At 56.8% G+C, this 115,343-nt stretch carries 98 protein-coding genes, 3 tRNA genes, 2 pseudogenes and 1 riboswitch (2 of these 104 cut by a window edge); of the genes and pseudogenes, 37 read left to right on the forward strand and 66 right to left on the reverse strand.

Annotated features, from left to right (window positions below):
• The 6 genes from NAC44_RS11355 to NAC44_RS11380 form a co-directional block, all read right to left on the reverse strand.
• Window positions 1-350: the 5' portion of a LysE/ArgO family amino acid transporter gene (locus NAC44_RS11355; RefSeq protein ID WP_250940845.1), read on the reverse strand. The gene continues 244 nt to the left of window position 1, outside the view; the window shows 350 of its 594 coding nt (coding positions 1-350); the start codon lies at window positions 348-350; its stop codon lies off the left edge, out of view.
• A gap of 180 nt (window positions 351-530) precedes the next feature.
• On the reverse strand, window positions 531-1,334 hold the full coding sequence (locus NAC44_RS11360) for a class I SAM-dependent methyltransferase (protein ID WP_250940847.1): 804 nt from the start codon (window positions 1,332-1,334) through the stop codon (window positions 531-533).
• 69 nt (window positions 1,335-1,403) lie between these two features.
• A complete protein-coding gene (locus NAC44_RS11365; protein ID WP_250940849.1) occupies window positions 1,404-1,670 on the reverse strand; it encodes an usg protein in 267 nt (88 codons plus the stop codon).
• Window positions 1,671-1,952: 282 nt separating this feature from the next.
• Window positions 1,953-2,783 carry an ABC transporter permease gene (locus tag NAC44_RS11370; protein ID WP_250940851.1) on the reverse strand — a complete coding sequence of 277 codons (831 nt, stop codon included), beginning with the start codon at window positions 2,781-2,783 and terminating at the stop codon, window positions 1,953-1,955.
• A complete protein-coding gene (locus NAC44_RS11375; RefSeq protein ID WP_250940853.1) occupies window positions 2,783-3,583 on the reverse strand; it encodes an ABC transporter permease in 801 nt (266 codons plus the stop codon). Before NAC44_RS11375 ends, NAC44_RS11370 begins: the two co-directional genes overlap by 1 nt.
• A 152-nt stretch (window positions 3,584-3,735) precedes the next feature.
• The gene (locus tag NAC44_RS11380; protein ID WP_250940854.1) at window positions 3,736-4,512 is read right to left on the reverse strand and encodes an ABC transporter substrate-binding protein; all 777 of its coding nucleotides are present in this window, start codon (window positions 4,510-4,512) and stop codon (window positions 3,736-3,738) included.
• Window positions 4,513-4,811: 299 nt separating this feature from the next.
• On the opposite strand from NAC44_RS11380, the gene NAC44_RS11385 reads away from it, so the two are divergent.
• A complete protein-coding gene (locus NAC44_RS11385; RefSeq protein ID WP_250940856.1) occupies window positions 4,812-7,157 on the forward strand; it encodes an OmpA family protein in 2,346 nt (781 codons plus the stop codon).
• A gap of 71 nt (window positions 7,158-7,228) precedes the next feature.
• Here the strand turns inward: NAC44_RS11385 and NAC44_RS11390 are convergent, their stop codons facing one another.
• The 4 genes from NAC44_RS11390 to moaA all read right to left on the reverse strand — a co-directional run bounded on the left by NAC44_RS11390 (window position 7,229) and on the right by moaA (window position 11,239).
• Complete coding sequence (locus NAC44_RS11390) at window positions 7,229-9,004, reverse strand: methyl-accepting chemotaxis protein (RefSeq protein ID WP_250940858.1); 1,776 nt, start codon at window positions 9,002-9,004, stop codon at window positions 7,229-7,231.
• Between the two features lie 112 nt (window positions 9,005-9,116).
• Window positions 9,117-9,635: a molybdopterin-guanine dinucleotide biosynthesis protein B gene (gene mobB / locus NAC44_RS11395; RefSeq protein WP_250940860.1), complete on the reverse strand. Its 519-nt coding sequence runs from the start codon at window positions 9,633-9,635 to the stop codon at window positions 9,117-9,119.
• Window positions 9,632-10,246: a molybdenum cofactor guanylyltransferase MobA gene (gene mobA / locus NAC44_RS11400; RefSeq protein WP_250940862.1), complete on the reverse strand. Its 615-nt coding sequence runs from the start codon at window positions 10,244-10,246 to the stop codon at window positions 9,632-9,634. Before mobA ends, mobB begins: the two co-directional genes overlap by 4 nt.
• A gap of 3 nt (window positions 10,247-10,249) precedes the next feature.
• Window positions 10,250-11,239 carry a GTP 3',8-cyclase MoaA gene (gene moaA, locus NAC44_RS11405; RefSeq protein ID WP_274706872.1) on the reverse strand — a complete coding sequence of 330 codons (990 nt, stop codon included), beginning with the start codon at window positions 11,237-11,239 and terminating at the stop codon, window positions 10,250-10,252.
• A 193-nt stretch (window positions 11,240-11,432) separates the two neighbouring features.
• Here moaA and NAC44_RS11410 point away from each other — a divergent pair, with 193 nt between their 5' ends.
• Window positions 11,433-11,792, forward strand: coding sequence for a gamma-butyrobetaine hydroxylase family protein (locus NAC44_RS11410; protein ID WP_250940867.1), 360 nt, complete (start codon window positions 11,433-11,435; stop codon window positions 11,790-11,792).
• 38 nt (window positions 11,793-11,830) lie between these two features.
• On the opposite strand, the gene NAC44_RS11415 is transcribed toward NAC44_RS11410, so the two are convergent.
• The 11 genes from NAC44_RS11415 to NAC44_RS11465 all read right to left on the reverse strand — a co-directional run bounded on the left by NAC44_RS11415 (window position 11,831) and on the right by NAC44_RS11465 (window position 27,667).
• Window positions 11,831-12,958: an S-(hydroxymethyl)glutathione dehydrogenase/class III alcohol dehydrogenase gene (locus NAC44_RS11415; RefSeq protein WP_250940868.1), complete on the reverse strand. Its 1,128-nt coding sequence runs from the start codon at window positions 12,956-12,958 to the stop codon at window positions 11,831-11,833.
• A 30-nt stretch (window positions 12,959-12,988) separates the two neighbouring features.
• The gene (locus NAC44_RS11420) at window positions 12,989-15,832 is read right to left on the reverse strand and encodes a valine--tRNA ligase (protein WP_250940870.1); all 2,844 of its coding nucleotides are present in this window, start codon (window positions 15,830-15,832) and stop codon (window positions 12,989-12,991) included.
• A gap of 132 nt (window positions 15,833-15,964) precedes the next feature.
• On the reverse strand, window positions 15,965-16,840 hold the full coding sequence (locus NAC44_RS11425; protein WP_250940872.1) for a PopZ family protein: 876 nt from the start codon (window positions 16,838-16,840) through the stop codon (window positions 15,965-15,967).
• A 278-nt stretch (window positions 16,841-17,118) separates the two neighbouring features.
• On the reverse strand, window positions 17,119-18,501 hold the full coding sequence (locus NAC44_RS11430) for a TolC family outer membrane protein (protein WP_250940874.1): 1,383 nt from the start codon (window positions 18,499-18,501) through the stop codon (window positions 17,119-17,121).
• A 431-nt stretch (window positions 18,502-18,932) separates the two neighbouring features.
• Complete coding sequence (locus tag NAC44_RS11435; RefSeq protein WP_250940876.1) at window positions 18,933-19,586, reverse strand: protein-L-isoaspartate O-methyltransferase family protein; 654 nt, start codon at window positions 19,584-19,586, stop codon at window positions 18,933-18,935.
• Window positions 19,587-19,811: 225 nt separating this feature from the next.
• Window positions 19,812-19,886 (reverse strand) — tRNA-Glu (locus NAC44_RS11440).
• A gap of 165 nt (window positions 19,887-20,051) precedes the next feature.
• Window positions 20,052-20,126: transfer RNA gene (locus tag NAC44_RS11445), tRNA-Glu, on the reverse strand.
• Window positions 20,127-20,308: 182 nt separating this feature from the next.
• The gene (locus NAC44_RS11450; protein ID WP_250940877.1) at window positions 20,309-22,618 is read right to left on the reverse strand and encodes an NADP-dependent malic enzyme; all 2,310 of its coding nucleotides are present in this window, start codon (window positions 22,616-22,618) and stop codon (window positions 20,309-20,311) included.
• A gap of 283 nt (window positions 22,619-22,901) precedes the next feature.
• Window positions 22,902-25,073, reverse strand: coding sequence for a methyl-accepting chemotaxis protein (locus NAC44_RS11455; RefSeq protein ID WP_250940878.1), 2,172 nt, complete (start codon window positions 25,071-25,073; stop codon window positions 22,902-22,904).
• Between the two features lie 696 nt (window positions 25,074-25,769).
• Complete coding sequence (locus NAC44_RS11460) at window positions 25,770-26,705, reverse strand: pseudouridine-5'-phosphate glycosidase (RefSeq protein WP_250940879.1); 936 nt, start codon at window positions 26,703-26,705, stop codon at window positions 25,770-25,772.
• The gene (locus tag NAC44_RS11465) at window positions 26,702-27,667 is read right to left on the reverse strand and encodes a carbohydrate kinase family protein (protein ID WP_250940880.1); all 966 of its coding nucleotides are present in this window, start codon (window positions 27,665-27,667) and stop codon (window positions 26,702-26,704) included. The genes NAC44_RS11460 and NAC44_RS11465 overlap by 4 nt, the downstream gene beginning before the upstream one ends.
• Window positions 27,668-27,900: 233 nt before the next feature.
• On the opposite strand from NAC44_RS11465, the gene recA reads away from it, so the two are divergent.
• Complete coding sequence (recA, locus tag NAC44_RS11470) at window positions 27,901-28,986, forward strand: recombinase RecA (RefSeq protein WP_250940881.1); 1,086 nt, start codon at window positions 27,901-27,903, stop codon at window positions 28,984-28,986.
• A gap of 151 nt (window positions 28,987-29,137) precedes the next feature.
• On the forward strand, window positions 29,138-31,795 hold the full coding sequence (gene alaS / locus NAC44_RS11475; protein WP_250940882.1) for an alanine--tRNA ligase: 2,658 nt from the start codon (window positions 29,138-29,140) through the stop codon (window positions 31,793-31,795).
• A 102-nt stretch (window positions 31,796-31,897) separates the two neighbouring features.
• Here the strand turns inward: alaS and recG are convergent, their stop codons facing one another.
• Window positions 31,898-34,003: an ATP-dependent DNA helicase RecG gene (gene recG, locus NAC44_RS11480; RefSeq protein ID WP_250941094.1), complete on the reverse strand. Its 2,106-nt coding sequence runs from the start codon at window positions 34,001-34,003 to the stop codon at window positions 31,898-31,900.
• 98 nt (window positions 34,004-34,101) lie between these two features.
• Here recG and NAC44_RS11485 point away from each other — a divergent pair, with 98 nt between their 5' ends.
• On the forward strand, window positions 34,102-34,401 hold the full coding sequence (locus tag NAC44_RS11485; protein WP_250940883.1) for a succinate dehydrogenase assembly factor 2: 300 nt from the start codon (window positions 34,102-34,104) through the stop codon (window positions 34,399-34,401).
• On the forward strand, window positions 34,398-37,910 hold the full coding sequence (gene mfd / locus NAC44_RS11490; RefSeq protein WP_250940884.1) for a transcription-repair coupling factor: 3,513 nt from the start codon (window positions 34,398-34,400) through the stop codon (window positions 37,908-37,910). The genes NAC44_RS11485 and mfd overlap by 4 nt, the downstream gene beginning before the upstream one ends.
• Before the next feature lie 9 nt (window positions 37,911-37,919).
• Here the strand turns inward: mfd and NAC44_RS11495 are convergent, their stop codons facing one another.
• The 4 genes from NAC44_RS11495 to cobT all read right to left on the reverse strand — a co-directional run bounded on the left by NAC44_RS11495 (window position 37,920) and on the right by cobT (window position 40,355).
• Complete coding sequence (locus NAC44_RS11495) at window positions 37,920-38,558, reverse strand: LysE family translocator (protein WP_250940886.1); 639 nt, start codon at window positions 38,556-38,558, stop codon at window positions 37,920-37,922.
• Window positions 38,559-38,656: 98 nt separating this feature from the next.
• A complete protein-coding gene (locus NAC44_RS11500) occupies window positions 38,657-38,914 on the reverse strand; it encodes a hypothetical protein (protein WP_250940888.1) in 258 nt (85 codons plus the stop codon).
• Complete coding sequence (locus tag NAC44_RS11505; RefSeq protein WP_250940890.1) at window positions 38,911-39,312, reverse strand: diacylglycerol kinase; 402 nt, start codon at window positions 39,310-39,312, stop codon at window positions 38,911-38,913. The genes NAC44_RS11500 and NAC44_RS11505 overlap by 4 nt, the downstream gene beginning before the upstream one ends.
• Window positions 39,313-39,332: 20 nt before the next feature.
• Window positions 39,333-40,355 (reverse strand): nicotinate-nucleotide--dimethylbenzimidazole phosphoribosyltransferase, encoded by a 1,023-nt coding sequence (gene cobT, locus NAC44_RS11510; protein ID WP_250940894.1) that lies wholly within the window; start codon window positions 40,353-40,355, stop codon window positions 39,333-39,335.
• A gap of 181 nt (window positions 40,356-40,536) precedes the next feature.
• Here cobT and NAC44_RS11515 point away from each other — a divergent pair, with 181 nt between their 5' ends.
• The 4 genes from NAC44_RS11515 (at window position 40,537) to NAC44_RS11530 (ending at window position 45,266) form a co-directional block, all read left to right on the forward strand.
• The gene (locus NAC44_RS11515; RefSeq protein WP_250940896.1) at window positions 40,537-41,319 is read left to right on the forward strand and encodes an adenosylcobinamide-GDP ribazoletransferase; all 783 of its coding nucleotides are present in this window, start codon (window positions 40,537-40,539) and stop codon (window positions 41,317-41,319) included.
• 12 nt (window positions 41,320-41,331) lie between these two features.
• Window positions 41,332-41,520 carry a DUF1289 domain-containing protein gene (locus NAC44_RS11520; protein ID WP_250940898.1) on the forward strand — a complete coding sequence of 63 codons (189 nt, stop codon included), beginning with the start codon at window positions 41,332-41,334 and terminating at the stop codon, window positions 41,518-41,520.
• 2 nt (window positions 41,521-41,522) lie between these two features.
• Window positions 41,523-42,221 carry a retropepsin-like aspartic protease family protein gene (locus NAC44_RS11525; RefSeq protein WP_250940900.1) on the forward strand — a complete coding sequence of 233 codons (699 nt, stop codon included), beginning with the start codon at window positions 41,523-41,525 and terminating at the stop codon, window positions 42,219-42,221.
• Window positions 42,222-42,827: 606 nt separating this feature from the next.
• Window positions 42,828-45,266 carry a mechanosensitive ion channel family protein gene (locus NAC44_RS11530; protein ID WP_250940902.1) on the forward strand — a complete coding sequence of 813 codons (2,439 nt, stop codon included), beginning with the start codon at window positions 42,828-42,830 and terminating at the stop codon, window positions 45,264-45,266.
• Window positions 45,267-45,270: 4 nt separating this feature from the next.
• Here NAC44_RS11530 and NAC44_RS11535 read toward each other — a convergent pair whose 3' ends face one another.
• Complete coding sequence (locus tag NAC44_RS11535; protein WP_250940904.1) at window positions 45,271-46,065, reverse strand: class I SAM-dependent methyltransferase; 795 nt, start codon at window positions 46,063-46,065, stop codon at window positions 45,271-45,273.
• Window positions 46,066-46,154: 89 nt separating this feature from the next.
• Here NAC44_RS11535 and NAC44_RS11540 point away from each other — a divergent pair, with 89 nt between their 5' ends.
• From NAC44_RS11540 to NAC44_RS11560, 5 genes are all read left to right on the forward strand, one after another.
• Window positions 46,155-46,925, forward strand: a complete 771-nt coding sequence (locus NAC44_RS11540) for a helix-turn-helix transcriptional regulator (RefSeq protein WP_250940906.1) — start codon at window positions 46,155-46,157, stop codon at window positions 46,923-46,925.
• 154 nt (window positions 46,926-47,079) lie between these two features.
• Window positions 47,080-49,593, forward strand: a complete 2,514-nt coding sequence (locus NAC44_RS11545; protein WP_250941095.1) for a GcvT family protein — start codon at window positions 47,080-47,082, stop codon at window positions 49,591-49,593.
• Window positions 49,594-49,742: 149 nt separating this feature from the next.
• Window positions 49,743-50,576 carry a response regulator gene (locus NAC44_RS11550; RefSeq protein ID WP_250940908.1) on the forward strand — a complete coding sequence of 278 codons (834 nt, stop codon included), beginning with the start codon at window positions 49,743-49,745 and terminating at the stop codon, window positions 50,574-50,576.
• A 230-nt stretch (window positions 50,577-50,806) separates the two neighbouring features.
• Window positions 50,807-51,733 carry an ABC transporter ATP-binding protein gene (locus NAC44_RS11555; protein WP_250940909.1) on the forward strand — a complete coding sequence of 309 codons (927 nt, stop codon included), beginning with the start codon at window positions 50,807-50,809 and terminating at the stop codon, window positions 51,731-51,733.
• Window positions 51,730-52,491: an ABC transporter permease gene (locus tag NAC44_RS11560; RefSeq protein ID WP_250940910.1), complete on the forward strand. Its 762-nt coding sequence runs from the start codon at window positions 51,730-51,732 to the stop codon at window positions 52,489-52,491. Before NAC44_RS11555 ends, NAC44_RS11560 begins: the two co-directional genes overlap by 4 nt.
• 50 nt (window positions 52,492-52,541) lie before the next feature.
• Here the strand turns inward: NAC44_RS11560 and NAC44_RS11565 are convergent, their stop codons facing one another.
• The 4 genes from NAC44_RS11565 to NAC44_RS11580 form a co-directional block, all read right to left on the reverse strand.
• Window positions 52,542-53,468 (reverse strand): DMT family transporter, encoded by a 927-nt coding sequence (locus tag NAC44_RS11565; RefSeq protein ID WP_250940911.1) that lies wholly within the window; start codon window positions 53,466-53,468, stop codon window positions 52,542-52,544.
• A gap of 61 nt (window positions 53,469-53,529) precedes the next feature.
• On the reverse strand, window positions 53,530-54,201 hold the full coding sequence (locus tag NAC44_RS11570; RefSeq protein ID WP_250940912.1) for a DsbA family oxidoreductase: 672 nt from the start codon (window positions 54,199-54,201) through the stop codon (window positions 53,530-53,532).
• A gap of 24 nt (window positions 54,202-54,225) precedes the next feature.
• On the reverse strand, window positions 54,226-55,986 hold the full coding sequence (locus tag NAC44_RS11575; RefSeq protein WP_250941096.1) for an extracellular solute-binding protein: 1,761 nt from the start codon (window positions 55,984-55,986) through the stop codon (window positions 54,226-54,228).
• Window positions 55,987-56,273: 287 nt separating this feature from the next.
• On the reverse strand, window positions 56,274-56,471 hold the full coding sequence (locus NAC44_RS11580; protein WP_250940913.1) for a hypothetical protein: 198 nt from the start codon (window positions 56,469-56,471) through the stop codon (window positions 56,274-56,276).
• Window positions 56,472-56,568: 97 nt separating this feature from the next.
• Here NAC44_RS11580 and NAC44_RS11585 point away from each other — a divergent pair, with 97 nt between their 5' ends.
• Window positions 56,569-57,198, forward strand: coding sequence for an invasion associated locus B family protein (locus tag NAC44_RS11585; protein ID WP_250940914.1), 630 nt, complete (start codon window positions 56,569-56,571; stop codon window positions 57,196-57,198).
• 169 nt (window positions 57,199-57,367) lie between these two features.
• Here NAC44_RS11585 and hspQ read toward each other — a convergent pair whose 3' ends face one another.
• The 4 genes from hspQ to NAC44_RS11605 form a co-directional block, all read right to left on the reverse strand.
• Window positions 57,368-57,697, reverse strand: coding sequence for a heat shock protein HspQ (hspQ, locus tag NAC44_RS11590; protein ID WP_250940915.1), 330 nt, complete (start codon window positions 57,695-57,697; stop codon window positions 57,368-57,370).
• An 86-nt stretch (window positions 57,698-57,783) separates the two neighbouring features.
• Window positions 57,784-58,701, reverse strand: a complete 918-nt coding sequence (locus NAC44_RS11595) for a DMT family transporter (protein WP_250940917.1) — start codon at window positions 58,699-58,701, stop codon at window positions 57,784-57,786.
• 66 nt (window positions 58,702-58,767) lie between these two features.
• Window positions 58,768-60,177 (reverse strand): type I glutamate--ammonia ligase, encoded by a 1,410-nt coding sequence (gene glnA / locus NAC44_RS11600; RefSeq protein ID WP_250940919.1) that lies wholly within the window; start codon window positions 60,175-60,177, stop codon window positions 58,768-58,770.
• A gap of 158 nt (window positions 60,178-60,335) precedes the next feature.
• Window positions 60,336-60,674: a P-II family nitrogen regulator gene (locus NAC44_RS11605; RefSeq protein WP_029618203.1), complete on the reverse strand. Its 339-nt coding sequence runs from the start codon at window positions 60,672-60,674 to the stop codon at window positions 60,336-60,338.
• Window positions 60,675-61,010: 336 nt separating this feature from the next.
• On the opposite strand from NAC44_RS11605, the gene NAC44_RS11610 reads away from it, so the two are divergent.
• Window positions 61,011-62,501 carry an NAD(P)H-hydrate dehydratase gene (locus tag NAC44_RS11610; protein WP_274706864.1) on the forward strand — a complete coding sequence of 497 codons (1,491 nt, stop codon included), beginning with the start codon at window positions 61,011-61,013 and terminating at the stop codon, window positions 62,499-62,501.
• On the opposite strand, the pseudogene NAC44_RS11615 reads toward NAC44_RS11610, so the two are convergent.
• A pseudogene (locus tag NAC44_RS11615) lies at window positions 62,480-62,593 on the reverse strand (DUF72 domain-containing protein); the annotation flags it as partial. The gene NAC44_RS11610 and the pseudogene NAC44_RS11615 sit on opposite strands and share 22 nt — an antisense overlap.
• Window positions 62,594-62,907: 314 nt before the next feature.
• Here NAC44_RS11615 and NAC44_RS11620 point away from each other — a divergent pair.
• The 3 genes from NAC44_RS11620 (at window position 62,908) to NAC44_RS11630 (ending at window position 65,151) form a co-directional block, all read left to right on the forward strand.
• Window positions 62,908-63,672, forward strand: coding sequence for a helix-turn-helix domain-containing protein (locus NAC44_RS11620; RefSeq protein WP_250940921.1), 765 nt, complete (start codon window positions 62,908-62,910; stop codon window positions 63,670-63,672).
• A 73-nt stretch (window positions 63,673-63,745) separates the two neighbouring features.
• The gene (locus NAC44_RS11625) at window positions 63,746-64,531 is read left to right on the forward strand and encodes a HalD/BesD family halogenase (RefSeq protein ID WP_250940922.1); all 786 of its coding nucleotides are present in this window, start codon (window positions 63,746-63,748) and stop codon (window positions 64,529-64,531) included.
• A complete protein-coding gene (locus tag NAC44_RS11630; RefSeq protein ID WP_250940923.1) occupies window positions 64,528-65,151 on the forward strand; it encodes a LysE family transporter in 624 nt (207 codons plus the stop codon). Before NAC44_RS11625 ends, NAC44_RS11630 begins: the two co-directional genes overlap by 4 nt.
• Here NAC44_RS11630 and NAC44_RS11635 read toward each other — a convergent pair.
• Together NAC44_RS11635 and uvrA are read right to left on the reverse strand one after the other, a co-directional pair.
• Window positions 65,152-65,342 (reverse strand): annotated as a pseudogene (locus tag NAC44_RS11635) (DUF72 domain-containing protein); the annotation flags it as partial.
• A 152-nt stretch (window positions 65,343-65,494) separates the two neighbouring features.
• A complete protein-coding gene (gene uvrA / locus NAC44_RS11640; RefSeq protein WP_250940924.1) occupies window positions 65,495-68,416 on the reverse strand; it encodes an excinuclease ABC subunit UvrA in 2,922 nt (973 codons plus the stop codon).
• A 288-nt stretch (window positions 68,417-68,704) separates the two neighbouring features.
• On the opposite strand from uvrA, the gene NAC44_RS11645 reads away from it, so the two are divergent.
• Window positions 68,705-69,232: a single-stranded DNA-binding protein gene (locus tag NAC44_RS11645; RefSeq protein WP_250940925.1), complete on the forward strand. Its 528-nt coding sequence runs from the start codon at window positions 68,705-68,707 to the stop codon at window positions 69,230-69,232.
• Window positions 69,233-69,363: 131 nt separating this feature from the next.
• On the opposite strand, the gene NAC44_RS11650 is transcribed toward NAC44_RS11645, so the two are convergent.
• From NAC44_RS11650 to NAC44_RS11665, 4 genes are all read right to left on the reverse strand, one after another.
• The gene (locus tag NAC44_RS11650; protein ID WP_250940926.1) at window positions 69,364-69,672 is read right to left on the reverse strand and encodes a DUF1883 domain-containing protein; all 309 of its coding nucleotides are present in this window, start codon (window positions 69,670-69,672) and stop codon (window positions 69,364-69,366) included.
• A gap of 218 nt (window positions 69,673-69,890) precedes the next feature.
• Window positions 69,891-72,374, reverse strand: coding sequence for a heavy metal translocating P-type ATPase (locus NAC44_RS11655; RefSeq protein ID WP_274706865.1), 2,484 nt, complete (start codon window positions 72,372-72,374; stop codon window positions 69,891-69,893).
• Window positions 72,375-72,448: 74 nt separating this feature from the next.
• Window positions 72,449-72,778, reverse strand: a complete 330-nt coding sequence (locus tag NAC44_RS11660; RefSeq protein WP_250940927.1) for a flagellar basal body rod protein FlgC — start codon at window positions 72,776-72,778, stop codon at window positions 72,449-72,451.
• 131 nt (window positions 72,779-72,909) lie between these two features.
• Window positions 72,910-73,812 (reverse strand): LysR family transcriptional regulator, encoded by a 903-nt coding sequence (locus NAC44_RS11665; protein ID WP_250940928.1) that lies wholly within the window; start codon window positions 73,810-73,812, stop codon window positions 72,910-72,912.
• Between the two features lie 139 nt (window positions 73,813-73,951).
• Here NAC44_RS11665 and NAC44_RS11670 point away from each other — a divergent pair, with 139 nt between their 5' ends.
• Window positions 73,952-74,830: an EamA family transporter gene (locus NAC44_RS11670; protein ID WP_250940929.1), complete on the forward strand. Its 879-nt coding sequence runs from the start codon at window positions 73,952-73,954 to the stop codon at window positions 74,828-74,830.
• Between the two features lie 66 nt (window positions 74,831-74,896).
• Here NAC44_RS11670 and NAC44_RS11675 read toward each other — a convergent pair whose 3' ends face one another.
• The 5 genes from NAC44_RS11675 to gcvT all read right to left on the reverse strand — a co-directional run bounded on the left by NAC44_RS11675 (window position 74,897) and on the right by gcvT (window position 81,658).
• Window positions 74,897-76,087, reverse strand: a complete 1,191-nt coding sequence (locus NAC44_RS11675) for a cupin domain-containing protein (RefSeq protein ID WP_250940932.1) — start codon at window positions 76,085-76,087, stop codon at window positions 74,897-74,899.
• Window positions 76,088-76,199: 112 nt separating this feature from the next.
• Window positions 76,200-77,111 carry a LysR family transcriptional regulator gene (locus NAC44_RS11680; RefSeq protein ID WP_250940934.1) on the reverse strand — a complete coding sequence of 304 codons (912 nt, stop codon included), beginning with the start codon at window positions 77,109-77,111 and terminating at the stop codon, window positions 76,200-76,202.
• A gap of 173 nt (window positions 77,112-77,284) precedes the next feature.
• Entirely contained in the window at window positions 77,285-80,143 is a 2,859-nt protein-coding gene (gene gcvP / locus NAC44_RS11685; protein WP_250940936.1) for an aminomethyl-transferring glycine dehydrogenase, read from the reverse strand.
• Complete coding sequence (gene gcvH, locus NAC44_RS11690) at window positions 80,140-80,502, reverse strand: glycine cleavage system protein GcvH (RefSeq protein WP_250940938.1); 363 nt, start codon at window positions 80,500-80,502, stop codon at window positions 80,140-80,142. The genes gcvP and gcvH overlap by 4 nt, the downstream gene beginning before the upstream one ends.
• 16 nt (window positions 80,503-80,518) lie before the next feature.
• A complete protein-coding gene (gene gcvT, locus NAC44_RS11695; RefSeq protein WP_338022083.1) occupies window positions 80,519-81,658 on the reverse strand; it encodes a glycine cleavage system aminomethyltransferase GcvT in 1,140 nt (379 codons plus the stop codon).
• A gap of 148 nt (window positions 81,659-81,806) precedes the next feature.
• Window positions 81,807-81,893: riboswitch (glycine riboswitch) on the reverse strand.
• 198 nt (window positions 81,894-82,091) lie between these two features.
• Here gcvT and NAC44_RS11700 point away from each other — a divergent pair.
• Together NAC44_RS11700 and NAC44_RS11705 are read left to right on the forward strand one after the other, a co-directional pair.
• Complete coding sequence (locus NAC44_RS11700; protein WP_250940939.1) at window positions 82,092-82,664, forward strand: copper chaperone PCu(A)C; 573 nt, start codon at window positions 82,092-82,094, stop codon at window positions 82,662-82,664.
• 194 nt (window positions 82,665-82,858) lie between these two features.
• A complete protein-coding gene (locus NAC44_RS11705) occupies window positions 82,859-83,185 on the forward strand; it encodes an HlyU family transcriptional regulator (RefSeq protein ID WP_250940941.1) in 327 nt (108 codons plus the stop codon).
• A 365-nt stretch (window positions 83,186-83,550) separates the two neighbouring features.
• On the opposite strand, the gene NAC44_RS11710 is transcribed toward NAC44_RS11705, so the two are convergent.
• Window positions 83,551-83,703: a hypothetical protein gene (locus NAC44_RS11710; protein ID WP_250940943.1), complete on the reverse strand. Its 153-nt coding sequence runs from the start codon at window positions 83,701-83,703 to the stop codon at window positions 83,551-83,553.
• Between the two features lie 556 nt (window positions 83,704-84,259).
• Here NAC44_RS11710 and coaD point away from each other — a divergent pair.
• From coaD to tgt, 5 genes are all read left to right on the forward strand, one after another.
• The gene (gene coaD / locus NAC44_RS11715; RefSeq protein WP_250940945.1) at window positions 84,260-84,754 is read left to right on the forward strand and encodes a pantetheine-phosphate adenylyltransferase; all 495 of its coding nucleotides are present in this window, start codon (window positions 84,260-84,262) and stop codon (window positions 84,752-84,754) included.
• Between the two features lie 26 nt (window positions 84,755-84,780).
• Window positions 84,781-85,350, forward strand: coding sequence for a peptidylprolyl isomerase (locus tag NAC44_RS11720; RefSeq protein ID WP_250940947.1), 570 nt, complete (start codon window positions 84,781-84,783; stop codon window positions 85,348-85,350).
• A 72-nt stretch (window positions 85,351-85,422) separates the two neighbouring features.
• Window positions 85,423-85,932 (forward strand): peptidylprolyl isomerase, encoded by a 510-nt coding sequence (locus tag NAC44_RS11725; RefSeq protein WP_250940949.1) that lies wholly within the window; start codon window positions 85,423-85,425, stop codon window positions 85,930-85,932.
• A gap of 76 nt (window positions 85,933-86,008) precedes the next feature.
• On the forward strand, window positions 86,009-87,100 hold the full coding sequence (gene queA / locus NAC44_RS11730; protein WP_250940951.1) for a tRNA preQ1(34) S-adenosylmethionine ribosyltransferase-isomerase QueA: 1,092 nt from the start codon (window positions 86,009-86,011) through the stop codon (window positions 87,098-87,100).
• A complete protein-coding gene (gene tgt / locus NAC44_RS11735; protein ID WP_250940952.1) occupies window positions 87,100-88,230 on the forward strand; it encodes a tRNA guanosine(34) transglycosylase Tgt in 1,131 nt (376 codons plus the stop codon). Before queA ends, tgt begins: the two co-directional genes overlap by 1 nt.
• Before the next feature lie 79 nt (window positions 88,231-88,309).
• Here the strand turns inward: tgt and NAC44_RS11740 are convergent, their stop codons facing one another.
• The 4 genes from NAC44_RS11740 to NAC44_RS11755 form a co-directional block, all read right to left on the reverse strand.
• Window positions 88,310-89,080, reverse strand: coding sequence for an amino acid ABC transporter ATP-binding protein (locus NAC44_RS11740; protein WP_250940954.1), 771 nt, complete (start codon window positions 89,078-89,080; stop codon window positions 88,310-88,312).
• A gap of 15 nt (window positions 89,081-89,095) precedes the next feature.
• A complete protein-coding gene (locus NAC44_RS11745; protein ID WP_250940956.1) occupies window positions 89,096-90,250 on the reverse strand; it encodes an amino acid ABC transporter permease in 1,155 nt (384 codons plus the stop codon).
• A 3-nt stretch (window positions 90,251-90,253) separates the two neighbouring features.
• Window positions 90,254-91,447: an amino acid ABC transporter permease gene (locus tag NAC44_RS11750; protein WP_250940958.1), complete on the reverse strand. Its 1,194-nt coding sequence runs from the start codon at window positions 91,445-91,447 to the stop codon at window positions 90,254-90,256.
• 224 nt (window positions 91,448-91,671) lie between these two features.
• A complete protein-coding gene (locus tag NAC44_RS11755; RefSeq protein ID WP_250940959.1) occupies window positions 91,672-92,700 on the reverse strand; it encodes an amino acid ABC transporter substrate-binding protein in 1,029 nt (342 codons plus the stop codon).
• Between the two features lie 424 nt (window positions 92,701-93,124).
• On the opposite strand from NAC44_RS11755, the gene NAC44_RS11760 reads away from it, so the two are divergent.
• A complete protein-coding gene (locus NAC44_RS11760; RefSeq protein WP_250940961.1) occupies window positions 93,125-94,309 on the forward strand; it encodes a cystathionine beta-lyase in 1,185 nt (394 codons plus the stop codon).
• Window positions 94,310-94,366: 57 nt separating this feature from the next.
• On the opposite strand, the gene NAC44_RS11765 is transcribed toward NAC44_RS11760, so the two are convergent.
• Window positions 94,367-95,386, reverse strand: a complete 1,020-nt coding sequence (locus NAC44_RS11765) for a GlxA family transcriptional regulator (protein WP_250940963.1) — start codon at window positions 95,384-95,386, stop codon at window positions 94,367-94,369.
• 790 nt (window positions 95,387-96,176) lie between these two features.
• Here NAC44_RS11765 and NAC44_RS11770 point away from each other — a divergent pair.
• From NAC44_RS11770 to NAC44_RS11785, 4 genes are all read left to right on the forward strand, one after another.
• The gene (locus NAC44_RS11770) at window positions 96,177-97,088 is read left to right on the forward strand and encodes a LysR family transcriptional regulator (RefSeq protein WP_250940965.1); all 912 of its coding nucleotides are present in this window, start codon (window positions 96,177-96,179) and stop codon (window positions 97,086-97,088) included.
• A gap of 37 nt (window positions 97,089-97,125) precedes the next feature.
• Window positions 97,126-98,490: a cytochrome P450 gene (locus tag NAC44_RS11775; RefSeq protein WP_250940967.1), complete on the forward strand. Its 1,365-nt coding sequence runs from the start codon at window positions 97,126-97,128 to the stop codon at window positions 98,488-98,490.
• A gap of 106 nt (window positions 98,491-98,596) precedes the next feature.
• Window positions 98,597-99,076: a flavin reductase family protein gene (locus tag NAC44_RS11780; protein WP_250940969.1), complete on the forward strand. Its 480-nt coding sequence runs from the start codon at window positions 98,597-98,599 to the stop codon at window positions 99,074-99,076.
• A 5-nt stretch (window positions 99,077-99,081) separates the two neighbouring features.
• Window positions 99,082-99,462 (forward strand): TfoX/Sxy family protein, encoded by a 381-nt coding sequence (locus NAC44_RS11785; RefSeq protein ID WP_250940971.1) that lies wholly within the window; start codon window positions 99,082-99,084, stop codon window positions 99,460-99,462.
• Here NAC44_RS11785 and NAC44_RS11790 read toward each other — a convergent pair.
• The gene (locus NAC44_RS11790; protein WP_250940973.1) at window positions 99,424-99,828 is read right to left on the reverse strand and encodes an NUDIX domain-containing protein; all 405 of its coding nucleotides are present in this window, start codon (window positions 99,826-99,828) and stop codon (window positions 99,424-99,426) included. The two genes, NAC44_RS11785 and NAC44_RS11790, sit on opposite strands and share 39 nt — an antisense overlap.
• Window positions 99,829-100,063: 235 nt before the next feature.
• Between NAC44_RS11790 and NAC44_RS11795 the strand changes: the two genes are divergently transcribed.
• Both NAC44_RS11795 and NAC44_RS11800 read left to right on the forward strand, forming a co-directional pair.
• The gene (locus tag NAC44_RS11795; protein WP_250940974.1) at window positions 100,064-100,981 is read left to right on the forward strand and encodes a PhzF family phenazine biosynthesis protein; all 918 of its coding nucleotides are present in this window, start codon (window positions 100,064-100,066) and stop codon (window positions 100,979-100,981) included.
• A 138-nt stretch (window positions 100,982-101,119) separates the two neighbouring features.
• Window positions 101,120-101,195, forward strand: a tRNA-Lys gene (locus NAC44_RS11800).
• 224 nt (window positions 101,196-101,419) lie between these two features.
• On the opposite strand, the gene NAC44_RS11805 is transcribed toward NAC44_RS11800, so the two are convergent.
• The 10 genes from NAC44_RS11805 to NAC44_RS11850 form a co-directional block, all read right to left on the reverse strand.
• Entirely contained in the window at window positions 101,420-101,881 is a 462-nt protein-coding gene (locus NAC44_RS11805) for a ribonuclease H family protein (RefSeq protein WP_250940975.1), read from the reverse strand.
• Between the two features lie 87 nt (window positions 101,882-101,968).
• The gene (gene arsC, locus NAC44_RS11810) at window positions 101,969-102,391 is read right to left on the reverse strand and encodes an arsenate reductase (glutaredoxin) (RefSeq protein ID WP_250940976.1); all 423 of its coding nucleotides are present in this window, start codon (window positions 102,389-102,391) and stop codon (window positions 101,969-101,971) included.
• 34 nt (window positions 102,392-102,425) lie between these two features.
• The gene (locus NAC44_RS11815; RefSeq protein WP_250940977.1) at window positions 102,426-103,217 is read right to left on the reverse strand and encodes a metallophosphoesterase; all 792 of its coding nucleotides are present in this window, start codon (window positions 103,215-103,217) and stop codon (window positions 102,426-102,428) included.
• A gap of 327 nt (window positions 103,218-103,544) precedes the next feature.
• The gene (locus NAC44_RS11820; protein ID WP_250940978.1) at window positions 103,545-104,711 is read right to left on the reverse strand and encodes a DUF1501 domain-containing protein; all 1,167 of its coding nucleotides are present in this window, start codon (window positions 104,709-104,711) and stop codon (window positions 103,545-103,547) included.
• A 13-nt stretch (window positions 104,712-104,724) separates the two neighbouring features.
• Window positions 104,725-106,299 (reverse strand): DUF1800 domain-containing protein, encoded by a 1,575-nt coding sequence (locus NAC44_RS11825; protein WP_250940979.1) that lies wholly within the window; start codon window positions 106,297-106,299, stop codon window positions 104,725-104,727.
• A gap of 249 nt (window positions 106,300-106,548) precedes the next feature.
• Window positions 106,549-107,220, reverse strand: coding sequence for a LysE family translocator (locus tag NAC44_RS11830; RefSeq protein WP_250940980.1), 672 nt, complete (start codon window positions 107,218-107,220; stop codon window positions 106,549-106,551).
• A 160-nt stretch (window positions 107,221-107,380) separates the two neighbouring features.
• Window positions 107,381-107,938 carry an MOSC domain-containing protein gene (locus NAC44_RS11835; protein WP_250940982.1) on the reverse strand — a complete coding sequence of 186 codons (558 nt, stop codon included), beginning with the start codon at window positions 107,936-107,938 and terminating at the stop codon, window positions 107,381-107,383.
• Window positions 107,935-109,251 carry a replication-associated recombination protein A gene (locus NAC44_RS11840; protein WP_250940984.1) on the reverse strand — a complete coding sequence of 439 codons (1,317 nt, stop codon included), beginning with the start codon at window positions 109,249-109,251 and terminating at the stop codon, window positions 107,935-107,937. Before NAC44_RS11840 ends, NAC44_RS11835 begins: the two co-directional genes overlap by 4 nt.
• Window positions 109,248-110,654 carry a DegQ family serine endoprotease gene (locus NAC44_RS11845; RefSeq protein ID WP_250940986.1) on the reverse strand — a complete coding sequence of 469 codons (1,407 nt, stop codon included), beginning with the start codon at window positions 110,652-110,654 and terminating at the stop codon, window positions 109,248-109,250. Before NAC44_RS11845 ends, NAC44_RS11840 begins: the two co-directional genes overlap by 4 nt.
• A gap of 212 nt (window positions 110,655-110,866) precedes the next feature.
• Window positions 110,867-112,528, reverse strand: a complete 1,662-nt coding sequence (locus tag NAC44_RS11850; RefSeq protein WP_250940988.1) for a tannase/feruloyl esterase family alpha/beta hydrolase — start codon at window positions 112,526-112,528, stop codon at window positions 110,867-110,869.
• Between the two features lie 130 nt (window positions 112,529-112,658).
• Here NAC44_RS11850 and NAC44_RS11855 point away from each other — a divergent pair, with 130 nt between their 5' ends.
• On the forward strand, window positions 112,659-113,207 hold the full coding sequence (locus NAC44_RS11855; protein WP_250940990.1) for an RBBP9/YdeN family alpha/beta hydrolase: 549 nt from the start codon (window positions 112,659-112,661) through the stop codon (window positions 113,205-113,207).
• 99 nt (window positions 113,208-113,306) lie between these two features.
• Here NAC44_RS11855 and NAC44_RS11860 read toward each other — a convergent pair whose 3' ends face one another.
• Window positions 113,307-115,091 carry a chloride channel protein gene (locus NAC44_RS11860; RefSeq protein ID WP_250940992.1) on the reverse strand — a complete coding sequence of 595 codons (1,785 nt, stop codon included), beginning with the start codon at window positions 115,089-115,091 and terminating at the stop codon, window positions 113,307-113,309.
• 19 nt (window positions 115,092-115,110) lie between these two features.
• A protein-coding gene (locus NAC44_RS11865; protein ID WP_250940993.1) for an MBL fold metallo-hydrolase crosses the window boundary here: on the reverse strand, window positions 115,111-115,343 show its final stretch. Its footprint extends 595 nt past the window's final position; 233 of the gene's 828 nt are visible here — the last part of the coding sequence; its start codon lies beyond the right edge, outside the window; its stop codon occupies window positions 115,111-115,113.

Below are 115,343 nucleotides of genomic sequence, written 5' to 3' on the forward strand. Positions count from 1 at the left end.
AAGGCAAGGCAGGTGGCCAGCGTTTTCGTCAGACTGCCCGCCTCACGCGCGGCCGGATCGAGCCCGGACGTGGCCTTATAGGCTGCCCACAGGCTTTTCAGCCCATAAACGAACAGAAAAGCCGCGCCGGCAAGCGTCATGACCAGTTCAAGCTTCGGCAGGGCTGTCACCAGCGCGCCAAAACCGCTAATCCCCGCCATGACCAGAACGGCATCGGACAGCGCGCAGACAAGACAGACGGCAAAGACATGATGTCGCTGAAGCCCTTGACGCAGCACAAAGGCATTCTGCGCACCAATGGCGACAATCAGGCTGAGGCCAAGGAAAAGACCGGGGAGGAATGCAGACAATGGCGCCTCTGGCTAAGTGGATTGGAATGCGACAGGCGCAACTTATGGGATGGCTATATCACTCGGATTGCCGGAAACTTCATAATAGAGGCTATGGCCGTCACTGACGGCCAGATAGCCGTCATCATCGGCTGTGAGCGGCGGATAAAGAGCGTCGTCCATCGCCGCCGCTTTCCTGTCTCAGTCCTTCAGCCGGGCAATCACCAGATGGCCGGGTGAGGGTTCGCCATCCTGCATCCGCACATTGATACTGCTCAGGTCCACGATCTCGAAGCCGGTGGCGGTCAGACGCTCGCGGACATAGCTTTCAGCATGGACGAAACGCTGATGCGGGCCGACCTTGTAGGGGGTATCCTCGCCCATGGTTTCCGAGGAGAAGACGAAAAGCCCGCCGGGAAGCAGATTTTCCGCGGCCCCGAAAAACAGCGGCTCCAGCGCGCCGAGATAGGGCAGGACATCGGTCGCGGTGATCAGGTCGAAGGGCTCATCGTCATTGTCTTCGAGAAAATCCTCGACTTCGGCGACGTAAAGCGTCTCGTAGAGGTCTTTCTCATGGGCGATTTCGACCATGTTTTCCGAAAGATCAATGCCGGTGATATCCTCGACCATATCGCGCAGCGCGCCGCCGGTCAGCCCCGTGCCGCAGCCGAGATCGAGCATCCGCTTGAACGGCCCAAGCTCCAGCGCTTGAAGCCTTTGGCGCACCATGACCGGCACGGCATAGCCGAGCTGTTCGACCAGAATATCCTCGAAACTCTCGGCATGCTGGTCGAACAGGGTTTCGACATAGGCATCCGGTGCTTTCGGCGGGGTTTCGCCGCGCCCGAGCGAGGCCATGCGAACAGCCGCACCGCCATGATCCTCAGGATCGATGGCAAGAACCTCTTCATAGGCCTTCACGGCGGCGTCGATATCGCCGGCTTTTTCCAGTGCCAGCGCCCGGTTATAGGCTTCCGCCAGCTTTTCCTCGTCGATCTTCGCCATGGATACGCCTCTTTGCTCAAGCACTTTGCTTTTTCCTGAGGCTCTACCGGCTTCATGGCGCTTTGGCAATCAGTGGAGGATGAATTCCCCCTTCAGCGCCCGCCATTCATTGGCGGCGATCAGCTTGCGGTGCACATAGCGCACCGAATGCAGCGGTCCCTCCAGCTTTTCCTGCCAGAATTTCAGAAAACCGCGCATCTCGGGAAAATCCGGGGCCAGATCGTAATTCTGCCAGATATAGGTCTGCAACAGGCTGGGATGATCGGGCATGCGGTACAGAATTTGGGCCGTGGTCATACCATAACCCTTCAGCATCATTTCCATCTCGGAATTCATATGGCTACCTCTTCGCTATTCCCACTCTTTTATGCATCCTGCCAGGCGGCGGGGCGTTCGGGATAGCGGAAGAAAACAGCAACCACCGCTTCCCTCAGGTTGAATAACCCTTGTTCAGCATGGTTCCATTGATGGCTTAAGCGAGGCTTAACAAAACTGTCATATTCAAAAAAATCTGATGAATATCAGTTTGTTAGCAGTGTTCTTCGAAGAGTGCTGCCAGAGATTTTTATGGTGCATCACATTGCCCGAAAACCGCTTCACACTGATCGGTCTGATGCTTTACCGCTTCAGATGCCGGGTCAGCCGTTTTTCGATCGCGGCCCAGCTATGGCGCAGTGCCTCGACGATGGCGAGATAGAAAATCGCCGCCCAGAGATAGGTCTGGTAATCGAAGGTGCGGGAAAAGGCGTAACGGGTCTCGCCCATCAGATCGAAGACGGTGATGATCGAAACGACGGCAGAGCCCTTGACCATCAGGATGATTTCATTGCCGTAAGGCCGCAGCGCCACGATCAGCGCCTGCGGCAGGATGATCTTGCGGAAGGTGACAGTTTTGGACAGTGCCAGCGCTGTTGCCGCCTCGCGCTGGCCCTTGGCGACGCTCAAAATGGCGCCGCGCAGGATTTCCGCCTGATAGGCCGAGGTGTTGAGGCTGAGCGCCAGCAGCCCGCAATACCAGGCCTCACGGAAGAACCACCAAAGGTCAATGGATTGCAGAAAGGGGCGGAATTCGCCAATGCCGTAATAGATCAGGAAGACCTGCGCCAGAAGCGGTGTTCCCCGGAAGATATAGACATAGATATAGGACAAGATATTGGCGACACGGTTGTTGGCCATGCGCCCAAGGCAGACAGGAAGCGATAAAAGCGCACCGCAGCAGATGGAAACGCTGACCAGTGCAATCGTGGTCCAAAGCCCGGAGAGAAAACGCGGGCCATATTTGACGAATTTATCCTGTTCCCAGTTCAGGACCATCATCGAAATGAGGCCAATGCCAAGCAACGCCCAGAGCGTCAGCAGCGCATAGCCGGTGATGCGCGAGGCTGTCAGCCGCTGCGGACCAGCAGGCGGGGCAGGGCGGGGCGGAATGAGATCGCTGGCAATCGTCATCATCTGGCTCCGGCGCGTTTGGTGCGGCGATCAATTACGCCGATAGCAATGGAAGATAAAACGGCGAGCACCAGATAAAGCGCACAGGCCAGAAGATAAAACTGAAATGCCTCCCGCGTCACCCGCGCGGCGATGCTGGTCTGACGGATGATGTCGGAAAGGCCGATGACCGAGACCAGCGCCGTATCCTTCAGAAGATTCATCCACAGATTGACCAGGCCCGGAAGTGCAATCCGGATCAATTGCGGCAGGATGACGAGAAGCATGGTTTTCGTCCCCGAAAGGCCGATGGCATGGCCCGCTTCATATTGCCCTTGCGGAATGGCCTTGAAGGCCGATTGCAGCACCTCCGAACAATAGGAGGAAAACACCACGGAAAGCGCGATCATGCCGGCAAAAAACGCATCAATCTCGATGCGATCGTGAAAACCGATGGCAGAAAGAGCCGATTGAACCGCAATTTGCAGGCCGTAATAGATGATGAACAGGGTAAGAAGTTCCGGCAGACCACGAAAGATCGTGGTGTAGATACCGGCGGCGCGCTGCAGCATGCGATCTTTGCTTTGAGCGGCCAGAGCCACCAGAAAACCGATGATCAGGCCGACCGGCAGCGTCGCGATCGCCAGCGTCATCGTCACCTTGAAGCCGGAAGCAATCGGACCGCCCCAGCCGGTGTCGCTGCAGGAAAGTCTTGTGCCCTGCGCAAAAAGCCGGAAAACGCCGACAGGCCCGCAAAATGGATCAAAAAGCGTCGCAACGTCTGTCCACGCGACACTGATTGCGGAAAACAATCCGCTCATTCAGCCCTATCCCCTTGCGGTCTTGTGCCGCATTTGCCTTGCAGAAGAATGGTGTGAGACCAAAACTGCTGCCCACCATTCCATAAAGTTCCGGAGCGCTGAACACTCCGGAACAATGTCTTTATCCCTTTATGAGGCAAGCAGGATGAAAATCAATTGCCGCCGTAAACGTCGAAGTCGAAATACTTGGCGTTGATCTTCTGATAGGTGCCATTGGCGCGGATGGCGGCAATGGCCTTGGTAAAGCGGTCGGCCAGCGCCTGATCGTCCTTGCGCACGGCAATGCCTGCACCTTCGCCGTTGATGGCAACATCGATCGGCAGTGCGGTCATGATCTTGCAGCAAGAGCCAGCATCGCTCTTAACCCATTGGGTCAAAACGACAATATCGTCTACAACGGCATCCAGGCGACCGTTCGAGAGGTCCAGCTTGTATTCATCCGCGGTCGGGTAAAGCTTTTCTGTCGAATCGGGGAAGTGCTTTTCCACATAATTAGCGTGGGTGGTGGAGGCCTGGGCGCCGATGGTCTTGCCCTTCAGATCGGCAATCGACTTGATTGGCGAATCCTTCGGCACGGCAACGGCAGGCGGGGTGTTGTAATATTTCTTCGAGAAGGCGACCTTTTCCTTGCGCTCCGGCGTGATCGACATGGATGCGATGATCGCGTCGAATTTTTTTGCCTGAAGAGCAGGAATCATGCCATCCCAGTCATTGGTCACGAAGGTGCAGGTCACTTTCATTTCGTCGCAGAGTGCTTTGCCGATATCGATATCGAAGCCGACAAGCGTGCCGTCTGGCTTCAATTCGTTGAAGGGCGGATAAGCACCTTCCGTGCCGATGACGATTTTTTCCTGTGCCATGGCATTGCCGCAAATCAGTGAAAAGACGGCAATCGATGCAGCGGCCAGAGTGCGAATGGACATAGACATGAGATCCTCTCTGTTGGTTGCCAAAAGAGCCTTTGCCTTCGGCAGCTGTTCCGGCGTTGTTTTCCTATGACCGGAACAATCCTTGAGATTGCGCGTTTTTATGGTGATTGCAACCATCAATGTGGCCTTCTCCGCCAATTCCCCAATGAATATGTCATTCACGCACGGTTCAGTGTCCCGGCATCATCGTCGAGGTGCTGTTTAATTGTGTCCGGAATCGGGTGATACGGTTCATGCAGGGCCGCTGCAGTTTGAAGTGAATAAGAATGAGGCACAGCCTCTCCAGTGAGGAAAAATTCATGGCAGGATATAGCAAGCTTTCTGCTGCTCTTTTGCTGGCAATGGCCGGTTTTGCCGCGCCGTCAGCCTTTGCGTCTCAATCCGCAACGGTTTCGGTCCTTCGCTCCGGAACAGCGCTGGATGGTTTCGGAGCGCCTTCTGTGCCTTCATCAGGGGTCGAGGTGGCGCAGGCCGGTCCGACGCCGGAAGAACTGCTGAAGCGCAAACAGGAAGAGCAGAAAAACCATCAGGAGCAGAAGAGGCCGCCGGAGCCGCCGCGCCCTGAGCCGCAGCAGCATCATGAGGCGCCCGCCCATGCGCCGGAGCCACCCAGAGCCGAGGAACATAAACCCGCCCCGCCGCCAGCGCCGCCCCGGGCACCGGAGCCGCCGCGCCCGCAGGCGCCACAGCATCACGAACAGCCTGCGGCTATGCCACCGAAAGCGCCCGAGCCACCCAAAGCCGAGGAGCGCAAACCTGCTGCTCAGCCGCATATGGACATGAAAGCGCCGCCAGCAGCGCCACCGGCTGAGCATAAGCCACAAGCGCAGGAGCCGCGTCCCGAGCCACCAAAGGCCGAAGAGCATAAGCCAGCACAGCCTGCGCCACAGCCACCGCGCGCCGAGCCGCCACGCCCGGAACCCGGTAAAGCTGCGCCCGAACCGCAAAAGCCAGTACCGGGCAAGGCAGAAGGCAGGCCCGCTCCTGCAGAGCCGCCGCATGCGCAGCCGGGTGAACCGAAACCTGCACCGCAACAACCGGGAAACATCCGGCCTGCCGCCCCGCCGCCGGGTGCACCAGCTCTGCAGAGGGATCAGACACGCCCGGATCAGCGCAAACCGGACGGGCGACCTGCAGAGCAGGGCCGTCCGCCTCTCCCGCCGCAACCTGCGCCGCCGCAACCTGCACCCGTGCCGCCAGTCAATAACCGGGCGCCGTCTGCTCCGGCGCCAGCTCCGGGCAATGGTCAACCGCCTGCCGTTCCGGCACCTCCCGGACCCGGCGATGCCGCCCACGGCAATAACCGTCCAACGCTGCTGCCGCCGCTGGATGCGACCCGTCGTCAGCCGCCGCCAGCGCCTGGTGGCAAGCCCGGCCCTCAGCCCAATCCTCAGGCTGTTGACCAGATCATGCGTCCGCCGCTGCCGCCGCAGCAGCAGAATTTCACCCCGCAGGAACTGCAGCGGCTTAAAGCACTGGCGGATAAGCCGCAACAGACCGATCAGACCATTATTCTACCGGTCGAAAACGGTGCACCCGTGCTGGACAGCGACAAGGATGCGCATTGGCGGCGGGGGATGAGCGATGACGAATTGCGTCGTCTTCGCCGTCAGGCCTATGGTCAGGGAGCCTATCAGGTACCGTCTTCCGATCAGGCTGCCCAGCGCGATTTCTGGCAGGATATGCCACGCCGCGATATGGTGATCGTGCCGATCGACAGGGATCATGGCCGTCGTATCGATCAGCCGCCGCAGTTCGATTATCCACGCGATGTCCGCGTCGAGCGCAGTTTCGACGATGACCGCCGTGTGATGGATTATGGCGGCCAGATCGTTATTCGCGGCGATGATACCCAGCGTTTTGCCCAGTTTGGCAGACCGCCGATCTATGAAGAGGTTGGCAATGGCCGGGTGCGTACGACTGTGATCATGGACAATGGCGACCGTATCGTCACCCTGCGCAATCGCTATGGCCAGCTCATACAGCGCTCGCGGATTGATCGGCAGGGTCGGGAATATGTGCTGTTTTTCTCGCCGGACCTTTTTTACGCCAATGACAGCCAGCCGGTCACCTATCGCGATCCGGGCGCGGAACTGCCGCCTATGCGGCTGATGGTACCGCTCAACCAGTATATCGTCGATGTCAGCAGTCAGGAAAATGTGAATTATTACAACTTCCTCGACGAACCGCCGGTCGAGCCGGTCGAGCGGGTCTATACTATTGATGAGGTGCGAAATTCCGCCCGTATCCGCGACAAGATGCGCCGGATCGATCTCGATACGATCACCTTTGCCACCGGAAGCTGGGATATCAGCATGAACCAGGCCGGAACGCTGAAGCGGGTCGCCGACGCGATCAATCGCATCCTGCATGATGATCCAAGCGAAACCTTCATGATTGAAGGCCATACCGATGCGGTCGGTTCGCCGGAATCCAATCTGGTGCTTTCCGATCGGCGGGCTGAGGCGGTGGCCAATGTGCTGACCCAGGTTTACGGCATTCCGCCGGAAAACATGGTGACACAGGGCTATGGCGAGCAGTTCCTGAAGGTCTTGACCTACGGTCCTTCGCAGGAAAACCGCCGCGTCACCATCCGCCGGATCACGCCGCTGGTGCGCCCGCTGGAAACGAGTGAGCAGCAATAAGATACCGTATTTATGCAACAGGAAGCCCCCGGTCTGACGGATCAGACCGGGGGCTTTGTCTTGGGGCGATGTCAGGCGGCGGAGACGTAATCCGTCTTGCCCTGTCCTGAAGTCATCTGGGCAGGCTGATAGATCGTGTTCTTGCCATAGCCACGCTTTTCAGGGCCGAGCTTTGCCGCTTCCGAGCCCGGCTCACGGATCCATTTGCGCCGGTTAAGCTTGAAGCGTTGCACCAGATGTTCCAGTTCGGCTGCGCCGCCTGCCAGCACCTCGGCAATGGCGCTCATGCCACTGACCATGCCGGCATTCTGCTGGGTCATCTGGTCGAGTGAATTGACGGCGGAATTGATTTCGGCAAGGCTTGTCGATTGTTCTGAAGCAGCTGTCGCGATTGCTTCGACATTCTGATCGATCGACTGAAAAAAGGTTTCGATCTGCTGCAAAGCGCCACCTGTTTCGCCGACAAGGCGAACGCCTTCCTTGACCTCTTTGCTGGAATTGGCGATCAGACCGGAAATTTCCTTGGCTGCCTTGGCAGAGCGCTGGGCAAGCTCACGCACTTCCTGCGCGACAACGGCAAATCCTTTGCCCGCTTCACCCGCGCGCGCGGCTTCGACACCGGCATTCAGCGCCAGAAGATTGGTCTGAAAGGCAATCTCATCGATCACGCCGATAATGCTGGAAATTTCCCGGGAGGCCGCCTCAATGCGGTCCATGGCCGCGACTGTGGAGGTGACGACGGCGACCGATTGCGTTGCAGCCGAGCGTGCATCACGCACCAGCGTACGGGTCGCCGATGTGCGCCCGGTCGATTCGCGTACGGTCACGGTGATCTGTTCCAGGGCAGCAGATGCCTCCTCCAGTGCTGCGGCCTGCTGTTCCGAGCGCTGGGATACGCCGGAAACGGTATCGTTCATCTCGGCGCTTTTTGTCGATAAGGTTGCCGTCTGCGACAACACTTCTTCGAGTGTTTGTTGAAACTTGGCGAGCGATTCGTTGAAATCGTGTCGCAAATGCTCAAATTCAGGGACGAACGGATTGTCGATAGTAATGCGGATATTGCAATCCGAGAGGCGTTCCAGACCGGCACCGATCTCCTGAAGGGCGCGCACACGGCCCGAAACGTCGGTGGCAAATTTGACGACCTTGATCACCTTGCCATCCTCATCGAAGATCGGATTATAGGTCGCCTGAATATAAATCGCATTGCCATCTTTTTTGATGCGTTTGAATTCATCGTTGAAAAATTCCCCGGCAGCCAGTCTCGGCCAGAATTTTGCATATTCGGCTGACTTTACGAAATCGGCATCGCAAAACATGCGATGATGTTTGCCGACGATCTCATCCAGCGTGTAGCCGAGAGCGTCGAGGAAATTCTTGTTGGCGGTGAGAATCTGACCGTCCGGGGTGAATTCGATGATTGCCTGCGCGCGCGACAGGGCATCGATCTTGCCTTTTGTGTCCAGAGCTTCACGTTTGCCTGCGGTGATATCCGTTGCGATCTTGACGACCTTGACAACCTTGCCGCCCTGGATCACCGGATTATAGGAGGCTTCGATCCAGATCGGTTCACCGTCTTTCTTGATCCGCTTATATTGGCGCTGATCGAACTCGCCCTTGGCCAGTTTCTTCCAAAACTCGGCATAAGCCGGAGATGCAACGTCTTCCGGCGGCACAAAAATACGATGATGCTTGCCGATGATGTCCTCGGGCCGATAGCCGAGCGCCTTGCAGAAATTCTCGTTGGCTTCAATGATGGTGCCATCCGGCTTGAAGGAAATGATCGCCTGTGAACGGCTGAGGGCTTTCAAAACCGCGGCGTTTTCACCAAAAAGAGACGTCAGCATATCTATTTTTCCTCCGCAGGGATGGAGGACAAGCTTTGTCGAAAAAAATTAAATTAGGATTATTGAAATAACGAAAGGTGGCTCTATCTACCTCAGATTTACAATTTTCTGGTCAGATATTGCGCGAGGGCAAACCAATGATGCTTATAATGAAATCGGCAATTGCCATGGTGTCGTCAAGGTCGAACACCGGCAGGTCTGACGTCACCGCGTGATCGGCGGCGATGGCAAGAATATAGGGATCGGTCGGCGCAAGCGGTTCCCGGTTTTTCGCGTCCAGCCGCCTTGTTTCGATTTTCGGGATCTGTTCGCGTTTATAGCCTTCGACGAGAACCAGATCGCAAGGTGCAAGGCGGGCGAGAATCTCATCCAGATGGGGTTCGCTTTCGCCGCGCAACTCATGCAATATGGCATAGCGTCCTGCCGCAACAATGGCGACCTCTGCGGCACCGCCATCGCGATGGCGAAAACTGTCTGTGCCGGGCTTGTCGATGTCAAAATCGTGGTGGGCGTGTTTGATGGTGGAAATGCGATAGCCGCGCTCCGTCAATTCGCCCACCAGCCGCACCGTCAGTCCGGTCTTGCCGGAATTTTTCCAGCCGGAAATGCCAAAAACCCGCGGTCTGGTCATGGATATAGCGCTTTCATCGCATCTTCTGCCTTTTGCCTGTCTTCTGGCGTGTTGATATTGAAAAAAGGATCGCGCGGGCCATTCTTTGTCTCGACATCAGGGAAGATGACGTTCTGCACCGAGCATCTTTCGAGAAACACCATCAGCTTGCGGTTTTCCGGCTTGTCCAGCCAGTTCTCAATCTCGGCCTGAAGTGAAAGCGGCCAGAGCCCGATGACCGGATGTACCCGCCCGCCGGATGCGGCCAGAACCACGCTGTCCACGCTGTCCACGCCCCGTTTCAGCCTCTCAGCAAGATTGGCCGGCAAAAAAGGCGTATCGACAGGGGCAATCAGCACATGGCTGGCGCCGGGCTTCATCTGTCTGGCAAACCCCATGGCGGCGGCAATCCCCGCCAGCGGTCCGACAAAACCCGGAATCTGGTCGGCAATGACGGGCAGGGTGGTGACAAGCTGGGGATCGTTGCTGTTAACCCCCAGCAAGGCCACCTGTGGCAGCAAGATATCGGCAACATGCTGCAGGAGGCTGCGCCCGCAAAGCAGCGTCATCGCCTTGCTCTGTCCCATGCGGCGCGATAGCCCGCCCGCCAGAATGACGCCGGGACTCTTCATCGCTCAGCCGCCCGTCACACTCATATGCCGCGGTACGGCAGGCCGGTTTGTTGTTCGGTCGATGATGAAGTCGTGTCCCTTCGGCTTGCGCCCGATGGCCTCATCGATGGCGGCGGACAAAAGCGCATCATCCGGGCTCGCTCGAAGGGCGGCGCGCAGATCCGCCGCATCGTTTTGCCCCAGGCACATGTAAAGCGTGCCGGTGCAGGTGAGCCGCACGCGATTGCAGCTCTCACAGAAATTATGGGTGAGCGGTGTGATGAAGCCGAGTTGGCCGCCTGTTTCGCGCACCTTCATATAGCGGGCCGGACCGCCGGTTCTGTGATCGATATCCTCAAGCGTGAACTGCTGCGCAAGCTTTTGACGTAAGAGGGAAAGCGGCAGATAGCGGTCGGTTCGGTCCTCGTCGATCTCGCCCATCGGCATGGTTTCAATCAGGGTCAGATCCATATCGCGCGCATGGGCAAAGCGGATCATCTCCGCGATTTCATCCTCGTTGATGCCTTTCAACGCCACAGCATTGAGCTTGATGCGGATGCCCGCCGCCTGCGCTGCCTTGATGCCATCCAGCACGGGTTGAAGCTCGCCCCAGCGGGTGATCTGGCGGAATTTGTCCGCCTCAAGCGTGTCGAGCGAGACATTGATGCGTTTCACCCCGCAATCGGCAAGCTCCGCCGCATAGCGGCCAAGCTGCGAGCCATTGGTGGTCAGCGTCAATTCGTCGAGCGCACCGGATTTAAGGTGGCGTGACAGCGAACGGATGAGATGCAGGATATTCTTGCGCACCAGCGGCTCGCCGCCGGTCAGGCGCAATTTGCGCACGCCTTTGGCAATGAAGGCGCTGGAGAGGCGATCCAGTTCCTCCAGCGTCAAAAGATCCTTCTTCGGCAGGAAGGTCATGTTTTCCGCCATGCAATAGGTGCAGCGAAAATCGCAGCGATCCGTCACCGACACCCTGAGATAGGTGACGGCGCGACCGAAGGGATCGATCATGGAGGCGTTTTCCGCCTGAAGCGGTGCGGCTCTGCCCTGAGAGCCGGAGGGGTAATCCACGCATTCCTCCCGGTATCGCGCCTGTATTTTTCACATCTGTCAGATATGGCTTGCAACCCAGATTTGGCAAGCCCTTGCCGTGGCGTCAAGGGCAATGATAGATCAGGCGCAAATGATGATGAAAGGATCCATGATGACCGATCAACCCTGGCCGAGCGAATTGAAGGTGTCGAAGGATCGGCGCAGCCTGACGGTTGTCTTCGACAATGGCGAAAGCGTTGTGCTGCCTGCCGAAATGCTCAGGGTTCTGTCGCCCTCCGCCGAGGTGCAGGGTCATGGTCCGGGGCAGAAGGTGACGGTACCGGGAAAACGCAATGTCACCATTGCCAATATGGTCGCCACCGGCAATTACGCTGTGCGGATTGCCTTTTCCGATGGCCATGACAGCGGCATTTTCACCTGGACCTATCTTTATGAACTGGGCCACAAGGGGCTGGAAAAATTTGCCGAATACGAGGCAGAACTGGCCGCCAAGGGCCTGAGCCGCGATTGATATGAAGCGGGCGGCAGTGATGCCGCCCGAATGCATTCTCAGTAGATCACCACCGAGCGGATGCTTTCACCCGAATGCATCAGCTCGAACCCCTTGTTGATGTCTTCAAGCGGCATGGTATGCGTGATCATCGGGTCGATTTCGATCTTGCCGTCCATGTACCAGTCGACAATTTTCGGCACGTCGGTGCGCCCGCGCGCGCCACCAAAGGCGGTACCCATCCAGGTGCGGCCGGTGACGAGCTGGAAGGGGCGGGTGGAGATTTCCTGCCCCGCACCGGCAACGCCGATGACGACGGATTTGCCCCAGCCGCGATGCGAGGCTTCCAGCGCCTGACGCATGACGCGGGTATTGCCGGTGCAATCGAAGGTGTAATCCGCGCCGCCGATCTGGTCAGCCCCGCGCTTGGTCATGTTGACGAGATAGGGTACGAGATCCTCGCCCACTTCTGACGGGTTGACGAAATGGGTCATGCCGAAGCGCTCGCCCCATTCCTTCTTGGAATTGTTGAGATCGACGCCGATGATCATGTCGGCGCCTGCAAGCCTCAGGCCCTGAATGACATTGAGGCCGATGCCGCCAAGACCGAAGACGATTGCCGTTGCGCCCACTTCCACCTTGGCGGTGTTGATCACGGCGCCAATGCCGGTCGTCACACCGCAGCCGATATAGCAGATCTTGTCGAAGGGCGCGTCCGGATTAACCTTGGCCACGGCAATTTCCGGCAGGACCGTATAGTTGGCGAAGGTGGAGCAGCCCATATAGTGATGGATCTTATCCTTGCCGATGGAAAAGCGGCTGGTGCCGTCCGGCATCAGCCCCTGACCCTGGGTGGAGCGGATGGCGGTGCACAGATTGGTCTTGCGTGAAAGACAGGAGGGGCATTCCCGGCATTCCGGCGTATAAAGCGGAATGACATGATCGCCCTTCTTCACCGAGGTCACACCGGGGCCGACATCGACGACAATCCCCGCACCCTCGTGGCCGAGAATGGCAGGAAACAACCCTTCCGGATCGGCACCCGAAAGCGTGAAATCGTCGGTATGGCAAAGGCCTGTAGCCTTTACTTCAACCAGAACTTCACCGGCACGCGGACCTTCCAGCTGCACAGTCATGATTTCGAGCGGTTTGCCAGCCTGGGTGGCGACGGCGGCGCGGACATCCATGGGTCTTCCTCCTTGTGTTCTTTGAACGGATCAGGCGGCTTCCTTCAGCCGTTTCATCGCGGTTTTAAGGCCGGCGATCTGGATTTCCAGCTCGTTGAACCGTTCACGCTCGGCCTCCACCACCTCCGGATTGGCATTGGCGATGAAGCGCTCATTGGCGAGCTTCGAGGCAACCTTGCTCATCTCCTGCTCGGCCTTGGCGATGGCTTTTTCCAGCCGCGCCGTTTCGGCAGCGATATCGATCAGCGAACCGAGCGGCAGGCAGGCCGTGGCCTCGCCAATCACCACCTGTGCCGAGCCCTTGGGGGCGTCCGCAGCAAACGCCACGGTTTCGATGCGGGCAAGCCGCTTGATCGCTGCCTCATGGCTTTCAAACCGGGTGCGGGTGACACCATTGGCTCCGACAACGACCAGCGGAGCGACAGCGCCGGGCGGCACGTTCATTTCTGCGCGCGCAGAGCGAATGCCGCTGACGAGATCGATCAGCCAGTTGATATCGGCTGCGGCAACCGCATCGGAAAAATCAGGCTGCGGCCAGTCGGTGTGGCAGAGCAGGCTGTCGCGCTTTGCGTTTACGCCTGCGGTGTGAACCCACAATTCCTCGGTCATGAACGGCATGAAGGGATGCAGAAGCTTGTAGGTTTCTTCCAGAACATAGGCCGCGCAGGCCTGCGCTTCTGCCTTGGCCGTCTCATCCGTGCCGGAGAAGACAGGCTTCAACAGTTCCAGATACCAGTCGCAGAACTGGTTCCAGACAAAGCGGTAGAGGCTGCCTGCTGCATCGTTGAAGCGGAAGCCTTCGATGGCCTCCGTGACTTCGTCTGCCGTGCGGGTCAGTTCGGTTAAGATCCAGCGATTGACGGCCAGCGTCGTGGTTTCCGGCAGGAAATGCGGATCGAGCTTTGCCCCGTTCATATCGGCAAAGCGGGTGGCGTTCCACAGCTTGGTGCCGAAATTGCGGTAACCGGCAATGCGGGCCGGGTCGAGCTTCACATCGCGTCCCTGCGCCGCCATGATGGCAAGCGTGAAGCGAAGCGCATCGGCGCCATATTCGTCGATCAGTTCCAGCGGGTCGATGACATTGCCCTTGGATTTCGACATTTTCTGACCGTTCTTGTCGCGCACCAGCGCGTGAACATAAACGGTCTCGAAGGGCTCGACCGGATTGCCGTTCTCATCCTTCATGAAATAGAGGCTCATCATCATCATCCGGGCAACCCAGAAGAAAATGATATCGAAGCCGGTGACCAGCACATTGGTCGGATAATAGCGCGCCACTTCCGGCGTCTTGTCCGGCCAGCCAAGCGTCGAGAAGGGCCAGAGCGCCGAAGAGAACCAGGTGTCGAGCACATCCTCGTCGCGGGTCAGGATTTCGCCCGGTTTGAAGTTTTCCAGCTTTTCCTGAACATAAGCCTTCCACGGGCCTTCATGGGCAAGATAATGCTGAACAGCGGCGTCCAGCGCCTCTTCCTCGGTTTTCTCGACAAAGACCTGACCGTCCGGTCCATACCAGGCGGGAATCTGATGGCCCCACCAGAGCTGGCGCGACACGCACCAGGGCTGGATGTTTTCCATCCATTCGTAATAGGTCTTTTCCCAGTTTTTCGGCACGAATTTGGTGCGGCCTTCGCGCACGCTGGCAATGGCAGGCTCAGCCAGCGTCTTGGCATCGACATACCATTGCTCGGTCAGGCGCGGCTCGATCGGCACGCCGCCACGGTCGCCATGCGGCACCATATGCTTGTGCGGCTCGATCTTATCGAGAAGACCTTCGGCCTCGAAAATCTCGACGATTTTCTTGCGGACGAAGAAGCGGTCCTGACCTTCGAGCGATTTCCAGATTTCTTCCTGCTCGCGGCTCGGCTGCAAACCTTCGAGGAAATCCTCATTGTCGATAACGGTCACGGTCGCATCGACATTGAGGATGTTGATCATTCTGAGGCCAGCGCGCTTGCCCACCTCAAAATCGTTGAAGTCATGGGCGGGTGTCATCTTGACCGCGCCAGTTCCGGCCGTCGGATCGGGATAAGTATCGGCAACGATCGGGATTTTGCGACCGACGATCGGCAGGATCACATGCTTGCCGATAATGTCCTTGTAGCGCGCATCGTCGGGGTGAACGGCCACCCCGGTATCGCCCAGCATGGTTTCCGGGCGCGTTGTGGCGACCACGAGATAATCGCGGGTCTCCCATTCTGTCGCATTGCCGTCCTCATCAAAGGCGACGGGATGCTGATAGGTGACGCCCTTTTCCAGCGGATATCGCAGATGCCAGAGATTGCCATTGACCTCATGCTGCTCGACCTCCAGATCGGAAATCGCCGTCAACAGCTTCGGGTCCCAGTTGACCAGCCGCTTGTCCTTGTAGATCAGCCCGTCCTTGTAGAGGGTGACGAAAACCTCAAGCACGGCCTTGGACAGGCCCTCATCCATGGTGAAACGCTCGCGCGACCAGTCACAGGAGGCGCCGAGACGCTTCAACTGCTGAAAGATCATGCCGCCGGATTCGTCCTTCCATTCCCAGACCCTGTCGATAAAGGCTTCGCGGCCCATCTCGCGGCGGCTGGGCTGCTGGTTTTCCATCAGCTTGCGCTCGACCACCATTTGCGTGGCGATGCCCGCATGGTCCATGCCCGGCTGCCACAGCACATCCTTGCCGCGCATGCGCTCGAAACGCACCATGATGTCCTGCAACGTGTTGTTCAGCGCATGGCCCATATGCAGGGAGCCGGTCACATTCGGCGGCGGGATGACGATGGTGAAGCTGTCCGCACCCGGCTTGGCGTTGGCCCCGGCGCGAAAGGCATTCGCGTCATCCCAGGCCTTGGCGATTTTCGGTTCGACACTTGCGGAATCGTAGGTCTTTTCGAGCATTTTTTGGCCAGACTCTGATGAATAAACAAGCTTCCGTGTAAAGCCGACCCCTCCCGGAGAGTCAAGGATAATGACAGCAGAAAGCCGCGCAGGGTAGGCCGCACGGCTTTTGGAGCAGACAAAAAAGTGTGCTTATCGGCGTGAACCGCGGGCAATCCGTTCGATTTCCTCGCGTACGAGGCGCTCGACCAGCGTCGGCAGATTGTCGTCAAGCCATTCCTGCAGCATCGGCCGCAGCATGTCCTGCGCAATTTCGTCGAGCGAGCGGCGCTGCTGGCCATCGACAGCGGCGGCAAGCTCTTCAAACGAACGGGCCACCTGTGCGCCCGCCTGTGTGGAGAGAAGGTTTGAGGTTTCTGTCTTCACCTGTTCTTGCGAAACATGGGCGATCTCCTGCTGGTGCTGAGCTGGTTCAGCATTCGTGACGGCAGGATGGCGGTGGGATGTGTGTTGTTCTTCCTGCGCTGGAAAAACGACAGCGGCTTTTTCCAGCGGGCGGGAGGGAGAGCCGAAAGGGGATGAAAACGGCGATGATGCCAGAGTAACAGACGATGCCGGAGCAGGGGCGGCAGGCTCGGGAGGGCTGAACGCACGCGCCGGCTCATACACCTCTCTCTCGGACTGTCCTGCTTTATCGTCAACATGGTTGGCATTGCGCACGCGCGCAGCGAGATCGGCAAGCGACACCTGACGCGGGGTGCCGCGGTCTGCCTGATCGTTCAGCCGATGTTCGCTTTCCGGATGCGAGCTTGCGTCGGCAGGAGTGGCAGCCTCCATCCGTGCAGCATAATCAAGGCGCGATGGTCCGGGCTGGTTGGCGGGAACCGGCAGTTCCATCTCAGATGCGCTTGCCTCATAACCGTTACGGTCGAAGGCCAGATCCGAACCGCGATCGTCATAACTGTCAGAACCAAGGGCGGGTGGCGGCTCATTGCTTTCGATGATCCGCCGGATCGACGCCAGAATTTCCTCCATCGACGGTTCACGCGATACATTCGGCTGGGCCATGCCACTCCCCGTGTGTGCTTTGAAGTTTCGTCAATTCCGCGCAGATGCGTGAAATCTTCGGTGCTTTCATCTGTTCGTTCCGGCGGCCAGTATTCAAAATCCTTTTCGATCCGTCAGGATCTGCCACCGATTCGCCTTACTTTAGAATAAGCTACCCACATAGGAAATCATCTGAATTCGGATGAAACTAGCCATACACAGTTTTTGTCACATGGTTTTGAAAGCAGAAAAGTGCGCACCGTCCGGATGCGCACCTTCTCTTGTTGGATATCAGCGGTTTACTTGCTTGTCACCGTTCTGAGGCCAAACCATTTGTCCTCAACCGCATTGTAATGGGCTACCGGATCATAGGCAGCAACCTGCAGATCCTGGCTCTTGATCGTCAGCCGCCCGGACGCGGCCAAAACTGAATAGCTGGCAACGACTTCATTTGCTTCTGCCGTCACCAGATTTTCCTGGGCCTGCAAAACAGTCTGCTGGGCGTTCAAAACATCAAGCGTGGTTTTCTGACCGACATTGCGTTCTTCGATAACGCCCTGAAGGGCCAGTTTTGCTGCCGAGACCTGCTTGCCGTCGGCGCTGATGGCAGCCGTTGCCGCCTGCATCTGTGCATAGGCCGTCATGATCTGCTTGCGCACGCTGAGGCGGGCCGAATCGACCTTCAATTCCTGGGCGCCGACATTTTCCTTGGCCTTACGGATCTTGCCATATTCTGCGCCGCCTTGATAAATCGGAATCTTCACCTCCGCCATGATCGTTGCAGCCGAATAATCCCGGTCGGTGCTTTCGCTCGGATTGTTGGTGAGGTGACGATCAAGACCGCCCTGGATCGAAACGCCCGGCAGCAGGCTGCCTTCGGCATATTTCACCTGGTAGTGTGCCTGATCGACATCATGCATGGCTGCCAGAATGCTGGGATGGTTCTGCATGCCTTCGGCAATGGCCGAGTCCATGCTGGCCGGCATGGATTTGCGGGCCCGCACAGGCTGGCGGATATCCTTAGGCGTGTCGCCGACGATCTGGATATAGGTGGCTTCGCTCTGTTTGAGCTGGGCAACGGCAGAGGCGAGCTGGGCATCCGCACCGGCCAGCTGGGCTTCAGCCTGGCTGACATCGGTTTTCGTCCCTTCACCAACCTCGAGTCTTGCATTGGCAGCCTTCAGCTGCTCGCGCAGAAAGGCGATATTCTTGTGGCGCAGCGCAACGATCTGCTGGTCACGCGCAACATTGGTATAAGCTTCGGCGGCAGACAGAAGGGTCTGGATTTCGTCGGCTTTCATGCTTTCCCGGCTGGACAGAACGCCTGCTTCGGAAGAGCGCACATTATTAAGGGTCTGAAACCCATCGAAAATCATCTGCGTGATCGAGAGTTGCGCATCCGATTTGTAATAGGATTCTGAAAACTGGTTCGCCGGAGTGGTGCCGATCGCCGAGCCGTTGAAGGCGCCGAGATGGCTTTGCGTGCCACTGACGCTAATGCCGATCTGGGGGCGAAAACCGGCCTTGGCAATGGTGACATTCTCGTCGGATGCCCTCAAGGCTGCACGTGCGGCATTCAGATCGGGATTGTTTTTATAGGCTTTTTCCATAGCGCCGAAAATCGTTTCGGCATGGCCGTCCTGCATGGTAACCAGCAAAAGCGGAAAAATAGCTGCGGCCATGGCCGCTTTGCGAAGGCTTGACAAGGATCCATCTCCATATCTCGTTCAGCCGAACATTCCGTCTTTCATGACGGCTTCATGCAAAGAACATTCGTTCTCATGACCAGCAGCCATACCGTACGACACGAGGATGACTTTGGTGCATCAGTACCATTGACAGGTGATTTTCAGCTCCGTCACAGACATTACTTTGGCACCCGCCGTTACCCCGACATGATACGAGTCACCTTGTCTGAAGCTTGCCATGATTTGCACTGCATGGAAGGGTGAAGGGCTTTGTGAGCGTTTTATCCAGAGATTTCTTCAAAGACGGAAGGATGGCTTCATCCATAATCGTATCGAGGCAGCAAGAGCCTGCAGCATAATAAAAAAAGCCCCGAAAACCGGGGCTTTGCGTTTTCACCGTATATGGTGTTGCCGAGAGCAGAATATCAGAAAACGAATTCGCGTGCCTTGCTGAAGCCGGGAAGCGGCTTGATCGTCGCGTTGAAAAAGGCCGTCGATGAGATCGTGCCGGCAGCCTTGACGAACAGCGTGGCGCGGGCACTATGGCCTTCGCCGACCACGGCGATCAGGCGTCCGCCTTCGCGCAATTGCTGGAAAAGCGGCGCAGGTATCTCTTCCACGGCACCATTGATGAAAATCAGATCATAGGGTGCATCGCTTTGATAGCCCTGTTCCAGAGGCGCATCGACAACTTTCACATTATCCTGACCGAGTTTTGCCAGGTTTTCCCGCGCCTTGGTGGCAAGATCGGGATCGCTTTCAACAGCAACCACGCCCCCCGCCAATCTGCCGAGCAGGGCAGAGACATAGCCTGTACCGGCGCCGATTTCTAAAGCAAGATCGCTGGAACGAATTTCAGCCAGTTGCAGAAGTTTGCCAAGCGGTGAAGGGTCCATCAGGTAACGGCCCGGAGCAATCGGCAGGTCTTCGTCGATATAGGCAACTGCCTTTAAACTGTCCGGTACGAAGATTTCACGCGGAATGTCAAGAAAGGCAGCGATAATGGAATGGTATGTGACATCCGTCGTACGGATCTGGCCATCCACCATCTTAACGCGCGCTTGTTCAAAATCGATCATCCTATGCCCGTCCTAACGCGATTTGGTTTTTCATCTCGTGTTTAATCGCCGCAGGAAAAGCTTTCAAGTCATCCGTGTTACAATGAAGGAAAATCTGCGTGACGAAAGAGCGCCGCACGTTTCTGAACGCGAAAAAGACGCCGTTATGCATCAGATGTTTTGAATGACGCCGGAAGATCGATTGTAAACGGGAGAGTGTTCAGAACAAGGCAGCAGTTATAATGATGGCACGCCCTAGGGGAGTCGAACCCCTCTTTTCAGAATGAAAATCTGACGTCCTAACCGATAGACGAAGGGCGCGTGTCGTGGAGGCGCTTATACTCAGCCTCCAGATGACTGGCAAGAGGAAAAACCTGATTTTTCCACAGGCTCTGTCAGATTTTTAATGTTGAATCTCATAAACCCACATCCGCAGAATGAGCGCTATGAAGGTGCAAAAATCGCAACTGACGTAAGGTTAGACTGTGGCACGCCCTAGGGGAGTCGAACCCCTCTTTTCAGAATGAAAATCTGACGTCCTAACCGATAGACGAAGGGCGCGTGCGGTGTGGCGCTCTCATAGTCGCAAGCGATTGACGCTGCAAGAGAAAAATCGCTGTTTCGACATTTTTATTGGGACATGATTGATTTGCGAAGCATCGCAATCGGTCAAGCAGAGCAGCGATGACGTCAAAAAGCCGGGCCACAGACGGGACCCGGCTTTCGTTCATGAACAAAGGAAATTAAACAGCCGTCTTATTCGCTTCGACAACGGCCAGCGCGGCCATGTTAAGAACGCCGCGAGAGGTGACCGATGTGGATAGAACATGCACCGGCATGGCGGCTCCCAGCAGAATCGGCCCGACATGCAGCGAATCGGTCATGCTGCGGACAAGGCCGAGCGAAATATTGGCCGAATCGAGATTGGGGAAGACCAGCAGATTGGCCTCACCCGAAAGCGCGCTGTTGGGCATGGCGCGGCGGCGAAGCGTTTCGGAGATGGCAGAACCGCCCTGCATTTCGCCATCCACCATCAGATCTGGCTGTTCACGCCTGAGGATTTCCAGCGCCTTGCGCATCTTTCGGGCGCTTTCGCTGTTGCGCGAGCCGAAGTTGGAATGCGACAAAAGTGCTGCCTTAGGCGTGATACCGAACCGCTGGATGGTATGTGCCGCAAGCACGGTCATCTCGGCAATTTCTTCGGCGGGCGGATTTTCCGACACGAAAGTATCAGTCATGAAGATCGTGCCGCGCTGGGAAATCAGCAGGCTGAGACCGGAAAATTCTCGCACGCCTGGCTTTTTGCCGATGATTTGGCCAACATCGCGCAGATGCTTGTCAAAACGGCCTTCAAGGCCGCAGATCATCGCATCGGCTTCGCCCCGTTTGACCGAAAGTGCGGCAATGACCGTCGTGTTGGTGCGCACGATGGTGCGCGCTGCCTCGGGATTCACGCCTGCGCGACCGACAAGGGCAAAATAATCTTCGACATAGTCGCGATAACGCGGGTCGTCTTCCGGGTTGACGATGGCAAAATCGGCGCCGGGTCGAATGCGCAGGCCAAAACGCTTGAGTCGGGTCTCGACGATGCTGGGACGACCGATCAGGATCGGCTCACCAATGCCTTCTTCCAACAGCACCTGTGCGGCGCGCAGTACACGTTCATCTTCGCCTTCGGCAAAGATCACCCGCTTTTTCGTTGCACTTTTGGCATTGGCGAAGATCGGTTTCATGATGAAACCGGAGCGGAAGACGAATCGGTTGAGCTGATCGAGATAGGCGTCGTAATCGGCAATCGGCCGCGTGGCGACGCCGGTTTCTTCGGCAGCTTTTGCCACGGCGGGTGCAATGCGCAGGATGAGACGCGGATCGAAAGGCGAGGGAATGAGATATTCCGGGCCGAAGAACGGCGTTTCCCCCGAATAGGCGCGGGCGGCCACTTCCGAGACTTCTTCGCGCGCAAGAGCGGCAATCGCCTTGACGGCGGCCATCTTCATGTCTTCATTGATCGTGGTGGCGCCGCAATCAAGTGCGCCACGGAAGATATAGGGGAAGCAGAGAACGTTGTTGACCTGGTTGGGATAATCCGAACGGCCCGTGCAGATCATCGCGTCAGGGCGCGCAGCGCGCGCTTCTTCCGGCATGATTTCCGGTTTCGGATTGGCCAGCGCCATAATCAGCGGATTGGGCGCCATCTTCTCCAGCAGTTCCTTCTTCAGGACGCCGGCGGCGGAAAGGCCGAGGAAAACATCTGCACCGGGAATGCTGTCAGCCAGCACGCGCTTGTCGCTATCCTGAGCGTAAACCTCTTTCCATCGGTCCATCAGCTCGTTGCGGCCCTTATAGACCAGGCCCTCAATGTCATGCACCCAGATATTTTCCCGTTTCGCACCAAGCGCGACGAGAAGATTGAGGCAGGCAAGGGCTGCGGCACCCGCGCCGGAGGCAACGATCTTGACTTCCTCCAGGGATTTACCCGCAAGTTCCAGGCCGTTGAGAATGGCGGCAGCGACGATGATGGCTGTGCCATGCTGGTCGTCATGGAAAACGGGAATCTGCATCCGCTCACGCAGTTGCGCTTCGATTTCGAAACATTCCGGCGCCTTGATGTCTTCCAGATTGATGCCGCCGAAGGTCGGCTCGAGAGCCGCAACGGTAGACACCATGGATTCGACATTCATGGCATCGACTTCAATATCGAACACATCGATATCGGCGAATTTCTTGAAGAGGACGGCTTTGCCTTCCATAACCGGTTTAGAAGCCAGCGGTCCGATATTTCCAAGACCGAGAACAGCTGTGCCGTTGGAAACCACAGCAACCAGATTGGAGCGGGCCGTATAATCAGCCGCCGCCGTCGGATCTTCCTTGATCGCGAGGCAGGGAGCTGCAACGCCCGGAGAATAGGCAAGCGCCAGATCGCGCTGGTTTCCAAGTGGCTTTATAGCCTGAATCTCAAGCTTACCAGGGCGGGGATACTTGTGATAGTGAAGCGCCTGGGAATCAAGATCGCCTGTGGCGGGCGGTGCAGCCCTGTGTATATCGTCAGTCATGCTCTTGGCCGTTCTGCTTTTTCTTCCACCCTGTCATACATCAAAACCGATGCCGCGACAGTGCCAATTTCCGTCTATCGCATAATTCCTGAAAGCGGAATTGGTCTGTGGATGAAATTATACATAAATCATAGTGTGTTACAGTATCTTACAAGGCATGTGATGAAGCCAATGAGAAGGATGCCATCATTCATCATGGATGCGTAAACCACAATAAACCCGGTGAGGGAAAGATGAATATCACTTTCCCTCACATCGGCTCAAGACGTGTGTTTGAGACGGGTCAGCCGTAGCGTCGTTGGGTACTGGAGCCTGTCATGGCGTTGCGATCCTCTGTCTGGAAATTGGTCAGAAGATCGGTGAGCTTGCGGGCCTCTTCAGCAAGTCCGGCACTTGCTGCACTCATTTCTTCAACCATGGCAGCATTCTGCTGGGTGGCCTGATCCATATGATTGACAGCGGTATTCACTTCGCCAAGGCTGCTAGATTGTTCGCTTGCCGCCTTGGCGATTTCCTCCATATGGTGGTTGACCGCATCCACCACCCTGGCAATTTCGCCGAGACCTGTTCCGGTATCGTGAACCAGTTTCACCCCTTCGGAAACAGCCAGTTCTGAATTGTTGATCAGCTGCTTGATTTCCTTGGCGGCATTGGCGGAACGTTGCGCCAGTTCGCGCACTTCCTGAGCGACCACGGCAAAACCCTTTCCGGCTTCGCCAGCGCGGGCTGCCTCGACACCGGCATTCAAAGCCAGCAGATTGGTCTGGAAGGCTATCTCATCGATGACACTGATGATCTGTGTAATCTGGCGTGACGCCTGTTCGATCCGTTCCATGGCATTGACAGCGTTGCCGACAACACGACTGGAATGTTCCGCTTTTTGATGAGCTTCGTGCACCAGATTTTTGGCTTCACCAGTGCGGCGCGTTGCCGCCTGAACGTTTGAGGTGATTTCTTCAAGGGCCGCGGCTGTCTGTTCAAGCGATGCAGCCTGCGTTTCCGTTCGGCGGGCAAGATCATTGGAGGCGTGTGAAATTTCACCGCTTCCGGCATTCACAGAACTGGCCGCCTGTCCAACAAGCAACAAAGCATTGCGCAATTGGGCAACGGAGCTATTGAAATCCTGGCGCAAAGCCTCGAATTGCGGTGCAAAATTTTCATGAATTTCGCAAAGCAGATCACCGGCAGCCATCCGCCGCAACCCGCTTGCCAGGGAGCCGGTTGCTTCATTAAGCCGCTTCTCGGCCTCCGCCTCGGCACGACGCTGAACCTCTGCGCGCTCCTGCTCGGCCTGTTGGCGATTGCTGGCCGCCTCCGCCTCAAGCTCGTCGTTTCTGATAGCCGCCAGCCGGAAAACCTCTACCGATTGCGCAATCTGGCCGATTTCATCTGAACGCTCGAGATAGGGAATTGCGTTCTGCTTGTCGCCTGTCGCAAGCTGCCCCATCCGGGCGGAAATTCTTCGGATTGCACCGGAAAGAAGACGCGCGACATAGACACTGAAGGCAATGGTAAAGGCAATCAAGATGGTCAGAAAAGAGATCATGGTGATCAAGGACGAACGCGCATCGGCCAGTTTGCTATTGGCCAATGACACCAGCTCTGCCGAGGTCTTTTTCAGCAAATCGGAGACAAGATTGCGACGCTCCAGCATGGCGTTGTTCCAGGTGGAAAGATCCTCTGCACTGGGCGTGTAGGTCTTGAAAGCCGCCATGTCCTCGACAGTTTTTCGGGCAAACCTGCCGTTTGCGCTTTCCCAGAAGTCGTTATACTGGCTCATGATAGATGCGGGCACGAATGCCTGCATCGGCTTATTGTAGATTCTGGCCTGATGATAGCCCATGGCAAAACGTATATAGGCGTCATCATTCAGCGAGCCGGATTTTGTATAGACCTGACCCAGGCGATTTATCACGAGATAGGCATCATTGGTCTGCAACATGGCATAAAAACCCTGAATGCTTTGCGACAGACCACGATCGTCGATCATTTCGCCAGCGCGACCCGTCATTTCCAGCCCCATGGCGCCAATCGGCTGAAGATATTTGACTGGGGTGACAGGCTCAGCCTTGCCGGCATCCACAATCGATCGGTATTCACTGATTCTACTGTAATTCTTGACCAGCTGATCCTTGTAGTCTGTCAAGAACTTGTCCTGCAGTCCCATGGCGGTGACGCGGTCATAGGCAGCTATGAGGGCTTTATATTTTGCATCCGTGTTTTGACGCATCTCGGAACGTTTTTCAGCCGGAGCTCCACCTTCCATCGGCAAGGCAATCAGCAGATCACCGCCAGCCTTCGAGACATCCTCCAGACTCACGGCAACCTTCATGTTTTCATAGCTTTTAAGAGCATCCCAGCTCAGAAAACCGCCAAGACCCGTCGCAGCCAGCAGTGGAACCACCGTCAGGCCAGTCAAAAGCTTACGAAAAGAAAGTGTAGCACCAAAATTCATAGCATTTCCCCCAAATACCGCTGCGCGACATTCTCTGACAGACCACAGCAACCAGCGCGGACTGTCATCATGTATTTTCTGGTCTATCCGTTCGAACCATATATTGCTTTACAGAACAGACCGTTAAAATATATGCCCTGCCATATTCCTCGCCTGGAGCTTGCAGAGCCCGCAGTTTGAATATCACTTCATTTTGTTGCAAAAGATTGATCTTGAAGAAAAATACCAATTGCAAAACGATCATGACACAAAGGAACCTATAGAGATATTGAAGGAGTGCCTGGTACTAAAGATATTGTAGGTTCATGCGTGATATCTTCTAAAAAATAATCATCTAAAAATTAAAAATTCATATATTTGAATGTATTTGTAAGGCGTATCACTTCCAGTTTCGTGAATTTAAGTGATAACAAATGTGTGATGATGGATGAATAGATCAAAATAAAGACTTGGTTCGTCTGTGATCGTGCTGTTTCACCCCGTCGATCAGTTCAAATGCTCTTTGAATTATCCAATGTATAATGAGTTTTAATGCCAATCCAACGAAAGTAGATGGCGTTTTAACGTTAGGACTTGGTAAGAATTTGGTAAGAAGAAAGTAGTGAGAGCGTTTCCGTGAAACACTAAAGCGCTCTCACTATGGTGCGTGGGACATTCAAAAAACGATGGCCACGTTTTTACCGGGGCATTTGGTGTTTAGCTCCGGTCAAACGCCATGGCGACGGCGATTTCTGCAGCGAGTCGTGCATTATTTTCCACCAGAGCAATATTGGTATCGAGGCTGCGGCCTTCGGTGATATGGAAAATCCGGTCAAGAAGGAAAGGCGTCACGGCTTTGCCCGTAACGCCTTCGCGTTCGGCTTCGGCCAAAGCGCGCCCGATATAGATTTCCATTTCCTCCCGCTCGATTTCATTCTCCGGCGGCACGGGATTGGCGATCAGCATACCGCCATTCAGCCCCAGTTGATCGCGCAACTTCTGAAAATTGGCAATAGCGGCCGGACTTTGCAGCGAAAGCGGGCTTTTCAGTCCCGACTGGCGTGACCAGAAGGCGGGGAACTCCTCACTGTCATAGGTCACGACGGGCACGCCGCGCGTTTCCAGCACCTCAAGCGTTTTCGGAATATCGAGAATGGCTTTGGCACCGGCGCAAACGACGATCACCGCCGTTTTAGCCAGTTCTTCCAGGTCGGCGGAAATGTCGAAGCTTTCCTCCGCGCCGCGATGTACGCCGCCAATGCCGCCGGTGGCGAAAACGGAAATGCCCGCGCGGGCTGCGGCAATCATCGTTGCCGCCACCGTCGTCGCACCCGAGCGCCGCTCGGCAATGGCAAAGGCGATATCGGCCCGCGACACCTTCATCACGTCCTTGAGCTTCGCCAGCTTTTCCAGCATGTCGTTTTCCAGGCCGATATGCAGAACCCCTTCGATAATGGCGATGGTTGCGGGAACCGCACCGCCGTCGCGAATGATCTGCTCGACGCTTTTCGCCATCTCCACATTTTTCGGATAGGGCATGCCATGGGTGATGATGGTGGATTCCAGAGCGACGATGGCGGTATTGGAAGCCTTGGCCTCGGCGACTTCGCGCGAATAAACGATCGGCAGCAGGGGGGAAATGTCTCGGGTCATGGCAGGTCCGCAGATGAGAGCAAAAGACGGCGCGGCTCATCGATATGGACAAGCTGCGCGGAAAGGCGGTCGGGCGAAAGATCCGCAACGACAGCTTCTGGAGATAACAGGGTCAACCCCGCCAGGGCAACACCATGACGCAGGCTGGTCCCAAGGTTTTCACCTTTGATAAGTGCAGAAAGGGTGCCGGCTGCAAGCGCGTCGCCCGCACCCGTCACATCGGCAATCGTCTCCAGCCGGGGAGGATGCAGCAAGAAGGCCTCTTTGCCGCCAAAGGCCGTCACCGCGCCCGCGCCTTGGGTAACGACGCCGCCGCGCAGGCCCTGTGCCTGCAACAGGTAAGGCCAGTCTTCCGGTCGCGGGGCTGTTTTCCCGGCAAGCACCGCCGCTTCGGCTGCATTTAAAAAGAGATAATCGATCCTGTCGAGGCAGTTGCGATAGCGCACCACCTTGGCGGGGGAAATGCCAATGCCGGCAAGCGGTTTTCCAAGGCGCGCGGCTTCGCGGGCAATAGCCTCAAGCGTGTCTTCCGGCAGGTTGGCGTCAACCAGAATGAGCCGTGCCTCGTCAAGCGCCTCGCGCACGGCGCGAACCTTCAGGCGGCGCGGTGTGAACAGCCGGTAAAGTTCCATATCGGCAAGAGCAATCACCAGATTGCCATCCCGTTCGAGAATGGCGGTATAGCTCGGCGTCACCCTGTCGAGAAAGGTAAAGGGACGGTCGTCCACCTCCGCCATCCGAGCGGCCTGTGCCACCATACCCCCCAGGGCGTCGCCACCGCGCGGACTGATCATCGTCACAGCAAAACCAAGCCGTGCCAGCGCCCGCGCGGCGTTGAAGCCGCCACCGCCAGCCTCTTCCTTCCATGCGCCCGGATTGCTCGCTCCGGGCACGGTTTCTCCCGCGATCATACCGCGTCGGTCGATATGCGCTCCCCCCAGAACGAGTAGGTCAATGGTCATGAATGGAACCTTGTGTTTTGCGAATCGATTGGGTTCGGTAGAGCTGGCAAGCCGTTGAAAGAGCCATTGGCATTTGGTGGCAAGCTAATGAAAACATTCAGAGAACACAAGCCGGATTTGGAAATTTATACAAGGACTTGAATTCTCCTTGAAGTTCTGGAACAAAAAGAGTACATACTGACACAACGGCACTTCGTTGCCTCAAACGTTCCAATAACCTAAAGGTGTTTTCAATGTCACAAAATTCTTTGCGGCTTGTAGAGGACAAATCGGTGGATAAAAGTAAGGCATTGGAAGCGGCCCTGTCGCAGATCGAGCGGTCGTTTGGCAAGGGCTCGATCATGAAGCTCGGCGCCAATGACAAGGTGGTGGAGATCGAGACGGTATCGACCGGCTCTCTCAGTCTCGACATTGCGCTCGGCATTGGCGGCCTGCCAAAAGGGCGAATCGTCGAAATTTACGGCCCGGAAAGTTCGGGTAAAACAACGTTGGCGTTGCAGACCATTGCAGAAGCGCAGAAAAAGGGCGGTATCTGCGCATTTGTCGATGCCGAACATGCTCTGGACCCGGTCTATGCCCGCAAACTGGGCGTTGATCTGCAGAACCTGCTGATCTCCCAGCCCGATACGGGGGAGCAGGCACTGGAAATCACCGATACGCTGGTGCGTTCCGGCGCCGTCGATGTTCTCGTGGTCGACTCGGTTGCCGCCTTGACGCCGAAGGCTGAAATCGAAGGTGAAATGGGCGATAGTCTGCCGGGCATGCAGGCACGTCTGATGAGCCAGGCGCTGCGCAAGCTCACTGGTTCGATCTCGCGTTCCAATTGCATGGTCATCTTCATCAACCAGATCCGCATGAAGATCGGCGTCATGTTCGGTTCGCCGGAAACGACGACGGGTGGTAATGCGTTGAAATTCTACGCTTCCGTCCGCCTCGATATCCGCCGTATCGGTTCCGTCAAGGAGCGCGAAGAGGTGGTTGGCAACCAGACCCGCGTCAAGGTGGTCAAGAACAAGATGGCACCGCCCTTCAAGCAGGTCGAATTCGACATCATGTATGGCGAGGGCGTGTCGAAGACCGGCGAACTGGTGGATCTTGGCGTTAAAGCGGGCATTGTCGAAAAATCCGGCGCCTGGTTTTCCTATAACAGTCAGCGTCTGGGGCAGGGGCGTGAAAATGCCAAGACCTTCCTCAAGGACAATCCCAAGGTGGCCGACGAGATCGAAATGTCGCTCCGGCAGAATGCCGGTCTGATTGCCGATCGCTTCCTGCAAAATGGTGGGCCGGATGCCGGCGAATCTTCCGACGGCGACGAATAACTTCTGATCGATTTTGAAAATCACGACGGCTGGAGATCAAGATACTCCGGCCGTTTTGCATGACTCTTCTGGACAGCGCGCATGACGGGCGATAAAAGCCGTTGATTTCCGATGTCTGCCCCTGATGCGGGCACTTATGCAAGGGCATTCCATGAGCAGCGTGAACGATATTCGATCGACCTTCCTGAACTATTTCAAGGCCAATGGCCATGAGATCGTCTCATCGAGTCCGCTCGTTCCGCGCAACGACCCGACGCTGATGTTCACCAATGCGGGCATGGTGCAGTTCAAGAATGTCTTCACTGGGCTTGAACAGCGCCCTTATTCCACCGCAACGACCGCGCAGAAATGCGTGCGCGCCGGTGGCAAGCATAATGACCTCGATAATGTCGGTTATACGGCACGCCACCACACCTTCTTCGAAATGCTCGGCAATTTCTCCTTTGGCGATTATTTCAAGGAACGCGCCATTGAGCTTGCCTGGAACCTGATCACCAAGGAATTCGGTCTTGCAAAGGACAAGCTTTGCGTCACGGTGTACCACACCGACGACGAGGCTTTTGATCTATGGAAAAAGATTGCCGGTCTTCGCGATGAAAAAATCATCCGCATCCCGACCAGCGACAATTTCTGGGCCATGGGTGACACCGGCCCCTGTGGTCCGTGCTCGGAAATCTTCTACGATCACGGCGATCATATATGGGGCGGTCCTCCCGGCTCTCCGGAAGAGGATGGTGACCGGTTCATCGAAATCTGGAACCTCGTCTTCATGCAATATGAGCAGGTGAGCAAGGAGGAGCGCCTTGATCTACCGCGTCCCTCCATCGACACCGGCATGGGGCTGGAGCGCGTTGCTGCCGTTCTGCAGGGTGAGCATGACAATTACGACATCGATCTCTTCCGTGCTCTGATCGAGGCGTCTGTCGAGCTGACCGGAGTCAAGGCTGAAGGCGAGCGCCGCGCCAGCCACCGTGTCATTGCCGATCACCTGCGCTCGTCCGCCTTCCTCATTGCCGATGGCGTTCTGCCGTCGAATGAAGGCCGTGGCTATGTGCTGCGTCGCATTATGCGCCGCGCCATGCGCCATGCCGAACTGCTCGGTGCGCGCGAGCCGATGATCTACAAGCTGCTTCCGGTTCTGGTGCAGCAGATGGGCCGCGCCTATCCGGAACTGACTCGCGCCGAAGCGCTGATTTCCGAAACCCTGAAGCTTGAGGAAAACCGCTTCCGCAAGACGCTGGAACGCGGCCTGTCCTTGCTGGACGAGGCGACGGTCAATCTGGCCAAGGGCGATACGCTTGATGGCGAAACCGTTTTCAAGCTCTATGATACCTATGGTTTCCCGCTCGATCTGACCCAGGATGCGCTGCGCGCCCGCGGCATCGGTGTCGATATTTCCGGTTTCACCGATGCCATGGAACGGCAGAAGGCAGAGGCGCGGGCAAGCTGGTCCGGTTCTGGTGATAAGGCCACTGAAACCATCTGGTTTGAACTCAAGGAAAAATTCGGCGCCACCGAATTTCTCGGCTACAGCGCAGAAAGCGCTGAAGGTGAAATTCAGGCGCTGGTGCGCAATGGCGCTGCCGTCACCGAAGCCTCTGCTGGCGATGAAGTGCAGGTCGTGGTCAACCAGACGCCCTTCTATGGCGAATCGGGCGGGCAGATGGGCGATACCGGCGAGATTGCCGGTGAAGGCTTTACGCTGACCGTCACCGACACACAGAAGAAGGGTGAGGGCCTGTTCGTTCACATGGCAAAGGTCAAGCAGGGCAAGGTCACGACCGGCGTTCCGGTGGTGCTGACGGTCGATCATGCCCGACGCTCGCGCCTGCGGGCCAACCATTCCGCCACCCATTTGCTGCATGAGGCGTTGCGCGAGGTGCTCGGCACCCACGTGGCGCAGAAGGGTTCGCTGGTCGCGCCCGAGCGGCTGCGTTTCGACATTTCTCATCCGAAACCGATTTCTGCGGAAGAGCTGAAGCGGGTCGAGGACATGGCCAATGAGATCATTGTCCAGAACACAGCGGTCACCACCCGGCTGATGGCGGTGGATGATGCGATTGCCGAAGGGGCCATGGCGCTCTTCGGTGAAAAATACGGCGATGAAGTCCGCGTCGTATCGATGGGCACGGCGGTTCGTGGTGAAAAGGCCGGAAAACCTTATTCCATCGAATTGTGCGGCGGCACGCATGTGTCGGCAACGGGTGATATCGGTCTCGTCCGTCTGATTGCCGAGAGCGCCGTGGGTGCCGGTGTGCGCCGTCTGGAAGCGGTGACGGGTGAATCGGCCCGTGCCTATCTTGCCGAGCAGGACGAGCGGGTGAAGAGCCTTGCCGCAACCCTCAAGGTTCAGCCCGGTGAGGTTGTGTCTCGCGTCGAGACGCTGGTTGACGAGCGCCGCAAGCTGGAGCGTGAACTGGCGGAAGCCCGTCGCAAGCTGGCCATGGGTGGTGGCGCTGCCGGTGGTGCGGAGGCACCGCGCGAAATCAATGGGGTCAAATTCGTCGGCAAGCCATTGACCGGGATCGATGCCAAGGATTTGAAGGGCTTGGTCGATGACACCAAGACCTCCATCGGTTCCGGCGTCGTCCTGCTGATTACCGTTGCCGAGGATGGCAAGGCCAGTGCCGTTGTCGGCGTCACCGAAGACCTGACCGGGCGTTTTTCCGCTGTCGATCTGGTGCGCATTGCCGCTGCCGCCCTTGGCGGCAAGGGGGGCGGTGGCCGGACGGATATGGCTCAGGCCGGTGGGCCGGATGGCGCCAAGGCCGATGAAGCCATTGAGGCTGTCGCCAATGCATTGGTATAGGAAGGCACTGGCATAGGCTGCAACGTGATCGGGATGATTGTCCTGAACGATTTTTGAATAAAAACAAAGGCCAATCTGATAGTCTCAGATTGGCCTTTTTGTTTAGCCCGCCCGCAGGAACCGCACCGCCTCATCGCGCCGGTGGAGATAAAGCAGCGTCCGCACCGCCTCGCCGCGTTCAGATGTCAGATCCGGGTCCCGCTCCAGGAGATAGGCGGCATCCTTGCGGGCGATTTCGAGCAGATCGGCATGAGCTTCCAGGCTGGCAATCTTGAAACCGGGCGTTCCGGATTGGCGGGTGCCGAGCAATTCGCCTTCGCCGCGCAGTTTCAGATCCTCCTCGGCAATCAGGAAGCCGTCTTCGCTATCACGCAGGATGGAAAGCCGCGCTTTACCGTTCTGACTGAGCGGGCCTTTATAGAGGAGAATGCAGGAGGAGGCTTCCGCTCCGCGTCCGACCCGGCCGCGTAACTGATGCAGTTGCGCCAGCCCAAAACGCTCGGCATGTTCGATGACCATGATCGTCGCATCCGGCACATCGACGCCCACCTCGACAACGGTGGTCGCCACCAGCAGCCGGGTCTCGCCGGTCTTGAAGGCAAGCATGGCCGCGTCCTTCTCGTCACCCTTCATCCGTCCATGCACGAGGCCGATCGGCGCATTGAGCGAGCGGGCGAGTGTGTCGAACCGTTCTTCCACTGAGGTCAGTTCACTCTCTTCCGTCTCCTCGACCAGCGGACAGATCCAATAGGCCTTTTTGCCCTCAGCAATGGCGGTTTTCAGCCGCGCTACGATCTCGCCGATGCGCTCACTTGGCACGGTAACCGTCTGGATCGGCTTGCGGCCTGCCGGTTTTTCGGTGAGTTTCGAGACATCCATATCGCCAAAGGCGGCCAGCACCAGCGTGCGCGGAATGGGCGTTGCCGTCATCACCAGCATATGCGGGGAGACACCCTTCGATGTCAGCCGCAGGCGCTGGTGCACACCGAAACGATGCTGCTCATCCACCACCGCCAGCATCAGATTATGATAGATCACCGTATCCTGAAACAGCGCATGGGTGCCAATGACAATCTGCGCCGCACCGGAGGCGATGCGTTCCAGCACCGCTTCGCGCTCTTTTCCCTTGGTGCGGCCTGTCAGAACCTCAACCGAAATCCCCGCCGCTTCGGCCATTTTGGAGAGCGTCGCATGATGCTGGCGCGCCAGAATTTCTGTCGGCGCCATCAGCACCGCCTGACCGCCGCTTTCCACCACGGCGGCCATGGCCAGCAGCGCCACCAGCGTCTTGCCCGCCCCGACATCGCCCTGCACCAGCCGCAACATGCGCATATCAGATGCCATGTCCTGCAAGATCTCCGAAACAGCCAGTTTCTGGCTGTTGGTCGGGGAAAAGGGCAAGGCGGCAAGAATTTTTTCGCTCAAAACACCGCTGGACCGCACCGGATGGCCAGCCACTTTGCGTAAGCGCTGACGCACCAAGGCCAGTGACACCTGACCGGCGAGAAATTCATCATAGGCCAGCCTGCGCCGTGCCGGTGATTGCGGATCGATATCGGCCTCGTCGCGCGGTTCATGCAGGCGCTCGAAGGCGGATTTGGCGCTGCCAAAACCCTGTTTGGAGAGCAACGAGGCATCGATCCATTCGGGAAAGTCCGGAATGCGCTCCAGCGCGTGACCGATCACCTTGCGCAGCACCTTCGGCGTCAGGCCTGCCGTCAGGGGATAGACCGGCTCGGTCAGCGGCATGGCGGCGGCCTCGCTGGCTTTCACCATGAAATCCGGATGCACCATGGAGGGGCGGCCATTGAACCAGTCGATCTTGCCGGAGACGGTGACGATCTCGTCCACCGGCAGCGCCTTGTCCAGCCAGTTGGCCTTGGGTCGGAAAAAGGTCAGCGCCAGTTCGCCCGTCTCGTCATGCAGAAAAACGCGGTAGGGTGCGGCGCGGTTTTCTCGCGGTGGCGGCTGGTGGCGGTCCACCCTGCCGGTGACGGTCACGATGGCGCCCTGAGGCGCGCGGGCAATGCCCGGCTGGTTGCGCCGGTCGATCAGCCTTGTCGGCGCATGGAAGAGAAGATCGACGACACGGGTCTCCTCCGCATCCTCGCGTCCGAGAAGGGTCGCCAACAACTCAGCCCGCTTCGGCCCGAGATCGGGAAGCTTGGTGATGGAGGCAAAGAGCGGATCAAGCAGGGATGGGCGCATCATGATGGCTGCAAAATGAAGCGATATGAATGATATTGCAAGGCTGACAAGCATGGTCACAAAGGGTATAGAAGCCGCAGCCAACAAGGATGAGCAGTATGACTGGACTGGTGATGAGCAGCGCCGACCTCGATCCCCGCCGCAGGCGCATTCTCTATCGCTGCTGGCATCGCGGCATTCGTGAGATGGACCTGATTCTCGGCCAGTTTGCTGAAGCCGAGATCGCTGCCCTGTCCGATGCCGAACTGGACGAGCTGGAACGGATCATGGCCGAGGAAGACAATGATCTGATCAAGTTCATCAATGGGGCTTTGCCGGTTCCAGACCATCTGAAAACCCCGCTGTTTGAGCGCATCGCCGCCGTGCGGCCCGATTTCTCGCCTGTGACGACTCCATGATTTCTCTTTTCGATTCCCGTAAAATTACGGCGGCGAAAGCCGCCGTTACGCTCTCACCCGTGCCGGATGGCATGGATGCCTTCATCATTGCCGAGCTGGCGCGTCAGGGCAGGCCGGTGGCCTATATCACTTCCGATTCCAGCCGGATGAACGATATCGAGCAGATGCTGTCCTTTGCTGCACCCGAGATCCCGGTGCTGACGCTGCCCGCTTGGGACTGTCTGCCTTACGACCGGGTATCGCCGAGCGCTGATATTTCCGCCCGGCGTCTTGCGGCGCTGTCCGGCCTGATTGCGCACCGCAAAAAGCCACATCCGGCGATCATTCTCGTCACCGCCAATGCGCTGTTGCAGAAGCTGGCCCCTTCGGATGTCATCGAGAGCCTGTCCTTTTCGGCCCGGCCCGGCAATCAGGTGCGGATGGACGATATTGCCGAGCGTCTTTCCCGCAATGGCTTCGAGCGGGTGGCGACCGTGCGCGAAGTTGGTGAATTTGCCGTGCGCGGCGGCATTCTCGATGTTTTCGTGCCGGGGTCGGAAGAGCCGGTCAGGCTGGATTTCTTCGGTGATACGCTGGAGAGCATCCGCAGCTTCGATCCCGCCAGCCAGCGCACCATCGGCCAGGTGCGCTCGCTTGATCTCAACCCGATGAGCGAGGTGACGCTGACGCCGGAAACCATCAGCCGGTTTCGCAAGAATTACCTGTCTCTGTTCGGTGCGGCCACTCGTGACGATGCGCTGTATACCGCCGTTTCCGAAGGCCGTCGCTATGCGGGCATGGAACATTGGCTGCCGCTGTTCCATGAAAAGCTGGAGACCGTCTTTGATTATCTCACCGACTATCTTGTCGTTACCGATCACACGGTGCGCGAGGCGGCGGAAGAGCGCATCAAGCTGATCCGCGATTATTATGAGGCGCGATTGAACGCTGCCACCCCCGGCAAGGGTCATCTGGGTCAGGGCACGCCTTATAAGCCCGTGCCACCGGAATATCTCTATCTGATGGGCGGTGAATTTGCCAAAAGGCTGGAAGCGCTCGATCCGGTGCGGCTCAGCCCCTTTGCCGAGCCGGACAGCAGCGCCCGTAAGGTGGTGGAACTTTCCGCCCATGCCGGTCCGCGCTGGGCCAAGCTGGCCGCCGCAGAGAAGGATGGCGAGGCCGAGCGCATCAATGTTTTTACCCAGGCGGTGAAATATATTGCTGACAAGCGGGCGACGGGCGCGAAAGTGCTGATCACCGGCTGGTCGGAAGGATCGCTCGACCGGCTTTTGCAGGTACTGAACGAGCACGGGCTGGAGCGGCTTAAACCCGTTACGGCGCTGAAAGACCTCGACAGCCTGAAAAAGGGTGAGGCCGCCACTGCCGTTCTGGCGCTGGAAGGCGGTTTCGAGGCAGCCGATCTGGTGGTGGTCGGCGAGCAGGATATTCTCGGCGACCGCATGGTGCGCCGCGCCAAACGCCGCAAGAAGGCTGCCGATTTCATTTCCGAAGTCGCCGGGCTGGATGAAGGCTCGATCGTCGTCCATGCCGAACACGGCATTGGCCGTTTCATCGGCTTGCGCACCATCAATGCCGCGGGCGGTCAGCATGCCTGTCTTGAACTGCAATATGCCGATGAGGCCAAGCTGTTCCTGCCGGTGGAAAATATCGAGCTTCTTTCCCGCTATGGTTCGGAAGGCAGCGAGGCGGTGCTGGACAAGCTGGGCGGCGGCGCCTGGCAGATGCGCAAGGCCAAGCTGAAGAAACGCCTGCTGGACATGGCGGGCGGTCTGATCCGCATTGCCGCTGAGCGCCTGACCCGCTCGGCCCCGGTGCTTTCCACCACGGAAGGGCTTTATGACGAATTTGCCGCCCGTTTCCCCTATGATGAGACGGAAGACCAGCTGAACGCCATCGAGGCGGTGAAGGGCGATCTGACGGCAGGCCGCCCGATGGACCGCCTCGTCTGCGGCGATGTCGGCTTCGGCAAGACGGAAGTGGCGCTGCGCGCCGCCTTCCTTGCGGCGATGAACGGCATTCAGGTGGCGGTGGTGGTGCCGACCACGCTGCTCGCCCGCCAGCATTTCAAGACCTTTACCGAGCGGTTCCGCGGGCTGCCGATCCGCATCCAGCAGGCCTCGCGTCTGGTCGGCACCAAGGAACTCAACCTCACCAAGAAGGAACTGGCCGAGGGCAAGACCGATATTGTCGTCGGCACCCATGCGCTGCTCGGTTCCGGCATCACCTTCGCCAATCTCGGTCTGTTGATCATCGATGAAGAGCAGCATTTCGGCGTCAAGCACAAGGAGCGGCTGAAGGAGCTGAAAAGCGATGTGCATGTGCTGACGCTGTCGGCAACGCCCATTCCGCGCACGCTGCAACTGGCAATGACCGGGGTGCGCGAACTGTCGCTGATCACCACGCCGCCGGTGGACCGCATGGCGGTCAGAACCTTCATCTCGCCCTTCGATCCGCTGGTGATCCGCGAAACTCTGATGCGCGAACATTATCGCGGCGGCCAGAGCTTTTATGTCTGCCCGCGTCTTGCCGATCTCGCCGACATCAAGAGCTTTCTCGATGAGACCGTGCCGGAGCTGAAAGTGGCGATTGCCCATGGCCAGATGGCGGCGGGCGAGCTGGAAGACATCATGAACGCCTTTTATGAAGGGCGTTACGATGTGCTGCTTTCAACCACCATCGTCGAATCCGGTCTCGATGTGCCGACCGCCAATACGCTGATCGTGCATCGGGCCGATATGTTCGGGCTGGCGCAGCTTTACCAGATCAGGGGTCGGGTGGGGCGCTCCAAGGTGCGCGCCTTTGCGCTTCTGACGCTGCCGGTCAACAAGGTGTTGACGCCCGCTGCCGAGCGGCGGCTGAAAGTGCTGCAATCGCTCGACACACTGGGTGCCGGTTTCCAGCTTGCCAGCCACGATCTCGACATTCGCGGCGCGGGCAATCTCTTGGGCGAAGAACAGTCCGGCCATATCAAGGAAGTCGGTTTCGAGCTTTACCAGCAGATGCTGGAGGAGGCCGTGGCCGAGGTGAAGGGCGAAGACGAGGTGGTGGACAGCGGCTGGTCGCCGCAAATTCAGGTCGGCGCCTCGGTGATGATCCCGGAAAATTACGTGCCGGATCTACATCTGCGACTTGGGCTTTACCGGCGTCTCGGCGAATTGACCGAGCTTTCCGAGATCGACGGCTTCGGCGCGGAAATGATCGACCGTTTCGGCCCGCTGCCTGCCGATGTGCAGAACCTGTTGAAGGTCGTCTATATCAAATCGCTCTGCCGCAAGGCCAATGTCGAAAAGCTGGAAGCGGGGCCGAAGGGCGTCGTCGTGCAGTTCCGCAACAAGGAATTTCCCAATCCGGCAGCGCTCGTCGGCTTCATTGCCAAACAGGGCACCATGGCGAAAATCCGACCCGATCACAGCCTGTTCCTCACCCGCGACCTGCCAACCCCGGAAAAGCGGCTGGCCAGTGCGGCCACCATCATGACGCAGATGGCGGAACTGGCCAAGGTGAAGTAAATCAAAGTGTCACGTGGCGGCGCGCTTGAAGCTTGCCGCCAGCAGTCCCGCGCCGATCAGCAAAGAGCCGCCGCTGCGGTTGACGATGCGCTGCACCTTCGGTTTGCGGATCGTGTTGCGCGCCATGGCGGCGGTATGGGCATAAATGGCCGTGTTCAGTGTCGCCAGTGTCAGGAAGGTTGCTTCCATGATGACCATCTGCACGGCCAGAGGCTCGGTGGAGATCAAAAACTGCGGTAAAAAGGCGACGAAGAAAATAATGCTTTTCGGGTTGAGCGCCGTCACCACATAGGTGTGCAGGAAAATCCGGAACGGGCTTTCCGGCGTGCTCGGCTCCGCCTCTTCGGTGGTCTGAAAATCGCGGACAGGTGCGCGCCACAATTTGATCCCCATATAGATCAGGTAGGCAGCGCCAATATATTTCAGCAGGCTGAAGAGCCATGCCGAGGTCATCAACAGGGCTCCCAGCCCCAGAAGCGAAGCCGTCATGGCGGTAAAGTCGCCCAGCGCCACACCGATAACGCAGGCTTTGGCAACACTGCGGCCATGGCCCAAGGCATAGGACACGACGAGAAGAATTGTCGGTCCGGGAATGGCCAGCATCACGGCAGATGCGGCGGAAAAGGCAAGCCATATCTCAAAATGCATTCAATTGCCTCCATGAACATCTGCCGCATTTTCAGCAGGCAGCTCTGAAGAGCAATCAATCCACGCTTTGCGGCTTTGTGCAAGGAGACAAATTCGGCTCAACCACGCCATTTCAGCGGGTTGTCATCGCTGCGGCAGCCGATGGGTGGGGGGAGTTGGGTGAAGGTGGCCTCCAGCTGCTGGCAGCCCCAGTTGCGCAAGGGGGCAGGCAGGCGGCGGTTGATCTCTATGCCCTCTTCATCATAAGGCGTTTTGGTATTGGTGATGTAATTGTACCAGCGGGTGCCGAACACCGCCAGAAACACCACCACCATAATCATCAGCACGCGAAAAATCCGTTTGGGGCTATAATTCATGTCCATTCCAGTGTGGTCATGACGACCCATAAGACATAGGCGCCATTGGCCAGAAGCAGGCAGAAGACGGCGAAGGAGCCGAGATCCTTGGCGTTCCTCGCAACCACCGAAAATTCCGGCGAGATGCGGTCGATTACCTCTTCGATTGCGGTGTTCAACGCCTCTGTGGCAAAGAGCACCAACATCAAAACAACAATGCCGAGATAATAAGGCAGGGCGACGCCCATTCCTGCAAAAAGCCCGAGACTGGCCAGAAAAAGCAGCAATTCATGGCGAAAGGCCGATTCCTGACAGAGCCTTTTGAAGCCCTGAAAGGAATAAAGCGTTGCCGCGTAAAGATGGGCAAAGCCGGTTTTCTTGGTGAAGAGCGGCGTCGTTTTCTGGCTGTGCCGGTCCATCGACGCCTCCCTGACCTTTTTTACTGCGTGCCGGCGTTGGAAACGCCTGCCTGCTCGAAGGTGGCCATGCCGGAATGGCAGGCGGCGGCGGCCTTGACCAGTCCTGCGGCCAGCGCCGCGCCCGTGCCTTCGCCAAGCCGCATGCCAAGGGCGAGAAGCGGCGTTTTGCCAAGCCTGTCGATGGCCTTCATATGGGCGGGCTCTGCCGAGACATGGCCGATCAGGCAGTGATCGAGCGCGGAAGGATTGGCCGCTTTCAGGATCGCGGCGGCGGCGGTGGCGACATAGCCGTCGATCAGCACCGGAATGCGCTCGATGCGGGCGGCAAGGATGGCGCCCGCCATGGCGGCGATTTCACGCCCGCCGAGACGGCGCAGGATTTCGAGCGGGTCCGACAAATGATCCTTGTGAAAGGCGACGGCGGTTTTCACCGCATCGATCTTGCGTTGCAGAACTTCACCCTCGGAACCGGTCCCGGGGCCGACCCAGTCTTCCGCCGTGCCGCCGTAAAGCGCCAGATTGATCGCTGCGGCAATCGTGGTGTTGCCGATGCCCATTTCACCAAGGCAGAGCAGATCTGTGCCGCCTGCAATCGCTTCCATGCCAAAGGCCATGGTGGCGGCACAGTCGCGCTCTGACAAGGCCGCCTCGACTGTGATGTCGCCGGTCGGGTAATCCAGCGCCAGATCGAAGATTTTCAGGCCGAGATCGTAAGTGGCGCAGATCTGGTTGATGGCGGCGCCGCCGGCGGCGAAATTCTCCACCATCTGCTGGGTGACGGAGGGCGGGTAGGGCGTGATGCCATGTTTGGCCACGCCATGATTTCCGGCAAAGATGGCCACAAGCGGACGGTTGACGGCGGGCGCACGTCCGGTCCATGCGGCAAGCCACATGGCGATTTCTTCCAGCCGTCCAAGCGAACCTGGCGGCTTGGTCAATTGCCGGTCTCTGGCGCGGGCAGCGGCGAGCGCCGGCGTATCCGGGCCGGGAAGATCGCGGATCAGCGCGCGGAAATCGTCAAAGGGCAGGCCGGAAACACTCATGGGCAGGCTTTCTGTCGTTCATGCAAATGGTTTGGCCCTTCTTAACGGCAGGCTCCGTCTTCAACAACTAAAATCCGGCGAAGGACGTGACAAGCGCGTGATCCTCAGGTCTGTGGAAGAGGCAGGGCTTCAAATATAAAAGAAACAGTCTATCTATGCAGAAAATGGATAGGATATCTTCGTGCTCGACCTTGGCGCTTTCATTCAGGATCTGGCCCGCTCCATCGGCTTCTTGAGCAGGTTGCCGGTGTCGGCGCGGTTTTTCGATGGTCATTCCGGCGAGATGAGCCGCACGCCGCGCGCCTTTCCGCTGGCGGGTGCGGTGATTGCCGCCCCTGCCGGTCTGGTGCTGGCGCTGTCTGTCGGCCTTGGGGCGAGTGCGACGCTTTCTGCCTTTCTGGCAGTGGCCAGTCAGGTTCTTTTGACCGGCGCCCTGCATGAAGATGGTCTGGCCGATACCGCCGATGGTTTCGGCAGCCACGACCGGGAAAAAGCGCTGACCATCATGAAGGACAGCCACATCGGCACCTACGGCGTTCTGGCACTGATCTTGAGCATTGGCATTCGCGTGTCGGCGCTGGCGGCGCTTATCAATGCCCTGCCGCCTATGCAGGTTGCGCTCATCATGATCGGGGTTGCGGCAGGCAGCCGGGCAATGATGGTCTGGCACTGGCGCAGCCTGCCGCCGGCTCGCCCCGGCGGGCTTGCCGCCTCGCTCGGCCAGCCGGAAGAGGGCACGATGTATGCCGCACTCTTTCTCGGCCTCCTGATCTTCACGCTGGCGATTGCCCCTTTTGCCATGCTGCACGCTCCTGCGGCGGCGCTGATCTTTTCCACCGCCGCCATTTTTGGTTTTAACCGGCTGATCCTGAAGCGGCTTGGCGGCCAGACGGGTGATACGATCGGCGCCTGCCAGCAGATATGCGAGATCGTGGCGCTGGCCAGCCTCTCCATGACATTGTAAGCTGCCATAAGCATGGAAAAATCTCTCGAATCCCCCGAATCCCCCTGTACCGGCATTTGCACCCTCGATGCGAAAGGGGCCTTCTGCCTTGGATGCCGAAGGACTTTGAGCGAGATTGCCGGATGGTCCGGCTTTTCGGCTGAGGAAAGGCGCGCGGTCATCAGCAGGCTTGCATCCCGTGGGGCAAGGGAAGGAAACTGAGCATGCGTCTTGCCGTTGTTCTTGCCATTCTGCTCTTCGGTCTTGCGGCGCTCATGTTGATGGGGCAGGGCGACCGGACCCTCGGCCTTGCCAATGACGATTTTGGCAATCTGATCTTTCTCCTGCCCTTTGCCTTTGTCATAGCCTCCGGCATCGTCGTCAGCCGGGCCAATCTGGGGCGCAATCTGCGCTTTCTGGCGGCCTGGGTGCTAATCGGGCTTGTCGTGGTGACCGGCTATGTCTATCGAGACGATGCTCAGGCTGTGGGCAACAGAGTTCTCGGGGCGATCCTGCCGGATTACGCCATCAGCAGCAAAACTGCCGATGGGCAGGCGATGGCGATCCTGAACAGAAATCGCAACGGCCATTTCGTGACCTCTGTTGATATTGACGGGACTCATCTGAAGATGATGATCGATACCGGGGCAAGCGCCGTGGTGCTGAGCGCCGAAGAGGCTTCCCGCCTCGGCATTGATACATCCAGCCTGCACTACACCGTGACCGTCAGCACCGCCAATGGCAATGCGCTGGCGGCACCGGTCGTATTGAAGGCGGTTTCCGTTGGCCCGATCGAGCGCAAAAATGTCCGTGCGCTGGTGACGCAGCCCGGCAGGTTGAGCCAGGGCCTGCTCGGCATGAGCTACCTTTCCACCCTCGACAGCGTACAGATCCGCGGCGATGAATTGCGGCTGATCGATTAGCAGGTTGTTGATCCGGCAATGAACGATGATGCGTTAAGGCACCAAACGCAAATCACTGTTGCGTCTTGCCTTGTTTTCAATTTTTACAATCCATTGACAAGCCGGTCGAAAGCCATCAAAGAGACCGCCGTACCGACGGATCCTGACGAATAGTGATGGCAAGCCCTGTCGTTACCCGGGTGAATCCGGCTAAAGGCTCACGCTTTTGTCTTGAGCTTGTTTTGTTCCGACACAAGTTTTAAATGTTCTCGATTTGTTTATGTTTTCTCTCGGGTTTTTCCCAGATAAGACCTGTGAATTCCTGTGGATAACTTTGCGCTTTCGATGAGCAATATTGCGTTTTTCGTCAGAGATTTCTCCGTCGCGTCATTCAATCGCCTGAAATCTGGCCGAACCGATTCGATCTGTCATGCGGAGTGATCTTTGAGGCTTTAAAAACGCCTGACGCGCAAGGTGCAGGCGTTGGATTTGCGCTTGGGAATCATGCCATAAGACGGGCTATCTACAGACTGGGAGATGAAAGGAATGCAGGTGGCAAGACGGCGGCACGGGTGGCGTGGTCAGGTGCCAATCCTGATGAATTTTATCGCCCGTTGTTTTGTTGGCTTGGCACGTCGTGCAAGCAGCGCCGGAGCTTTGACGCTGCTGATGCTTTTTCTTGCAGGTGGCGTGGTCAGTCCGCTTTTGTCCGTTCCGGTCGCCTTGGCGCAGACGTCCTCGCAGGCAAGCCTGTTTGCTGCTGACGACCCGGTGTCGAAAGCGCCCGCGCAGCTCGATACAATCCGCAGCACGCTGGACAGCATCGCCACCGATCTCAAGGGGATGAGCGATAATGACCGGGAACTGATCGGAGCGAAATCCCGGCTTGACGATGCGATGGCCGATCTCATCACATTGAAATCATCTCTTTCTCCACGGCTGGACGATCTGACCAGCCGGCTCACTGAACTGGGCAATCCGCCAAAGGATGGCCAGCCAGAGGCCGCCGATGTCACCGCCCAGCGTAACAAGCTGACGGCTCAGAAGGGGCAGGTGGTGTCGCTTCTCAGCCGTATCGATGATCTGACGAAGGCCGATAACGATCTGGAGACGAATATCTCCACCATGCGGCGGGAATTGTTCACCCGCGAACTTTTCGCCCATGCCGATGTCTCGATCGATACCATGACGACGGCGGTGAAAGCGGTTGGTCCGCTTTACGCCCAGTTTGCAGCCATGGTGGGAAGCTGGGTCGGCTTCGTCTGGTATTTCAAGCGCATTTCTCTGGCATCGGCTCTTCTGGTTTCGCTGGTAATGATGCTGGGGCTCAGGTTCATCCTGCATCAGATCTTCGGGCCGATGATCGCGCGGGCGCGGTTGGAGGAAAAGCCTTCTTATATGAGCCGGTTTTCGCTGGCATTCTGGGTGACGGTGGTGCCCTCCGTGGCGCTGGGCTTCTTCCTCATCGCCAGCTTCTTTCTGCTGGATGCCTTCAATGTGCTGCGCTCCGATATCAGGCCGGTTCTGGCCTCGGTCTTCGGGGTGATCGTCACGATTTTCTTTTCCGCCCGGCTTGCCGTTGTCGTGTTCAATCCCAAACAGCCCAAATGGCGGCTTGTGCGGGTGTCGGATCGTGGCGCAAGAGGGTTGGCGGCCGCCTTTGTCGCGATGACGATCATCAATGGCTTCGATTATGTCTTCGGGGTCATCACCAGTGTCGCCGGCGGCCCGGTCGATCTTGCCGTTCTGCGTGGCTTCGTGTCCTCCTGTCTCGTCGGCCTGATTTTGCTGATCATCTCCTTTACCAAGCCGCTGATGCCGAAAGAGGATGATCCGCCTGGCGTGAAGGGACGGCCATGGTCACGCAAGACACTGGTTCTTTTGCATATTTTTGGCTTTGGAATCGTTTTCGCCGCCTTGATCGGTTATGTCGGTCTGGCGAAATTTATAGCCAACCAGATCATTCTCACTGGCGGCATGATTGCGCTCATCTATATCGGCATTCGCTCCGGCAAGGCCGTGTCCGAGCGGGACCGCTTTGCCGAGACCACGGTTGGCCGTTATTTGCAGCGCCGGTTCGACGCAGGACCTGTGGCGCTTGATCAGTTGGGCATTGCCGCAGGCTTGGTCATCTATCTGGTGGCGCTGATGGTAGGGCTGCCGCTGATCCTTCTGTCTTGGGGATTTCAGCCACTCGATATCCGGCTTCTGATGTATAATTTCGTCACCGAAATCAAAATCGGTGGCATCAGCATTTCCGTAGTCGGCATTGCCGGCGGCATTCTGCTGTTCATTCTGGGGCTGATTGTTACGCGCTGGCTGGAAAAATGGCTGGATGGCACCGTCATGGCGCGGGCTCAGGTCGATTCTGGCGTGCGCAATTCCATCCGCACCGTGGTTGGCTATGTCGGAGCGTCACTTGCAGGCGTCATCAGTCTTTCGGCGGCGGGTATCAACCTGTCCAACCTGGCTCTTGTGGCTGGTGCGCTGTCAGTCGGTATCGGTTTCGGCCTGCAGAATATCGTCTCGAATTTCGTTTCCGGTCTGATCCTTCTGGTTGAGCGCCCCTTCAAGGTGGGTGACTGGGTCGCTACCGGTACGACCGAAGGCTTTGTGCGCCGCATCAATGTCCGCGCCACCGAGATTGAAACGTTCCAGCGGCAAACAATCATTGTGCCGAATTCGGAGCTGATCAACGCCGCCGTCGGTAACTGGACCCACCGCAACACGCTGGGCCGCGTCGATGTGAAGATCGGCGTCAGCTATGACAGCGATCCGACTCATGTGATGCGGGTGTTGCAAGAGGCCGCGGCAACCTATGAAGGCGTCTTGCGCAATCCGGAACCTTTCGTCATCTTCCAGAATTTTGGCAATTCCTCGCTGGATTTTCAGCTCTGCTTCTTCATCGGCGATGTGTTGAATGCGCTATCGATCAAAAATGGCGTGCGTGTGCGCATTTTCGAGCGGTTCCGTGAGGAAGGGATCGAAATTCCCTTCCCCAGACAGGATCTTACCGTGACGATGGTGCGTCCGCCCGAAACACCTCCGGACAGCGTGCCACTGTAAACATTCAACCGGCGATGACCGTGATCATCGCCATATCGAGCATGAAGGAACCATCGGCCTCGATGGCGAAATGTCGGGTCACATCCTTGGATGCGGCCTGTTGCAGCGCGCGGATGGCTGCCACCAGATGCGGTGGCGTCCGCATGCGCGCCGTCCAGACATCGAATTCCATCTTCACCCGAAAGCGCATCAGCGACTCTTCGATAAAGCCAGAGCGTTCCAGCATGGCGCCCCATTCGCTAAGGCGATAATTGCGCACATGCGATGTGTCACGCAAAAGTTCAATTGCCTGCAAATGCGTGTCGAGCAGGGGGTGGGCCGGTGCAACGACATCGATGAACACGGCTTTCGACCCCGGCTTCAGCACGCGATGCGCCTCGCGCAAACCGGCTTCCGCCTGGTGCCAGTGATGGGTGGTGTAGCGACAGGCAAGAAAATCGAAATGGCCGTCATCAAAGGGCAGGCTGCTGGCAGAGGCTTTGACTGTGTTGAGATTGTCAAAGCCTTTTTCTTGCGCTGCGGTCTGCACGGCGGCCAGCATATCGTCTGACAGGTCCACGGCCGTTACCTGAGTGCAATGAGGAGCAAGCGTATAGGAAACATGGCCGCCACCGCAGCCGAGATCGAGAGCATTTTGTGGTCGCAGCATTTGGCTCATCTCACTCAGCGCCGCAAGGTCAACCCCCGTCGCATGGACCTGGCTTGTGACATAGGAAGCGGATTTTGAACCAAATTGCGAACGCACGTTCTGGTCGTGGCTTGCATCTTGAGAAAATTGTCTGTCGGTTGGTGTCTGCATGATCTTTGTCCTGTTAGGATGAACATCGCCAGCATGACGCAAATTTATGCTGTTACAAGATGAGTAGTTATCCTGTTATAAAAGTTGCTATGCTGGATTCCGAACAAAGACGGTTGCTTGGTGAATTCGTCCGGGCGCATCGTGAAAAATTGCCACCTGTTACGGTTGGGCGTCGACGCACGCCCGGTTTGCGGCGTGAAGAGCTGGCTGAAAAAGCCGGGATCAGCGCAACATGGTGCGCATGGATCGAGCAGGGACGACAGGTTCAGGCATCCGCGCAGGCGCTCTCCCGGCTTGCGGAAGCTTTGGAACTGACGCGGGCAGAGCGCGCCTATCTGTTCGAGCTTGCCGACCGGCGCGATCCCGATATCGAAACCAGCGCGCCGGTCATGGAGGCGCCTGCCTCTTTGACGGCCGCGGTCGCCGCCATGCCGCATCCCTCCTATGCGCTGGATCGTTACTGGAACGCCTGTTGCTGGAATTCCGCTGCAGCGAGCCTCTTTCCCGACTGGCTGGGAGACAAAGTCAAGGAACGCAATCTGCTGCGTTATGTCTTTCTCGATCCGGTCGCTCCGCTGGTGATCGTGGACTGGCAGGAGCGCGCGTTGCGTCTGCTGGCCGAATTTCGCGCTGATTTCAGCCATTCCTCAAGTGATTACAACATCCGGAAGCTGGTCGATATGCTGCGTGGTGAAAGCGCGATATTTAATCAGGGATGGCAGGAACAGACCGTGCTGGAGCGCGAAGGTGGCGAACGTGCCTTTCGTCACCCTGAGCGCGGTTTTCTGCGTTATCGCCAGTTCAATTTTCGTCCGGTCGAGCGCAGCGATTACAAACTCGTGATGCTGTTTCCGCTGTAAAACAGATAAAGCAGTCCACGTCGCGTCAACCCATTCTCATGTCGCAAACGGGCGGCAAGCGGGCGGCGCACTTGATCATAGTTCATTCCACACGATTACGGTCGGGGACGTTCTCCTGCCGTTCAGCGCTTCACACAGGGGAATGTTCATGTCGATCAAATCTCACGCACGGGCCGTGGTCATCGGCGGCGGTGTCGTTGGTGTCTCCACCCTCTATCATCTTGCGAAAAAGGGCTGGGGCGATTCTGTCCTGATCGAGCGCAAGGAGCTGACCTCGGGCTCAACCTGGCATGCCGCAGGCCTGTTGCCGCTGTTCAATATGAGCTATTCCGTCGGCCAGATTCACAAATATTCGGTCAGATTCTATCAGGAGCTGCAGCAGGAAACCGGCATGAATGTCGGCTTCAGCCAGGTGTCCAACATTCGTCTCGCCCGCACCAAGGATCGCTGGGACGAATATATGTATTATGCCGGCATTGCCGACACTATCGGTGTGAAGGTCAATATTCTGACGCCGGATGAGGTCAAGGAAATCTGGCCGCTGTGCGAAACAGAGGGGCTGCTCGGCGCAATCCAGCATCCCGATGACGGCTATATCCAGCCCGCCGATCTGACCCAGGCGCTGGCGAAAGGCGCGCGTGAGCGCGGCGCCACCATCTATCGCAACACCACGGTCACGGCCATCGAGCAACAGGCCGATGGTCTTTGGAAAATCACAACGGACAAGGGTGAGATCACCGCCGAACACGTGATTTCCTGCACCGGTTCCTTCGCCCGCAAGACCGGCGAAATGGTCGGCATCAACATTCCGGTTATCCCGGTCGAGCATCAATATATCGTCACCGAGCCGCACCCGGCCATTGTCGAGCGCAAGGCCAAGGGCCTGCCGGAAATGGGCGTTCTGCGCGAATCAGACAGCGCCTGGTATATGCGCGAGGAAAATGGCGGCCTGCTGCTTGGCCCTTATGAGGTTGGCGCGCCCGTCTGTTACGTCGATGGCCCTTCGGCAGATAGCGAATACGAACTCTTCCAGGAAGAGCTGGAGCGGCTGATGCCGCATATCGAGACCGCCATGGTGCGTGTACCCGCCTTTGGCGAAGTTGGTATCAAGAAGGTGTATAACGGTGCGATCGCCTATACACCGGATGGCAATCCAATTGTCGGGCCTGCACCGGGATTGAAAAATTTCTGGCTCAACGAAGGTCATTCCTTCGGCATCACGGCCGCAGGCGGCGCTGGCTGGCAGCTTGCCGAATGGATCGTCGATGGCGAGCCAACGCTCGACATGATGGGCGTCGATCCGCGCCGTTTCGGCCCTTATGCCACGGAAGGCTACCTGATCGCCAAGAATGAGGAGGCCTATGCCAATGTCTTCACCATGCATTATCCCGATGAGGAGCGTGCTGCTGCCCGCCCGCTGAAGACGACGCCGGTTTATGACCGTCTGAAGGCTCTTGGTGGCGTGTTCGGGTCTGTCTATGGCTGGGAGCGGGCCAACTGGTTTGCGCCACAAGGCTATGAAGTGGCGAAGGACGAGCTTGGCGTCGGCGTCGATGTCATTACCAGCCACAATTATGCGCCACCGACCGAAGATGGTCGCATCGTCGAGAAATGGTCGTTCCGCCGTTCGAATTATTTCGAGCATGTCGGCAATGAGATCAAGAATGTTCAGAACAATGTTGGCGTTCTCGACATGTCTCCCTTTGCCAAGATGGAGGTGTCCGGCCCCGGTGCACGCGCCTGGCTCGACAGTATTTTCGCCAACGCCATTCCGAAGAAGCGTGGCCGGATTGCGCTTTGCCACATGTTGACGGAAAAGGGCGGCGTACGGGCCGAGTTCACCGTCTATGAATGGGCGCCCAACCGTTTCTATCTTGTGTCGGCGGGCGCTTACGAAGCCCATGACCATGACTATCTTCGCAAGCTTGCCCCGAAGGACGGTTCGGTCAAATTGCAGCAGATCACCCAGAAGCTCGGTGTTCTGGTGCTGGCCGGGCCGAAATCGCGGGCGCTGTTGCAGAAACTGACCCGCACCAGCCTCGACAACAAGAATTTCCCCTGGCTGACGGGGAAGGAAATTTCGGTCGGCGTGGCAACGGCGCATGCGCTGCGTGTGAACTTCGTCGGCGAACTCGGTTGGGAACTGCATCATCCCATCGAGATGCAAAATTATATCTTCGATCAGTTGATGGAAGCCGGTGCGGAATTTGGCATCAAGCCCTTCGGCATTCGCGCCATGCTGTCCATGTCGGTTGAGAAGTCCTATCGTCTGATCCCGCGGGAAATGTCGATCGAATACAATGCCTATGAATCGGCGCTCGACCGCTTCATCAAGCTGGACAAGGATTTTATCGGCAAAGAAGGTCTTCTGGCCTGGAAAGAGCAGGGGCTGAACTGGTCCTTTGCCACGCTGGTCGTGCATGGCGTAACAGAAGTCGATGCGCGCGGCTCGGAAGCCATTTACAACGAAGCAGGAGAGCTTGTGGGCCGCGCTACCAACGGCACATTCGGCTGGCGCATCGGCAAGTCCATCGCGCTCGCCATGGTCAGGCCCGCTTATGCCGTCATCGGCACAAAACTGCAGATCAGAATACTGGGCACTCTTTATGAAGCCGAGGTTGTCGTTGAAAGCCCCTATGACCCAGACAATCAGGCGCTGAGAGCCTGAACGCGATTTTCAGGTTAGGGTGGCGAATTGTCATTCGCCACCTTTTTGCCTTTATTGAGTATGTCGCCACTAAATTCTTCTGTAAGTTAATATTTCAGCAAGCGGAAAACTTTAATGTGCAGCCTATCAACAGATTTTGAAGGCGCGCCATGACGTATCTTGGTCTTTCCGGAATGCATTACTCCGGGGAAAAATTCCCCGACGCACGTATTATTGTTGCCGAGGATTCCAACGTGTTTACCTCGATGATCCGGCAAAGACTGAAGGAAATCTTCAACATTGATCCCGAGATCTGCCGTACCTATGAAGATTTGATGGCTGCCAACGAACTGAACGACACGCCCGTGACGCTCGCCATCTCCAATATCAATCTTCCGGGCGCAGAAAACGGCGAAGCTCTGGAATATCTGACCGACTGCAATATTCCGACCATCGTCTTCACCAGCACCTTTCATGAGAAAACCCGTGAAAAGTTGCTGGCCAAAGATATTGTCGACTACATCATCAAGGACAGTATCTTTGCTGTGGAAATGCTGGCCGAATCGGTCTGCCGTTTCCTCACCAATCACCGCCATCACGTTCTGATCGTCGATGACAGTCCGACGGCGCGCGCGCTCCTGTCCAGCCGCCTGAAACGCTATAATTTCCGCGTCAGCACGGCTGAAAACGGGGCTAAGGCCATCGAACTTCTGAAAGCGAATGCCGATATTGGTCTGGTGGTTACCGACTACAACATGCCGGATATTGACGGCTTCGAGCTGACAAGACGCATCCGCGCCGTGCGTGGCTCGCATGAATTGCGCATTATCGGCGTATCCTCCTCGTCCGACCGGCTGCTGTCGGCGCGGTTCCTGAAAGTGGGCGGCAATGATTTTATGCTGCGGCCTTTCATTGACGAGGAATTTTATTGCCGCGTCAATCAGAACCTCGATACGCTGGTGCAGATCCGTGCCGGTCAGAAGCGGGCGTCAGCAGCGGCCTGACGTTTGTGTCAGGCTGCATCTGCGACTTGCTTTTTGACTCTGACGGCTCGGTCTGACCCTTATGGCAAAAGCGATTTGGCCATAACCCGTGGGTTAATGCGCAAATTCTCCTGTCGGCGCTTCGGGATTGCGCCTGCGCCTGCTATATAGCTGCCCGGAAAGGGTGGGGGAATCGCCCGCCCTGACACCCCGTTTGCTCAGGGTGCAACCGGCAGGATTTCAAAATCAGCATGGCTCCCATCATCTCCATCCGTGACTTGACCAAGACCTATGCCAGCGGGTTTCAGGCGCTAAAGGGTGTTTCCCTCGACATTGAGGAAGGCGAGATCCTGGCGCTTCTCGGGCCGAATGGCGCGGGCAAGACGACGATGATCTCCATCGTCTGCGGCATCGTCAATCCGACCTACGGGCAGGTAACAGTCGGCGGCTATGACGTCGTCCATGATTTTCGCAAGACACGCGCCATGATCGGTCTCGTTCCGCAGGAATTGACCACCGACATGTTTGAAACCGTCTATAACACGGTGAGCTTTTCGCGTGGCCTGCATGGCTGTCCGGCCGATCCGGACCATATCGAACAGGTCCTGAAATCCCTGTCATTATGGGAAAAGCGCAATTCAAGTCTGAGAGAATTATCCGGCGGCATGAAGCGTCGGGTGCTGATTGCCAAGGCCCTGTCTCACAAGCCGAAAGTGCTGTTTCTCGATGAGCCGACGGCAGGCGTCGATGTCGCCTTGCGCCGGGACATGTGGGCACTCGTGTCGGAACTGCGCAAGACTGGTGTCACCGTCATTCTCACCACCCATTATATCGAGGAGGCCGAGGAAATTGCCGATCGCGTCGGTATCATCAATCATGGAGAAATGCTGCTGGTCGAGGAAAAACGGGCACTGATGCGCAAACTCGGTCGCAAGCGCATGGTGCTGGACCTGATCTCGCCGTTGAAAAGCATTCCCGGGCGGCTGGACGAATGGCGGCTGAAGCTGGCCTCTGATGGCATGCAGATCGTGTATGAATACGAGCCCAACGACAATCCCGGCGCATTGATGGCGCTTCTGGCCGCTCTTGAAACCTCGAATATCGGCGTCGCCGACATGTCCACACGGCAAACCTCGCTTGAAGAGATATTTGTTGAGCTGATTGGGAAAAAACCATGAATTATCACGGAATTTCCGCTATTTACCGTTACGAGATGCACCGCATGGGCCGAACGGTGATGCAGAGCATCATTTCCCCGGTCGTCTCGACGTCGCTTTATTTCATCGTTTTCGGCGCTGCCGTCGGCTCGCGCATCAATAGCGGTGAAGATGTACCCTATGGCGGCTTCATCACGCCGGGGCTGATCATGCTGGCGCTCATTACCCAATGCATCTCCAATGGTGCAAACGGGATCTATTTTCCGAAATTCACCGGCACGATTTACGAGCTTTTATCCGCGCCAGTGGCTCTGATCGAGGTATTGATCGGTTATGTCGGTGCGGCTGCCACAAAGGGCATGATCATTGGCCTGATCATTCTGGCCACATCCGCCTTCTTCGTGCCGCTCAGGGTCGATCATCCGCTCTTGATGCTGGGCTTCATGCTGCTGACGGCCATCACCTTCAGCCTTGCCGGCTTCATTATCGGCATATGGGCGAAAAATTTCGAACAGCTCAGTCTGGTGCCGATGCTGGTCGTGCCACCGCTGACCTTTCTCGGTGGCACCTTTTATTCGGTGCATGTGCTGCCGCCTTTCTGGCAGACGGTCAGCCATATCAATCCAGTCTTCTATCTGGTGAGCGGTTTTCGCTGGAGCTTTTTCGGCAAGGCCGATGTCGATCCGATGATCAGCCTGATCATGGTCAGCCTGTTTCTGCTGATCTGTCTGGGATTTTTGAGCTGGATTTTCAAAACCGGCTATAAATTGAAGTCCTGACAGACAAGGGCAACGGGGAAGGGCAACGGCAACGGGGATTGGTATCTCCGTTACGTCTCGCCTTCTTTCGGTAGAGTGGCTTGCGGGCCCGGCGCAAGCGACGGGGGCAGTTTGACCCCGCGCGTCTTTTCCCGTGAGACGGTAATCAGGCCAGAACCAATAATCAGCACGATGCCGATGAGAATCGGCAGATCGATATGATCGCCAAAGATCACATAACCGAACAAAATGGCCCAGAGCATCTGGCTGTATTGGGTGGGGCCAAGCAGGGCTGCCGGGGCATGCTGAGTGGCCAGCATCAGCAGGACGGTTCCGCAGGCGGCAAACAGCCCATAGCTTAACAGCATCAGCCATTCCTGATGCTGCGGCCACTGAAAATCCGGAACCATCGCGATGCCGCATATGGTCAGCGAGCCCAGCGCACCGGCGCCATAAAGCGAAACACCCTTTTCACGCGGACCGACGGCGCGATAGATGACAATCGAGATGGCGCCGCCAAGCCCGCCGAAGATCGCGCCGAGATGGCCGATCGACAATTCCCGAAAACCGGGCCGTAAGACGACCAGAACCCCGGCAAAGCCAATGACCACCGCACTCCAGCGGCGAATGCCGACTTTTTCCTTCAAGAACACCACCGACATGATGGTGACGAAAGCCGGAAGCAGGAAAATCAGACAGAAGGCTTCGGCCATCGACAGATGAGTGAAGGCGGTGACGCTGCCGATGGAACTGACGCCTGATGCGCAAAAGCGCAAAAGCCATAAGGACCGATTCGAGCTGACGACGATATCGGTCAGTCGATCACCTTTTTTCAGCAGAAAGGGCAGGGCTGAAAGCCCGATAAGAGCGCCGAAAAAGGCCGATTCGTAAGGCGTGATTCGTCCCGCGATCAGTTTGACTGAAGCGTCGCTCACCGCATAGGCGGCAAAGGCCAGAAATGCGAGCAGAATGCCGCGGAGATGCTTGTCGGAAGACACGGAACGAACCACCGGATAAAAGACGAAAGTGACCCGTGATTAGGATTGAATGTGACTGACGTCAATTCAGTTTTTGCTGCGCTGCACCTTTCTCAGCGGCGATCTCGCGAAAGGCGTTAGCCAGTGTTTCGACAGGTTGTGCACCGCTGACAGCATAGCGTTGATCGATAATGAAGAAGGGCACGCCATTGACGCCCATCTGCCGGGCCGCCTCGATTTCCTCACGGATGAAATCAGCATCTGCACCACTGGCTAAAAGCTGTTCCACCATGCGCGGATCAAGCCCGCAGGCAGATGCGATATCGATCAGCACGGCATGGTCGCCGATATTGCGGCCTTCTTCGAAATTCGCCTTGAACAGAGCAGAGACAACCGCATTCTGCTGTTCGCGACCCTCGGTGCCTGCCCAGTGGATCAAACGGTGCGCATCAAGCGTATTGGGGCCGCGCTTGATGGCATCGAAGTGAAAATTGATGCCGACCTGTTTGCCAAGCTCGGTCAATTGGCCATGGATGGCATCCATCTTGTCTTTGCCGCCCAGCTTTTTGGCAAGTTCTGCCTGATGATCCACTCCTTCCGGCGGATAATCGGGGTTGAGCTGATAAGGACGCCAGTTGACGATGACGGAGACCTCATCCTGAATTTCGGCAATGGCCAGTTCCAGCCGAGCCTTGCCCAGATAGCACCAGGGGCAGACGACATCGGAAACCAGGTCTATATTGATCGTGTGCATGTTTATCTCCAGTGCCTGACCATGTCACTTCTGTGCATTTGCATCCCACCATGTCGGCAACTGATAGCCATGCATGGGGGTCTGATCCGGGCGGGCAATATGTTTCCAATGGGCAACCCATTGCTCGGAATTGTAATAGAGCGGCACGACATAATGGCCGGCCACCAGCAGCCGGTCGAGGGCGCGCACACTGTCCTGATAATCTTCCTGGCTGACGGAGTCGACCATGCTTTTCAAAATCCGGTCGATATCTGGATCGGCCACACCAGCATAGTTGAAGCTACCCGGCAGATTACGCGACACAGAGCCCCAGCGGTAAAACTGCTCGACGCCCGGTGCCAGCGAGGAGGGGAAGGACTTCACGATCATGTCATAATCGAAGCTGTTGGAGCGCGCCTGATATTGCGCATCGTCCACGGTGCGGATGCTCATGCCGATGCCGATCAGCCGCAGGGTGCGCTGATAGGCGAGCGCCATTTTCTCCTGCCCCTCATTCTGGGTCATGACCTCAAAGGTCAGCGGCACGCCATGGGCATCGACCATGCGGCCGTCATTGATGGTGTAACCGGCCTGTCCGAGAAGACCGACGGCTTGGCGCAGCACATTGCGATCGGCGCCGGAGCCATCCGAAATTGGCAGCATATAGGTTCCCGCCAGAATTTCCGGGGAAAGACGATCTTTCGCCGCCCCGAGAATCTGCAATTCCCGATCATCCGCAGCGTGGCCGTAAGCGCCGAGCGATGAATTCTGCCAGTAACTTTCGATCCGTTTGAACATATTGCCAAACAGGGTGCGGTTGACCCATTCGAAATCGAAGGCGAGCGTCAGCGCTTCACGGACCCTGACATCGGCAAAAATGGGGCGGCGCGTGTTGAAAACGAAACCGAACATGCCGGTCGGTAGTTGCGGATTGAAGGTCTCGCGCACCACATCGCCGCTGTTGACGGCGGGAAAGTCGTAAGAACGCGCCCAATGGGTGGCGGAACCGTCGGGATAAACGTCGATATCACCCTTCTTGAACGCCTCGAACAGAGTGTTTTCCTGAAGAAAATAGGTGACGCTGATCGTGTCGTAATTGTCGAAGCCGATTTTCGACGGCAGGTCTTTACCCCAGTAATTTGGATCGCGCTGATAGACGATGCGCTGCCCCGGATCGATGCTCTTGATCTTGTAGGGACCGGAACCGATCGGGATTTTCAACGTAGGCTGATCGAATGTGGCTGGATCGATGGCATGTTTCGGCAGGATTGGCGTGGCGAAGGCGAGAAGCATCGGCGTCTCGCGGTCGGCCTTGCTGTTGAAGGTGATACGAACGCTGTGATCCCCGACCTGCTCGATCTTGTCGACACCGTCGAGACGGTGGTTGAAGGGCGGTCGGCCTTTTTCCTGCAAAAGCTTAAAGGAGAAGATCACATCCTGCGGTGTCACCGGCTCACCGTCCTGCCAGTGTGCCTTTGGATTGAGATTGAACTGGATATAGGTTCTGGCGTCATCCATCTGCACGCTCTCAGCCAGCAGACCATAGAGCGTATAAGGTTCCGCCGCCGAGCGGGTCATCAGCGTTTCATAAAAGAGATTGCCGAAATCCGGATCCCAAATGCCGCGTGCCGAGGTACGCATTCCCTTGATGACAAAGGGATTGAGGCTGTCGAAGGTGCCCACGACGCCATAGGATATGCTGCCGCCCTTTTTGACGTTCGCATTGACATAGGGAAAATTCTTGTAATCGGCGGGCAGTGCCGGTTTGCCATGCATGGCGAGGCCGTAAAGCACAGGATCGGCCATGGCCACACCGGTCAATGTACCGGCAAAAAACGTCAGTAGCAGAAGGCACAAGACAAGGCGCTGCACGCCAGTTCCTCTCGGTCTAATTTCCATTTCATCATCCTGACGCCCGCGACAGTTCGAGGCGTGACGATGAAGCAGGAAGAATGCAAAGCGTGTCACGCATGATTGAACACGGGGTTTACCCATCAGACACATGCGTCAACAGGATGGCTTAAAGCATATCGTTCGGCTGGAAAAGATCACTCCCTGCCTGTCGTGATCTTTCCAGCCGGCGGTGCAGCCTCTCAGCCGGTTTTTATGAAGTATACATAGCTCATATGACTGAGGGCATGCCCGATTTTTGCCCAAAGCCAGACTTCGCAAGCGACAGCAGGGGTAAATGAGATTGAAAAGACCACAATCTCGATGAAAGGGAAAAGAAGCTCTGGATATTCATCGCCGTCCGCGCTAACAGAGAGGCCGGATTGGGCCGGGTCATTCATTTGCCTCATTTGAAACTCAGGGGAATGAGCTAACAAGCCGAATCTTTCGGCCTTGAGCCCGCGATTCGACAGAGAATTTCAGGAGACGGATCTCGTTATGACGTTCAAACCAACCAAGACTGCATTGGCGACACTGTCCGCTGTTATGCTTTCCTGCGGCTTTGCCGGTGTTTCTCATGCCCAGCAGGCTGATGGTGGTCCCGGTATGCCACCTCAGGGCTGGTTCAAGACCTGCGCCAAGCAGGGAGACAATGATATCTGCCAGGTTCAGAACATTCAGCTTGCCCAGAACCGCCAGATGGTTATCGCCGTTGCGCTGATTACCATCGACGGCAAGGTCAAGAACAAGCTTATGCAGGTTTCCGTTCCGTCCGCACGGCTGATCGAGCCGGGCGTCGGCATGGCAATTGATGATGGCAAGCCGCAGAAGCTGGATTATGCCGTATGCTTCCCTGATCGCTGCACCGCAGAAGTGCCGCTGAGCGATGCGCTGATCAACAGCCTGAAGAAGGGACATAGCGTCACCTTCACATCGATCAACTTTCGCCGCGTGCCGAACCCGATCAAGATCTCGCTTGACGGTTTCACTGGCGCTTTCGACGGCAAGCCGATCACACAGAATCAGGCTGAAGAGCGCCAGCGTCTCTTGGAACAGGCCATGCAGAAGAAGAATGAAGAAGCCCAGAAGGCTCTCGAAGACGCCCAGAAGGCTGCCAAGAGCAAGTAACCGCTTCATTATCAGACAAAAAGAAAGGTCCGGTTTACCGGACCTTTTTTCATGAGATAGTTTATGAGTGTTTTACGGAAACACTCTCACTCAATGTTTTTACGCATGTCCTGACCGAAAGTCGTTTCACAGATCACAGTGAAACGCGACATGGATGGGCGCCGTGGTCTTAGTGAGAAAAGTTCATCCGCGGCTTATAATGGCCAGCCTGCTCTTCGGTAAAGATCTGTTGAACATGCGGATTGCGCAAAGGCAGGCCACTCTTGTCATGCTCGAGATTCTGCTCCGAAACATAGGCGACATATTCGCTTTCATCATTTTCTGCCAAAAGATGATAAAAGGGCTGATCCTTATGCGGACGGATTTCTGCCGGAATTGAATTCCACCATTCTTCCGTATTGGCGAATTCAGGATCAACATCGAAAACGACACCACGAAATGGAAAAATCTTGTGACGGACAATGTCGCCGATTCCGAATTTTGCGTTGCGTTGTTTCATGGTTCCACTTCCTTTCATTCAATTATTTGGGACCATGCGTCACGCACATCAAGGGCATTTCTTATCTGTTGTCATAAAATTGTTGTCTATACGGAATTTTTGCGGCGTCTTGCGGTGGCAAGAAAAAGCCCGCTCATCACCAGAACGATACCCGCTGCATGGTAGGCCCGGAAGGTTTCGCCTAGCAGGGTGACGGCCATGATGATGGATACGGGCGGCATCAGATAAAGCGTCATGCTGGCAAGGGCTGGACCGAAGACGCGGACACTGTGCTGAAAACTGTAAAAGGCCATGAGTGAGGCAAACAGGATAATACCGCCAAGCTTGAGAAAATCCATTCGGGTTGTCGGCAAAGGTGCGCCATAGGCTATCTCTGCCGCCGCCGGTAGAAAAAGCACCAGCGCACCGCTGAGGGCCAGCGTACCAAACAGCGAGATAGGCCTCAATGCAGTAACCGCCGGATGTCGCAACAGCAGTGAATAGAGGGCAAAAGCGATAGCCGCCAGAATCATGATGAGATCGCCGCTATTGAAATGCAGGGCAAACAGCGCTTCGGGCGCCCCCTTCAGGACGATCACCGCGACACCGCAAAAGCCGAGCATCATGCCGGATATTTCGCGCATATCCAGCCGCCGCCCCTGAAACAGCCATTGTAAGAACAAGGTAAACAGCGACGCCGTCGTATAGATCAGCGTGGCATTGGCCGCCGTGGTCTTCGTCAGTGCCCAATAGACGGCGCCGCCGCAAATGCCCATGCCAAGCATGCCCAGGGAGAGCCAGATGAGGCTGTGATACCGCATAAAATCATAACAGGCTCGCCAGTCCCGCAACATAAAGGGCAAAACGATCAGCATGGCCCCGAACCAGCGGATAAAGGCGGTGATGAAAGGGCCGATTTCACCCAGAATGCCACGGCCGAAAATAATATTGGAGGAAAAAAGACAGGGAACTGCTAAGAAAATCAGCCAGTCCAGCATTCTGGCATCATCTGTTTTTGCTGGCATATCGTTCCTGTTCCTTCAACAAAAAAGCCGGCAGACTGGCTGCCGGCTTTCCTTTGCCAGTTCGGATCAGACCGAATAATACATGTCGTATTCAACCGGATGCGGCGTCATTTCAAAGCGCATGACTTCCTGCATCTTCAGATCGATAAAGGCGTCGATCTGATCGTCATCGAAGACGCCACCAGCGGTGAGGAACTTGCGGTCCTTGTCGAGGCTGTCGAGCGCTTCGCGCAGGCTGCCGCAGACCGTCGGGATTTTTTTCAGTTCCTTCGGCGGCAGGTCGTAAAGATCCTTGTCCATGGCCTTGCCGGGATGAATCTTGTTCTTGATACCGTCGAGACCGGCCATCAGCATGGCAGCGAAGCCCAGATAGGGGTTTGCCGTCGGATCGGGGAAGCGAACCTCGACGCGCTTTGCCTTCGGGTTGGAGCCGAAGGGAATGCGGCAGGATGCCGAGCGGTTGCGGGCCGAATAAGCCAGAAGAACCGGCGCCTCATAGCCAGGCACCAGACGCTTGTAGGAATTGGTCGACGGGTTGGTAAAGGCGTTGATCGCCTTGGCATGCTTGATGATGCCGCCGATGTAATAGAGGCAGGCTTCAGAAAGACCGGCATATTCATCACCTGCAAAGGTCGGCTTGCCGTCTTTCCAGATCGACTGGTGCACATGCATGCCCGAACCGTTGTCACCAAAGATCGGCTTCGGCATGAAGGTGGCCGTCTTGCCATAAGCATTGGCGACCTGATGCACGACATATTTATAGATCTGCATCTTGTCGGCATTGCGCACCAGCGTGTCGAACTTGATGCCGAGTTCGTGCTGGGCTGCGGCCACTTCGTGGTGATGCTTTTCAACCACGACGCCCATTTCGGAAAGAACCGTCAGCATTTCCGAGCGCATGTCCTGGCAGCTGTCGACCGGCGGAACCGGGAAATAGCCGCCCTTGACGCGCGGACGGTGGCCGAGATTGCCGGTTTCGTAATCGGTATCGTCGTTGGAGGGCAGTTCGCTCGAATCCAGCTTGAAGCCGGTATTGTAAGGATCGGCCTTGTATTTCACATCGTCGAAGATGAAGAACTCGGCTTCAGGACCGAAAAAGGCGGTGTCGCCAATGCCCGATGCCTTGAGATAGGCTTCCGCCTTCTTGGCGGTGGAACGCGGATCGCGGTTATAAGCCTCGCCAGAGATCGGGTCGAGAATGTCGCACATGACCACCATGGTGGATTGGGCGAAGAAGGGGTCCATATGCACGGTGTCGACATCGGGCATCAGCACCATGTCGGACTCGTTGATCGCCTTCCAGCCGGCAATCGAGGAGCCGTCGAACATCACGCCGTCAGCGAACATGTCTTCATCGACGCAGGCGATGTCCATGGTCACATGCTGCATCTTGCCGCGCGGATCGGTGAAGCGCAGATCGACGAATTTAACGTCATTGTCCTTGATCTGCTTGAGAATGTCGTGCGCACTCGTCATGTATTTTTCCTCATTTGAATGACGATGACCTGCCCGGCCTCCCTGAGCCGGACGTTGATAGCATCGTACAAAACCGCAATTGGCAAGATGCTGCAAGGTTCATTGTCGCATCGGTTCCACCCGTCAGCCGAAATTGGCATCAAGCCCGACGCGCGCAATCAAATGGCGTCTACGCCGGTTTCGCCCGTACGGATACGGACGACTTCTTCGACATTGGAAACGAAAATCTTGCCGTCGCCGATCCGCCCGGTCTGGGCAGCATTGCGGATCGCCTCGATCACGGCGTCCACATTTTCATCGGCCAGAACGACCTCGACTTTTACCTTCGGCAGAAAATCGACCACATATTCCGCGCCGCGATAAAGCTCGGTATGGCCTTTCTGCCGACCGAACCCCTTGGCTTCCGTGACCGTTATGCCTTGCAGACCGACTTCCTGAAGGGCCTCCTTCACTTCGTCCAGTTTGAAAGGCTTTATGATCGCTTCGATCTTTTTCATGAGAAAGTGTCTCTCCGCTTCCCTCATTGATGCAGGTAATACCCATTCGCCCTGCGTTGATGCACTTCCCGTGCCAATTCGGTCCGCGAATTGCGATAAACATTGAAAATCACCCGCATTGCCAAGGCAGTTTTGCCCAAAGAGCACGAAAATACCAGAGGCAATACAATAGTTTTTCACAATCGAGGGCAGGTTGTATTTCTCAACCGATCACAAAGGAATGATGAAATAATGCGCAAAAAATTGCATATTCACTATGCAAATGGTGATTAGATGTGCATACTCTTGTAAAATAACCCCATTGCGATTTTCGACCGCCTGCGATTTTATGGCAATATGGAGCAGGATGAATTTCAAGCCTTGATCACACCGCAGGCGATGGCCGACATTGATCGTGAGGCGGCAGAAACCGGTCTGGACAGTTTTTCGCTGATGCTGCGCGCCGGCCGGGCCGTCGCCGCCGCCGTGCTGCGCCATTATCCGCAGCTTTTGCGCGCGGTTGTTCTCTGCGGCCCGGGCAATAATGGCGGCGACGGCTATATCGCGGCTGAGGCGCTACGGTTGAGCGGTGTTCCTGTTGCGGTGTTTTGTCATGGCGATCCTGACCGCCTGAAAGGAGACGCCGCCCGCGCGAAAGCCGCCTGTTCCAGTCAGGTGGCGCCTCTGGCGGAATTTGTCGCAAGAGCTGGCGACGTGGTCATCGACGCCCTGTTCGGCGCGGGGCTTGCCCGCGATCTTTCCCCCGAAATCTGTGCCGCCATCGAACGCGTCAAGGATGCCGGCCTACCTGTGGTGGCGGTCGATCTGCCCTCCGGCATTGATGGCCTGACCGGACAGCCGCGCCCCGTGGCATTGGAGGCTGCGCAGACGGTGACCTTCATGGCGCTGAAGCCGGGGCATGTGTTGTTGCCGGGGCGGGTCCATTGCGGGGCCATCGAAGTATTTGACATCGGCATTCCCCGGCGCATCATGGACCGGCATCGTGGGAGCATTGCGCGCAACCATCCGCTTCTCTGGCAGGCCAGCCTGCCATGCCTGCAGGCGCAGGGCCATAAATTCAGCCGGGGGCATCTCACCGTCTTTTCCGGCCCGATCAGCGCCACAGGCGCGGCCCGACTTTCCGCCATGGCAGGACTGAGGGCCGGGGCAGGGCTGGTGACGCTTGCTTCGTCCGCATCGGCGCTGATGGTCAATGCAAGCCAGACCACGGCTGTCATGGTCAAGAAGATCGAGGATGAGATGGCACTTGACGCTTACCTCGCCGATCAGCGGCTGAGCGCCTTCGTGCTTGGCCCCGGTTTCGGTGTCGGTGAAAAGGCGCGTGGCTTCATCTCTCGTCTTTGCGGTCGAAAACTGGTGCTCGATGCCGATGGCATCTCGTCCTTCAAGGATGACCCCGCAGCGCTCTTTTCATTGTTTGCCGAGGGCGAGACACGGCTGGTGATGACGCCACATGCCGGGGAATTTGCCCGCCTGTTTCCCGATCTCGCCGCAGAAACGCGCATTGGCAAGGTGGAACAGACGGTGCGCGCGGCACAAAGAAGCCATGCCGTGCTGGTGCACAAGGGGGCGGATACCGTGATTGCCAGCCCGGATGGACGGGCCCTGATCAACGACAATGCGCCAGCCTGGCTTGCCACCGCCGGATCGGGCGACGTGCTGGCAGGTGTGATCGGCGGTCTTCTGGCGCAGGGCGTTCCCGCCTTCGAGGCCGCAGCGGCAGGCGTCTATCTGCATGGCGAGGCCGGACAACGCGCCGGCGACGGCATGACGGCGGAAGATCTGGTCAAGGCCGTTCGACCGTTTCAAGCTGCCACAGCCTGTTGAAGCAGGCGCGCACCGTTCGGCGCGTAGACCTTGCCACCGGTGATGAAGACGGCAAAAACATCGCGCGTCTGTTTTTCTATGTTTCGGCCTGGCATTCGCCCCCGCCAGCGGCGTTGACGGCGCGCGCCCACCACGCCGAAGAAGCGGAAAACAGATCAGCGTGTTAACCTGTACCAACCGGGGTCTTGTCTCGGCGCCGAAAGGGGGGGAACTTCAAGGTGTAATCACAAATTTCCTCTCGCCTTTTTCAGCAGCCTGATAGAGCGCCGCTCTGATTTAATCCTATCGAATTGCGCTCTCAATGAACATCAACACGCTCAAGCCATCTTTTATGCGGTGAAGCAGATATGTTAAAGACAAACCAGGCGTTGTGACGTGAAACATTGAAATCCAGTCTGGGTGGTGCATGAAGCAGAAATTTCTGAAAATTAAAGAAGGCGCAGAATTATCATTCGTTTCAGCCGATGAACTTGTTTTTCCACCACATTCCCACGACGAGTATGTCATCAGCCATAATTTTTCTGGCCACGAAAAAGTCAAGCTGGATAGCAAACACTTTGAAGCGGCTGAAGGAACAACCACCCTCTATAACCCGGGCCAAATACAATCCAGTTGCGGTGTACGGTCAATTCTCAGTGTCTATCTCACCACACCATATTTAACGGAAGCCGGGATCGCTGCACGAGACATTGATTTCGAGGTTTCAGTCGTCAACGATCCCGCCCTCGCCGCAACATTCGGGGTTTTGCGGAGCTTAATGGAAGACGATGATTGCGACAGTGTGAGTGAACAGACGAATATGATCCTGTTGCAACTTTTAGTCAGGAAAAATCCTCTTTGCGCAGACACAAAAAGTCATATGGGGTCGGCTCGTCTCACGGCAGCCCAAGCCATGCTCAGAGATAACCTCGATCAAAATGTGTCGCTTGACGCGCTTTCAAAAGAGCTGGGTGTGACCCCTCTGCACCTGATCCGGTCGTTCGTCAAAAGTTGTGGCGTTCCACCGATGACCTGGCAACGCATCAAACGCATTGAAGCGGCAAGAGACCTCTTGCGAAACGGAATAGCACCGACAGACGTTGCCTACCAGGTAGGGTTTTCGGACCAGGCGCACTTAACGCGCTGGTTCAAGAGGGCCTATAAGATCACGCCAGCCGCATTTCAAAAATGATAATTGCGTTCAATAATCGCAATGCGCGAGACGCTAATGAACTCTCCTGTTCAACAAACAGGGTAATGCCTTCATGAGTTCAAATGCTGTAGCCGTTCAATTGGACGAGTTTGGTCATGATCTTGCGGTCGATGAAATCGACGCGCTCATTCTCAATTCGATCAAAAAATTCATTTTTAGAGCCGATTTCTCCGAAATGCAGAATTCGCTTGAAAACAAAGGCTTTGCAGTATTGCGGGGTCTGCTCGATGCCAACCTCTTCGCTGCGGTAGAAGCGGAATGCAATGCTCTGCTCAATCGTCATGGCAAGTCACGGGATTTCGTGATGAAGCAAACCGCAAATACGCCAAGGAAAATGGTCAATGTGAAGCGTGATGATATTCACAAGTATGGGCGTGTCATTCCACAAATCTACCACTCTGAATGGGTTCGTTCGGTCTTCGGGATGATTGCCAGGGAAACCTTTAGTACTGTTCCGTATACGCCGGAGGAATATATCGTCAACGCCCTCTATAAAAGCGGCGATACCCACGGCTGGCATTGGGACGACTATCGCTATGGAATCGTGTTTGCGATTGAAACCCCTGCGCTGGAGAACGGCGGGTTTGTTCAGGTCGTCCCGAACACGCATTGGAACCGGGCCAACCCGAGCGTGGAGGAGAACCTTTTCCGCAATCCGATTCATTCCTTCCGGCTTGAACCCGGAGATGCTTATATCCTGCGTAGCGACACCGGCTTGCATCGTGTTCACCCGATCACGGAAGGCTCAAAGCGTGTGATCGTCAATATGGTTTGGGCCGCAGCAGACGAACTATCCAAGGACGTATCGCATGATACGATGGAGGCATTATTCGAATGAGCCTGTTGTTTGGAACAGCATTCGTTTTGGGCCTTTTGTTCAATGTCTCCCCCGGTGCGGTTTTCGCGGAAACCATGCGTCGAGGGATGCGCGGAGGCTTCTATCCGGCTTTATATGTACAAATCGGTTCGCTTGTCGGAGATGCCTGTTGGGCGATCCTTGGGCTGGCTGGCGCAGGACTGCTGTTCCAAATCCCAAGCATCAGAGTCCCTTTGACGTTAGCCGGGGCGCTGTATTTCGCCTATCTTGGTTATGGCTGCCTTGTTGACGCGTTAAGGCCTGCAGAACAAGCACATGAACCCGCAGGGCGGCTGAAAACATCCCAAAGTGCTGTCATGGCAGGCGTGACGATTTCGGTCACAAATCCTAAAAACGTGATTTACTGGGCCGCCCTTGGAGGGGTGCTTGGCGGCTTGGGATTTCAAAATCCCGGCACTTTGGAATACTCTGTCTTCTTTGCTGGCTTCATGGCATCATCGTTTTTCTGGTGTTTCGTTTGCGCTTGGTTGATCGACTTCCTCAGCCGGAACCTGACGGGTATATGGCGTCAGTCGGTGGATATTGTTCTGGCGATGACTCTGTTCTTCCTGTCTTTCGTGGTTCTGCGCGAGATATTTTAAACGACTGGCCTTCAGCGAAAAGATGAAATCCTCTGGCACTTCGGCGGCCCACTTGGCAAAGGTTTCGGGTTTCTGGCTGGAATAATAGCTGGCGTTGACCTCAATCGCCTTAAGCTGACGGCTGGCATGTTCCAACTGTCACTTCCTTGGTAGTTTATCAGGATAAAAGCGACCCCCCACGGCTCTAGAGTCTGTCAGGTTCAGATTGAACCAGACAGGCTCTATCATTGTTTGTTTTCGTTTGTCTTTGCGGGAAAACCGGTCACCACTTTTCCCTGACAAACTCTAAAGTCCAGCCCGCCAATGCCGGTTCGGAGACGACCCCGCTCCATCGTGGCCACTCCTATTCTGCAGCTTCCGTCTTTTTCATCGGCCTGCGCTCCAGCAGTTCTTTCAGGAACTGACCGGTATATGAGGCTTTTACCTTCACCACATCTTCCGGTGTGCCTTCGGCAACGATGGTGCCGCCGCCGTCGCCGCCTTCGGGGCCGAAATCGATGATCCAGTCGGCGGTCTTGATCACTTCCAGATTGTGTTCGATCACCACGACGGAATTGCCCTGATTGACCAGCTCCTGCAACATTTCCAGAAGCTTGGCGACATCGTGGAAATGCAGGCCGGTGGTCGGTTCGTCGAGAATATAGAGCGTTCGCCCGGTCGAGCGCTTCGACAGTTCCTTGGCGAGCTTCACCCGCTGCGCCTCACCGCCCGAGAGCGTATTGGCCTGCTGGCCGACCTTGATATAGCCGAGGCCGACATCGAAAAGCGCCTGCAACTTGTCGCGCACGGCAGGAACGGCGGAGAAGAAATCGACGCCTTCCTCGACCGTCATGTCCAGCACATCGGCAATCGATTTGCCCTTGAAGGTCACGTCGAGTGTCTCGCGATTGTAGCGCTTGCCGTGGCAGACGTCGCAGGTGACATAGACATCCGGCAGGAAGTGCATTTCGATCTTGATGACACCATCGCCTTGGCAGGCTTCGCAGCGCCCGCCTTTGACGTTGAAGGAGAAGCGACCCGGCTGATAGCCCCGCGCCTTGGCCTCCGGCAGACCGGCAAACCAGTCGCGGATCGGGGTGAAGGCGCCGGTATAGGTGGCAGGATTGGAGCGCGGCGTGCGGCCGATGGGTGACTGGTCGATATCGATCACCTTGTCGATGAATTCAAACCCGTCAATCCGGTCATGCTCGGCCGGATTTTCCCGCGCGCCCATGACACGCCGCGCCGCCGCCTTGTAGAGCGTTTCGATCAGGAAGGTGGATTTGCCGCCGCCAGAAACGCCGGTGACGGCGGTGAAGACACCGAGCGGAATGGCGGCGCTGACGTTTTTCAGATTGTTGCCCTTGGCGCCGATCACTTTGATCTGCTGGCCCTTTTTCGGCTTGCGACGCTTGTCCGGCACGGCAACACCAAGCTCTCCGGTCAGATATTTGCCGGTGAGCGATTTGGGATTGGCCATGATCTCCTGCGGCGTACCGGCTGCCACGACCTGACCGCCGTGAATGCCAGCCGCCGGACCGATATCGACAACATGATCGGCGGTTAAAATTGCATCCTCGTCATGCTCAACCACGATCACGGTATTGCCGATGTCACGCAGATGTTTCAGCGTATCGAGCAGGCGGGCATTGTCGCGCTGGTGCAGGCCGATGGACGGCTCATCCAGCACGTAGAGCACGCCGGTCAGGCCCGAGCCGATCTGCGAGGCCAACCGGATGCGCTGACTTTCCCCGCCCGACAGCGTGCCGGATGAGCGCGAAAGGCTGAGATAATCGAGCCCGACATCATTGAGGAAGGTCAGTCGCTCACGGATTTCCTTGAGAATGCGGGTGGCGATCTCATTCTGCTTGTCGGTGAGTTTTTCTGGCAATGTATTGAACCATGCGCCTGCCACCCGGATCGACATTTCCGAGACCTGACCGATATGCAGCCCATCGAGCTTGACCGCGAGAGCCTCCGGTTTCAGACGAAAGCCGTTGCAGGCCGGGCAGGGGGCGGCGGACATGTAGCGCTCGATTTCTTCGCGCGCCCAGTTGCTGTCGGTTTCCTTCCAGCGCCGGTCGAGATTGGGAACAATGCCCTCGAAACTCTTGGTGGCGGTGTAAGAACGTGCACCATCGGCATAATGGAATTCGATCTTGTCGTCTGTGCCATGAAGAATGGCTTTTTTCGCCGCATCGCTCAGATCGGTCCATTTGCTGGTCAGCTTGAAGCCGAAGACCTTGCCCAGCCCTTCCAGCGTCTGATTATAATAGGGCGAGGAGGATTTGGCCCAAGGTGCAATCGCGCCATCCTTAAGCTTTTTGTCCGGCTCCGGCACGATCAGTGCCTCATCGATCTTTTGCTGAAAACCGAGACCGTCGCAGGTCGGGCAGGCACCGAAGGGATTGTTGAAGGAGAAAAGCCGCGGTTCGATCTCCGGAATGGTGAATCCGGAGACCGGGCAGGCAAATTTTTCCGAAAACAACACCCGCTCATGGGTTTCGTTGAGCGATTTATTGGCCGAGCCACCCGCAGCGGTCTCTTCCGGCGGCAGCGGCTTGTCGGCAAATTCAGCAACGGCCAGACCATCGGCGAGGGTGAGGCAGGTCTCGAGACTATCGGCCAGACGCGACGCCATGTCGGGCCGCACCACGACACGGTCAACCACGACATCGATATCGTGCTTGTATTTCTTGTCGAGCGCCGGTGCCTCGGCGATTTCGTAGAACTGGCCGTCGATCTTGACGCGCTGAAACCCCTTCTTCATCAGTTCGGCCAGCTCTTTTTTATATTCGCCCTTACGGCCGCGGATCATCGGCGCAAGAATATAGAGCCGCGTCCCCTCATCGAAGGCCAGAATACGGTCCACCATCTGGCTCACCGTCTGGCTTTCGATGGGAAGCCCGGTGGCAGGCGAATAGGGCACGCCGACGCGGGCAAAGAGCAGACGCATGTAATCATGGATTTCCGTGACCGTGCCCACCGTCGAGCGCGGATTGCGCGAGGTGGTTTTCTGCTCGATGGAAATCGCCGGTGACAGGCCCTCGATCTGGTCGACATCCGGCTTCTGCATCATTTCCAGAAACTGCCGCGCATAGGCCGAGAGACTTTCCACATAACGGCGCTGGCCCTCGGCATAGATGGTGTCGAAGGCAAGCGAGGATTTGCCTGAACCGGACAGACCCGTCATGACGATCAGGCTGTTGCGCGGCAGGTCGAGGTCCACGCCCTTCAGATTGTGCTCGCGTGCGCCACGTATGGAAATCGTCTTCAGTTCGCTCATAACGGTACTCGATTGGGAAAAGGTCGGCAGGCTGGCATTCGTCTCTTTATGTAGTCACATTGGTGGCACTGTCGAGTTTCAGCTTTGTCTTTCGCACGATCTTGTGCTGACAATCATCATTACGCAGGGTGCTGTTGACAGGATCATAGCGATTTTATAGAACAAATAAAGAACATTTTTCTCTGTGGATAGAGTTATTCCAGAGCCACGGGAACGTGCAGGATGCGATAAGGTTAAAGCTGAATAAATTTTGAAGCCGCTCATGGCGGATGAGTAAAGGTGAATATCATGGCTGGCAGCGTCAACAAGGTCATTCTGATCGGTAATTTGGGAGCGGACCCGGAAATTCGCCGCACCCAGGACGGCAGGCCGATCGCCAATCTGCGCATCGCCACATCCGAAACCTGGCGTGACCGCAACTCCGGTGAGCGCAAGGAAAAAACCGAGTGGCACAGTGTGGTGATCTTCAATGAAGGCCTGTGCAAGATTGCCGAACAATATCTGAAAAAGGGCTCCACCGTTTATATCGAAGGCCAGTTGCAGACGCGCAAATGGCAGGATCAGAACGGCAATGACCGTTATTCGACGGAAGTGGTCTTGCAGGGCTTCAACGGCAATCTGACCATGCTGGGCGGACGCGGAGACGGCGGCGGCGCAAGCCGTGGCGGCAATGATTTTGGCGGCGGCGGTGGCTATGACGATTACGGCATGGCACCATCTTCAGGTGGCCGTGGCGGCTCCTCCGGCGGCGGGCGCGGGTCTTCACAGCCCTCCGGCGGTTTCTCGAACGATCTGGATGACGATATCCCATTCTGATCTGACCGGAGAAAACGAAATATCGGTGGCGACTTTGTCTCCGATGCTTTTATATCGTCAATTCAGCGGTACCGTATAACCGTTCGTCTCACAGGAGACGGACGGTTATTTCCGTCTATTCCTTCGCCGTGTCACCCGGCCTGCTTCATCTTTGATGCTGGCGCCGCCAGCACCTTGACCGAGGATTCGGCCAGTGCGTGATGGCCTTCCATATCGACAATCAGGTGCCAATGGGCAAATTCCGGTACCACGATTTTCAGCGGGGATTTCTTGGCGACACCGCCGAGATATTTGAAATCCAGGCCTTCCTTGAAGCGTTGAAACTGTGGTGCAGCCATCAGTCTGACGTTGTTTATTCCCGTCAAGGTCACTTCAAGAATAGTGCCGGGGCGCTGTTCCTTCAGATCGTAATGGGTAAAACGAAAGCTGGGTTTTGACATGTCAACCTTCCCTGAAAAGGATTGTCTTTTTTATGTCAAAGTAAAATAGCCCTTGTTAATTCCCCGTAAAAATCGGGAGTTCAGAAAGATGGCAGGCTTGCCATCAATCACCATAAACAAACCCAGAACTGGCCCCATTTCTGCCGGATGAGACAAGTACTTTAATTCCTATCCCAACCTCTGGTCCCCCGTCTGGCTTTTAGCCGACGGGGATTTTTTTATGCTTTAAACGCCCGTAAACGCAGGGCATTTGTCAGCACGAACACGCTGGAAAGTCCCATGGCGGCTGCCGCGACGATGGGTGAGAGCAACAGGTGGTTGACGGGATAAAGCGCGCCGGCGGCCAGCGGTATCAGCAGGACATTGTAGCCAAAAGCCCAAAAAAGGTTCTGGGAAATATTGCCGATCACCGCCCGGCTCAATGCAATGGCGCGCACGACACCGTTCAGGTCACCGCTCATCAGCACGACCTCAGCACTTTCAATGGCAATATCCGAGCCTGTACCGATGGCAATGCCGATATCGGCAGCGGAAAGGGCAGGCGCATCATTGATGCCATCGCCAACAAAGGTCAGCTTACCGCCATCTTTCTTCAGGCTTTCCACCGCCTTGACCTTGCCGTCGGGCAGAACTTCGGCAACCACGGTATCGATGCCAAGCTGCGCGGCAATGGCGTCGGCGGTCTTGCGATTGTCGCCGGTGATCATGGCCACCTTCAGCCCAAGACCATGCAGCGCCTTGACCGCCTCCTGCGTGGTCGGTTTGATCGGATCGGCCACGGCAATCAGCGCCGCCACATTGCCATCGACAGCAAGATAAAGCGGTGTTCTGGCCTGCTGCGCCAGGTTTTCGGCCTGTGACGCGAGCGCTTGAAGATCGATGCCGTGCCGTTTCAGTGCGCGATCGGCTCCGATCGTCACGTGTTTGCCGTTGATTAAACCTTGCACGCCAAAGCCGGGCTCTGCCTTGAACTGCTGCACTTCAAGCGGTTCCAGCCCTTCCTTGCGGGCGGCAGAGACAATGGCGCTGGCAATCGGATGTTCCGACTGCGCTTCGAGACTGGCGGCGTAGAGCATCAGATCACGTCGGTCGAAGCCAACGACAGGGATGAAATCGGTCAATTCCGGTCTGCCTTCGGTTAAGGTTCCGGTTTTGTCAAAGGCGACGACCGAAATATCTTTGAGGCTTTGCAGGGCCGTGCCCTGACGGAACAGGACGCCCAGTTCCGCCGCCCGGCCTGTGCCGACCATGATCGATGTGGGCGTGGCCAGCCCCATGGCGCAGGGGCAGGCGATAATCAGCACGGCGACGGCATTGACCAGCGCATAGCTGAGTGCCGGTGACGGCCCCAGGACCAGCCAGATGACAAAGGTGACAAGGGCCGCCAGCATCACCGCCGGGACGAACCATGCGGTAATCCGGTCCACCATGCTTTGCACCGGCAGTTTGGCACCTTGCGCCTGTTCCACCAGCCGGATGATCTGCGCCAGCAAGGTATCTGCGCCAACCTTGGTGGCGCGGAAGGTGAAGCTGCCGGTTCCGTTGATCGTGCCGCCAGTGACGGGGCTGTCTTTCTGCTTGTCCACCGGCAGGGGCTCGCCGGTCATCATCGATTCATCCACATGCGACTGGCCATCGATGACAGTACCATCGACCGGGATTTTTTCGCCGGGTCGGATCTGCACAATGTCCCCGACAATCACGGCACCGATGTCCACCTCAATGGTCTTGCCGTCGCGCATAACGCGGGCACTGCGCGGGGAAAGGCGAACGAGGCGCTTGATCGCCTCGCTGGTCTTGCCGCGGGCACGGCTTTCCAGCGTGCGGCCAAGAAGCACGAGCGTTACGATGGTCGCGGCGGCTTCATAATAGACATTGACGGCGGCCTGCGGCATCAGCTCCGGCACAAAAGTGGCCACCATGGAATAGAGCATGGCCGCACCAGCACCGATTGCCACGAGCGAATCCATATCCGGCGTCATGCGCAGAAGATTGGGAATGCCACGGCGGAAGAAATCGCGTCCCGGCAGCGCCAGAACAAGGGCGGTGAGCAGGAATTGCGCCGTCCAGTCCGCCTGCTGGCCAAGCGTATTGAGCAGCCAGTGATGAAAGGAGGGAATGAGGTGGCCCCCCATCTCGGCGATGAAAACCGGCAATGTCAGGATGAAGGCCAGCCAGGTGCGCCGCACAAGCGCTGCCGTTTCCTCGGCTCTGCGATCTTTCTCCTCGGCTTTTGCGGTACTGTCTTCGGCCTTGCGCAGATGGTAGCCGGCTTTTTCAATGGCTGCGGTCAGGGCCGATGCGTCGGTGTCAGCGGCAAGCTCAATCGTGGCCTGTTCTGTCGCGAGATTGACGGAGGCAGACGCAACACCCGGCACATCCGACAATACCTTTTCCACTTTGCGCACGCAGGAGGCACAATGCATGCCATCAATTGGCAGGATGCGGGTTTCCAGTTTCGGCTTGTAGCCAGCCTGCTGCACGGCGGCGATCACGGCGCCGATATCGGCGGCACCGGCAAATTCAACGGTTGCCTTTTCTGTCGCGAGATTAACCGAGGCCGAGGCGACGGAGGGCAATGCGGCAATGGCTTTTTCCACCCGTCGTACGCAGGACGCGCAATGCATGCCGTCAATGCCGATTGTGGCAGCGGCAGAAGAAGACGAGGACAGGGTGGGGTTACGGGCTGTTCCGGTGGACATGGCAGACCTTCTTTCAGTATTCCCTTATGATAAGGTATGTCTGAAAGGTGAGGTCAAGGCCGGAACAGCTATTTTCAATCTTTCTTGATCGCCATCAGCATGCCCCACATATCCGCACCCGTCTCAAAGGCCTTGGCATTTGCGGCAAAGCTGTTTTTGGTGTTGATCAGATCGACCATCTCGGTTGCCGGGTCGACATTGGATGAGTCTGGCGTGGCCGCTGGCGTATTGGGAGTTGACGTTGTCGTGCTGACGCCTGAAGGCGCGGTGGCGGAAAAATCCGTCTGCTGTCGCCGATATCCGGGCGTATCCATATTGGCGACATTGTTGGCAATGGTGGAAAGCCGCTTCTGCTGCGCCAACATGCCGGATAAGGACGTATTCATCACGCCGGAAATCGTCATAGCTCTTCTCTCTGGTTTACACTCCATTGTAATTGGCGCAAATTACCGTTTGCTAAAGAGGTACAGCAAATGAAAGCTTTCAGTCTGGCGATAGACCGTTTCATTCCAGTACAGGTCTTATCAAAACCGCATCACGCGGAGATCGTCCGGCTTATCAGGTCACGCATCTCGACAAAGACCGGATTGCGCAATGCATCAAAGCGCCAGCTGAGGCCGTAGCCATAACGCGGAAAGGGCAGCGGGCAGGGCGAAACGGCAAAACCGGCAAAATGGTTCAGTGCTTCTGCGGCATGGGCGGGGATGGTGGCAATGGAGTCTGTTCCCGTCAGCAGATAGGGAAGGGCTGAAAAATGGGTTGTTGCCGCGCATATAATGCGGCGATAGCCATGTTCGGCCAGCACATCGTCCGTAATCCCGCTCAGGCCCGAATAGGACACCAGAACATGATTGCGCTCGAGATATTCATCCAGCGTCAATGGCCCCTCATGTGCGCGTGAGCGCCGGTCATACACAACCCGATAATCGGAACTGCCAAGGGATTGATGCTTCAGCCGACCATCGCTGAAACCGCCGGAGGTGATCGCGAAATCGATGTCTTTGTCATTCAGCGCTTCCGCGGCCATGATGCTGTTGGTTTGCCTGAGCACGATCCGCACATGGGGAATGGCTGTGCGAGCCGCTTCGATGATCCGTCCGCCAAAGGCCATTTCAAAATCATCCGAAAGGCCGATGCGGATGATTTCCATCCGCCGGGATAACGGTCGATCCGGGCCGGGTGGCGTCATGGTCATCGTAACAAGGCGGAGCGCTTCGGTGATCGAAGGCTGAAGAACCACGGCAAAGGGCGTTGGTCGCAATCCGCGCTGGGTCCGTTCAAACAGCGGATCGCCATACATGATCCTCAGACGCTTCAGTGCGGCGCTGACCGCCGCCTGACTGATGCCCAGACGGCTTGCAGCCTTCGTGGCGCTCAACTCATGGATCAGCGCATCGAACACGAAGAGCAGATTGAGATCGACGCTATTATTCGCCATGTTTATATCTGTATTCGTTGCCGGTTGTTTGTCTTATATCTCATCGAGTGTTAGCTCCTGCAAGACACATCACATTGAGCTTACCTCTCAGCCTCATCGGCCAGACAGCCAGCATGAGAGGTTTTACGGAACCATCAACATGCGATCCCAACATATTCTTCTTGCTCTTCTGGTCGCGGTGATCTGGGGCGTCAATTTCACGGTGATCAGCGTCGGTCTTGGCAGTTTTCCGCCGTTGATGCTTGCGGTGTTGCGCTTTGTCATCGCCGCCCTTCCGGCCTTTTTCCTGCCCCGCCCGCCGATAGCCTGGCCACTGTTCATCGCCATTGGCGTTTTTCTGTTCCTGGGCCAGTTTGCCTTTCTCTTTACCGGCATGGCGGCTGGAATGCCCGCCGGGCTTGCCTCCGTGGTGCTGCAGATGCAGGCCTTTCTCACCATTCCTGTCGCCGCCATGACGCTGGGGGAAAAACCGACGCTCAGACAGGCTGGCGGCAGTCTTCTGGCTTTTGCCGGGCTGGGGGTTATTGCAGTCAGCGCCGGGGCAGGGGATTTTACCCTTGCCGGGCTTGGCCTTTGCCTTGCCGCCGCCCTGTGCTGGGCAATCGGCAACGTGCTTTTGCGACAGGCGGGCAAGGCCGATATTCTGCCTCTGATCGTCTGGCTCAGCCTGATACCGCCGCTGCCTCTGCTTGCGCTTTCTTTCATGATGGATGGACCGGCCATGAGCCTTCATGCCTTGTCTTCAATCAGCTTCAGCGGCGCAGGGGCCGTGCTTTATATCGCGGTTCTGTCAACGCTTGCGGGCTATGCCATATGGGGCCATCTGCTGAAACACTATCCCACGGCTATGGTGGCGCCTTTTTCTCTGCTGGTTCCGGTTTTTGGCGCCGGATCGGCGGCGCTGTTCCTTGGAGAAACTTTCGATCCGGCAAAGCTTTTCGGCATGATGCTGATTCTGGCCGGTCTCTTCGTTGCCGTCTTTCCCGTGAAGCGGCTGTTCAGCCCGGCTCGTTCATAACGCGGGATGTGCAGCCGGGGGGCTGCCCCCGGCTGCGTCGCGCCAAGATCGTGAAACCTCCGGCCCTTATGCTTTTTTCATCTCGCTCAGGACCTTTTGGGGCACGCCGGTGAAATTGTTGCTCAAAAGATAGTTGGGACTGGTCTGCACCCAACGATCCAGGTCGATTTCCTCGAATTTGCCATTGTCCCAGGTCTGGACGATTTCCAGATTTTCATCGCCGACATTGCGGATGGCATGGCCGAAGCCCATCGGAATATAAGCCACGTCGCCGGGCTTGAATTCCGCCACCTTGCCGCGGCCGCCGGAGCCGAACATGGCGACCTGCCCTTTGCCGCGCAGATAATAATGCCACTCATTGGCGTTGACGTTCCAGTGCAGCTTGCGCATTTCGCCCGGCTTGATCACCATGAGCCCGCCGGACATGGTGCTGGAGGCGGGAAATTCATCGACGGTTGCCAGCCGAAAACTGCCGCCATCGAAATCCCGCACCGCGCGATTGTCGTGCAGCAGGCGGAATTTATGGGTGGATTCCTTCGGCCAGGGCGCTTCCAGTGCGTCTTCTGGCTTCAGGATTGGGCCCTGCTGAATATAGACCTCACCCTTTGGAAAAGCGTCGAAAACATCTTTTGGTATGCCGAATTCCTTGGCCAGCAGATCCTTTGGTGTCACATCCACCCAGTCGGTGATTGAAAATGTGCCGTGTTCGGAAAACGCGCCATTGTCGAAGGAAAGAATGAAATGGCAGGGCTTGTCGCCGATGCACTGGATGGCATGGCCATGGCCGCGCTTGAAATACCAGAGGTCGCCGGGTTTGAAATTGTTGATCTCGCTGGCGCCCGAAGGTTCGAGCACCACGGTCTGACATTCGCCGTCGATGACGAAAGCCCATTCGGCGGCAATAGCGTGCCAGTGCAGCTCACGCGAGGCACCCGGATTGAGATACATGTGAACGCCGGCAATACCCTTGCTGATCGGGAACTTGTGAACTGTTGCCTCTTTCGCCCAGCCACCTGATGTGATCTTTGGTTCATTGCCATCCAGCGAAAAGCGGAAATCCGGCATGGCTGCCACGTCCTTGGGATCGTGATAGGCCACCTCGACGCCGCCCGAAAGGGGAACAGCATTCGCGCCATATCCACCGGCACCGGGTGCGCCATGATCGTGAACCATGGCGGCTTCCGCCAGTTTTTCGAACGAGACCAAACCAGCCCCCAGTGCGGCTGCGCCCAGAAAACCACGTCTTCCTGTCTGCATAGTGTTTCCTCCTGCTACAGCATGGCCAGAAAACGGCCATGGGATGCAGAGGGTATGGAATGTGATCCTGAATTGGTACGTGCCGCAAACCTATAACAGTTATAGAAAATGCTTATGGGTAAATTGCGTTTGTCTGTTTCCCGGATGGTTTCGTCTTCGCCCTGTCTGGAAAGCTTGCCATAACGGCCTGCACCTTGTGCTGAATGGCGCGACAGAGGTCATTGAGCGGCGCGATTTTCAATTTTCGACATAACAGCACGAATTCAAGTTCGCCAAGAATCGGCAGATCGGGAAAATCCAGACACTCCTGCAGACCGTTGGGCGCAAGCAGGCGGGCATGAGCCATCATGCCAAGCCCGATTCGGGCAGCCGCAGCAAGACCGTTCAGCGTGCTGCTGCTGAAGGCGATACGCCAGGGTTGATTTGTTCTGGCCATGGCCTCAACGGCCCTGAAACGGGTAATGCTGGGCGGTGGATAAAGCACAAGCTGGTTTTCGCCATTTTTGACAACGGGTTCCCCGGTGGATGATAGCCAGACAAGAGGCTCGCGCCAGATCAGGTCTCCTTTGGTCAGACTCTGGGGGCCGCGTTTGCACAAGACAATGTCCAGTCCGCCTTCCTCGAACTTTTTGATCAGGTCTTCACTCAGCGCGATGGTGAAGTCGATGTCGATATCCGGATAATCTGCCGTGAAGGCGCGGATGACACCCGGCAACCATTCGGTGACAAGATCTTCCGACGCGCCAAACCGGAGGCTATGACGCTTGCCGGTGGACTCAAAGAAAAACCGGGCCTTTTCCGTGGTGTCGAGGATGGATTTGGCAAAAGGCACCATGGCCTCACCATGCTGCGTCAGTGCCAGTGAATGGGTGTCTCTCTGAAACAGACGCTGACCGGCAAATTGCTCCAGCCGCTTGATATGCTCGCTGACGGTGGGTTGGGAAAGCCGCAAAATCCGGGCTGCCCCGGAAAAACTGCCGCAATCGATCACGGTTACAAAGGTTTTCAGATGTAATGGGTCCATCGCAAACGCTCTCAATCCGTTCGAGGAGAAAACTTTGCGGAAACAATATCAACCTTTGCGAGAGAATGTGACAAAAATCATTTTTGCGGTGCAATATCAATGACCTCATAAAAAACCCCATCCCGGATGGGATGGGGCTATACAGGCTGTTCGTTCTGAGGATCGGAATGAGATTATTCCGCCGCCTCGGCATAGTCGCTCATCGGCGGGCAGGTGCAGACAAGATTGCGGTCGCCATAGACATTGTCGACGCGGTTGACCGGCGACCAGTATTTGTCCACCCGGAAAGCGCCCGGCGGATAGCAGGCCTCTTCACGGCTATAGGGACGATCCCAGTCGCCAACTAGGTCTTCCACTGTGTGCGGTGCGTTTTTCAGCGGATTGTTCACCTTGTCCATCCGGCCTTCCTCGATGGCGCGGGCCTCCTCGCGGATGGCCAGCATCGCCTCGCAGAAACGGTCGAGTTCGGCCTTGGTTTCCGACTCGGTCGGCTCGATCATCAGCGTGCCCGCCACCGGCCAGCTCATGGTCGGCGCATGGAAACCGCAATCGATCAGCCGCTTGGCCACGTCATCGACGGTGACACCAGCGCTCTCGACGAGCGGGCGGGTGTCGATGATGCATTCATGCGCCACGCGACCGGCCTTGGAGGTGTATAGCACCGCATAAGCACCCTTGAGCCGGGCGGCGATATAGTTGGCATTGAGGATCGCCACCTTGGTTGCCTGCGTCAGGCCTTCGCCACCCATCATCAGGCAGTAGGACCAGCTGATCGGCAGAATGGAAGGCGAACCGAAGGGACCGGCCGACACCGCACCCGGACGGCCATCGGTTGCCGCATGACCTGGCAGATAGGCGGCAAGATGCGCCTTGACGCCAATCGGCCCCATGCCCGGACCGCCGCCACCATGGGGAATGCAGAAGGTCTTGTGCAGGTTGAGATGGCTGACATCCGAGCCGATATCGCCGGGGCGGGAGAGACCCACCATGGCGTTCATGTTGGCGCCGTCCAGATAGACCTGCCCCCCATGCTCATGGGTGATGGCGCAGATTTCCCTGACCGTCTCCTCGAACACGCCATGGGTGGAAGGATAGGTGATCATGCAGCAGGAGAGATTGGCCGAATGCTGTTCGGCCTTGGCGCGGAAATCGTCGAGATCCACATCGCCATTGTCGCGGGATTTCACCGGCACCACCACCATGCCCGCCATCTGCGCCGAGGCCGGATTGGTGCCATGGGCAGAGGTCGGGATCAGGCAGACCGTGCGATGGGCATCGCCACGGGCAAGATGATAATTGCGGATGGTGAGAAGCCCCGCATATTCCCCCTGCGCGCCGGAATTCGGCTGCATGGAAATCGCGTCGTAACCGGTCACGGCGCAAAGCTTTTCGGAAAGATCCTCGATCATTTCCTTGTAGCCCAGCGCCTGATCGGCGGGCGCGAAGGGATGCATGTCGGAAAATTCCGGCCAGGTGATCGGCAGCATTTCCGCCGTGGCATTGAGCTTCATGGTGCAGGAGCCAAGCGGGATCATCGCCCGGTCCAGTGCCAGATCACGGTCCGACAAGCGGCGGATATAGCGGGTCATCTCGCTTTCCGCACGGTTCATGTGGAAGATCGGATGCGTCAGATAATCTCTTGTTCTCAGGAGATTTTTCGGCAACCGGTATTCGGGTGCGAAATCCTCCACCTTGAAGGCGCCGCCAAAGGCGCGCCACACGGCTTCAAGCGTTGCAGGCCGGGTGCGCTCATCAAGCGACATGCCGATTTTCGTCGCGCCGACCTTGCGCAGGTTCACCCCTTCCGCAACGGCAGCCCTGAGGATCAGGCCCTGCATATGGCCGACTTCGACGGTGATGGTGTCGAAGAAGGTTTCGGGCTCGATGGTATAGCCCAGCTTTTCCAGCCCCTTGGCCATCAGAACGGTCTTCTGATGCACCTGCTGGGCAATGGCCTTCAGCCCCTGAGGCCCATGGAACACGGCATACATGGAGGCCATCACTGCCAAAAGCACCTGCGCCGTGCAGATGTTGGAGGTGGCTTTCTCGCGGCGGATATGCTGTTCGCGGGTCTGGAGCGACAGGCGATAGGCGCGGTTACCGCGCGCATCGACGGACACACCGACGAGACGGCCCGGCATGGAGCGCTTGATCGCATCTTTCACCGCCATATAGGCCGCATGCGGACCGCCATAGCCCATGGGAACGCCGAAGCGCTGGGTGGAACCAATGGCGATATCGGCCCCCATTTCGCCCGGAGATTTCAAAAGCAGCAGCGCCAGCGGATCAGCCGCCACGGCGGCAATTGCCTGCGCATTGTGAAGCGCATCGATCAGCGGGGTGAAATCATGCGTGTGGCCATTTGTGCCGGGATATTGGAACAGTGCGCCGAAGACTTCACCGGGGTTGAGGTCTGTGAAGGGATTGCCGACGATCACCTTCCAGCCCAGCGGTTCGGCGCGTGTCTCAATCACGGCGATGGTCTGCGGATGGCAGGCGGCATCGACGAAGAAGGCTTTGGATTTCGATTTGGCCACCCGCTCGGCCATAGCCATGGCTTCGGCGGCAGCGGTGCCTTCATCCAGCAGCGAGGCGTTGGCGACATCGAGGCCCGTCAGATCGCAGACCATGGTCTGGAAGTTCAGGAGCGCTTCCAGACGGCCTTGCGAAATCTCCGGCTGATAGGGCGTATAGGCCGTGTACCAGGCCGGATTTTCCAGAATATTGCGCTGGATCACCGGCGGCGTGATCGTGCCGTAATAGCCCTGACCGATCAGTGAGGTCAGAACCCTGTTCTTGTTGGCTGTTTCGCGCAGCTTGTCCAGCGCCTCACGCTCGGTCATGGCCTTGCCCCAGGTGAGAGGTACGGGCTGGCGAATGGAGGCGGGCACGGTGGCGTCGATCAGCGCATCGAGGCTGTTATAGCCCACCACCTTCAGCATATCCGCCATTTCTGATGGCGAGGGGCCGATATGCCGCCGGTTGGCGAAATCATAGGGCTGGTAATCGGTAAACTGAAATTCCGTGGTCATGCGATCAGCTCGTTATAGGCGGCTTCATCGAGAAGGCTGTTGGCGTCGGCGGCGTTCGACAGCTTCAGCTTGTAGAACCAGCCCGCACCCTGCGGGTCGGAATTGACCAGCGACGGATCATCAACAATCGCCGGATTGATCTCAACCACTTCTCCGTCCAGCGGACAATAAACGTCAGAGGCCGCCTTGACGCTTTCGACCGTGGCGGACGACGCATCCTTGGCAAAGGTGGCGCCGACTTCCGGCAGCTCCACAAACACCAGATCGCCAAGCTGGCCAGCCGCATGGGCGGTAATGCCAACCGTGGCAACATCGCCTTCGATCTTCAGCCATTCATGTTCAGGGGTGAATTTCAGCATGGGTCTCTCCGCAGGATCAGCGTTTATAGGTGGGAATGATGAAAGGAAGCGCCGCAACGGTGACGGCGAGATATTTGCCGCGAACCTCTGCGAAAATCTGCGTGCCGGGGGCAGCAAAGCTCACCGGCACATAGCCCATGGCAACAGGACCTTCGACACTTGGCCCAAAGCCGCCGGAGGTGACCTCGCCGATCTCGGTCTGGCCGTCTGCATCGGCATAGAGTTTGGCATGGCCGCGCACCGGGGCCTTGCCGTCCGGCTTCAGGCCGACGCGGCGGCGCGTGGTGCCGTTCTGCAATTCACCGAGAATGCGCGAAGCGCCGGGAAAGCCGCCTTCGCGCGCGCCGCCGCTGCGGCGGGCTTTCTGGATGGCCCATTCCAGGGAAGCCTCGATGGGCGAGGTGGTCGTGTCGATGTCGTTTCCATAGAGGCAGAGACCGGCTTCCAGCCGAAGCGAATCGCGTGCGCCAAGACCGATCGGTTGGCAATCGGGATGCTCCAGCAGAGCCTTGGCCAAAGCCTCTGCCTTGTCGGCGGGAACGGAAATTTCAAACCCGTCCTCGCCGGAATAACCGGAGCGGGAAACGATGCAGGTGACGTCATGCAGCGGGATCTCGCGGACATCCATAAACGTCATACCCGACACGCCCGCCCATAATTCGGCCAGCACCGCTTCGGCACGTGGGCCTTGAAGGGCGAGGAGAGCGCGATCGTCCAGAAGCTCGATGGTGCAGCTGTCGGAAAGATGCGTCTGCATATGGGCAAGGTCTGCTTCCTTGCAGGCGGCATTGACCACGACAAAGAGATGGTCGCCGCGATTGGTGATCATCAGATCGTCGAGAATGCCGCCGGTTTCATCGGTGAAGAAACCATAACGCTGGCGACCTTGCTTCAGGCCGAGAATATCGACCGGCACAAGGCTTTCCAGCGCCAGTGCCGCATCCTCCAGCTTGCCGCTTTTCGGTGTCAGCTTGACCTGCCCCATATGGGACACGTCGAAAAGTCCAGCACTTTCACGCGTTTGCAGATGTTCTTTCAGCACGCCTGCCGGATATTGTACCGGCATATCGTAACCGGCAAAGGGCACCATGCGCGCGCCGAGTGCAACATGAAGATCGTAAAGCGGCGTGCGTTTAAGGGGGGTAGGGTCGGTCAAGGGCACCTCCGGTTTGTGCGGCTTTGCCTGCACAGGCTCAGGTCTTGGCACGATGTGCCGGTTCATGAGCCCCCTCTGTCCCTTTGCCTGAGATTGTTATCCCTTCGGCGTGGCCTGCCTTGCGGCAAACCTCTCTCCAGAGTCCGTATGCGCCTTGTGGTCCTTTCGCCTGAGAGTTTCCGGGGCGGTTGCTCCTTCGGCACCGGATTAAACCGGTTTCTCCCGACAAGGTCATGACGGCATTATCCGTCACGCGGGTCACTTGGCAAGAGGGAGATGTCGCATGGACGAAAATAATTGTCGGAAAAAGCTGCGCTTGCTTTTTGTATCAACCGATCTCATGCTGTCGATAAAGAATTGAAAGACCATAAGCTTTTGTTTTCTGCACTTGCGTTATCCATTTTCACAGGACCGTGCTTCAGGAGGAGAAATCATGCGTCTTTATCATATCGCGCCTGTGGTGGCGGCGATCCTGACCTTGCCTGTCAGTTCCATGGCCGCGTCCGCGACGACGGCAAAGCCGGGCGATGCGATGAAAACCATGCCGATGGACATGACGCAGGATAAAAGCGCGGCCGCGCCCATGCCAAGCGATGAGAAGGCGATGGACAGCGTGCAAGCCGGTGCTCTGATGCTGACCAATGGCTATATCAGGGCCATGTTGCCCGGTCAGCCGGTTGGTGGCGGCTATCTCACCATCAAGAACGATGGCAAGACACCGGACAGGCTGCTTTCAGTCGAGTCGCCCGCTGCAGGCATGGTCGAACTGCATGAAATGACCATGCAGAACAACATCATGAAAATGCGCCGGATTGCCGGTGGGATTGAGATCAAGCCAGGAGAGATGCTGATGATGAAGCCGGGTGGCTATCATCTGATGTTCATGAAGGTGAACAAGCCCTTTGCCGACGGCGATCTGGTGCCGGTGACGCTGACCTTCGACAAGGCGGGGAGCGTTCAGGTGTTCATGCCCGTGGTCTCAGCCAAGGGCAAGTCACATCCATAAAGCAGGCCGTATGTCCTGTGATCTTTTCATCGGCAGACAGCGGCGTTTGTCGTCCATATGATTTTTTGCGCCCGGCACCCTTGATTTGCGAGGGCGCACTGGCCCAAAACGGATTGATAGATGATTTCAGGCATCGTGCCTTCTCAAACGCAAGGCGTGAGCAGGCCATAGCACAATCCGGCAGGAGTTCTAAAATGGCATCATTCTTTTCCAAAATCCTGTCCGCCGTCACTGGCGGCGCTGGCCAGCAGGAGAGCGAAACCGCATCCGCGACCGAAGCGCATCTCCACGGTGATGTGCGGATTTATCCCGAACCGATCAAGGAAGGCAGCCAGTTCCGCCTCGCAGGCAGGATTGAAAAGGATGTGAATGGGGAAACGCTGGTCCGCAGCTTCATTCGCGCCGATGTTTTTTCCAGTCGGGATGATGCGTTGGAATGCACCCTGCGCAAGGCAAAACAGATCATCGACCAGAGCGGTGGAGCGCTGTTTGCCGATGGCGAAAAGACCCGCAATATCTGATCATCAAAATCTGATCATCAAAGGTGTGAGCCTTTGCCTTGATCCGGGCGAGGGCTGAAAGCGCGGCGCATTCTATTGGCGCGCTTTAGCTCTTATGTTTCGCATGTCCGTTATCGTTTTATTGAGGGCAATAAAACGCGACATGCCTTACAGCATCGTGCGCTTTATCAAGCGTACATAAGATGCTGTAACACTTTCAATCGATTGCATAATTCCTTAAATCGATTCCGATTTAAGGAATTATGCAATCGAAAATAACAGAAAAGCGCGCTGCCTTGAACCGGAGTGAGGCAGCGCGCTTTCAAACGCAATTGGAACGTCAACCGTCAGCACAAACGTCTTTTGACGTTCGACAAAAAATGGGCTCAGCGGTTGAAGCTGTCGTAGCTGGCTGTCATCGACGGGCCATACATGGAAGCGGTTTTCTGCTCGTTCATGTGAAAACCGATGCTGGTGGCAAGCATGGCGCCAATCAGAGCAGTCCAAACAAGATTGATCATCGCAACTTTGTCGAGCATTTTCTTCATCCTTCATGTGAGCAACCAGACTGCGAAAAGGCTTGGGAAGAGCCGCGTCTGATTATGGTTCCGGTGAGCTTGGCTCGCCTTTTACAGAAGCCGGGCTGAAACTGTCCTTAACGCCCCGTTCATCTGCCGTTCATATTCCGGTAAGGTTCAGGGCAAATCCGTGTCTTCAGGCTGATCCAGCCAATCGATAAGACCTTCAAGTGTCACCGCAGCGATTGCCGAGATACCCAGAGCAAGTGCTAACATCGTCGTCCTCTCGATCATTGAATTGATCATGATGAAAGGTATAAACGCTGCGCCTTGAAGCGCGCCTGAATAGGGCGTTCATAAAGCATTCATGCTTTTGCAAGGACTGGTAAAAATCAATTAATGATTGTTTTTATTGTAAAAAAATCTCTATTTTTATCGATGCGCGGAGCGATTTTTTGTCAAAGCCTGTTTGTGGTCGGGCTGCAAAGACCGAATATGAACAAAAGGAGCGCCTGAAACGCTTGCGGTTCGCGCGGGACCGTGACAAAAGGCGAACGGAAACGATCAGGGCGAAATCATGACCATTGCCTTTTATCCCGGCTCCTTCGATCCGATGACCAACGGCCATCTGGACGTTTTGGTGCAATCCCTGAATGTAGCGGAAAAAGTGGTTGTCGGTGTTGGCATTCATCCTGGCAAAACCCCTTTGTTCAGTTTCGAGGAGCGCGCAGGGCTGATCAGCGCCAGTCTGGCTGCGGCCCTGCCGGACCGGGCAGGGGATATCGAGGTGATGGCCTTTGACGGTCTTGCCGTCGATGCCGCACGCACGCGAAAAGCGACACTGCTGGTGCGCGGCCTGCGCGACGGCTCCGATCTGGACTATGAAATGCAGCTGGCTGGCATGAACCGGAAGCTGGCCAGCGATATCCAGACGATTTTTCTACCCGCAGGTGCGGAGTCTCGGCCTATAACAGCCACATTGGTCAGGCAGATCGCCAGCATGGGAGGCGATGTCAGCGCCTTTGTTCCCCCACCCGTGCTTGCCGCCCTGACATCGCGGCTCAAAGCCTGACGCTATTAAAAGATGATGGAGCCATCATGAAATTTCTGTCTTATGCATTTGCAGCGCTTGTTGCGCTTGCCAGCCCGGTTCTCGCCGCCGACGGCAATGATTATCTGACCATTCAGCTGAAATCCGGGCCAGTCGTAATTGAGCTTCTGCCGAAGATTGCACCGAAAAGCGTTGAACGGCTGGAAAAGCTCGCCTCCGAAGGCAAATATGACAATGTTGCTTTTCACCGAGTTATCGAAGGGTTCATGGCCCAGACCGGCGATGTGCAATATGGCAATATGAAAAAGGGCTATGACGCCTCGCGCGTTGGCACCGGCAGTTCCGACCTGCCGAACCTTCCGGCTGAATTTTCCAAAACGCCCTTCGTGCGCGGCACGGTCGGCATGGCCCGCACGCAGGACCCCAATTCCGCCAATTCGCAATTCTTCATCATGTTTGGTGACGGCGCTTTCCTGAACGGCCAGTATACGGTTGTCGGCAAGGTTGTTTCCGGCATGGACAATGTCGACAAGATCAAGCGCGGTCAGGGCAGCAATGGCGAAGTGTCTGATCCTGACCGGATGATCAAGGTCACGGTCGGTCGCCCGGCGAAATGAACGCCTGACAGTCATCGTTCAGGCAATGACAGGGCTCATACATAAAGAGCCCTTAATGACAAGGAGAGAAACATGGCCGAGATCAAGGATCCGGAAAACACCATCATCATGGAAACCACCAAGGGCAAGGTGGTCATCAGCCTGTTCCCGGATCTGGCCCCCGGCCATGTTGCCCGGATCAAGGAACTGACCCGCGAAGGTGCCTATGACGGCGTGGTTTTCCACCGCGTTATCGCCGATTTCATGGCTCAGACCGGTGACGTGCAGTTCGGCAAGCAGGGTGCTGATACATTCAACCCGGCCCGCGCCGGCATGGGCGGCTCGTCCAAGCCCGACCTGAAGGCCGAATTTTCCGCTACGCCGCATGTGCGCGGCACCTGCTCCATGGCCCGTTCGCAGAACCCGAACTCGGCCAATTCGCAGTTCTTCATCTGCTTCACCGATGCGCCGTGGCTCAACAAGCAATACTCCGTCTGGGGTCAGGTCATCGAAGGTATGGACGTGATCGACGCCGTCAAGAAGGGCGAGCCGGTCAAGGATCCCGACTCGATCGTGTCGATGAAGGTTGCCGCGGACGCCTGAACCTGACATTTTCCTGGACCCGCCCGGCGTGATCAATGCCGGGCGGGTTTTCGCGTTTCAAGATCTGTGAAAAATCATGCGTGTAGACCTGTTCGATTTCGACTTGCCTGAGGATAACATTGCGCTGCGGCCCGCAAGCCCGCGCGACCATGCACGCTTTCTGATTGTGCGTCCGCAGAACGAGCCGGAATTGCAGGATGCGCATGTCTACGATCTGCCGTCTTTTCTCAGGCCCGGTGACGCGCTGGTCTTCAACGATACCAAGGTTATTCCAGCCCAGCTCGAAGGGTTTCGCCTGCGTGAGGGGGCTGAGCGGACGCCCGTTTCCTGCACCTTGCATATGCGGGTAGCTGCCAATCGCTGGAAAGCTTTTGCCCGTCCCGGCAAGCGGATCAAGCAGGGCGACCGGATCGTGTTTGGCGGCTCTGACAACACTGCCTGCCTGCTCGGCGAACTGATCGCCACCGTGGCCGAAAAAGGCGAGGCGGGCGAAATCGATCTTGCCTTCGATCTTTCCGGTCCCGATCTCGATCAGGCGATTGCCACGGTCGGCCATATTCCGCTGCCGCCCTATATCGCGGCCAAACGGCCGGAAGATGAGCGCGACCGCAGCGATTACCAGACCATGTATGCCCGAGAAGAAGGAGCCGTGGCCGCCCCAACCGCTGGCCTGCATTTTACGCCTGCCCTGTTTGACGCACTCGACAAGGCCGGGATTGAACGGCATTTCGTCACTTTGCATGTCGGGGCAGGCACATTTTTGCCGGTCAAGGCGGACGATACGACCGAGCACAAGATGCATCACGAAATCGGCCATGTCTCGGAAAAGACGGCAGCGGCTCTCAATGCTGTCAGAGCGCGGGGCGGGCGGATCGTCTCTGTCGGCACGACTTCACTCAGATTGCTGGAAAGTGCCGTCAACGAGGCGGGCGAAATCCTCCCCTGGTCCGGCGCGACCGATATTTTCATCACGCCGGGCTATCGCTTCAAGGCGATCGATGTGCTGATGACCAATTTTCACCTGCCGAAATCGACGCTGTTCATGCTGGTTTCGGCCTTTGCCGGTCTGGAGACGATGCGCCGCGCCTACGCGCACGCCATCGCCACCGGCTATCGATTCTATTCCTATGGCGATTCAAGCCTGCTCTTCCGGAAAGACAAAGAATAATGAGCGAGCAGTTCACCTTCACCCTCAAGGCCACCAGCGGCAAGGCGCGGCTTGGCGAAATCACCATGCCGCGCGGCACGATCCGCACACCGGCCTTCATGCCGGTCGGTACCGTCGGTACGGTCAAGGCCATGTATCTCGATCAGGTGCGCGAGGGCGGGGCCGACATCATCCTCGGCAATACCTATCATCTGATGCTGCGCCCCGGACCGGAGCGGGTGGCGCGGCTGGGTGGCCTGCATGAGCTGATCCGTTGGCCACATCCGATCCTGACCGACAGCGGCGGTTTTCAGGTCATGTCGCTTTCCGGCCTGCGCAAGCTGGATGAGCAGGGCGTGACCTTCAAGAGCCATGTCGATGGCTCGTTGCATCACATGTCGCCGGAACGGTCCATCGAAATTCAGGGCATGCTGGACAGCGATATCCAGATGCAGCTCGACGAATGCGTGGCACTGCCCGCCGAACCGCGCGAGATTGAGCGCGCCATGGAAATGTCGCTGCGCTGGGCCGAGCGTTGCCGCGTTGCCTTCGGCAATCAGCCGGGCAAGGCGATGTTCGGCATTGTGCAGGGCGGCGATCAGCCTGCCTTGCGCATCCGTTCGGCGGAAGGGCTGAAACAGCTCGATCTCAAGGGCTATGCCGTGGGTGGTCTCGCTGTCGGCGAACCGCAGGATGTGATGCTCGCCATGCTCGACACCACGCTGCCGGTGTTGCCGACGGAAAAGCCGCGCTACCTGATGGGCGTCGGCACGCCGGACGATATTCTGAAATCCGTGGCACTCGGCATTGATATGTTCGATTGCGTCATGCCGACCCGCTCCGGCCGCCATGGTCTGGCCTTTACCCGCCGTGGCAAGGTGAATATCCGCAATGCCCGCCATGCCGAGGATATGCGGCCGCTGGACGACGAATCCTCCTGTCCCGCATCCCGCGATTATTCCCGCGCCTATCTGCATCATCTGGTGCGCGCCAATGAGGCTTTGGGCGGCATGTTGCTGTCGTGGAACAATCTTTCCTATTATCAGGAGTTGATGCAGGGCATCCGCAAGGCGATTGCCGAAAACCGATTCGAGGATTTCAAGGCGGAAACGCTGGACATGTGGGCGAGGGGCGATATCGACCCTGTGTAAAGCCTTGCCCGTCACACCTTCATAAATAAGACCGCGCCTTCGTAAGAAGGCGCGGTCTTTTCGTTCATACATCAAAAAATCAGTGATGCAGGATCTGGCTGAGGAACAGCTTGGTGCGCTCATGCTGCGGATTATCGAAGAATTCGACCGGCGAATTCTGCTCGACGATCTGGCCCTGGTCCATGAAAATCACCCGGTTGGCGACCTGACGGGCAAAGCCCATTTCATGGGTAACGCAGAGCATGGTCATGCCTTCTTCGGCGAGGCTAACCATGGTGTCGAGCACTTCCTTGACCATTTCCGGGTCGAGCGCCGAGGTCGGCTCATCGAAGAGCATGATCTTCGGCTTCATGCACAGCGCACGCGCAATGGCAACACGCTGCTGCTGGCCGCCGGAGAGTTGGCCCGGATATTTATTGGCCTGCTCGGGAATCTTGACGCGCTTCAGATAGTGCATCGCCACTTCTTCCGCTTCCTTTTTCGGCATCTTGCGCACCCAGATCGGCGCCAGCGTGCAGTTTTCCAGAATGGTCAGATGCGGAAAGAGATTGAAGTGCTGGAAGACCATGCCGACTTCGCGGCGCACTTCATCGATCTTTTTCAGGTCGTTGGTCAGTTCCATACCATCGACAATGATATTACCGGACTGATGTTCTTCCAGACGATTGATGCAGCGGATCATTGTCGATTTGCCCGAGCCCGACGGGCCGGCAATGACGATACGCTCACCACGCATCACCTTGAGATTGATGTCGCGAAGCACGTGGAAATCACCATACCACTTGTTCATGTTGATGATTTCGACGGCGACGTCGGTTTCAGAAACGGTGAGCTTTTTCGCTTCAGCCATGATGTAATCCTGTTTTTAACGTTTATGTCCGGTGTCGAGGCGACGTTCCACGAATGCGGAATAGCGCGACATGCCGAAGCAGAAGATCCAGTAGACAACGCCTGCAAAAATCAGGCCAGTCACCGGCGTGACCGGACTTGCCCAGCTCGGATCGGCAAAGTTCTGCTGAATGATGCCAAGAAGATCGAACATCCCGATGATCGAGACAAGCGACGTATCCTTGAACAAACCGATAAAGGTGTTCACAATTCCGGGAATGACCAGTTTCAGCGCCTGCGGAATGATGATCAGCCAGATTTTCTGCCAGTAAGTCAGGCCGAGAGAATCGGCGCCTTCATATTGACCTTTCGGAATGGCCTGCAGACCACCACGAATAACCTCCGCCATATAGGCCGAAGCGAAGATCGAAAGCCCCACCAGAGCGCGCAGAAAATTGTCGATGGTCCAGCCGACCGGCAGGAACAGCGGCAGCATCACGCTGGCCATGAACAGAACCGTGATCAGCGGCACGCCGCGCACGACCTCGATCAGTGTGATCGACAGTGTCTTGATCAGCGGCATGGTCGAACGTCGCCCGAGTGCCAGAAAAACACCAAAGGGCAGGGAGACCGCAATGCCGACGAAAGACAGGATCAATGTGACAGTCAGACCGCCCCAACGGCTTGTCTCGACATGCTGAAGGCCGAAATAACCACCCAGCAGCAGAAAGAAAGAGATGATCGGAAAGGCGATGAACAGCAGAATGGCGTTCAGCCCCTTACGTGGTGCAGACGGGATAAGAAGCGGCACCAGCAGCACAACGAAGAGCGCCATCACCAGCATGACCCGCCAGCGCTCGTCGACCGGATAGCTGCCGAATATGAACAGGGCAAAACGGTTGTTCACGAAAGCCCAGCACGCACCGGACCAGCCATTCGGCTGGATGCCGCCCTGAACCAGCGTGGCGCAGACCGAACGATCTGCCCCTGTCCAGCTTGCCTGAATGAACAGCCAGTTTATCAAGCCGGGCAGCATATAGACAAGCAGTGCCAGCGCCAGAAGCGTCAGAACCACATCTTTGGGGGTCGCCAGAAGATTTTTGCGGATCCATGCACCAACACTGTGTTCATTGGTCGGGCTGGGCTTTGCCTGAAGCATGTCCTGACGGACATAAGCAATCTCACGGGCCATGACTTATCTCTCCACCAGCGCCATTTTTGCGTTGAACCAGTTCATGAACAGCGACGTCAGAAGACTGGTCGTGAGATAGACGACGAGCCAGATGGTCACGACTTCCACAGCCTGGCCGGTCTGGTTCAAGATCGTGCCGCCAACCGATACGAGATCGGGGAAGCCCACAGCCACGGCAAGCGAGGTGTTCTTCGTCAGGTTGAGATATTCACTGGTCAAAGGCGGAATGATGATGCGCATCGCCTGCGGCACCACCACCAGACGCGTTGTGGTATTGTGATGTAGCCCAAGCGCTTCGGCAGCCTCCGTCTGGCCTTTGGGAACGCCCTTGATGCCGGCGCGGATGACCTCGGCGATGAAAGCGGCCGTGTAAAGCGATAGCGCCAGATAAATGGCAACGAATTCCGGACGGATGATTGTGCCGCCGGTGAGGTTGAACTTGCCCTGCACCGGATAATCGAAGCTGAGCGGCCAGCCAAGAGCAGCAAAGACAAGCACGGGCAGACCGACGATCAGAGCAAGGGCGGTCCAGCCTGTGGGAAAGGGTTTGCCGGTGCGCATCTGGCGCTTTTTCGCCCAGATCCTAACACCGATCGCCAACACCAGAGCAAGCAGGAAAGCGGCCATCGCCAGCGTGGAACCATCACCCCAAATGGCCCGGGGAAAGACCAGTCCACGATTGTTGAGATAGATTGAAAGGGGCAGGTGCAGCGAATTTCTGGCCAGGGGCAGGGCGGCAAGAACCCCTTTGTAAAGGAAGAAAATCACCAGCAGAACGGGGATGTTGCGGAAGATTTCCACATAGACCGTCGCCAGCGTTGAAATCAGCCAGTTTTTCGACAGCCTCGCCAGACCGATGATAAAGCCGACAATGGTGGCGGTGGCGATCCCGAACACAGCGATCATAACCGTGTTCACCAGGCCGACCAGCAAGGCGCGGCCATAGGTGGAATCATTGGTATAATGAATCATGGTCTGGCTGATATCGAAGCCAGCGCGGCCTGCCAGAAAGCCAAATCCTGAAGCGATATTTGCTTTTTGCAGGTTGGCGATCGTGTTGTCGACGATGGACCATACGACAAAAACCAGCACCACAAAGGTGACGGCCTGCACGATAATGGCCCGGAACGTCGGATCGTTGATCAGTGAGCTTCGACCGTCTGATCGCGGCTGCCCATTGACGGCGTGATCTGTCATGCTTTGCCCTGTTCCCGAAGTCTTGGAGACTTTGCGTTTCTATTGTTTTTATTGGATATGTCTCAAGGCAATCACTGTCTTTGCGCGCAATCCCGAATACATGAAGCGATAACGGGACCCTGGATTGGCTTTCCCTCTCGGGGCTCGCGCCTCACTTCAGATGCGAGCCCCGCCAAGACAGTGCGAGGCGGAATGATCCGCCTCGTCCCCCAATTCTATCCGGCTTAGCGGATCGGCGGAGCGTATTGCAGACCGCCATTTTCCCAAAGGGCGTTGAGGCCACGCTTGATCTTCAGAGGCGAACCCTGGCCAATATTGCGCTCGAAGACTTCGCCGTAATTGCCAACCGTCTTGATGATATTATAGGCCCAGTCATTGTTCAGTCCGAGATCGGTACCGATCTTGGAATCCTTTTCGGTGCCAAGGAAGCGCTGAACATCCGGGTTTTTCGTTGTCGACTTGATCTCGTCGATATTCTTCGAGGTAATGCCGAATTCTTCGGCCTGAACCATGGCGTAACCAACCCAGGTCACGATGTCGAACCACTTGTCATCACCCTGGCGAACAGCCGGGCCAAGCGGCTCCTTGGAAATGATTTCCGGCAGAATGATGTGATCGTCGGGGTTGGACAGCGTCAGACGAACGGCATAGAGACCGGACTGGTCGGTGGTGTAAACATCGCAGCGGCCGGACTGATAGGCGGCATCGACTTCCTGCTGCTTTTCAAACACGACCGGATTGTACTTCAGACCGTGAGACTTGAAATAGTCGGCAAGGTTGAGCTCGGTCGTCGTACCCGACTGCACGCAGATGGCGGCGCCGGACAGTTCGAGTGCGGATTTCACGCCGAGGCTCTTCGGAACCATGAAGCCCTGGCCGTCATAATAGTTGACGTAACGGAAGTTCAGGCCGAGCGAGGTGTCGCGGCTGATCGTCCAGGTCGTGTTGCGAGCCAGAACATCGACCTGACCGGACTGGAGTGCGGTAAAGCGGTTCGATGCGCTGAGGGGGGTGTATTTCACCTTGTCCGGATTGCCGAAAATAGCCGCAGACACAGCGCGGCAGAAATCGATGTCAAATCCTTTAAAGTTGCCTTGCGCGTCGGGCTGCGCAAAACCGGCAAGTCCCGGATTGACGCCGCACTGGACAAAACCCTTTGCCTTCACATCGCTCAACGTATCCGCCGAGGCGGCAGAAGCGGCCATAGCCGATACGGCTGCACCCAGCGCAACTGCGAGAAGCGTCTTTTTCATGTTTCCCAACCTTTGTTATCCGTTTTTGAAATTCCCCGGCGACGACTTCGGTCCAAAGCCCCTCTCCACCGCCGATGCGTGTGTATGTTTCACACGCTTCTATCACATTCGTAAATGTGTTCCCGGTCAAGAGTTGATGAGTCGATTCTGCGAAGAAAAGTGGCAATTTGATATATTTGTCTATTTTTTAAACAAAACAACTTCGAAACATGCGGAATGTGCATAATAATTATGCAAAATGATCTCACGTTAAGGCCGCGTCAAGAGCTGGGTGGCAAGAGGCTTGACGTCTGCGCTCCGCTTCTTCAAACCAGTACAAAAAATCGTCAGTCATGGTGATGAGTTTTTTCTAGTCATGCGCGTGATGTAACGGCTTGATGCGACACTATAAGTTTGGTTGAAAACAAGAGGCGGCGGAACATTCATGTCAGAGGAAAAAACGTGGTTGCAGGAAGCCGGAGACAATACGCGGCTTTGTCATCTCGGGCACGATCCATCCGAATTTTATGGCTTCGTCAACCCACCAATCGTCAAGGCCTCGACGGTGCTGTTTCCTTCTGCGGAAGCCATGGCGGGCCGCAATCAGAAATATACATATGGCACGCGCGGCACGCCAACCACAGATGCGCTGGAAGCAGCAATCAACGCGTTGGAAGGCTCTGCCGGCACCATCATCCTGCCGTCTGGCCTTGCGGCGATCAGCGTGCCGTTTCTGGCCTATCTTGCCCCCGGCGACCATGCGTTGGTGGTTGATTCGGTCTATAGCCCGTGCCGGCATTTCTGCAACACGATGCTTAAGCGGCTCGGTGTTGAAACCGAATATTACGATCCTGAGATCGGCGCTGACATCGAAAAGCTGATGCGGCCAAACACAAGGCTCGTGCATCTCGAAGCGCCGGCCTCCAACACCATGGAAATGCAGGATGTCCGCGCTATCAGCGAGGTTGCGCACCGTCATGGCGCCGTCGTCACCATGGACAATACCTGGTCGACACCGCTTTATTTCCGTCCGCTCGATTTCGGCGTCGACGTTTCCATTCATGCAGCGACGAAATATCCGGCCGGGCATTCTGACATTCTGATGGGCACGGTCTCGGCCAATGCAGAACACTGGCCGCAATTGAAGGAAACCAACGGCACCATGGGGCTTTGTGGCTCGGCGGAGGATTCCTATCAGGTCTTGCGGGGCTTGCGCACCATGTCGGTCCGGCTTGCCCATCATGACAAGAGCGCCCGCGCTGTCGCGCAATGGTTGAGCGAGCACAAGGATGTCGCCCGTGTTCTGCATCCGGCGCTGCCATCCTTTCCTGGTCACGCCATCTGGAAGCGGGACTTCAAGGGCGCAAGCGGCGTCTTTTCCTTTGTTCTGCGTGAAAGCGACCCAACCCGCTTCAGCCAGCGCGCCAATACGTTCCTCAACGCGCTCAAGCTTTTCGGCCTTGGTTATTCCTGGGGCGGCTATGAATGTCTCGCCGTTCCGGTCAATCTCAGCGACCGCACCATCCGCAAGGCGCCGACGGATGGACCGCTCATCCGCCTGCAGATCGGGCTGGAAGATGTCAGCGACATCATTGCCGATCTTGAACGCGGCTTTGCTGCCATAAGATAATGCCACATAAAAAAAGCTCCGTGCGTTTCATTACTCGCACGGAGCGGAACCTGTTGTTCAGGCAGCTGTTCGGGGAAGATTGACAGGGGTTGCCATTTTGCGCTCGGCCCGTTCCTGTTGCGGCGAGCGATTGTAGAATTCCCGATAACATTTGGAAAAGTGGGAGGCAGAGACGAAGCCGCAGGCAACGGCAACTTCCACGACCGGCATGGTTGACTGAACCAGCAGGTGACGGGCCCGATCCAGCCGGATTTCCAGATAATAGCGGGCAGGGGAGCGGCCCATTTCCTGACGGAAGAGCCGTTCCACCTGACGACGGGAGAGGTCAACCTTTTCCGCAATTTCGATGAGCGACATCGGCTCGGCCAGACTGGCTTCCATCAGTTCGATGATTTGCAGCACCTTGTTGTTCTGCACGCCAAGACGGGCACGAAGTGGCAGGCGTTGTCGGTCGCTTGCGGCGCGCACCCTGTCTGTCAGGTGCTGTTCGCAGACTCGGTTGACGAGACTGTCGCCAAAATCCTGACCAATGAGATTGAGCATCATATCCAGAGAGGCAGTGCCGCCCGCACAGGTATAGAGATTGCCATCGACCTCATAAAGATCGGCATAGACTTCCGCCTCGGGGAAGGCTTCTGAAAAGCCGGGCAGATTTTCCCAGTGAATGGCGCAGCGCTTACCGTTCAACAACCCGGCCTGCGCCAGGATATGCGCGCCCGTACAGAGGCTGCCGATCGCCACACTGCGGTTATAGGCTTCCCTCAGCCACGCATTGACCGATTTATTGCTGTAATCCTCGACAAAGACGCCGGAACAGATGATGGCCATGTTCGGGCGGTTTTCGCCCGACAGAAACCGCCGCTCATCGGCAAGCGAGGAATCCACATCAATGGAGATGCCGGAAGAGGATGATACCTTACCGCCATCCAGCGACGCCAGGCGCCATTCGTAGGCGGAATAACCCAGCATACGATTGGCAATACGCAGCGTTTCGATTGCGCCGGCAAAGGGAAGAAGCGTAAAATTGGGAACCAGAAAAAAGACGATATTGCGTTTCCGCGTTGGCGCTTTGCTCATGTTGAACACCGTGCTGAGGTTATAAGCCAGAATTGACAAAATTTAAACCAGTCAATGGCTCAGAAGCGACAATAGCACGATTAAAAGCGACATGTACACTTTATAGTCACAAAAGACCAAAAGTTTTCAACGCCATCCCGCATGTTTTTTTCGGGGGATGCAAAAATTGAATGGGCAGATTATCCTACTGATATTCAATGAAGAATTGGATATCTGCCCAAAAATATTTCTGATTGCACTCAAAAGGTCACCCCCTGCCGAATTAAGGGGCAGAGTTGCGACGCTGCATGTCGCAGCCGGGCCAGCCTATATCTTTCCTCAGATCGAATGGCATTGCCTCGATCGACTTTTCATAACGTCTGCATGCCTGCCAGCGACTATAGCGTGTCACAAGCGGTTTCATCTGTGTCTCAATCCATATGCGCCATGATCTGGTCAGGCTTATGGCAAAAGGCAAAGCCGGGCTTTGCCGAGAGCGGCCAGGCCGGAAACTCAGGGTAAAAGACATTGCATTATCCTTTCTGTTTTGCGTCGAGACAGAGTGAAACAGCGGCATTCTCGATCATCCGCACGATATCGTCTTTCAGAGCATTCTATAAGTGAATGTATTTTACGTACTGCATCAGATGTTGTGATGCGTCGACTTGATAAGCCATCACAGGCGGCTGCTCATCGAAGACCGAAGGGCCAGCACATTGCACTGCCTTGATCAGAAGAATGCCAGCAGATTGACTTTCAGCAAAACGAAACGTTATGATGTTTCAATTCAAAATTATTGAAAGATAGTGGCATGACAGAATTCCGGTTTCAAAACCGCTTGCCGTTGCTGGACAATGAAGTACTGCGGACCTTTTTGGCCATTTCTCAAACCGGCAGTTTTACCCTTGCCGCCGAACAGGTTCTGCGCACACCCTCTGCGGTGTCCATGCAGATCAAGAAGCTGGAAGAGCAGCTCAGCGCCACCCTGTTTCAACGCGATGCCCGCTCCGTGTCCCTGACGCCGCATGGCGAATTGCTGCTGACCTATGCGAGGCGGATTTTGGAGTTGAACAACGAAGCCGTCTCCATGTTCGTCATGCCGGATATGAACGGGGTGGTGCGTCTTGGGGCGCCGGAGGATATCGGCGAACTGGTTCTGCCCCGGCTTTTGTCCCATATGGCCCAGACCTGGCCGCATCTTGTTGTGGAAGTGACGATCAACAGTTCCCGTGACCTGTTTCGTGCGGTCGAGGAGCGGCGCATCGATCTGTCTCTGGTCAATGTTATCGACGAAGCCTCCTTTCCCGGTGTGGAGACCGTCATGACGGAAAAGCTGGTCTGGGCGGGCAAGCGCAACGGGCAGGCGCATATGAAAACACCCTTGCCGGTTTCCGTATGGAATGAGGATTGCTGCTGGCGCAAACGCGCCTTTACGGCTCTGGAACAACAGCGCCGTGAATACCGGATCGCTTATTTCTGTGCGCATAATCTGGGCCAGCTTGCTGCCATTCGCGCCGATATTGCCATTGCGCCTCTGGCCCGCTTTCTCCTGCGCGATGATATGGTGGAACTGGGCGAGGCGGATGGCCTGCCGGATCTTGGCTGCTATCGGATCGGCCTCTCCATACGCGAAAGCGCCGGGGAACCGATCCGGGCGGTTGCTGATCATATCCGCGGTATTTTAGGCAGTCGTTGCTTTATCCCTGCCATAATCGCTGCTTAATTTTATTATTCAGAATGGTGAGCAAGAGGGTAGGTCGATGACATTGGTAGACAGTCCTCTGATTTCAGAGGCAAGCAAAGGCATTTTCGTCAGCCGCCGCTCACCTTTTATGGTCCTGCCGCAGGTGGTGCGCAATCCTTTGAACGCCCTGCCGGAACAGATTTACCGAAACGAACTGGTCTATGTGCCTTATCCCGGTCGACCCCGGCTGATGGTGATGAAGCCAGACCTCATTCATGACGCGCTGGTGAAAAACGCCAGCAAGCTGGACAAGGGGGAGGAGGCGCGCCGGGCGCTGGGGCCGGCTCTTGGAAGTGGCCTTCTGACCGCCGATGGTGCCCACTGGAAATGGCAGCGCCAGTCCGTCGCCGCCGGTTTTCAATGGGAAAAGCTCAACAGCTTTCTACCGGCCATGATCGACGCCGCCACAAGGCGCGCTGATGCCTGGCAGAGCGGTCGGGTGATCAATTCCGGGCAGGAAATGATGCGCACCACCTTCGATATCATTGTCGAGACGATGATGTCGGGCGGGGAGGCCATCGATGTTGCGAGAATAGAACAATCCATTACCGATTATCTTCGTCCGACAAGCTGGATCATGGCGCTGACCATGATCAGGGCGCCGCTATGGACGCCCTATCCCGGCAAGAGCAAGGGAGACGCAGCCGTCGCCTATCTGCGGCAGGAAATGGCGCGAATCATTCGCCAACGCCGGGAAAACAGCGTTGCGCGCCCTGATCTGATCTCTCTGCTGCTGGCCGCACAGGACCCTGAAACCGGCCGCAGCATGAATGATGAACAGGTGATCGACAATCTTCTGACCTTCATCACCGCAGGGCATGAAACCACGGCGCTCGGCCTTGCCTGGACGCTTGCGCTGCTTGCCCGCCATCCTGATTGTGAAGCCCGGGTGCTGAGCGAGATCGGCAGCATAGCGGGGTCCAGCCCCATTGCGCCGGAGCACATCGACAGACTGGTCTATACCCGTCAGGTCTTCAACGAGGCCATGCGGCTCTATCCTCCGGCTCCGATGATTGTCAGAAGCGTGATCGAGCCTTTCACCTTGGGCGAACACCGTCTGCCTGTCGGTCTGCTGCTTTTGTTTCCCATTCATGCGCTGCATCGTCACCGGCTTTTATGGGAAAGGCCGGACGATTTCGATCCGGATCGCTTTGCGCCCGAGGTGGCGCGTCAACGGCATCGCTTCGCCTTCATGCCCTTTGGCGCAGGACCGCGCATCTGCATCGGAAGCGCCTTTGCCACCATGGAAGCGGTGGCGATCCTGGCTGTGCTGTTGCGCCGTTTTCGCTTTTCCATGGTCAATGACCGTCCACCCGAACCGGTGATGCGGGTAACACTCCGGCCGAAAGAACCGCTGATGCTCAAGGTCGAAGCGCGATAGATCGTCCCGGATGCTCTCGGAAAACAGCCTGTTTCATTCCTGCCGATTTTTGCTGTATAGCCGGAGCCGGACTGAAACAGCGAGGGTGCGGATTTTGACATTGCCGGTGAATGCTTTGACGTATCGTGACGCCATGAGCCGGTATGCCGGACATGTGCAAATCATCACCGTGGCGGGTGAGGGCGCAAGACGCGGGGTGACGATCACCGCCGCCTGTTCGGTATCAGACCGTCCGCCCATGGTGCTGGCCTGCGTCAACAATGAAAACGTAAAGAATCAGCTGTTTTTTGCCTCGGAGAGCTTCTGCCTCAACACGCTTGCTGCCCGGCATGAAGACCTTGCCCGTGCTTTTGCCGGTTATGGCAGCCTGCCGGAAGAAGAGCGCTTTGCCCTTGCGCAATGGGAACGTCTGGTGACAGGCGCCCCCGTGCTTGCCGATGCGCTGGCCGCCTATGATTGCCGTATCGTGGATCGCAAGCAAACCGCGACCCACACCGTTTTGTTCGGCGAAGTGGTGGGGTTGAAATTCGGCGATCCATCCGCTTCCCTGCTCTATCTTGATCGTGGATTTCACAGCATCGGATAAGTCACATGGATCGTGATGCCATAGAGGACATGTTTCAGGCGCTCGGCACCATCAGTATTCGCCGCATGTTCGGTGGCAAGGGCATTTATCACGATGGCAACATCATCGCCATCGAGCTTGGTGGCGATATGCTGCTGAAGGCGGATGATGAGACGGCAGCGCTGTTTGCCGAAGCCGGAGCCCGGCAATGGACCTATCAGCGGCCGGACAGAGCGCCGGTCGCCATGCCCTATTGGAGCATCCCGGACAGCGCCTTTGACGATCCCGATGACATGGCGCTGTGGGTGCGGCGCGCCTGTGAGGCCGGTTTTCGCGCGGCAGGCAAGCCAAAGCAGAAAAAGCGTCGCTCACCCCAGAAACGGCAGAGCAGCCTTGACGACGGCTGAAAGTGGTTCAGGCAAGCTGTCGGATGCGAACCAGCCGAAATCGCTAAGTTTATCCGGTTCCATCAGTTTTGGGTCGCCGCAGATATCCTCGGACTTGTAGATCATCAGCAGCCAGTGCTGATTATTTTCCGGATGGATGCGTTCAAGAACCGTCAGGAATTGCATCTGGCCGATGATCAGGCCCGTTTCCTCTTGCGCCTCGCGTCGCGCGGCTGCTTCCGCCGGTTCCATCAGATCGATCTTGCCGCCAACAAAACTCCAATGATCGGCCTCAAGCGGTTTTACCCGCTTGTAAAGCAGTGTTTTGCCGCCTCTGTTGATGATCAGATTGACGCCAAGGCCGGGAAAATCAGTGCCGGGAAGCATATCGCGCTCACAATCTGGGTGCGGGGTTGGAAGCTGTCGATAAAGGCACATATCACAACTCACAACATTGAAAAGATGATTTGTTACGGCTGGTGACGGCCATGAAAACCTCACCAGAATTGAATTGACCACTTTGCTTGCATCATCGGTCTGCGTCGTGCAGTCTGCATCCGATTGAATCCCTTATGTTGCATGACCGCGCGGCACGCGGCCCTGCTCTGGTCAGGAGGCATTTTTGGCGCGTTCCTATTGCATATACGATGTTTTCACCGAAACCCCGCTGGCGGGAAACCCGCTTGCCGTCGTTTTTGATGCTGAAGGTCTGGATGATGCTGCCATGCAGGCGGTGGCCTGTGAATTCAATCTGTCGGAAACGATTTTCATATTGCCGGCTTTGCAGCCAGCTCATGCGGCCCGGGTGCGGATTTTCACCCCCGGACGTGAATTGCCTTTTGCTGGCCATCCCACTGTCGGGGCGGCAATTGCGCTGGCAGAGCGGGACCGGCAGGAGCAAAACCTGACGCAGGACATCGTCACCGTTCTTGAAGAAAAGATTGGCCCCGTGCGCTGTGCCGTCAGTCTGCGGCAAGGGCAGGCGAGTTTTGCCGAATTTGACCTGCCGAAAAATTCGCAGCCCATTCATCTGCCCATGGATCGCCAAGGCATTGCCGATGCGCTTGGCCTGAAACCAGCAGAACTCGGTTTTGAGAACCACCAACCGTCGCTGTGGAGCGCAGGTGTGCCGTTCATGCTACTGCCAGTCAATGATCTGTCCGTTGCCGAAAAAATCGAATTCGATCCGCAATTGTGGGAGAGGGTGGCGCCTTATGCCGATGGGGCGATGACCTCGGCCTATGTCTATTGCCGTGGTGGCGTGCATCACAAGGCTGATTTTCACGCCCGCATGTTCTCGCCCGACATGGGCATTGCCGAAGACCCGGCAACAGGCTCTGCCGTGGCCGCACTCTCGGGCGCGATCCAGCATTTTGATGCCCTGCCGGATGGACATCATCCCATATTGGTAGAGCAGGGCGTGGAAATGGGCAGACCGTCCTTTATCCATCTCCACATCGATACCAAGGATGCCGCAATCTTTCGCGCCCGGATCGGCGGCTGCGCCATACGGATTGCGACAGGAATTCTTGAGTGTTAATTCCTGATAGATTTCATGGATTTGTCATTTTTTTGAAATGACGCCGTGTTTTTTCAGGGTGAGGTTATAGACAAGCAGGGGCAAGCCCTTTATATGCCCTCTCACGCCAGCAACGAAACACAACGAAGCGCGGCGGACGGGTGATTAGCTCAGTTGGTAGAGCAGCTGACTCTTAATCAGCGGGTCGTAGGTTCGAGCCCTACATCACCCACCAAATATCAATGGCTTAGACTGAATTTATAACTTTTATGCATCTGTTTATGACTTGATGCTTGTAGGTGACTTTGTGAGCGATGATGCGCTCTTCATCTACTATAAGACGCAACGACCTGCCACGGTTGCGCAGATGCTCACCTCGGGATAATTCTCTCCAGATTAAACGTGTTACCGCGACCTTTGTGCGCCATATTTGGCGCACAGCGCTGTAATGAGAACGCGCTACAGGGATTGTATGGATGCGAGTTTGTCAGCTTGCTCGTTGCCTGCGTTCCCACAGTGACCCTTGCACCACATGATGGTTGTAAAGGTAAGCTTGGGGAGGGACTGGTCGATAGACCGCCAAAGTTCCCGGTCTGGAATTGATCGCTTTCGCTCGTGTGGATTTGCCGTCACCCGCTTCCATCCATTGGTACGCCAGATTTTCAGGAGCCTGTTGCAGCCGTCAACGACATAGTGGGAATCGCACCAGACGACGACTTGTTCACCAGGTGCTGAACTGACAATCCATTCAAGTGCCTGAAAAAGAGCCAGGACTTCCATCTGCCCATTGCTCTGGGCATCAACACGCCCAGAGTTTGATGTGACCTCAATTCCATTGCGATAAACGACAAATGCCCAGCCACCGGTTTTGGTATCGGGCGAAAAGGAACCGTCAACATATATCTGGAGATTATCATTCAATCGCACATTCTCCAGTTTGTTATGACTTTTAGTTCCATAATCTATCTTATGCAAACAACGTGCAATCACAAGCGTGACGCTGAATGGTCATGCCATCCGCTCACCGTCATCGGTCAGCACCTGCTCGCCATCCTCCTTGAAAAACGCCCCATTGCGGAATGGCGGCAGGATGTCCAGCACGATTTCGGATGGACGGCAAAGCCGTGTGCCAAGCGGCGTGATAACAAAGGGCCTGTTGATCAGGATTGGATGTTGAAGCATGGCGTCAATGATCTCGTCATCTGTCAGGGCCGGATTATCGAGACCAAGAGCATCATAAGGCGTTCCCTTGTGCCGCAAGGCTTGGCGTGGCATCAGACCGGCTTCGGCAATCATGGCAATCAGCCTGTCTTTTGACGGCGGATTTTTCAGGTACTCGATCACGTCCGGCTCGATCCCCGCATGGCGGATCAGCGCCAGAGTGTTGCGTGACGTGCCGCAATCGGGATTGTGAAATATGGTCGCCATCATGCTGTTTTCCCTGTTTGTGCGTCACCACGTCGTGTCATGACAGATCGGTTATTTCCATCAGCATCCGTTGGGCAATATGTTTTTCCGAAGGATACCCGAAGGCATTGTTGATATAGGTCACGCCATGCTTCACCACCCGCCGGTTCAGATGGCTGTGCCCATAAATATGCAGGCTTGAGCCGAGCGAACGGATATGGGCCTCCAGCCGTTGCGATCCGAAGACGGGAAACAGAAACTTATATTTTTCCGGCAATCTCTCCGGCATAAGATCGATGCGCGGCAGAAAATGGGAAAAGCTCAGGACTGAGCTGACACCAGTCAGATCGGGTTGATGGTTGAAACTGTCCAGATGGGCGCTGACTTCGGCATCACTCAACCCTTGCCAGTCGCAGCGGCGATAATCCATCCAGATCTGCAAAAGCGTCGCATTGGGTTCACCGAAGGAATAGTCATACCAGCCAAACAGAGGGACGATCAGTCTGCGCCCTGCCCGATATGGCGACATGGATACGCCCAGACCCTTGCAGATCGCCAGCACCGTCTCCAGTTGCTCAAAAGAAGAACTCTCTTCAGCCAAAGATGAGCCGGAACGGCTTCTTCGACCGCCATGACGGCACCAGAGATCATGATTGCCCGGCACGAACAGAACCTTGGCAAAACGCTCGCTCATCATCGTCATGAACCGGCTGAACAGATCGAGAGAGTTTGCCACATCGCCTGCGACGATCAGCACATCATCCTTGAAATCCTGCCGTGAGACATCCTCGAACCATGCAAGGTTTTCCTGGTAATCAACATGAAAGTCAGAACCGGCAAATATTCTCATTCAGAAATAAAACCTTTATGCATATCATGATGATGGCACCGTATCAGGTGAGATACGGTGCCATATCGAAAATCATTATAGAGCAGTTCCAGGAAAAGTGTGAAACGGTTTTCCGTCCGGAAATGCGGAAAAACAAAGAGTTAGAGCATTTCACTGTTTCAGTGAAACGGTGAAATGCTCTAGCATATTTCAGCGTCAGCGGGTGCTTTCAAGCCATCATATATAATCCGGCTTCTGATCCAGGCTGAGACCGNGAGCATTTCACTGTTTCAGTGAAACGGTGAAATGCTCTAGCATATTTCAGCGTCAGCGGGTGCTTTCAAGCCATCATATATAATCCGGCTTCTGATCCAGGCTGAGACCGGGAAAGACAGTTCCGGTCAGTGCGCTATTTGACAGGCCAAACTGCTTGGCCAGAAAGGCCGCGGCAACGGCGCGCACATCACCTGTCGGATTGAGGTCGCGGCCATCCAGCAAATCGGCGTCCTGAATGCCCGGCCATTTGCCATAGACCCGGCCTCCCCGCACCGCTCCGCCCGCCAGAATGCAACAGCCGCCTGTGCCATGATCCGTGCCAGCATTGGCGTTCTGGTGCACGGTGCGGCCAAATTCGGTGATGGCGACCACCACCGTCTTGTTCCAGGCATCAGCGCCCAGCCCCGATTTCAGGGTCAGGATCGCATCATTAAGATTGCTGATCGCATGAGCAAAGTTTTCCTTCTGCTGCACATGCGTATCCCAGCCGGTGATGGAAAAACTGGCGATGCGATAGCGCTCCTTCAGCAGCGAGGCGGCCATGTTCGCCATATCCTTCACTCCATCGCCACGCTTCTGGCTTTGGTAGAGCAGATCGGTATAGGCATTGATGCCGACGGCCTGTTTCAGCATGGCAGAAAATTGCGGATCACCCTGATAAAGCCGGATCAGAAACTGCATTTCATCGCCGCCCATGCCGATACTGGAGCGCGGAGACCAGACATCGGAAGGATTTGGACCGGAGAGAATGATTTCGCGCGCGCTGCTGACATCGATGGCATGAACAGGTCGATTGGTCAGCGACAGGGTGCGGTTGAGCCAGCCGCTTTCCTTCGATTGCAGCCCCATACCGCCCGCCTCCAGAATATCCTGACCATCGAAATGGCTGCGGATATTGCGATAAGGCGTGGAGACGGCATGGACGAAGGCAAGCTCTCCCGCTTTCCACAGCGGCATGAGTGGGGCTGCTTGCGGGTTCAGACCGAACCGGCCATCGAGATCGGCCAGTCCCTGATCGGGTGTCAGCGCCAGATCGGGCCGGGCCAGCTTGAACGCCGGATCGGTATAGGGCTGAACCAGATCGAGCCCATCCATCGCACCGCGCAGGATGATGGCGACGAAACGATTGTCGCCCGGCATTTCGGCAAAGGCGAGCGGGGTAAACAGCGGCGAGGCGGCGGCACAGCAGGCCGAGGCCAGAAAACCGCGCCGGGAGAGCGGGATCGGCATGTCATTCATGGCTTATCTCCTCTTACCGTCTGTTGAATTCCGGCGACACCAGCGTCATCACCAGCCCGGCCTGTCTGCTGGGCGCCTGACGGGCTACCTGTATGGTGTCGTCGCGGGCATAATCGGCCAGCGCCACCTCCACAAAATTGCGGGGATCGGTGGTGTTGGGCATCTGGTTTGCCAGTTGCCGCGCCCATTGAATGCGCTGGGTCAACTGACTGGCGCTGAACCAATGGGCGGAATTGTCCTTGAAGCCCGCCGCATCGCTTGGCCGCCAGACAGGCTCACCAAGCGAGGCGATGACATTGGCTGCTTGACGCGCCAGAGGCGGGCGCTTGTGCGGCGCAGGCTTTGGCGGCAGCATTGTCGCCATCATTGCCGGTGCTGCGGCAGCGCCCTGCCCCATGGCTTTGTTATTCATTTCCTGTGCCATCATCTGGCCGGTGGCCATCGTGGCTTTGGCAGATGTGGCTGCAGCAAGATCCTCATCAGCGGACGGCATGACGATCGGGCCAAAATCCTTGCCATCCTCACCCAGGATCTGATCCTTGCTCAGGCCGGAAGCACGTAAGGACGAGACCACGTAATCGAAGGGCATCTTGAATTTCTGGCCCGGTTGCTCCCAGGCATCCGGACTGTCCAGCATGGCGCGATAAACGGCGGTTAATTCGCCGTCGGACGCCTTCCAGGCCGCAACCATGCTGTCGATGACCGGCTTGTTCGGCGCCTCATCGATGAAATGCATGTAGAGCTGGGTACTGATATGCGTCATGGTGCGCGGATCGCGCGCCAGCATATCCAGCACGTCACTGGCATTTTTCAACGGCTCGGGATCACGGGTATAGCTGTGGCCCAAAACGGTGAAGAAGCCGGGTTCGGCCTTGTTGCGATCATAGCCTGCGGCCACAGCCATCCGGTCATAGACCAGTCCGGTCAAGAGCAGCGAAAGCTGGTGTACATCCTTTTGGCTGTAGCCTGTATTGACACCCAGCGTGTGCAGCTCCATCACCTCGCGGCCAAAATTTTCGTTGACGCCGCCATCCTTGCGCTTCAGCCCGGCCTTGGAATTCGGCCCCATGGACTGGCTTTGATCGAGAAAGATCAACATGGCCGGATGAAAGGACGCCTGTTTCAGCAGCGTGGCGAAATCGCCGGAGAGATGCGGACGAATGGCTTCGGCCTCATAGAGCGGCACCAGCAGTTTCATATCCGTGGATTTATCGGCGCTGACGGTGAAATGATTGACCCAGAAATGCGCCAGACGCTCATGAAAACCATAAGGTGAAACGGCAGCCTGGGTGATGCGCGCCGAAACATCGGCCGTAAAGCGATTATAGAGATCGCGGTTCAGAACCTTGTCGCGCTGTCCGATCGGCTCGCCGCTTTTGGCTTGCTCGGAAAGGATTTTGCGGATGTCGTAATAATCGGAAATCCTTTGCCGCCTAATTTCTATACCTTCAAGCGGAAAAAGCAGGTCATGCAATTGCGCATCCTGCAATTGCTGCAACAGCGCATCGGCATCTTTCGGCGGTGTTTCGCCCTGGCTGAGACCGAAACCAAAGCGTATCGCCGCCATGGTGGCACGGGACAGTGTCATGCATCCTCCCATCCGGTTGGAACACAATCAGAATAAGACCCCTGCCCTGGCAGGAATCCTGACGATTTTGAGATAAATTATGCTCAAGCAAAAATAGTGATGCTGTGTTTTGCGCATTTCCGAACGGAAAAGCGCAAAACACTTTTCTCCTGGAAATGCTCTCAGCAACGAGCATCAGTGATCATGTATCATGACTTTACAGGATAAGGATTTATCCTTGCCATTACGGTAAAAGCGTGGCGCGAAATCTTAAGCTTTGGTAATTTTTGCGCCCAGAGAGCCGAATAGAAATGGCTCGAAGCCCCAATATTGACGCGCTGCCAAAAGCAGTGAAATCACCCCGAAGACGATCAGCAGGCAGGCTGAGCCACGCTGAATCCAGCTGGTAAAGCGATCCGGCAGACGTTGATGCAGCCAGCTGACCATGCCGCACAGCAGAAACCACCAGAGCAGCGAGCCGCAAAACACGCCAGCCACCAGAAAGAGTGGCTCATAGCCATCGGCATCGGCCAGACCGGCTGCAGCAAAAATGGCGGCAAACCCAAACAGTGTCGCCGGATTGGTGATGGTGAGCGCGAAAGTGGATGCGGTAAGACGCGCCAGATGCGCCGCCTCGATCTTGGCTTCGCGCACCACACGGCGGGGCCTGAGTGTGTGCAGGCCAATCAACAGGATCAACGTCCCGCCGACCAGCTTCAGTTCCAGCGAGATGGCCGACAGCGTATTTTCAAGCGCGGCAAAACCTGCTGCTGCGGCAATGGCAAAGACCATGTCGCCAATTGCTGCGCCAATGCCTGCCGCCACGCCATGCCAGAAGCCATGCTCAACCGTGCGGTTGATACAGAGCGTGCCAATCGGGCCAACCGGCGCTGCTACGGCAAAGCCCAGCAGAACACCTTTCAGCAGCATTATCAAAAGCATTCCGGTCTCCGTCACGCGGACAGCCTTCGCCTGACGGGAAAGCATGGGGGCCGAAGCCTTGGGACCGCCCGGTCAAAGGGCGCAGGCTTCAGAGTGGAAGCGTTTTGGGATAAAAACGGCTTGATGACAAGCCTTGGACCCAATTTACATCCTGACGCGCTCAGACCTTTTCCAGTTTTGCATGGGGTTCTTGCGGCAGCACCACCTGGATGGCATCGCCTGATCGGACAGGACCACCCGTGTGCACGACGGCCATAACGCCGGCCTTGCGGATCAGCTCGCCATTTGCATCCCGATCGAGAACCGCTTCCGTCAGCCCCGGCTGAAAATCATGCAATTGCCGGCAGGGATTGCGCAAACCAGTGAGTTCCACCTGCGCGGCCTCTCCAATCTGCAGAATCGTGCCGCGCGGCAGGCTTAACAGATCAAGGTGGCGGGTGGCGATGTTTTCACCAATATCACCGGGGGCGACGGTGAAGCCCTTTTCAGAAAGTTCATCGAAGAGTTCGGCCTGCACCAGATGCACCTGGCGCAGATTGGGCTGGGTCGGATCGACCGCCACGCGCGAGCGATGTTTGACCGTCACGCCAAGATGGGCATCGCCCGCAACACCCTGCCCTTCGATCAGCGTGATCTCCTCAAGCACGGCTTTGCTGAACCCATGCACCGGGCTGGCGCTGACACTCATCACCACACCACCCTTTTTAGCCTCACTCATGCCTTGTTTCCTCGTTCCCGCCGCAATTTCTCCCACCAGTCAAGCCGCTTGCGAATGTCCCGCTCAAAGCCGCGTTCCGGAGGATCGTAAAAGATCTGACGCCCGATCTTTTCCGGGAAATAATCCTGACCGGAAAAGGCGTCCGGCTCGTCATGGTCATAACGATAGCCATCACCATAGCCTTCGCCCTTCATCAGCTTGGTCGGCGCATTGAGAATATGTTTCGGCGGCGCCAGCGAACCATGCTCCTTCGCCACCCGCATCGCCGCTTTGAAGGCGGTGTAGACGGCATTGGATTTCGGCGCAGTGGCAAGATAGACGCAGGCCTCGGCCAGTGCCAGTTCGCCCTCCGGGGAGCCGAGATAATCATAGGCATCCTTGGCGGCATTGCAGATGACCAGCGCCTGCGGATCGGCAAGGCCGATATCCTCCACCGCCATGCGCACCAGCCGCCGCCCGATATAAAGCGGGTCTTCGCCGGCATCGAACATGCGGGCGAGATAGTAAAGGGCGGCATTGGGATCGGAGCCGCGCACCGACTTATGCAGCGCCGAAATCAGATTGTAATGGCCGTCCTGGCTCTTGTCATAGATCGGCGCACGGCGTTGAACGATGCGGATCAGCCCGTCCTTATCGAACACCTCATCCTTGCGCGCGGCCCTCCAGACCTCTTCGGCCAAGGTCAAAATCGCCCTTCCATCGCCATCGGCCATGCCGAGGAGGCTTAAGCGGGCCTCATCATTCAACGGCAGTGTTCGCCCTTCCATCGCTTCTGCCCGTTCCAGCAGGGTTTCGAGGCTTGCCTCATCATGCGAACGGAAGGTCAGAACGCGCGCACGCGACAAAAGTGCAGCATTGAGTTCGAAGGACGGGTTTTCCGTGGTCGCCCCAACGAGAATGACGGTGCCGTCTTCCATCACCGGCAGAAAACTGTCCTGCTGGGCGCGGTTGAAGCGATGGATCTCATCGACGAAAAGCAGGGTCTGACGACCGGACATGCGCCGTGCGCGGGCGCTTTCAAAGACCTTCTTCAGATCGGCAACACCGGAGAAAATCGCTGAAATCTGCTCGAAGGCCAGTCCCGATTCGCCGGAAAGAAGCCGGGCGACCGTGGTTTTTCCGGTGCCGGGCGGCCCCCAGAAGATCATCGAACCGAGCGAGCCGGAGGCGATCATCCGGGTCAAGGCCCCGTCCGGCCCGGTCAAATGCTCCTGCCCCGTCACCTCTGCCAGCGTTTTCGGCCGCAACCTGTCGGCCAAAGGCCGTTTTTCGGCCATGCTGTCATCCAGTTTCGGGGCAAAGAGATCATTCATCGGAAAATCTGTCGTATTTTCTGGCCATCACGGTCGATTTCAACCCGCCAGAAATTGGGGTTGGCACGCGCCAGTCTTACCATGTCCTCGCTGGAGCGCACAGCATTTCCGTTGATCGAGAGAAGAATGTCCTTCGGCTGGAAACCGAGCTGATCGGAGATCGAGCCGTCTTTCACTCTGGTCACGACAACGCCAGTGCTGTCAGTCGGCATCTGCAGTTCATAGGCAAGCCGGGGCGAGAGATTGCCAACCGTCAGCCCGTCGAAGGGGTTGTTGCCGGCAAGCGTCTTTTCATCGCGCGGGATGGTTTCCGGCGGGCCCTCCAGCCGCAGACTGACCTGCTTTTCCTGACCGTTATCGATTACTGTCAGGGTCACGGTCTTGCCAAGCCCCGCCGTGGTCAGGCGATAATTCAGCGCATCTGGATGTTCTACGGTCATGCCATCGACGGCAGTGATCACCTCGCCCGCCTTGAGACCTGCTCTGGCTGCCGGAGAATCCTTGTCGGTTTTCACGACAAGTGCGCCCAGAACCCGCTTCAGGCCCAGCGCATTGGCCACATCCGAGGTGACGGGTTCGAAGCTTGCGCCGAGATAAGGCCGCTCGAAGCTTTTATCGCCATGTTCGGCAGCCGCCAGAAACACCTTGACCAGATTGGAGGGAATGGCAAAGCCGATGCCGTTCGAGCCGCCTCCCTTGGAGTAGATCATCGTGTTGATGCCGATCAGCTCACCCTTGGTGTTCATCAACGCGCCGCCGGAATTGCCGGGATTGATTGCCGCATCGGTCTGAATGAAAAAGCTGACATCGCCATCCTTCACCTGATTGCGGGCGAGACCGGAGACGATGCCGCTCGTCACCGTCTGGCCAACGCCGAAGGGGTTGCCGATGGCCAGCACCACATCGCCCACCTCTGCCTTGTCGGAATCGGCAATCGGCATGGTCTGGAAATTGTCGTCCTTCGACTGGATTTTCAACACGGCCAGATCAAGACGCGGATCTTTCAGCAGCACCTTGACCGGATATTCACGCCCGTCGGACAGCGCCACCTTGATGTCGTCAGCCCCCTCGATCACATGGTTGTTGGTAACGATGGTGCCGTTTGCCTCGACCATCACGCCGGAACCAAGCGAGGTTTCCTTTTCAGTGCGGGTTGGAAAATGCTGCCCGAAAAACTGCTCGAAGAATGGGTCGCCGCCGAAGGGATCGACACGCTGGTGAATGATGCGCTCGGCATAGACATTGACCACGGCATTATGGGTGCGCTTGACCAGGGGGGCGAAGGAAAGCTGCATCTCCTCCCGGCTTTGCGGCACGGTTCTCATGTCCTCGGCAAGTGCCGGAACGGCGCTCAAACACAAAAGGCCGATCACGGCGACACGAAGGGTTTTCAGGCCATGCATGGAAGGGTCCTCATCATGATAGTCAGCAAATGTGTTTTTGGAAAATGTGCCACACAAAAGGGCATTTCAAGCATTCAGACCAATCTTGAGGCTGATCCTGATGCTGATAATCGGCCAAATCGATGACAATGGCGTGAGGCCCTGCGTGACAGCAAAACGCCGGCCCAACCCACCATGGCAGACCGGCGTTATAGAGGACAGACGTTCTGTTTTTACTGGCAGACTAACTCACCCTTCCCGGTCAGTTTTCCCTTCACCCTTTCCTTGATGTAAGTGGTGATCTTTGGATAGGGGCAATAGAGATAATCGCGCGGGTTCAAGCCAGCCGCCTCCTCATTGCCGGGTGTGATGCCTGCCTTGACCGCTTCCGGAGCCTTGCCGTGCTCCACCCAGTCGACCAGCGGCGTGAAGAAATCGAAATCGTCATAGGAAGGGCCGCCTGCTCCGTGCGGCATGCCCGGAATGCGATAGAAGCGGACGAAATCAGCGGCCTGATGATTGTTGTTGTCATCCAGATTTTTATACCATTTCACCGTATCGAGGACGGAAAAGACCGGATCGCCATTGCCGTGAAAGACGATCATCTTGTGGCCGTCCTTGCGGAATTGGGTCAGATGCGGATTGCCCGTATCCGGCGGAATCATGAAGGAAACGGCAGACTGGGTGAAAGGGCCGCTCACAGCATCGATTTTCGGTGCATCCTTATCGAAATCGAAACCGAGCAGATATTTTTCCAGATCCTCCGGCGTCGGGCCAACAGCCGTGGGCGGCGTGGTGAAAATCTGAGCCAGCGAAGCAGCGCCCATCACATCGATGATCGGTTTGTGATGCCAGGCCTCAATCGGGCTTTCCAGCTTCCACATACGCCAGTTTTTCGAACCCATCCCGGGATCCCAGACCCAGGAGCTGTAAAGCATATGGCCATGGCTGTCATAAGGACCGTTATGGCTTGTGCGCAGGGCCGCAATCTGGGCGTGGCTCAGACAGTCTTTCGTCTGGCCCGGCTTGCAGGCAAGCGAGGTGATGTTGAACCGCGTCTGGCAGGCATCGGCATTGCTGACAACGCCATCCACCCGGCCATCCATGCCATCGCAGGCCTTAAGGATCTGCTGGGCGAGAAACTGCATGTCGGCCACGGAAAAGGCTTTGGTGATATCCGGGTTCACCTTGCTCCAGCTTTGAACGTCAAGTGCATGCTGCAGGGCCGCGCGCGGCAGGTTCATGCCGGGATAGCCAACCAGAAGACCGTCGAACTGATCGGGAAGGCGCGAGGCAGCCATCAGCCCGTGGCGCCCGCCATTCGAGCCACCGATACCATAGCGATAGGCAATTTTTTTGCCGTAATATTGCTCGGTCAGCGCCATGGCCAGAGGGTTTAGCTTTTCTACCGCGCCGTAACCATAATCGATGCGGGCCACAGGATCGAAGCCGAAGGCCGCGCCACCCGCCAGCCCCTTTTCCGGAGAGGCATTGCCATCATGACCGGCATCGCTTGAAACAACCGCATAACCGCGGCCAAGGGCAGTGTCCTTCTTGTTGCCACCGAGCAATGGCCCCGTTGCCGGCACAACAACGCCGTCATTGCCACCATTAAACTGATGCACATATCGGCCGTTCCAGTCATCCGGCAACCGCATCTCGAAATGAATGGCGTAATCCTTGCCGTCTATGCCCTTATGCGCACCGGTAAAACCATGCACCAGACAATATGGTTTGGGAAAGGCCGGATCATTGGCCACCTCTTTCGTCTCGGTGATGGTCATTGCCGCAGGATGATGCCCCTCAAGCCCGATCCCGGCACATGTTTCCGCAGCATGCGCGATGCCGGGCAAAATCAGAGCCGTCAAAGCCAGCCCAATCGTTCTCACCTTCATTGTTTCCTCCCGAATGAAAATGACACCCTCTGTTTATGCATGAACCATAATAGTGCGCAACACATATCATCTATTTCGATACTGAAAATACGCTCTTGACCTTGCGTGGAAGCAATCGCAAATAAGCGGCATGAAAGCATCGGACGCAGATATCCTTATCATTCCCGGCTACACCAATTCCGGCCCGGACCATTGGCAAAGCCGCTGGCAGAACAAACTGTCCACCGCCCGCAGGGTCGAGCAGGCGGAATGGTCTAAACCCGTGCGGGAAGACTGGGTGGCGCGCGTGGCGGAAGAAGTCAATCGGGCGGAAAAACCGGTCGTGCTGGTCGCCCATTCGCTGGGCATTCCTTCACTTATCCACGCAATCCCGGATTTTCGCAACAAGGTGGCGGGCGCCTTTCTCGTTGCACCGCCTGAGGTGGAAAACCCGTCGATCCGGCCGAAACACCTGATGACATTTGGCCCTTATCCGCGCGAGAAACTGCCCTTCCCCACACTGATGGTCGCCAGCCGCAATGATCCCTTCGGCTCCTATGAGCATGCCGACGAGATGGCCAAAGCCTGGGGCGCGCTGTTGATTGATGCCGGTGAGTCAGGCCATATCAATGCCGAATCCGGCCATGGCCCCTGGCCGGAAGGCACGATGGTCTTTGCCCAGTTTCTCGGCCGTCTCTAGAGCTTTTGTTCTCACGCATTTCCGGACGGAAGCCGTTTCACACTTTTCCTGAAAAATGCTATAGAGCATCGTGCCGATTACGATTTTCGGCACGATGCTCTAAAACTCGCCGGAGGCCTCGCGACGGCGCTGGTCGAGTTCTTCGCTGTATCGGCGCAGCGTATGGCTCTCCGTCAACAAGCCGATGGGGCGGTGCTGCACGCGGTCGCTGACGACGGCCAGCGCTTCGCTTTTCGTCGCCTCAAACAGGGCGGCGGCCTGCTTGACATTCATGGTCGGCAACAGAACATCTTTCTGGAAACGCAGATAGCTGTCCAGGCTGCGCTCGGCTCCGTCCCGACCCAGCGGCTCGGCATGGATTTCCGGCACCAGCACAATGCCGAGATAGCGCCCATCGTCATTGATGATGATGACACGCTGGGTCGAGCCCAGCGGAAACTCTTTGCGAAATGCCTCAATGCCCATGGAGAGCTTGGCCGAGCGTACATCGGCACGCATCATCTTGCCCACGGTCAGATCACGAATCCAGCCGACATCATGGGCGCTGCGAATGGTTTCACCGCGCAGGTGAAAACGCCATGTGGCAAAGGAATAGCCAAAGAACACCCGCACCACCAGCGATGTGGTGATGACCGAAGCCAGAACCAGGGCAGTGATCGGAAAATCGCCGGTCACTTCCAGTGCCAGAAAGCTCATGGTCAAGGGGCCGCCAATAACGGCAGCGGCAAAAGAACTCATGCCGACGACGCCATAAATCACCGGGGCAAGGCTCATGCCGGGAAACAGCACACTGCCAAAGGCAAAAATTTTGCCGATCAGCGAGCCCATGAATAGCGAGGCGAAAAACAGACCACCGCGGAAGCCGGAACCGATGGAGACCGCACTTGCGAGCGACTTGAGCAGAAACACCATCACCAGCGCCTGCAGCGTCGAGCTGGTGTTCATGTTGATATGCAAGGCCCCATGTCCGCTGGACAGCACCTGAGGCGAGATCATACCTAAAAATCCGACGATGACGCCGCCGAGAACAGGCCGGAAGGTCTGGGAAATCGAGCTTTTGCGCGCTGTTTCCTCAATGAGGGACACGGTCTGCATGAGCACGATGGCAATCACCGCACAGATGACGCCGAGCAGGATGGCCGGCACATAGTCCGAAGGCGTGATCTCGCCGATCCGTCCGACCTTGATCGTGATTCCATGGTCGATAATCTGCTTGGCAACGATTTTCGCCGTCAGGGCCGACACCATCACCGGCGCAAGGGTGGTAACCGTATAAGAGCCGATGATCAGTTCGATGGCGTAAAAGGCCCCGGTCAGCGGCGCATCGAAGGCCGCCGCAATCGCGCCAGCAGCGCCACAGCCGACGATGATCCGCATATCCCCGCGCCTCAGCTTCAGTTTGCCACCAATTTTCGAGGCAAAGCCGGATGCGATCTGGCTGTAACCTGCCTCAAGCCCGACAGACGCACCAAAGCCGTTCGAGATAATGTTCTGCACAGTAACGATAATGCTGTCGGTCAAGGACAGCCTGCCGCCATGCAAAGCATTGGCTTCGATGGGATCGAGCATCGGGCGCTTGCGAGTGCGTGACAGGATGAAGAAAATCAATCCCAGCACGATACCGCCCGTGATTGGGCCAATCAGCACAATGGCGCCGCTGACATGGCTGCCGCTCAGCGTGCCTTCGACACCGAAAACATGCCGGTGCAGTTCCGTGCTGAGAAAGCTCATCAGCGACACCAGCAGACCTGCCAGCGCACCGACCCCGACAGCCAGAACCACAAGTGCCAGTTCGCCGCGACGAAACAGGGCCTGCAAGCGCGAAATCCTGATATTATCAAGGAAGCTTGCAGTACTGGGCGAATGAAACGGCTTGTTCAGCATGGCGGTCTACAGTGCGAGGTCAAATATCCGTGTCGGTCAGCAAGACCTCGAACCGCAGCATGTCATAAGCCGGTTCGACGTGATCCGGGGTTTTTGTCATAACGGTTTCGTAATCGAGCGGCGTGTGCATATGGGTTAATATAGCCCGTTTCGCGGCAAGCCTCTCGATCCAGTCAAGAGATTGCTGCAAGGACAGATGGCTGGGATGTTCCTTATATTGCAGGGCATCGATGACAAGCACATCAAGGCCCT

The sequence above is a fragment of the Allorhizobium sonneratiae genome, from assembly GCF_023700755.1.
GTDB classification, from domain to species: domain Bacteria; phylum Pseudomonadota; class Alphaproteobacteria; order Rhizobiales; family Rhizobiaceae; genus Allorhizobium; species Allorhizobium sonneratiae.

Coding starts and splice junctions, on each gene's coding strand:
- NAC44_RS11360 (WP_250940847.1), bottom strand. CDS start 1,334: ATGGCGAAGATCGACGAGGAAAAGCTGGCGGAAGCCTATAACCGGGCG.
- NAC44_RS11365 (WP_250940849.1), bottom strand. CDS start 1,670: ATGAATTCCGAGATGGAAATGATGCTGAAGGGTTATGGTATGACCACG.
- NAC44_RS11370 (WP_250940851.1), bottom strand. CDS start 2,783: ATGACGATTGCCAGCGATCTCATTCCGCCCCGCCCTGCCCCGCCTGCT.
- NAC44_RS11375 (WP_250940853.1), bottom strand. CDS start 3,583: ATGAGCGGATTGTTTTCCGCAATCAGTGTCGCGTGGACAGACGTTGCG.
- NAC44_RS11380 (WP_250940854.1), bottom strand. CDS start 4,512: ATGTCTATGTCCATTCGCACTCTGGCCGCTGCATCGATTGCCGTCTTT.
- NAC44_RS11385 (WP_250940856.1), top strand. CDS start 4,812: ATGGCAGGATATAGCAAGCTTTCTGCTGCTCTTTTGCTGGCAATGGCC.
- NAC44_RS11390 (WP_250940858.1), bottom strand. CDS start 9,004: ATGCTGACGTCTCTTTTTGGTGAAAACGCCGCGGTTTTGAAAGCCCTC.
- mobB (WP_250940860.1), bottom strand. CDS start 9,635: ATGACCAGACCGCGGGTTTTTGGCATTTCCGGCTGGAAAAATTCCGGC.
- mobA (WP_250940862.1), bottom strand. CDS start 10,246: ATGAAGAGTCCCGGCGTCATTCTGGCGGGCGGGCTATCGCGCCGCATG.
- moaA (WP_274706872.1), bottom strand. CDS start 11,239: ATGATCGATCCCTTCGGTCGCGCCGTCACCTATCTCAGGGTGTCGGTG.
- NAC44_RS11410 (WP_250940867.1), top strand. CDS start 11,433: ATGACCGATCAACCCTGGCCGAGCGAATTGAAGGTGTCGAAGGATCGG.
- NAC44_RS11415 (WP_250940868.1), bottom strand. CDS start 12,958: ATGGATGTCCGCGCCGCCGTCGCCACCCAGGCTGGCAAACCGCTCGAA.
- NAC44_RS11420 (WP_250940870.1), bottom strand. CDS start 15,832: ATGCTCGAAAAGACCTACGATTCCGCAAGTGTCGAACCGAAAATCGCC.
- NAC44_RS11425 (WP_250940872.1), bottom strand. CDS start 16,840: ATGGCCCAGCCGAATGTATCGCGTGAACCGTCGATGGAGGAAATTCTG.
- NAC44_RS11430 (WP_250940874.1), bottom strand. CDS start 18,501: ATGGCCGCAGCTATTTTTCCGCTTTTGCTGGTTACCATGCAGGACGGC.
- NAC44_RS11435 (WP_250940876.1), bottom strand. CDS start 19,586: ATGATCGATTTTGAACAAGCGCGCGTTAAGATGGTGGATGGCCAGATC.
- NAC44_RS11450 (WP_250940877.1), bottom strand. CDS start 22,618: ATGACTGACGATATACACAGGGCTGCACCGCCCGCCACAGGCGATCTT.
- NAC44_RS11455 (WP_250940878.1), bottom strand. CDS start 25,073: ATGAATTTTGGTGCTACACTTTCTTTTCGTAAGCTTTTGACTGGCCTG.
- NAC44_RS11460 (WP_250940879.1), bottom strand. CDS start 26,705: ATGACCCGAGACATTTCCCCCCTGCTGCCGATCGTTTATTCGCGCGAA.
- NAC44_RS11465 (WP_250940880.1), bottom strand. CDS start 27,667: ATGACCATTGACCTACTCGTTCTGGGGGGAGCGCATATCGACCGACGC.
- recA (WP_250940881.1), top strand. CDS start 27,901: ATGTCACAAAATTCTTTGCGGCTTGTAGAGGACAAATCGGTGGATAAA.
- alaS (WP_250940882.1), top strand. CDS start 29,138: ATGAGCAGCGTGAACGATATTCGATCGACCTTCCTGAACTATTTCAAG.
- recG (WP_250941094.1), bottom strand. CDS start 34,003: ATGCGCCCATCCCTGCTTGATCCGCTCTTTGCCTCCATCACCAAGCTT.
- NAC44_RS11485 (WP_250940883.1), top strand. CDS start 34,102: ATGACTGGACTGGTGATGAGCAGCGCCGACCTCGATCCCCGCCGCAGG.
- mfd (WP_250940884.1), top strand. CDS start 34,398: ATGATTTCTCTTTTCGATTCCCGTAAAATTACGGCGGCGAAAGCCGCC.
- NAC44_RS11495 (WP_250940886.1), bottom strand. CDS start 38,558: ATGCATTTTGAGATATGGCTTGCCTTTTCCGCCGCATCTGCCGTGATG.
- NAC44_RS11500 (WP_250940888.1), bottom strand. CDS start 38,914: ATGAATTATAGCCCCAAACGGATTTTTCGCGTGCTGATGATTATGGTG.
- NAC44_RS11505 (WP_250940890.1), bottom strand. CDS start 39,312: ATGGACCGGCACAGCCAGAAAACGACGCCGCTCTTCACCAAGAAAACC.
- cobT (WP_250940894.1), bottom strand. CDS start 40,355: ATGAGTGTTTCCGGCCTGCCCTTTGACGATTTCCGCGCGCTGATCCGC.
- NAC44_RS11520 (WP_250940898.1), top strand. CDS start 41,332: ATGGAAAAATCTCTCGAATCCCCCGAATCCCCCTGTACCGGCATTTGC.
- NAC44_RS11525 (WP_250940900.1), top strand. CDS start 41,523: ATGCGTCTTGCCGTTGTTCTTGCCATTCTGCTCTTCGGTCTTGCGGCG.
- NAC44_RS11535 (WP_250940904.1), bottom strand. CDS start 46,065: ATGCAGACACCAACCGACAGACAATTTTCTCAAGATGCAAGCCACGAC.
- NAC44_RS11540 (WP_250940906.1), top strand. CDS start 46,155: ATGCTGGATTCCGAACAAAGACGGTTGCTTGGTGAATTCGTCCGGGCG.
- NAC44_RS11550 (WP_250940908.1), top strand. CDS start 49,743: ATGACGTATCTTGGTCTTTCCGGAATGCATTACTCCGGGGAAAAATTC.
- NAC44_RS11555 (WP_250940909.1), top strand. CDS start 50,807: ATGGCTCCCATCATCTCCATCCGTGACTTGACCAAGACCTATGCCAGC.
- NAC44_RS11560 (WP_250940910.1), top strand. CDS start 51,730: ATGAATTATCACGGAATTTCCGCTATTTACCGTTACGAGATGCACCGC.
- NAC44_RS11570 (WP_250940912.1), bottom strand. CDS start 54,201: ATGCACACGATCAATATAGACCTGGTTTCCGATGTCGTCTGCCCCTGG.
- NAC44_RS11575 (WP_250941096.1), bottom strand. CDS start 55,986: ATGGCCGATCCTGTGCTTTACGGCCTCGCCATGCATGGCAAACCGGCA.
- NAC44_RS11580 (WP_250940913.1), bottom strand. CDS start 56,471: ATGAATGACCCGGCCCAATCCGGCCTCTCTGTTAGCGCGGACGGCGAT.
- NAC44_RS11585 (WP_250940914.1), top strand. CDS start 56,569: ATGACGTTCAAACCAACCAAGACTGCATTGGCGACACTGTCCGCTGTT.
- hspQ (WP_250940915.1), bottom strand. CDS start 57,697: ATGAAACAACGCAACGCAAAATTCGGAATCGGCGACATTGTCCGTCAC.
- NAC44_RS11595 (WP_250940917.1), bottom strand. CDS start 58,701: ATGCCAGCAAAAACAGATGATGCCAGAATGCTGGACTGGCTGATTTTC.
- glnA (WP_250940919.1), bottom strand. CDS start 60,177: ATGACGAGTGCGCACGACATTCTCAAGCAGATCAAGGACAATGACGTT.
- NAC44_RS11605 (WP_029618203.1), bottom strand. CDS start 60,674: ATGAAAAAGATCGAAGCGATCATAAAGCCTTTCAAACTGGACGAAGTG.
- NAC44_RS11610 (WP_274706864.1), top strand. CDS start 61,011: ATGGAGCAGGATGAATTTCAAGCCTTGATCACACCGCAGGCGATGGCC.
- NAC44_RS11620 (WP_250940921.1), top strand. CDS start 62,908: ATGAAGCAGAAATTTCTGAAAATTAAAGAAGGCGCAGAATTATCATTC.
- NAC44_RS11625 (WP_250940922.1), top strand. CDS start 63,746: ATGAGTTCAAATGCTGTAGCCGTTCAATTGGACGAGTTTGGTCATGAT.
- NAC44_RS11630 (WP_250940923.1), top strand. CDS start 64,528: ATGAGCCTGTTGTTTGGAACAGCATTCGTTTTGGGCCTTTTGTTCAAT.
- uvrA (WP_250940924.1), bottom strand. CDS start 68,416: ATGAGCGAACTGAAGACGATTTCCATACGTGGCGCACGCGAGCACAAT.
- NAC44_RS11645 (WP_250940925.1), top strand. CDS start 68,705: ATGGCTGGCAGCGTCAACAAGGTCATTCTGATCGGTAATTTGGGAGCG.
- NAC44_RS11650 (WP_250940926.1), bottom strand. CDS start 69,672: ATGTCAAAACCCAGCTTTCGTTTTACCCATTACGATCTGAAGGAACAG.
- NAC44_RS11655 (WP_274706865.1), bottom strand. CDS start 72,374: ATGTCCACCGGAACAGCCCGTAACCCCACCCTGTCCTCGTCTTCTTCT.
- NAC44_RS11660 (WP_250940927.1), bottom strand. CDS start 72,778: ATGACGATTTCCGGCGTGATGAATACGTCCTTATCCGGCATGTTGGCG.
- NAC44_RS11665 (WP_250940928.1), bottom strand. CDS start 73,812: ATGGCGAATAATAGCGTCGATCTCAATCTGCTCTTCGTGTTCGATGCG.
- NAC44_RS11670 (WP_250940929.1), top strand. CDS start 73,952: ATGCGATCCCAACATATTCTTCTTGCTCTTCTGGTCGCGGTGATCTGG.
- NAC44_RS11675 (WP_250940932.1), bottom strand. CDS start 76,087: ATGCAGACAGGAAGACGTGGTTTTCTGGGCGCAGCCGCACTGGGGGCT.
- NAC44_RS11680 (WP_250940934.1), bottom strand. CDS start 77,111: ATGGACCCATTACATCTGAAAACCTTTGTAACCGTGATCGATTGCGGC.
- gcvP (WP_250940936.1), bottom strand. CDS start 80,143: ATGACCACGGAATTTCAGTTTACCGATTACCAGCCCTATGATTTCGCC.
- gcvH (WP_250940938.1), bottom strand. CDS start 80,502: ATGCTGAAATTCACCCCTGAACATGAATGGCTGAAGATCGAAGGCGAT.
- NAC44_RS11700 (WP_250940939.1), top strand. CDS start 82,092: ATGCGTCTTTATCATATCGCGCCTGTGGTGGCGGCGATCCTGACCTTG.
- NAC44_RS11705 (WP_250940941.1), top strand. CDS start 82,859: ATGGCATCATTCTTTTCCAAAATCCTGTCCGCCGTCACTGGCGGCGCT.
- NAC44_RS11710 (WP_250940943.1), bottom strand. CDS start 83,703: ATGCTCGACAAAGTTGCGATGATCAATCTTGTTTGGACTGCTCTGATT.
- coaD (WP_250940945.1), top strand. CDS start 84,260: ATGACCATTGCCTTTTATCCCGGCTCCTTCGATCCGATGACCAACGGC.
- NAC44_RS11720 (WP_250940947.1), top strand. CDS start 84,781: ATGAAATTTCTGTCTTATGCATTTGCAGCGCTTGTTGCGCTTGCCAGC.
- NAC44_RS11725 (WP_250940949.1), top strand. CDS start 85,423: ATGGCCGAGATCAAGGATCCGGAAAACACCATCATCATGGAAACCACC.
- queA (WP_250940951.1), top strand. CDS start 86,009: ATGCGTGTAGACCTGTTCGATTTCGACTTGCCTGAGGATAACATTGCG.
- tgt (WP_250940952.1), top strand. CDS start 87,100: ATGAGCGAGCAGTTCACCTTCACCCTCAAGGCCACCAGCGGCAAGGCG.
- NAC44_RS11740 (WP_250940954.1), bottom strand. CDS start 89,080: ATGGCTGAAGCGAAAAAGCTCACCGTTTCTGAAACCGACGTCGCCGTC.
- NAC44_RS11745 (WP_250940956.1), bottom strand. CDS start 90,250: ATGGCCCGTGAGATTGCTTATGTCCGTCAGGACATGCTTCAGGCAAAG.
- NAC44_RS11750 (WP_250940958.1), bottom strand. CDS start 91,447: ATGACAGATCACGCCGTCAATGGGCAGCCGCGATCAGACGGTCGAAGC.
- NAC44_RS11755 (WP_250940959.1), bottom strand. CDS start 92,700: ATGAAAAAGACGCTTCTCGCAGTTGCGCTGGGTGCAGCCGTATCGGCT.
- NAC44_RS11760 (WP_250940961.1), top strand. CDS start 93,125: ATGTCAGAGGAAAAAACGTGGTTGCAGGAAGCCGGAGACAATACGCGG.
- NAC44_RS11765 (WP_250940963.1), bottom strand. CDS start 95,386: ATGAGCAAAGCGCCAACGCGGAAACGCAATATCGTCTTTTTTCTGGTT.
- NAC44_RS11770 (WP_250940965.1), top strand. CDS start 96,177: ATGACAGAATTCCGGTTTCAAAACCGCTTGCCGTTGCTGGACAATGAA.
- NAC44_RS11775 (WP_250940967.1), top strand. CDS start 97,126: ATGACATTGGTAGACAGTCCTCTGATTTCAGAGGCAAGCAAAGGCATT.
- NAC44_RS11785 (WP_250940971.1), top strand. CDS start 99,082: ATGGATCGTGATGCCATAGAGGACATGTTTCAGGCGCTCGGCACCATC.
- NAC44_RS11790 (WP_250940973.1), bottom strand. CDS start 99,828: ATGCTTCCCGGCACTGATTTTCCCGGCCTTGGCGTCAATCTGATCATC.
- arsC (WP_250940976.1), bottom strand. CDS start 102,391: ATGATGGCGACCATATTTCACAATCCCGATTGCGGCACGTCACGCAAC.
- NAC44_RS11815 (WP_250940977.1), bottom strand. CDS start 103,217: ATGAGAATATTTGCCGGTTCTGACTTTCATGTTGATTACCAGGAAAAC.
- NAC44_RS11820 (WP_250940978.1), bottom strand. CDS start 104,711: ATGAATGACATGCCGATCCCGCTCTCCCGGCGCGGTTTTCTGGCCTCG.
- NAC44_RS11825 (WP_250940979.1), bottom strand. CDS start 106,299: ATGACACTGTCCCGTGCCACCATGGCGGCGATACGCTTTGGTTTCGGT.
- NAC44_RS11830 (WP_250940980.1), bottom strand. CDS start 107,220: ATGCTTTTGATAATGCTGCTGAAAGGTGTTCTGCTGGGCTTTGCCGTA.
- NAC44_RS11835 (WP_250940982.1), bottom strand. CDS start 107,938: ATGAGTGAGGCTAAAAAGGGTGGTGTGGTGATGAGTGTCAGCGCCAGC.
- NAC44_RS11840 (WP_250940984.1), bottom strand. CDS start 109,251: ATGAATGATCTCTTTGCCCCGAAACTGGATGACAGCATGGCCGAAAAA.
- NAC44_RS11845 (WP_250940986.1), bottom strand. CDS start 110,654: ATGCATGGCCTGAAAACCCTTCGTGTCGCCGTGATCGGCCTTTTGTGT.
- NAC44_RS11850 (WP_250940988.1), bottom strand. CDS start 112,528: ATGAAGGTGAGAACGATTGGGCTGGCTTTGACGGCTCTGATTTTGCCC.
- NAC44_RS11855 (WP_250940990.1), top strand. CDS start 112,659: ATGAAAGCATCGGACGCAGATATCCTTATCATTCCCGGCTACACCAAT.
- NAC44_RS11860 (WP_250940992.1), bottom strand. CDS start 115,091: ATGCTGAACAAGCCGTTTCATTCGCCCAGTACTGCAAGCTTCCTTGAT.